A 112,255-nucleotide genomic window follows, 5' to 3' on the forward strand; every position below is an offset into this window, starting at 1 on the left:
CATCGGGATGTAGAGCGCATGCGGCGCGCCTTCGAACGGGCTCATGCGGCCGCCGAGCGTGCCGAAATCCTTCGTCCCGGCAGAAGCCTTTCCCTTGCCGGCAACCCAGACGAGGCAGACTTCCCGATCGCCGGTTTCCCCTGAAACCGTCTCGCCGGGCTTCAAGCGATGCAGATCGAAACCGACATAGGTCCAGCCGGCGCTTTCAGGGCTGATATGCGTGACGCGGCCATGCGTGCCGGATGGTTTGACCTTGAGGTTTGGCATTGGTGTTTTCTCCTCGTAACGTAAGCCGGGCGCGGCCCCCTCATCCAGCTGCCGCCACCTTCTCCCCGAGGGGGCCGTTGGACGGGTCGAGACACATAGCTCGACCCCGGCAAGGTGCCCGAAGGGCGGATGAGGGGGCTTCCGGCCCCGGCGATGCTGTTAAGCCTCCTGGCGGGAGGGGTCTTTCGTCACGTTATCCCTTCGGAAAGCCTTCGGTTTCTACGGTATAACCAGCCGCCGTCATCACCCGCATCAGTTCGGCATGGCCGATCTCGGCCATCTTCTGCGGCGGCGCCTTGCGCGGATCCTGTTCGGCTTCGACGACGAACCAGCCCTCATAGCCGTAGTCGGCGAACCGCTGGACGATGGCGCCGAAGTCGAGCGAGCCGTCACCCGGCACAGTGAAGGCGCCGAGCGCCACCGCATCGAGGAAGGACTGCCGGCTGCGGTCGAGACCGTCGACCACAGCTTTGCGGATGTCCTTGACGTGGACGTGGTTGATCCGGGCATGATGATTGTCGATGGCGCGCAGCACGTCGCCGCCGGCAAAGGCGAGATGGCCGGCATCGAGCAGCAGCGGAATGCCTTCACCCGAGGAGCGCATGAAGGCATCGAGTTCCGGTTCGGTCTCGACCACGGCAGCCATGTGGTGGTGGTAGGAGAGTGGCATGCCCTGTTCGGCGCACCATTCGCCGAACTCGGTGACGCGCCGCGCATAGGCCTTCATCTCGTCGTCGGAAAGACGCGGCTTGGTCGCGAGCGGCTTGGAGCGGTCGCCCTGGATGGAGCGGCCGACCTCGCCGTAGACGATGCAGGGCGCATTGACCGCCTTGAAGAGCTCGATCATCGGCGCGATGCGGTCCTTGTTGGCCGCAAGCTCCTCGATAACAAGCGTGCCGGAGAACCAGCCGCCGCAGAGCGTCACGTCGGCAGCGCGCAGAATGGGCAGCATCTCCTCAGGGTTGCTGGGGAAACGGCGGCCCTGCTCCATGCCGGTAAAGCCGGCGCCGCGCGACTGCCGCAGGCATTCTTCGAGGGACACATCATCGCTGAGTTCAGGAAGATCGTCGTTCCACCATGCGATGGGCGACATGCCGAGTTTGGCCTTCATCAATATTCTCCTTAAAGACATTGCGGAGGAGCGGGTAGGCTCCTCCTGAAAATGGCGGTAACTGTTCAGCCGATGCGCTGGGAAGCGCGGGCTTCGACATAGTTCTTGCGCGCCTTGTTGACTTCTTCGCGCGGGCTGACTTCCGGCACCGCGACGTCCCACCAGTGGCCGCCGGCCTCCGTGGTGATCAAGGGATCGGTGTCGATGACGAAGACCGAGGTGCGGTCGTTCTTTTTCGAATCGATGATCGCCTGCTCCAATTCCGCGATCGAGGAGACCTTGACGGCGATGGCCCCCATGCTTTCGGCATGCGCGCGGAAATCGATCTCCGGCATCACCTCGTGATAGGAGTCCTTCAGCAGATTGTTGAAGTTGGCTCCGCCGGTTCCCATCTGCAGCCGGTTGATGCAGCCATAGCCGCGATTGTCGAGCACGATGATGTTCAGTTTGAGGCCGAGCATGACGGAGGTCGCGATCTCCGAATTCATCATCATGTAGGAGCCATCGCCGACCATGACGACGACATCGCGTTCGGGACGCGCCATTTTGGCGCCGAGGCCGCCGGCGATCTCGTAACCCATGCAGGAAAAGCCGTATTCCATGTGATAGCTGCCAGGCGCCGTCGCCGGCCAGAGCTTGTGCAATTCGCCGGGAAGGCCGCCGGCGGCGCAAAGCAGCGTCGTATTTTCGCCGCCGATCGTGCGCGCCACTGCGCCGATCACCTGCGCATCGGAGGGCAGGGCGGCATTGGTCGTCGCCATCGCCTTCGCCGCAGCCTCCATCCAGACCTTCTTCTCGGCCGCGGCCTTCTCGGCCAGCGCCGCCGGCGCCTTCCAGCCGGAAAGCCCTGCCGAAAGCGCCTTCAGCCCTTCGCGGGCATCGGCCACAACGGGATGGCTGTCGTGCTTCACCGCGTCATAGGCGGCGATATTGAGCCCGATCATCTTGAGGCTGTCGTTCTTGAACAGCGCCCAGGAGCCGGTGGTGAAATCCTGGCAGCGTGTGCCGATGGCGATGACGAGGTCCGTCTCTTCGGCGATCGCATTCGCTGCCGATGTGCCGGTGACGCCGACCGAGCCGAGCGCCAGCGGCAGGGTTTCGTCAATGGAAGACTTGCCGGCCTGGGTGACGACGACGGGAATGGCGTGGGCCTCGGCAAAGGCGGCAAGCTCTTTCGTCGCCTGCGAGTAAAGCACGCCGCCGCCGGCAACGATCACCGGCTTCTGCGAGGCTTTAATCAGCGCGATGGCGTTGGCGAGCTCATCGGCATCCGGCTGCGGCCGGCGGGTTGCCCAAACCTTTTCTTCAAACAGGCTCTCTGGATAATCGAAGGCTTCCGCCTGAACATCCTGGCAGAGCGACAAGGTCACCGGACCGCAATCCAGGGGATCGGTCAGGACCTGCATGGCGCGCTTCAGCGCCGAAATGATCTGCTCCGGCCGGGTGATCCGGTCGAAATAGCGCGAAACTGGACGGAAGGCGTCATTGGCCGATACCGTGCCGTCGCCGAAGTCCTCGATCTGCTGCAGCACCGGATCGGGCGCGCGGTTGGCGAAGACGTCGCCCGGCAGGAAGAGGACGGGGATGCGGTTGACATGCGCCACACCGGCAGCCGTCACCATGTTCAGCGCGCCGGGACCGATCGAGGTCGTGCAGGCCATGAAGCGCGTGCGGAAATTCGCTTTGGCGTAGGCAATGGCGGCATGCGCCATGCCCTGTTCGTTATGAGCGCGATAGGTCGTCAGTTCGCCACGCACCTGATAAAGCGCCTCGCCGATGCCGGCGACGTTGCCGTGACCGAAGATCGCCCAGACGCCGCCGAAGATCGGCACTTTCCTGCCGTTGACAACAGTCATCTGCTTTTTGAGGAAATGCGCGACGGCCTGCGCCATCGTCAACCGAATCGTCTTGCCCATCGGGGCCTCCCGAAGTTTTAACTCTTTGTCTTTTCCCTTGCCCAAACCCTCGCCACAAGGGGGAGGGGCTAACCTGTTCAGCTTTTGCCTTCCCGCCGCAACGTTTCATCCAGAGGATGCTCGATGATGACGTGAGGCGGAGCCTCAAGCTAAGTCTATCCCCTTGTGGGGAGGGGTTGGAGAGGGGCTTAATTCCTACTGAAGCCCGCGCGTCTTCAGCCACGCCTCTGTCAGCTGCTGGAAGCGGCCGGCCATGTCGGCGATCGCCTCCTCGTCGTTCATGGCGCCGGAAAGCCAGGCGCGCGCCGCATCGGCAAAGATTGTCCGGCCGACGGCGAAGCCCTTCACGGAAGGGGCCGCCAGCGTCGCCTCGAAGCAGGAGATCAGCTCCTCGGCGGGTGCCTCGAGCCCGAGCAGCACGACACCGCGACACCATGGATCATTTTTAGCGATGACGGCATCGATCTTCTTCCAGGCTTCGCCGGAGGCTTGCGGCTCCAGCTTCCACCAGTCCGGCTTGATCCCGAGCGCATAAAGTTCTCCGAGCGCGGTCGCGATCGTATCATCGGTGAGCGATCCGTTCTTGCCGGCGATGATTTCCACCAGCAGCTCGCGGCCGACCTTGCGCGCGGCTTCGAACAGCGTGCGCAGCTTCTCCTGCTGCTCCGTTTTCAGGTCAGCCGGATCATCGGGATGATAGAAGCACAGGCACTTGATGCAATGGCCGAGCGGCCATTCCACAAGCTGGGAGCCGATATCCTGGCTGAATTCGAAGCGCAGCGGTTTCGAGCCCGGCAGCTCGACCGGCCGGCCGATCCAGGAGAAATTCTTCGTCGCCGCATCGAAGAAGGCGTCGCGGCCGAAACGTTCGTCGATCAGCATGCCGTAACCGTCGCGGCCGTCCGAAACCCGCGCTGCCGCCGAGACCGCCAGCCGCTTGAAGGCGATGATCTTCTCATGGCCGACGCCGAGTTCGTCGGCGACGCTGACGAGCTGCGAACGGTGATCGATCGCCAGCGCCATCAGCAGCGGAATTTCGCCGCGCCGGGTCGATGCCCAATGAATATGGTTGATCGCCTCGTCCTTGCGCAGCGCCCGGTATTTGCTGCCGGTCTTCAGAAAGTACTCGAGTTCCGCCCAGGTCGGATATTCCGGCGAGCAGAGCAGGCGGGAGACGGCGAAAGCGCCGCAGGCATTGGCCCAGGTGGCACAGGTCTGCAGCGGCTCGTCGCGCAGGAAGCCGCGCAGGAAGCCGGACATGAAGGCATCACCGGCACCGAGCACGTTGAAGACCTCGATCGGGAAACCCTGGCCGACGATGCCGGCTTCGAGGTCGTCGGCGATCGGGCCGTCATAGACGATGCAGCCCATGGCGCCGCGCTTGAGCACGATCGTCGCCTGCGTCAGGCGACGAATTTCCTTCAGCGCGCCGAGCACGTCGTCGGCGCCGGACGCGATCAGGATTTCCTCTTCAGTGCCGACGATGAGATCGCAATCGGGCAGCGTCTCCTTCATCTTCGAGGAAACCCGATCGGATTTCACGTAGCGTTCGAACCCTTCGGCATGGCCGGCGAGACCCCAGAGGTTCGGCCGGTAGTCGATGTCGAAGATCACCTTGCGGCCGTTCGCCTTGGCGATGCGGATCGCCTTGCGTTGCGCTGCCTCGGTGTTCGGCCGGGAGAAATGAGTGCCGGACACCAGGACGGCGCGCGACGACTTGATGAAATTCTCGTCGATATCTCCCTCGTCGAGCGCCATGTCGGCGCAGTCGGAGCGATAGAAGATCATCGGTGATACACCCTCGGCCTCCACTGCCAGCAGCACCAGCGCCGTCAGCCGCTCCTTGTCGGTGATAATGCCGTCGGTCGCGACACCTTCGCGCGCTGCCTGCTCGCGGATGAAGCGTCCCATCTGCTCGTCGCCGACGCGGGTGATGAGGCCGGATTTGAGACCGAGCCGCGCCGTGCCGATGGCGATGTTGGACGGGCAGCCGCCGACCGATTTGGCGAAGGAGGCGATATCCTCCAGCCGCGAGCCGATCTGCTGGCCGTAAAGATCGACCGAGGAGCGGCCGATGGTGATTACATCAAGCGCCGGCTCCGGCTGTGAACCCGGATTCGATTGTACCATGATGTCCTCCCGCTAGATTTTGCGCGGCTTCCAGTGCCTGCGAATTCCAATAATGAAACATCGGTTCCGATATTTTGTCAATTCGGAATGTTTATTCCATTTTCGCTTTTCCCATTTTTGCGTGCTGGCGCTTGCGCCGCCGCTCGGCGATGGCGACCGGCAGAGCCATGGTGAGCGCCATCGAGGCCGACAGCGAGCGGAAGCCGGCGAAATCGGCCTCCGCCACCTCGAACCAATGCGTAGCGCAGGCGGCAAGCGGCGAAAAGGCCGAATCGGTGATCGCTATGATCGGGACGCCGCGGTCGGCAAGCTCCTGGCTCTGGCTGAGGCTGTCGGCCGCGTAAGGCGAGAAGCTCGCCGCGATCGCCGCATCCTTCGGCGTGGCGAACTGCACCATTTCAGGGTCGACGCCGTTCGGGGAGGCGACGATCTGATGGCGGATGTTGAGCTTGGAAAAAGCATAGGTCATATGCGCCGTCAGCGGGTAGGAACGCCGTTTGGCGATCAGATAGATCGTTTCGGCGGCGGCCAGGATATCCACCGCTTTGGTGAACGTATCGCTCTGCACCGTTGCCGCCAGCCGGTTGACCGACTGGCTTGCCGCGGCGATGAAGCCGGAAAGCAGATTGGCGTCCTCGTCGTCGCCGCTCGCCTTCTCCAGCGTGACGAGCCGTTCTTCATAACTCAGTGTCCGGTCGCGCAGCCTTTCGCGGAAGATGCTCTGCAGATCGGAAAAGCCTTCATAGCCCAGATGGTGCGCCAGACGCACCAGCGTCGAGGGCTGAACGTCGGAGGCGGCGGCGATGCTCGCCGTCGTGCCGAAGGCGATTTCGTCGGGATTGCCGAGCGCGAAGGCGGCGACCTGCGCCAGCCGCTTCGGCATGCTCGCCTTGCGCTCGATGATGGTGCTGCGCAGGCTTTCGAAATCGCGCGGCACACGCGCTTGCCTCTTGGGGTCATTATCCATGCTTGCGGCTCACTGGATGAAACAAATATTCCATATTGTCGAGCATAGACGATTTCAAACGACACGCCTAATTGTTTTTAATCGCCTGTAATTCAAGGCTTTTAAACAGTCAGGCAGGGAAGGGACGCCGAAATGCCGGTAAACGGTCTCTTGTCAAAATGATCCAAATATTCCAAAAATCTCCGCACAGTCCTGGAGGAGACGGAAATGAAGCCACTTGGCATCGGTTTGATCGGCACGGGTTATATGGGCAAGTGTCATGCGCTGGCGTGGAATGCGGTGAAGACCGTGTTCGGCGATGTCGAGCGTCCCCGGCTCGTGCATCTGGCGGAAGCCAATGCCGGGCTTGCTGAGGCGCGCGCCTCCGAATTCGGCTTCGAGAAGGCAACCGCCGACTGGCGGACACTGATCGCCGACCCCGAGGTCGACGTCGTTTCCGTCACCACACCCAATCAGTTCCACGCCGAGATGGCGATTGCAGCCCTCGAAGCCGGCAAGCACGTCTGGTGCGAAAAGCCGATGGCGCCGGCCTATGCCGATGCCGAGCGGATGCTGGAAACGGCCGAGCGTTCCGGCAAGGTGGCCGTCCTTGGCTATAACTATATCCAGAACCCCGTCATGCAGCACATCAAGACCCTTCTCGGCGAGGGCGCCATCGGTACGGTCAATCATGTCCGCGTCGAAATGGACGAGGATTTCATGGCCGATCCCGACGTCTACTTCTATTGGAAGAGCGAGCTTGCCGCCGGCTATGGTGCGCTCGACGATTTCGCCGTGCACCCGCTGTCCTTGCTCTGGTATCTTTTCGGCCACGTCGAGGCCGTCACCACAGACATGGTGAAGCCCTATGCCGACCGTCCGCTCAGCGGCGGCGGTCGCCGTGCCGTCGAAAATCACGACGCTGCCAGCGTGCTGATGCGGCTTGGCGGCGGCATCTCCGCCGTGTTGATGGCGAATCGCGCCGCCTGGGGGCGCAAGGGCCGCATCGCCCTGCAGATTTACGGCTCGAAAGGCTCGATCCTCTATGATCAGGAGCGGATGAACGAATTTGAACTCTATCAGGCCGAGGGACGTGGCTCGGAACAGGGTTTTCGCAAGATACTGGCGGCACCCGCCCATCGGCCATATGATCGGTTCATTCCGGCGCCTGGCCATGGCCTCGGCTTCAATGATCTCAAGATCATCGAATGCCGCGAGCTGATCCGGGCGATTTCAGGCGAGCCGTCGTCGATTGTAACATTTAAAGACGGTCTCAGGATAGAGAAGTCGGTGCATGCCATGGCACAGTCCTTCCACGAGCGTCGCTGGATCGAAATCGGCTGAATGTAAGAGGCCACTTTCCGTTGACGGCGCTCAGGGCAGGGGATAGGCCTTGACGCGGTTGTCGAGCGCAGTTTCGGGAGTGAGATCGTGACAGATAGATTGGTGATCATCGGCGCGGGGCAGGCAGGTTTCGCATTGGCGGCCAAGCTGCGAGCATTGAAGGATACGCGCCCGATCACCCTTATCGGCGCCGAGGATGTGGCGCCCTATCAGCGTCCGCCGCTTTCGAAGAAATACCTTCTCGGCGAAATGAGCTTCGACCGCCTGCTGTTCCGCCCGGAGCATTGGTATCCCGACAACGATGTCGATCTTCGTGTTTCGACCTGGGCCGAACAGATCCAGCGGGATAGCAAGCAGGTCTTGCTGCAGGACGGCTCCGTTCTCGACTACGGCACGCTGGTGCTCGCCACCGGTTCGACGCCGCGCCGGCTGCCGGCGGCAATCGGCGGCGATCTCGAAGGTGTCTATGTCGCCCGCGACAAGCGCGATGCCGATCTGCTCGCTGACGAGATGCGCCCCGGTCGCCGTGTCCTCATCATCGGTGGCGGTTATATCGGTCTTGAGGCGGCGGCCGTTGCCCGCCATCGCGGCCTGGAAGTAACCGTCATCGAGATGGCCGACCGCATCCTGCAGCGCGTTGCGGCAAAGGAGACGGCCGACATCATGCGCGGGATCCATGAGGGCCACGACGTGGTGATTCGCGAGAAGACCGGGCTCAAGCATCTGATCGGCAAGGATGGCCGCGTTTCCGGCGCCGCTCTGTCCGACGGCTCGGTGATCGACGTCGATTTCGTCGTCGTCGGCATCGGCGTCGTGCCGAACGATCAGCTTGCCAAGGAAGCCGGCCTCGAAGTCGCCAACGGCATCATCGTCGACGAATTTGCCCGCACCTCCGATCCGGCGATTTTCGCGGCTGGCGATTGCGCAGCCCTTCCCTGGCAGGGCGGCCGTATCCGGCTCGAATCGGTGCAGAATGCCGTCGACCAGGCGGAAGCGGCGGCAGCCGTTATCGCCGGCGGCAATGAGCCCTATGAGCCGATGCCGTGGTTTTGGTCTGACCAATATGACGTCAAACTGCAGATCGCCGGCTTCAATCTCGGTTATGACGATACGTTGCTGCGCCCCGGTGCCCGCGAAGGTGCCCATTCGGTCTGGTACTTCAGGGAAGGCCGGCTGATCGCTGTCGACGCGATCAACGACGCGAAAGCCTATGTGACTGGCAAGAAACTACTGGAATCCGGAACCAACCCCGACCGATCGATTCTCGCCGACCCCGCCGCCGATCTCAAGAGCCTGCTGAACTGAGCCGGCGTTCGCATATCGCCTCTTACCTGCAGCGGCACGAATGCGGCCGCACGACCGCTGTTTCATGTTGAAAGACGCGCGATCGAATTATGCATATCATGGGCGGGCAGCAATGCCGCGTGCCCGACTGGGTGGAAATGCCGGCCGTTGCATTTCTTCTCGTGAAAACTCAAAAAACCCTTGCATTCACAGACCGGTCACCATAGTTAGGCCGCACCGGAGAGGTGGCCGAGTGGTCGAAGGCGCTCCCCTGCTAAGGGAGTATACGTCAAAAGCGTATCGTGGGTTCGAATCCCATCTTCTCCGCCATTTCGATTTCCACAGCGCATGTCGTGTCTTAGCCTCTGGCGGGGAATTCTGGTCGCTTAGTCGGCTATCCCTTCCCAATTGCGCGGTCGAGAAATTTCTTCCCTGCGAAGAGAGAAGCGCCGGCGGGAATCACTTCCCGCGTTCCTGCACTTGGCGGTCGGCGAAAGCGGATCGGTGAACGGCCGGTTACGCTTCGGGGCACCCCGATGCCGTCCCGCAATAATCGGATTTCGTCAGAAAAACGTCCCAAATGTGTCGAAAGGCGCATGTCCAGCGCTTTGTCGATCTCGCCTAAGCCTCCGCAAAATCAGGCTTTTCTTAACAAACTATAAAGGAAATCCGGGCCGGTTGCCCGACTTGTGTCCTTTCAGCAACAGAATGCGGGGAAGGCTCCCTCAAACCCCGCGTTGGAGTAAGTTGGTGATTGCGTGACAGCCGCCGTCTTGTATTTTCACCCTCGGAAGCAAGGGCGACGGATCGTCCACTTCTTGAAACACGGGGATGGGGCAGGGAACGCTGCTCAGCGAAAGATCCCAAACCCGATCGAAACTTTGAATTGGAGGTCATTTATGAACATCAAGAGCCTTCTTCTCGGCTCCGCTGCTGCTCTGGCAGTAGTATCCGGCGCTCAGGCTGCCGACGCTATCGTCGCTGCCGAGCCGGAACCGGTTGAATATGTTCGCGTCTGCGACGCATACGGCACCGGCTACTTCTATATCCCGGGCACTGAAACCTGCCTCAAGATCAACGGTTACATCCGTTTCCAGGTTAACGTCGGCGACCAGCCAGGTGGTGACAACGATTCTGACTGGGATGCAGTCACCCGTGGTCAGGTTCAGTTCACGGCCAAGAGCGACACCGAGTATGGTCCGCTGACCGGCGTCATCGTCATGCAGTTCAATGCTGACAATGCCACCGATCAGACTTCAAAGCTCGACTCCGCTTACATCGACATCGCCGGCCTCCGCGCTGGTCTGTTCTACAGCTGGTGGGACGATGGCCTCTCCGGCGAAACCGACGACATCGGTTCGGTTGTAACGCTGCACAACTCCATCCGTTATCAGTATGAGACCCCCGACTTCTACGCCGGCCTCAGCGTCGACGAACTGGAAGACGGCGTTTTCAAGGCCGATGAAGATCCGAACAACGTTGGCGTTGCCATCGGTCTCGGCGGCAAGGCTGGTGCATTCAGCTACCAGATTACCGCTGGCTACGACTTCGACAACGAAGATGGTGCTGTTCGTGCCATGGGCACGGTTGACATTGGTCCCGGCACGCTCGGCCTTGCTGGCGTATACTCGTCGGGCCCGAACTCCTACTACTCTGCAGCCGAATGGGCTGTCGCTGCCGAATACGCCATCAAGGCAACTGACAAGCTGAAGATCACCCCGGCTGTTCAGTACTACGGCAACTACTTCGGCGGCAGCAAGGCTGTTCCGGATGACTTCGACGGTCTCGGCGATGCCTGGAAGGTCGGTCTGACAGTCGATTACCAGATCGTCGACAACTTCTACGCCAAGGCTTCGGTTCAGTACCTCGATCCGGATGATGGCGACGACTCCACGACGGGCTACTTCCGCCTGCAGCGTGCATTCTAATCTGATCTGACTTCGGTCAATCAGGAAAGCCCGGCTCTCGAGCCGGGCTTTTTGTATTTGTACGAAAGGCCTGAAGGCAGTTGGCGCATCGGCCCGAAATCGGAGCCGATTTCGGAAAGCACTTTGGCTTGCAAGCTTATGGCTCCCTTGCGCCTCTCAAAAGGCGCGCGGCCATGCCTGAGGGGTCTCAATCAGCTATCGGCAGCTGGCAAGGAAAGCTCCAATGGCTGCAGGAATATTGCCAAGATGGAGGAGGGGCGCATGACCTTGTCCCTGAGCGGCATGCAGGATCAGGCTCGGATGCCGGCGGACCATTTCCTCGGCCGTTTCCTGTGAGAGCAGAGCGGTATTCTCGCCGCGGATCAGCATCAGCGGAAACTGGCTCAGGCTTTCGAATTGCTCCCAGAGCTCGGGGAGCGGCTGGCTGAAATCGATCGATTGCAGCGCCTCTGCGATTGCCGGATCAAAGTCGGCGACCGGTCTTCCATCAATGTCGCGGTGAAGCGCGAACGCCATCTCACGCCAGTCTTCCTCGGCAAGGGCGGTAAACGAAGCGCCGTGCTTCTGCTGCAGTATATCGGTCGCCTCCTTCCAGTCAGCCGGCTTCCTGCCGCTGTTCAAGTGGTCGCGAATGAGTAGAAGCCCTCCGGCCTCGATCGCAGGGCCGATGTCGTTGAGGATGACGGCCTCGAGAAGATCCGGCCTCGTCGCTGCGATTAAATGCAGGATCAGTCCGCCACGTGATGTGCCGATGAAAATCGCCCGTTCGATGCCGAAAGCCGCGCAGGCGGCAATGACGTCAGCGGTTTCGACGGCGAGAGTGTAATTGGCCTTGTTCTCGTCCCACGCGGAATTTCCGCGACCGCGCGAATCGAGCGAGATCACCCGGCGTGGAGCAGTCTCGTCGCGGCAGAGAAGCAGCGCAAGCGGGTGAAAATCCCGGCTATTGCGGGTCAGGCCGGGCAGGCAGATCACCGGCAGCCGTCCGGCGGCTGCCGGCCCCTCGGGCCGGTAGTCGCGGGCATAAATCATCAGTCCGTCGGCTGAAGAGTAATATCGTTCCTGGAAACCGCCTGCATCCATGTCCGCCACCGCATCATCAAGACCTATCTGAGCTCGAAGATGTAGCCTGCTTTTCCAGTCGCGCCAAACGACTTCAGGAGGCGCTGCGTCCGCCAATCAGGTCGCGCTCGATATCGGTCGGCTGGCCGAGGCGAGCCTTGTAGACTTCGTAATTCTCCATCACCCGCTGCACATAGTTGCGCGTCTCGGGGAAGGGGATGCGCTCGATCCAGTCGACGATCTCGTCGATCGGCCGGCCACGTGGGTCACCATAGCGGCCGATCCATTCCGGCACCCGCTTCGGCCCGGCATTATAGGCGATGAAGGTGAGGATATAGGAACCGCCGAAGGCCTCGATCTGCTCGCCGAGATAATGCGCGCCGAGGGTCGCATTATAACCGGCATCGGCCGTCAGCTTGTCCTTCGAAAAGGTGATGTTGTGGCGCTTGGCCACCGCCTGGGCCGTGCCGGGCAGAAGCTGCAGCAGACCGCGCGCATTTGCTGCCGAAACGGCGGCCGGGTTGAAGGCGCTTTCCTGTCGGGCGATGGCATAGGCGAGCGCCTTGCCGGAGCCTGATATATTGGCATTCGCCGGGATCACCCCGACGGGAAAGGCAAGCGCTGCGACGTCGATGCCACGGCCGTAGGCGATCTTGCCGATCTGCAGCGACAGATGGTGATTGCCCGATTGCTCGGCCCGTGCGGCGAGGATCGCCAGCTCACCCGGGCTCTGCAGCTGGTCGGCAAGCGCGAGATAGAGAATGTCGGCGCGCCATCCGTGACCTGCCGCCTCGAGGCGGCTGATCGCCTGCACGGCTTCGCGAGCCTGAAAGTGCTGGCGGTCGGCCGTGCTCGGCGCCGGATAGGTGACATTGAGCGTCTTCCGTCCCAGCCTTTCTGCCGCGAGCTGACCGTAGAAGGTGCCGGGAAAATTGGCGGCCTTGCCGTAGAATTCGCCTGAATTGCCGGGGCCGCCGGCCTCGGCCGCCCGCCCGAGCCAATACCAGGCGCGGGAAACCGAGATCGGTCCGTTCGACGTCGCCAGAATCTTGCGAAAATGTCTTTCCGCCGTTGTTGGATCCTGCAGGCCGCGAAGCGCATACCATCCGGCATGGAACTCGGCCTCGACGATGTCAGTCGGGCTGGTTGCAGCGTAGTTTGCGACAATGCGGTAGGCCGGTTTGAATTGCCCCTGATCGACGAGGCCGCGGCTGACGATCCGCTGCTCGTTCCACCATTCGCCGGAATTGACGAGTTCGCCGGCTTCGCGCGGCATTGTCTCAAGAAGTGCTGCCGCCTCGGCATATTTGTCCTGTTTGCGCAGATATTCGATGCGCGCGAACAGCAGGCCGGCATCGCTTCGCCATTTCGCGTCGACGCTATTGATCAGCGCGCCGGCATTGGCGGCTTTGGCGTCGACGGCGGCCCAGGCCTTGTAGAGCGATTGCGCCTCGCCCATGTCGCCGAACCGCTTGGCCTGCGCCACCCGGCCCCGATACATCAGGTAGTCCATCCGCGCCTTATGATCGGCCGGCGTCAGCAGGGCGGAAAATTCAATCAGTATCTTGTCTTCGGCCGGCTTGTCGAGCGCCTCCGTGCGCCAGAGCTTGCGGATATATTTGGCCGCCTGGGCCTGCTTGCCTGATGCGACCAGCGCCCGCCCGAGAATGACGGCGCCCTGCATCGTCTCGGGCGCGGTATCGCCGAAGGCGGCGAGCACGGCTGACGGGGCGGGGTTTTCATCGTAGAGCGCCCGTTCGGAATAGGCGCGCAGCCGAGAAAGGCCGGGCCACCCCTTGAGCTCCTGCGCTGCGCTGGCGATCTCATAGGAGGGAACGCCCTTCAATCCGGACACGGCGATCGCCCAGGTGAGGATATGGCGGTCGAGCGCCCCCTCCCGCATGCTGTCGCGAATCGACAGAGCCAGTTGCGGATTCTTGGCGGTAAGCGCGTCGAGGCCGCTTTTCAGATCACTGGCGACAGGCGCCACGGCAGGATTGCGCGGGATGGCGCCGGTGGTCAGCGCCTCCGGTATCGATGTCTCGGGAACGAATCCGATCGGCTTGATGTCAGCGGACGGAAGGTTTTCGCCCGCAAGCGGCGACGCAACGCTGCCCCACGCGGCGGCAACGAAGCCGAAGGCGGTCAGAATCAGGACAGCTTTCTTCATCCGGGATCTCGCAACGAAAACACGCCCTACCCATTTGGCTGGAGGCATCTTAACGAAACCTTACCGTACCAGGTAAAATTCATTCACATCTGCTATCGGAATTTCCCCTAAACCGAACTCTCCGCGCTTGTCGCGATGATTTCGGCGCTCTATGGTGCGCAACTCTTATTCATGGAATGCGGCCGAAGCAAGGATTTGGTCGTGAGGAGCTTCGCATGTTCAATGGGTCCATTCCCGCCCTCGTTACCCCCTTCACCGATGCCGGACTGATCGACGAAGACAGCTTCGCCGCCCATGTCGACTGGCAGATCAAGGAAGGCAGCGGCGGTCTCGTTCCGGTCGGAACGACGGGCGAATCGCCGACACTGTCGCATGCCGAACACAAGCGGGTCGTGGAACTCTGCATCGAAGTGGCCGCAAAACGCGTTCCCGTCATGGCCGGCGCCGGATCGAACAACACGCGTGAGGCGATCGAGCTTGCACAGCATGCCGAAAAGGTTGGCGCCGACGCCGTGCTGGTCGTCACGCCCTATTATAACAAGCCGACGCAGAAAGGGCTGATCGCGCATTTTTCTGCGATCGCCGAGGCCGTCGCTCTGCCGATCTATATCTATAACATTCCCGGTCGCTCGGTTGTCGACATGACGCCGGAAACGATGGGCGCGCTTGTCAAGGCGCACAGGAATATCGTCGGCGTCAAGGACGCGACGGGCAAGATCGAGCGTGTCTCCGAGCAACGCATCACCTGTGGCAAGGACTTCAGGCAATTGTCCGGTGAGGACGGCACGGCGCTCGGCTTCAACGCCCATGGCGGTGTTGGCTGCATCTCGGTGACGGCCAATGTCGCCCCGCGCCTCTGCGCCGATTTTCAGGCGGCAACGCTGGCCGGCGAATACGCCCGCGCGCTGGAATATCAGGACCGGTTGATGCCGCTGCATAAGGCGATCTTCCTTGAACCCGGTCTCTGTGGCGCCAAATACGGCCTCTCCAAGCTCGGCCGAATGAGCCGCAACGTTCGCTCGCCGTTGCTGTCGACGCTGGAACCGGCAACCGAAGCAGCGATCGACGCCGCTATGCGTCATGCAGGGCTGCTCAACTGACGAGGCCGGCCGTCTTCACAAGGCCGGATCGTTCCCTTACATAAAGGGCAAGCAAGGAGGGCGCGGCTTTTCGCGCGCCTCGAAGGGAATATCGTCATGGCCCCCAAAGGCAGTCAGCGCGTGGTGAACAAGGTCGTGGCCGAAAACCGCAAGGCCCGCTTCAACTACGAGATCATCGACACCTATGAGGCAGGTCTCGTGCTGAAGGGCACAGAGGTCAAGTCGTTGCGCGAGGGCAAGGCCAATATCGCCGAATCCTACGCCTCGGACGAAGACGGCGAGATCTGGCTGATCAATTCCTACCTGCCGGAATATCTGCAGGCGAACCGCTTCAATCACGAGCCGCGCCGGCGCCGCAAGCTCTTGCTGTCGGGCCGCGAAATCCATCGCTTGCGCTCAGCCGTCAACCGCGAAGGCATGACGCTGGTGCCGCTGAAGATCTATTTCAACGATCGGGGTCGGGCAAAGATGGAACTGGCGCTCGCCAAGGGCAAGAAGCTGCACGACAAGCGCGAATCCGAGAAGGAGCGCGATTGGAACCGCCAGAAGAGCCGCCTATTGAAGGATAATGGCTGAGCCGCCATGCCGCAGCTGCGCAGTCCGCGGCGCTTTGATCAGTCCTCGAAATCGCTGGCCGGGGCGACTTCGGCCGGACGCGGCGTCCGCTCCGATGGATCGCGACCGATCTCAGCCTTCAGCGACAAGAGGTCGATGAAATGATCGGCCTGGCGGCGTAGATCGTCGGCGATCATCGGCGGCTGGGTGGCCATCGTCGAGATCACCGAAACCTTGCGGCCCCTGCGCTGTAGCGCCTCGACCAGGTTGGTGAAGTCGCCGTCGCCGGAGAAGATAACGAGATGGTCGACGGTTTCGGATTGTTCCATCGCGTCAATCGCAAGCTCGATGTCCATGTTGCCCTTGATTTTCCGCCGGCCCATGGAATCGGTGAATTCTTTGGCGGGTTTGGTGACGACTTTGTAGCCGTTGTAATCGAGCCAGTCGATCAGGGGGCGGATCGATGAATATTCCTGATCTTCGATCAGAGCCGTATAATAATAGGCGCGCAGGAGGTAGCCGCGTTTCTGGAATGCTTTCAACAGCTTACGGTAATCTATATCGAAACCGAGGCTCTTGGATGCAGCGTAGAGGTTGGCGCCGTCAATAAAGAGTGCAATTTTTTCGCGTGGGTCAAACATCGCTTGCCAATTCCTAATGAGAGAAATTGAAATTCGCAGGGCATCAAATTTCAATAAATACAATGGCTTGTTGTGATTTTTGATTTGATCCTTACTTTAATAAGTGTTCATATAAGAGAGATTTAGGGCACGATTCGTCATATTCCAAGCAACCTTCGGTGGAATTGTGACATTCTCCATGGAAATTTAGCTCAGCCCCGGATAAAGACGAGGGGAGCCGGAACGAAAAACTTGTATTTGCCCGGTTTTAATTGTATCGGGCGTGCTAATCCCGAAATGACGACCGTAAAGGACAGGCAATGGCCCGTGTCACAGTTGAAGATTGCATTGACAAGGTAGAGAACCGCTTCGAGCTGGTTCTGCTCGCCAGCCACCGCGCCCGGCTGATTTCCCAGGGTGCCTCGATCACCATCGATCGCGACAATGACAAGAATCCTGTTGTCGCCCTGCGCGAAATCGCCGACGAGACGCTTTCGCCCGACGATCTCAAGGAAGATCTGATCCATTCGCTGCAGAAGCACGTCGAAGTCGACGAGCCCGAGCCCGATCCGGCCAGCATGATCGCCGCCGGCGGCGCTGCCGCAGCCGACAGCGAGGAGCAGGACGACCTGCCGGAGACGATTACCTTCGACCAGATGTCGGAGGAAGAGCTGCTTGCCGGCATCGAGGGCCTGGTCCCGCCGGAAAAAAGCGACGATTATTAAGCGCGACGGCCGGATCCGACCCGGAAAAGAGCGACGATTACCAATCGTCAATCTTGCGCCTTTATTGCTTAGGCATATTATTGCCCATGTGTGCGCCAATCGTTGATTGGCGCGCTTTTATTTTTGTCGGAGTGGCTTTGGAATGATGCGGCAGTACGAGCTCGTGGAGCGGGTTCAGCAATACAAGCCCGATGCCAATGAAGCACTGCTGAACAAGGCCTATGTCTACGCCATGCAGAAGCACGGCCAGCAAAAGCGCGCGAGCGGCGATCCCTATATTTCCCATCCGCTAGAGGTCGCCGCCATCCTCACCGACATGCATCTCGATGAATCGACGATCGCGGTGGCGCTTCTGCACGACACGATCGAGGATACGACGGCGACGCGCGCCGAGATCGACGAACTCTTCGGCGAGGATATCGGCCGCCTTGTCGAGGGCCTGACGAAGATCAAGAAGCTCGATCTCGTCACCAAGAAGGCCAAGCAGGCGGAGAACCTGCGCAAGCTGCTACTCGCCATATCCGACGATGTGCGCGTGCTGCTCGTCAAGCTCGCTGACCGCCTGCACAATATGCGTACCCTCGATCACATGTCGGCCGACAAGCGGGCCCGCATCTCCGAGGAGACGATGGAAATCTATGCGCCGCTCGCCGGTCGCATGGGTATGCAGGACATGCGCGAGGAACTGGAGGAGCTTTCCTTCCGCCATATGAACCCGGAGGCCTACGAAACCGTCACGAGAAGGCTGGAAGAGCTCTCCAAGCGCAACGAGGGCATCGTCAAGAAGATCGAGGCCGAACTGCGCGACCTGCTGGTCGCCAGCGGCCTGACCAGCGCCTATGTCAAGGGCCGGCAGAAGAAGCCCTATTCGGTCTTTCGCAAGATGCAGTCGAAGTCACTGTCCTTCGAGCAGCTTTCTGACGTCTACGGCTTCCGTCTGATCGTGGAGGATATTCCCTCCTGTTATCGTGCGCTCGGTATCGTCCATACGCGCTGGCGCGTCGTGCCCGGCCGCTTCAAGGATTATATCTCGACGCCGAAGCAAAACGATTACCGCTCGCTGCACACCACCATCGTCGGTCCTTCGAGCCAGCGCATCGAGCTGCAGATCCGCACCAAGCGCATGCACGAAATCGCCGAATTCGGCATCGCCGCCCATACGCTCTACAAGGACGGCGCCAGCAATGCCGATGGCGACATCCTTTCGCGCGAATCCAATGCCTATTCCTGGCTGCGCCATACGATCGAGGCGCTCGCCGAGGGCGACAGCCCGGAAGAATTCCTCGAACACACCAAGCTCGAGCTCTTCCAGGATCAGGTCTTCTGCTTCACGCCGAAGGGCAAGCTCATTGCGCTGCCGCGCGGCGCCACGCCGATCGACTTTGCCTATGCAGTGCACACCAATATCGGCGACACCACGGTCGGTGCCAAGATCAACGGCCGCATTATGCCGCTGGTGACGCGGCTCGCAAATGGCGACGAAGTCGAGATCATCCGCTCCGGCGTGCAGGTTCCGCCGGCCGCCTGGGAAGAAATCGTCGTCACCGGCAAGGCGCGCGCCGCCATCCGCCGCGCCACCCGCATGGCGATCCGCAAGCAATATGCCGGCCTCGGTCACCGCATTCTCGAGCGCACCTTCAACAGAGCCGGCAAGATCTTCTCACGCGAGGCGATGAAGCCGGCGCTGCACCGTCTCGGCCAGAAGGATGTCGAGGATGCAATCGCCGCCGTCGGCCGGGGCGAGATGTCCTCGCTCGATGTGCTGCGCGCCGTCTATCCCGACCATCAGGATGAGCGCGTCACCGTCAAGCCCTCCGGCGACGACGGCTGGTTCAACGTCCGCAGCGCTGCCGGCATGATCTTCAAGATCCCCGGCAAGACCAAGGCAGGAGCCGAGTCGGGCCATTCCGAAGTCGATGCCGATGTTGATATCGGCCCGATCCGGGGTCTGTCCGGCAATGTCGACGTCAAGTTCGCCTCCACCGGCGCCGTGCCCGGCGACCGCATCGTCGGCATCATGGATCAGAGCAAGGGTATCACCATCTATCCGATCCAATCGCCGAGCCTGCAGCGTTTCGATGATCAGCCCGACCGTTGGATCGACGTCCGCTGGGACCTCGACGAAGCCAACAAGTCGCGTTTCATGGCGCGCATCATGGTGAATGGATTGAACGAGCCCGGCACGCTTGCCAAGGTCGCCCAGACGGTCGCAAGTCTTGACGTCAATATTCGCCTGCTGAACACCGTACGGGTGGCGGCCGATTTCACGGAGATGATGCTCGAGGTCGAGGTCTGGGACCTGCGTCAGCTCAACCAGCTGCTCGCCCAGCTGAAGGAACTCGACTGCATCGCCACGGTCCGGCGGCTCTACGAGTAGGCTTTTGTTAAGCCTATCTCGGCCTGATTCTAGAGTTTGCACATTTTATGATCGTCCAAAGATCGATTCCGCGCATCGAATCGGCAATGCATGCGCTCAATGCATAGCTGTCTCCTTGTTGCGGCGGTGGTAATTAACCCTTGCCGGGCCTATCTTCTGCTTGTCGAAAACGTAAACAGAAGATGAGACAAGGAAATGTTTGATCCTATCAGGAAAATCGCTCGCGCTCTTCGCGCTCCGACCACCCAGGAACGTGAAATGGCCTATTTGAACGGCTCGTTCGATCGTATCGATCTCGAGTTTCGTCAGCGCCAAGTCGATCGCGGTCTGTTCCGCAGCCGCTAATAGCGCATTTATACTTGGACGAGTGGGGGACGTTGCGTTGCGAACGCCCCTCGGCATGAAGCCGCTGCTCTGCAGAGAAATTGAGCGGCTGTTTTTCGGGTGGTATCATTTGCCGCTCTTGTCACGGTGCTGTGCGCTGCACTAAATAGCCGCCATGTTGTTTCGCCGTCGCAAACCTGCGGGCTTCAAGGAAAAGATGCGGGAGCTACTGTGGCCCCGAAAAGGTTTCCTTCGCCCGATCCGTTACCTGACGATGCGCATTCTGCGCCTGAGCGCTTCGCCGCATGCGGTTGCCGCCGGCGTCGCCGCAGGCGTTTTCGTCTCGTGGACGCCGTTCATCGGTGTGCATTTCGTCATGGCTTTCGTCATCAGCTATTTCCTCTCCGGCAATATGGTGGCCGCCGCCCTCGGCTGCGCTGCCTTCGGCAATCCGCTGACCTATCCCTTCATCTGGGGCATTACCTGGGAGATCGGCCATCTGCTGTTGAGCCGCGAGGATCATCTGGCGGGTCAGGCGGTGGATCTCGCCACCCTCTTTCACAAGCTGAACTTCTCCGAATTATGGAGGCCGGTGCTGGAGCCGATGCTGATCGGCGCCATTCCGCCGGCCGCCGTGACCTCCGTTGCGCTCTATGCGTTGACGTTCTACACCGTCAAGGGGTTTCAGACGCGCCGCCGCACGCGCCTGATGGAGCGGGCACGCCTACGTCTGGCAAGGCCGGCCAGCGACATGCCGAGCGTATGAAACCCGTGCAGAATGCTTAAGCGACGGAAGGGTCCGGCATGATCATCGGCATTGGCAGCGATCTGATCGACATACGCCGTGTCGAAAAATCAATCGAGCGCTTCGGTGAGCGCTTCACCCATCGCTGTTTCACCGAGATCGAGCGCGCCCGTTCCGACCGCCGGGCAAATCGTGCCGAATCCTACGCCAAGCGTTTCGCCGCCAAGGAAGCCTGTTCCAAGGCGCTCGGCACGGGCCTAGCCCAGGGTGTCTTCTGGAAGGACATGGGCGTCGTCAACCTGCCGAGCGGCAAGCCGACCATGGTTCTGTCAGGTGGTGCCGCCGTGATCCTCGAATCGATGCTGCCCGCCGGCCACAGGGCCGCCATTCATTTGACAATAACCGATGATTATCCCTTGGCGCAGGCCTTCGTTATCATCGAGGCGTTGCCCGAGAGCCTCGGATCGTGACCTCGGGGAGCGTTGATCGCGACCTCTCGTCGCTTTTGACGTCGTCGCCATTGCCGCAACCGGCCGAAGCCGCTAGAACAGGGTGATCTGAAGCCGGTCGGCCTGAATCCTTTTCTGGATGGAAGAATTGGAGCATGATGTCGTCCAAAGCTGCTGACACTTTTCGGCATCATGCCCTACAGCGCCGCGCGTCTCTTCAGGTGCGCAGAGGACGCCGTAGCACTTAGAATTGCTGCATAATTCCCTAAATCGATGTCGATCTAGGGAATTATGCAGTAAGAGAACGACAGAAAGAATTGCGCCTCTACGGCGTCTTGAAGGAATAAGACTGCGTGTCCGAAAAAGTCCAAACCAAGCCGAACGCCCTCTGGGAAAATATCAAGGTCATCATTCAGGCGCTGATTTTGGCGATGGTGATCCGAACCGTGCTGTTCCAGCCCTTTACCATCCCGTCCGGCTCGATGATGCCGACGCTGCTCGTCGGCGACTACATCTTCGTCAATAAGTTCGCTTACGGCTATTCGAAATATTCGCTGCCCTTCTCGCCCGACCTCTTCAGCGGTCGCCTGTTCGGTTCCGATCCGAAGCGTGGCGACATCGTCGTTTTCCGCTTCCCGCCCAATCCCGAAGTCGATTACATCAAGCGCTGCATCGGTCTGCCCGGCGACCACATCCAGGTCACCGACGGCGTGCTCTACGTCAACGGCAAGCCGGTTCCGAAGGTTGCCGACGGCAGCTTCACCTCGGATTACAAGCTCGATCCGGGTGAGGACGTGCCCGTGTTCCGCGAGACGCTGGACAATGGCAAGACCTACGACACGCTCGATCAGTCTCCGGTCTCGCGCGGCGACAACACCCGTGAATTCATCGTGCCGGAAGGCCATTATTTCATGATGGGCGACAACCGCGACAATTCGCTCGACAGCCGCTTCGATGTCGGCTTCGTGCCGGCTGAAAATCTCGTCGGCCGCGCCAGCGTCATCTTCTTCTCGCTCGGTAACGACACGTCGTTCCGCGAAATCTGGAAGTGGCCGACCAATATGCGCTGGGACCGTCTCTTCAAGGTTGTTGAATGAGCAAGGCGCAGACGCTTTCTGCGGCCGACCGCGCAAAGCTTGAAAGCCTGATCGGTCACGACTTCGCCGAAAAGGAACGCCTGGATCGCGCGCTGACGCATGCCAGCGCTCGGACGGAAAAGAGCGGCAATTACGAACGGCTTGAATTTCTCGGCGACAGGATCCTCGGGCTCTGCATCGCCGAACTCTTGTTCCGCACCTTCGGCACGGCGGGGGAAGGCGAGCTCTCTGTTCGTCTGAACCAGCTCGTCAGCGCCGAAACCTGCGCTGCGGTCGCCGACGAACTCAACCTTCACCTCTATATCCGCACCGGCGCCGATGTGAAGAAACTGACCGGCAAACGCATGATGAACGTCCGCGCCGATGTCGTCGAAAGCCTGATCGCCGCGATCTATCTCGACGGTGGCCTCGAGGTCGCGCGCCGCTTCATCCTGCGTTATTGGCAGGGCAGGGCGGTCAGGGCCGATGGCGCCAAGCGCGATGCCAAGACCGAGTTGCAGGAATGGTCACACGCGAAGTTCGGCGTCACGCCGATCTACCGGGTTGATGAACGCAGCGGACCGGATCATGATCCGCGTTTCAGGGTGACGGTGGAAGTTGCTGGCATAAAGCCGGAAACCGGCGTAGAGCGGTCGAAGCGCGCCGCCGAACAGGTTGCGGCGACCAAGATGCTCGAGCGCGAAGGCATTTGGCAGCAATCGCCTGCCGGAAACTGACGGGACAATGACACAAGAAGAAGATATCGCGGCTGAAGCTGCTGAAGAAACCCATGGTCCGACGCATTCGGGCTTCGTTGCGCTGATCGGACCGACCAACGCCGGCAAGTCGACACTGGTCAATCGCCTCGTCGGCGCCAAGGTCTCGATCGTCAGCCACAAGGTGCAGACGACGCGCGCGATCGTGCGCGGCATTGCCATTCACGACAATGCCCAGATCGTCTTCATGGATACACCCGGCATTTTCAAACCGCGCCGCCGGCTCGACCGCGCCATGGTGACCTCGGCCTGGGGCGGCGCCAAGGATGCCGATCTGATCATGCTGTTGATCGACAGCGAGCGCGGCCTGCGCGGCGATGCAGAAGCCATCCTCGAAGGCCTCAAGGAAGTCCAGCAGCCGAAAATCCTGGTGCTCAACAAGATCGACCGCGTCAACCGCGAGGATCTGCTGGCGCTGGCCGCGAGCGCCAACGAGAAGATCGCTTTCGAACGCACCTTCATGATCTCGGCCGAAAACGGTTCCGGCTGCGACGACGTCATGGACTATCTGGCGGCGACCCTTCCCGAGGGGCCGTGGTACTATCCGGAAGACCAGATCTCCGATCTGCCGATGCGTCAGCTCGCCGCCGAAATCACCCGCGAAAAGCTGTTTCTGCGCCTGCACCAGGAGCTTCCCTATTCCTCGCATGTCGAAACGGAGAAGTGGGAAGAGCGCAAGGACGGCTCGGTGCGGATCGAGCAGGTGATCTATGTCGAACGCGACAGCCAGAAGAAGATCGCGCTCGGCAAAGGCGGCGAAACCATCAAGGCGATCTCGACGGCCTCCCGCAAGGAATTGTCGGAAATTCTCGAGCAGCAGGTTCACCTCTTCCTGTTCGTCAAGGTCCGCGAGAATTGGGGTGACGATCCCGAGCGGTTCCGTGAAATGGGTCTCGATTTTCCGAAATAGCAGCGGCAGAAATTTCGTCGGGCAGGAGCCAGCCCTTTGTTTCCTTGGAAAAAAGTCGCTTCGTTGAGGAACGAATCCATGCCTCTGCGCATTCCTTGCCCGACGGTGCGTCGATGAGGGGCCGCCGGTTTGCAGGACCGCGGGAGCAGGCATGGCAACGTCGAGACCCATCCATTCCTTCAAGACCCCTTGCGAGCAATGTCCCTTGCGGCCCCTGCCGCATTTCAGGGAGTTCAGCCGCGACGAGCTGGAATTCGTCTCCCACTTCAAGCGGGGCGAGTTAGCCGTCGACGCCGGTTCCACCATCCTCGTCGAAGGCGCCCACAGCGCCCATCTTTTCACTGTGCTTTCCGGTTGGGGCTTTCGCTACAAGATGCTGGAAGACGGCCGCCGCCAGATCCTGAATTACATCATGCCGGGCGACCTGATCGGCCTGCAGGGAACGATTGCCGGCGAGATGCAGCATTCCATCGAAGCGCTTTCGCCCGTTTCCCTCTGCGTGTTCGAGCGCGACAGGCTGATGACGCTCTATAACAAACATCCCTCGCTCGCCTTCGACATCACCTGGATCGCCGCGCGAGAAGAGCGGATCTTGGATGAGCATCTCCTCAGCATCGGCCGCCGCACAGCACTGGAAAGAGCGGCCTATCTGCTCGCTTTCCTGTTTGAGCGCGGCAGGAAGCTGGATCTATTCAACGGTCGCAAATTCATCCCCATCACGCAGCAGCACATCGCCGACACCCTCGGTCTTTCCATCGTTCACACCAACAAAACCTTGAAGAAGCTCAGCGAACGGGGATTGATCCGCTGGCAGGAGCGCGGTTGCGAGGTGCTGAACGGCGAAGAATTGATGGCGATCGCCGGCTGGGAGGGGCTTGGAGAGGGCAAGCGCCCCTTCATCTAATACATCTCGCCCGGAAGTGCGCAGCGGTTCCGGGACAACGACAATAAGAAGGGGCTAAAGCGCGTCGTCGCATGAAATCAAATTTGATGCTGCGCGCTTTAAAGCATGGCGCGCAAAAGTGCTTGGCGCTTTTGCCAAGGGGCATGGGCAAAACACTCGACGCGCAAGGAGTAACCTGAAAGATCGGGTTTCGCGCCACGGCAATCCGACAGATGGCAGCATGGGTGCGTGCGGAAACGCACAGGCGCTCCTTCTATGTCTTTTTTAAATGCGCACTAGCCTCTGGGAAAATAAGGTCGGCCCTCGTCTTTCCTCCGATTTGATTCCTATTGGCCGGACAGGAAAATGGTTTATTCAGAAATGGTGGCGGAATTCACCGATAGCGTGCCATGCGGCGCACCGGGGGGCAATGATGTTGGCGAAACGGCCGGGGTGCTGCGACAGGCGCCCGACGAGGGGCACGGAATCATGAGCGCAAACCGTGTTCTGGTTCTTGAGGACAGCCTGATCATCGCCATGGAGGCGGAGGATATTCTGCGCCTGGCCGGCGTCGACGGCATTGATATCGTCGGCAGCCTGGAACAGGCGAGGGCGGCGATTGCTGCGGAAAGCTATGATTTCGCTCTTCTCGACGTCAATCTCGGCGAAGGCATGAGCTTCGGATTTGCCCGCCATCTTATCGATCTCGGCATCCCCTTCGGCTTCGTCAGCGGCTATTCCGATACACGCGATTTTCCGCCCGATCTGCAGCATATACCGCTTCTGGTGAAGCCTTTCGACGAGAAGGCGATGCGCGAATTCCTGCAGAGGCTTTTTCCGGCTGCAGCTTGACCCGTCCGGACGCCGAACGCACGCTGTAACGCTTTGAATTACTGCAGGATTCCTTAATTCGATTTCGATGTCGGGAATTATGCGGTAGGATGGAATCGTAAGCCGCAGGGACTTATTTCAATGCAATGGCAGGACCACGCAATCATTCTGGGCGTCAAGCGCCACGGTGAGACGAGCGTCATCGCCGAGGTGATGACGCGTGATCGCGGCCGCCATCTCGGCCTGGTGCGTTCCGGCCGCTCTCGCGCCATGCAGCCGGTGCTGCAGCCGGGCAATGCCGTGGAGGTCATTTGGCGCGCCCGGTTGGATGAGCATCTCGGTGAGTTCCGCGTCGAGCCGGTGACGCTGCGCGCCGCCCGCCTGATGGAAACCGCGACTGCCGTCTACGGCGTCCAGGCGATGGGCGCGCTGCTGCGGCTGCTGCCGGAGCGCGACCCGCATCCGCACCTTTTCGATGCGCTGGAGGTCATCCTCGATCATTTGCATAATCCAGCCGATGCTGGCGAACTCTTCGTGCGTTTCGAACTGGCGGTGCTGAACGATCTCGGCTTCGGTCTCGATCTTGCCGAATGCGCGGCAACCGGCGCCCGTTCCGATCTCGCCTATGTCTCGCCGAAATCCGGCCGCGCAGTCAGCCGCGCCGCCGGTGCACCCTGGGCTGAGAAGATGCTGCTCCTGCCGCCCTTTCTCGGGGTCGAAGGCAATCACGCGGCGGACTTCGACAGTCTTGCAGCCGCATTCCGTCTGACAGGATTCTTTTTGCATCGCCACGTCTACGAGCCGCGCGGCATAGAGGCCGCGGCAGCGCGTGACGGCTTCGTCCACGCTGCCCTTAAGGCGCTTAATCCAGCCCTGCAGACGCTTTCCGGTCCCAACGGCGTCTCCGCCTGATCTGGTTTTTTACTGCTGCAAAACATCCTCCGGATTTGGCGGTTTACCCGCCTGGGAGCCCTTCCTATGTCTTGAAGGCTGCCAATCACGGAGGAATCTCATGCTGACCAAGACCGCATCACCGACGACCATCACGCTTTGGAACGGCCGCGAAGTTCCGCGCCTCGGCATGGGGTGCTGGGCAATCGGCGGCCCGTTCTTCGCCGGCGAGACGCCGCTCGGCTGGGGCGATGTCGACGACGATGAATCTGTCGAAGCGATCGACCGCGCCATCGCCCTCGGCGTCCGCTTCTTCGACACCGCCTCGAACTACGGCGCCGGCCATTCGGAGGAGGTGCTCGGACGGGCGATCGGCAATCGTGACGACATCATCGTCGCCACCAAATTCGGCTTCGCGACCGATCCGGAGACGAAGCAGGCAATCGGCGCTTTCGCTGATGAGGCGTTCATTCGCCGCTCCGTCGAGACGTCGCGGCGCCGCCTCAGGCGCGACCGCCTCGATCTCCTGCAATTCCACATCAATGATTTTCCGCTGGAACAATCGGATGCCGTCTTCGATACGCTGGAGGCGCTGCGTGCCGAAGGCAAGATCGATGCCTTCGGCTGGAGCACCGATTTTCCCGATCGTGCCGCCCGCCATGCCGGGCGCCCCGGCTTTGTCTCGATCCAGCATACGATGAATGTCTTCGACCCGGTGCGGGAGATGATCGCGGTGGTCGAGCAGAAGGGCTTGGTCTCGATCAATCGCGGTCCGCTGGCCATGGGATTGTTGACCGGCAAGTTCACCGCCGACAAGTCAGTGGGCGTCAAGGATGTCCGCGGCGCGGCACTCCCCTGGATGGTCTATTTCAAGGACGGGCGCATGGCTCCGGAATTTGCCGCAAGGCTCGATGCCGTCCGCGATCTCCTGACGTCAGGCGGTCGCACGCTGACGGAGGGGGCGCTCGCCTGGCTCCTGGCGAGGTCGCCGCGCACCTTTCCCATTCCTGGCTTCCGCACCGTCGCCCAAGTCGAGGAAAATGTCGGCGCACTGGAAAAGGGACCGCTACCGGTCGGCGTCATGGCGGAGATCGATTCTGCATTGGCTCGCGGATAAGGGGGCACCCAGATCTTCCGCATCTGACCTACCCGCGGGCACGGACCTTCAGTGCCCAGCCCTCCGGCCGCTCTTCAACGATCTTGACGGTGTCGCCGATCGTGATCCTGCCGCTGCCGCGCGGCGTGACGTTCCAGCCGAACAACGGGCCGGGCACGCGGCGGTCGGCCGACATGCGGATGCGGCCCATGGCCGGCATCGGGTTTGCCACATCGCGTGACCCGGTCAGTTGGTCCTGCGTCGTCATGATGCAGCGCGAGCAGGGTTTGACGAGATCGAAGCGGATGCCGGCGATCTCGATCGCAGCCCAGCGATCCTCCGGCCAGGCCTCATCGGTCTCGATGACGATGTTCGGTCGGAAGCGCTCCATACCGACGCTGCCTTCGCCGTGGGCGGCAAGATCGTCGTTCAGCGCCTGCAGCGAACCGGTCGTCGTCACCAGGATCTGATAGCCGTCGGTGAAGGCGACAGGCGTGCCTTCGCCGGCCCATTCGGCATTTGCCGTCCGCTGCGCCTGTTCGTCGAAAAACACCAGCCGTACTTCGCGGCCGAGCCATTCGGAAAGCTGGCGGTTGCTCTCTGCATCGGCGACGGCGGCGCTGACGGTCGATTTCCACACGTTTACATCCATGCGGTTTTCAGGCCGGGGCGGCGGCACCGATATGTCAGGCTTTCCCTGCATCAGTAGCCGAAAGGCGCTTGCCTCCGGCCGTATCTCGATGCGCGCGAGGTGCGGCAGTTCGCGCTGGGTGATGAAGTGGCCCTGCGGGTCAGTGATCATCGCCCGCCGGTCACCGGGAAGCCCATAAGCGTCGATATCGGCGGCGGGCAGCGCAATGGCGCGAGCGCTCTTGAGCGGGTAGATGAAGAGGTCGCTGACACGCATGCCGTTCTCCTAAATCTCGTCCATGAATGCCGAAAGAAAATCACGCAGACTTTTGTCACGCGCAGCTGCCAGCCGGCGGCCGGTCTCGGTCTGGAACCCTTCCGCCAGTTTGAACAGCTTCGTCTGGAAATGGTCAACGGCATAACGCTTGTCGTCGAGGGGACGGTTCGTTGCTGCCGGGTCGAGTGGATCATAGAGCCCGGATCCCATTCGTCCTCCGATATAGAAGCAGCGTGCGACGCCGACCATGCCGATCGCGTCCAGCCGGTCGGCATCCTGCAGGATCTTCGCCTCGATCGTCTGCGGCGTCACCCCGGCGGAGAAACTGTGAGCGGTGATGGCATGCGCCGCGGCTTCGATATCCGCTTCGTTCCAGCCGAGTTCGGCGAGGATCGCCGAGGCCTTTTCTGCCGCCAGCGCCGATGCTTTCGCCCGCAGCGGCGAATTCTTCTCGACGGCGACGCAATCGTGCAGCAGCACCGCAGCAGCGAGAATGCATTCGTCTCCACCTTCGCCCGCATGGATGCGCATGGCGTTTCTGAAGACGCGCAGGATATGGGCAAGATCGTGTGAGCCGTCGTCGCCTTCGGTCGCATGGGCAATCAGGGACGCTGCCAGCGTCTCATGAGGGGAGAAGGCTTCGGCCTTGAACATTGCGCCACCTGTTATTTGAAAAATCGTCCATAGCACCGAAAGCGAATGCGGCTTCCGGGACGAGGCCCGGTAGGAAGAGCTGCAGAACACGGAGCCGGTTTTGTAGCGGCTTGCCAAGCGAGTCGCAATCATGAGGAGCTCTGCGCTGCTCTCAGGAAATCCGTCGCATCGTCGCTCGTCGGCGGCATGGAGAGAAGGTACGGCACGTCTCGAGCAGGGCGTGGCGGACTGATGTGATAGCCCTGAATCTCGTCGCATTCCTCGCATTCGAGCAGCGCCAGTTGGGCGGCCGTCTCGACGCCTTCGACAGTGACGCGCATGCCGAGCGCATCGCCGAGCAGGATGATTGCCCGCATGATCGCATGCGCTTCCTTATTATCGACGATGTCGTTGACGAAGGATTTATCGATCTTGATCTTGTCGAAGGGAAAGCTCGAGAGATAGCTCAGAGACGAATATCCGGTGCCGAAATCGTCCATGGAGATGCGGATGCCGCGCTCCTTCAGTGCGTGCAGGATCGGCAGCACCTCACCGAGGTTCTCCATCAGCACGCTCTCGGTGATTTCGAGTTCGAGCCGTGACGGCGATAGTGCAGCGGCGGCAAGCGCTTCGCTGACATCCTGAGTCAGATCGCTGCCGCTGAACTGGATCGCCGAAACGTTGACCGCCACCTTGATGCCTTCCGGCCATTGCGTTGCATCGCTGCAGGCTTGGCGCAAAACCCAGCGGCCGATCTCGACGACCAGTCCGACTTCCTCGGCAAGCGGAATGAAATCCATCGGCGATACGCGGCCCCGGATCGGGTGGTTCCAGCGGATCAGCGCTTCGAAACCGCAGATCTGCCGCTTGGATAGGTCATAGAGCGGCTGGTAATGCAGCTCGAATTCCTCCTTTTCGATGGCGGTGCGAATATCTGCCTCGAGAGCATGGCGCAACTGCATCTGCGCTTCCATCTCGCTGGTGAAAAAGCGCTCGCGCTTGCGTCCGTCGGCTTTGGCGTGCAGCAACGCCACGCCGGCATTCTTCAGGAGGATATCTGTTTCGTCGCCATCCCTGGGAGCGATTGCGATACCCATGGAGACGCTAAGCTCCACCCCTTTTTCACCGTGCAGGAATGGCTCGGAAAGCGCCCGGCGGATTCGGTCGGTCAGCGCCGTCACATTCCAGGGCTGCTGTTTGCCGATCTGCAGGATGGCGAATTCGTCGGAGCCAAGTCGCGCCAGCGTATTTTCCGAGCCGGCAGAGGCTCTGATGCGCTTGGCGACCTGCTGCAGGATCTTGTCGCCAACCGATACCCCGATCGTATTGTTGATCGATTTGAAGCGGTCGAGATTGAGGTGGACGAGGGCAATCTGCTCGTCCGGCTTGCGCTCCGCAAGCGTGGCATCGACCTGCTCGCGGAAATAGATCCGATTGGGAAGATCCGTCAGGAGGTCGTGGTGGGCGAGATAGGTGATACGCTCCGCTGCCCTGCGATCGTCGGTAATGTCGGCATGGATGGCGATGTTGCTGCCATCGGAGAGGATCGTCACCACGCTCTGGATAATGCGGCCATCATGCATCAGCCATTCGCGCCGGCGGATGCTGCTGCTCCCTGCCTTGGGGAAGGCAGGTCGGACGGTTCGCCGACCGACTGGTGAGACGGCGCTCTCCCTGCCGCGCATTTTTCCGATGAGATCGGTAATTGTTGCGCCGGCGGCGATATCCTCCGACGTCAGACCGAAGAGCTGATGGAAGCGGCTATTGTAGAGCGTCAGTCGCTGGTCGGCGTCGAAGACGCTGAGACCGAGCGGCAGGTTATTGAGGACGATCTCAAAGAGTTTTTTCTGTCCGTCGAACGCCTGACTAAGGGCAGAAAGATTGCCCCTCAGAGCCTGGTTTTCCTTCAGCAGGGTCTCCGCGCATTTTTCGATTGCGTCATAGTCGCTCTTATGGCCGCGATAGGTTGCGATCACCAGTTCCATCAAACGCTGCGCGTCGATTGATCCATCGGCCATGACAGCCTCTGTGCATTGCCGCCAGAAGAGCGCTTCAGCTTTCATGGGGAGCGTCTTGGAGAACGGCCACCGGAAAAGCCGCCCAAGGTTGATGCACGTGCCTCAAAATGCGCCATGAAAACCCTCAAAGACAAACATGGAGTTCGATTTGTACAAACGCCTGTGCGGTTATTCTGGAGCTGCCGGATTAATATTCTGTTGCAGTGCAGCAGGGGCGCACGTGGCCCGAACGGGAATTCTTATATCAAAAACCGCTGAAATATCGGGGAAGCTGTCGATGGAGAGCCGATCTGGCAGTCAGTGCGTTAACGTCTGTCAATCTTCATTAATGAGAAGTTAACAACTAATTGACGCACTGCGCAAATCAGTTTATCCACCGATTCACTCGTTATTTTCCGCTCTCGTATTGCGTACAAACACCACCGGCAAAAGGCGGTGAATGGAGGTTTGTATGACCCGCACCACATCCGTTTCAGAGAGTTCATACGCATATCTTGCGACACTTTCGCGGCTCGATTCCAATGGTGACGGCGTGCTCAGCCGCGGCGAACGTGCCGCCGATGAGAAGCCCGGCATCATCAAGCAACTGCTGGAAGACGACGCGGCCGGCGATACGCAGCCGAAATTTTCCGGCAGCCTGATTGCGCTGATGATGGACACGCGTGACACTGCCACGACGAGCAGCATCGCCGTTCCCTATCCATTGCAGCAGACCGCGCCGACCGGCGATCAATCCGACGATCTTTACCGCAACACCTACGGCCAGTTCGATTTCGACGCCGTCGCCTGACGGCGTGCGAATCCAGGTGAATTGCAGGCCGGCCGGTTGGCCGGCTTTTTCGTTGGAGCTCCGCAGAGGAACACCTTCCGGGCTGACACGTTCAGAAGGACAACCGACGGAAGGAGATCTCCATGAAAGCCATGCGCATCATCGCCGCCTTGAGCCTGCTGGCGATTGGGCTGCCGGCGGGCGCTCAGGACAAGCAGACGGCGGTCGCCAATTTCGTTGGCAAGGACGGCAAGGAAACCGGCCGCGCCCAGCTGACCGCCGCCGCCAATGGCGGCGTCCTGATCGAAGTGGAGATATCGGGGCTGCCGGCAAACAAATGGGTGGCCTTTCATGTTCACGAGACCGGCCGCTGCGACGCGGCAACCCATCACGAATCGGCAGGCGGGCATTTTAATCCGGGCTCGGCCGAGCACGGTATTCTTGCGGCCAAGGGACCCCATGCCGGGGATATGCCCAATCAATATGTCGGCCAGGACGGCGTTTTGAGAGCCCAGATATTTGACGGCATGGTCACGCTCGATGGCAAGAAGGATGGCATCCGCGGCCGCGCATTGATGGTGCACGCCAATTCCGACGATTACCGCAGCCAGCCCTCGGGGGATGCCGGGGAGAGACTTGCCTGCGGCGTCATTCAATAGGCCGACGACCGCCCGGGCTGCAATGTTTCACTGCCGCGTCGGCTTTTCGGCCGACGCGGTGCCGTTGGACCTCTTTCCCGGCGCGGAATTTGAATCGTCCCGCATCGCAGCCGGGTCGTCCTTTTCGTCGAAGGCAAGTTTTACCCGTTTCACCATGTCGCGGCTGACCTGCCACCAGTCACCGGTCTTCGCCCAGTAGCGCAGCGTTACCGATATTGTTCTGTAACCCAGGCTGTCGATGAAAACGCTGGGTGCCGGTGACGGCAACACCTTGGGATTGCCTTTGGCAATGCCCGTCAACGTCTCCATTGCCAATTCAAGATCATCCTCACGAGAAATGCTGACCTTCAGGTCGTTCTGCCGCGTAGGTTCGCGGCTGAAGTTGGTGATCGGCGTGTTCCAGAGCGTCGAATTCGGCGCCAGCCGATAGAGCCCGTCGCCGGTTCTGAGTTCTGTCGCAAATAGCCCGATCTCGCGCACCGTGCCGGCGACGCTGCTGGTCTCGATATATTCGCCGACGCGGAACGGTCTGAGGATCAGCAGCATGATGCCGGCTGCAATGTTCTGGAGCGTCCCTTGCAGGGCCAGCCCGATTGCCAGGCCGGCTGCGCCGAGGGCGGCGATGATCGAGGCGGTCTGGACGCCGAATTGGCCGAGCACTGTGACGAACACCAGGATCAGCAGTGCATAGCGGATGACATTGGTAAAGAAGCGCGCCAATGTCTCGTCGATGCCATGGATGCGCGACAGGCCTTCATAGGCCCAGCGGCTGACGAAGCCGGCCAGCGTCCAGCCGATGACGAGCAGGATGAGCGCTCCGAGGATGGAGAAGGAATACTGGACTGCGAGCGCGCTTGCCTGGCTGAGTGCCGTGCGGGTGGCAAGAAGGACGTCGGCTGCTTGTTGTTCCATGATTTGGCCCTGCGGATTGTGCGTGGTCGAGGGCAAGATGGAGCGGCCGGCGGCAGCGTCAACCGCAGGAGGTGTCCCGAATCGCAAGCACGAAGGGCGTATTGCCGTCGGCATCGGCGCCGCGCCCGATCGCCCGCACGGCCGCGACCAGCCGGCCGCCGCGTTCAAGCAATTCATCGCCGATCTCGATCAGCCGGGCATTCGGCGTCGCGAAAGGCGAGGCAGCGCGCAGCCGCCGGGCCAGCTCTTCCTCCTTCTGATCCGGTGCGAGCGACAATGCGGCGATCAAGGCGGCCGCCGGGGATCGCGACACACCCATCCAGCAATGGATCAGCAGCGGCGTTTCCTGCCGCCATGACGTGGCAAAATCGATAAGTTGGCGGACATGCGTTTCATCAGGCGCCACGAGGCCGCCGGTACCCTTGAAGGCGATGTCGTTCATGGCAAGCGTCAGGTGACGCTCGGGCGCGATCACGCCCGGCCGGTGAAAGGCCTGTTCCCTGGCGATCAGGCTGATCATGTCGCGCGCCTTGTGGCGCACCGCCATTTCGGCGATGCGTGACAGCGGCGAAACGACGATGACGCTCACGATCCCATCTCCCGCTCGGCCTCGATCGCCGCGAAACGCTCGCAGAATAGCCGCTGCGCTTCGACAGCGGGCAGCGGCTCCAGCATCAGCAAGTCCTTGCTGATGCCGCGCGGCTGGCCGAAGAATTTTTGCGCTTCGGCCGGCGTGAAACCGGCAAGCACCGTCGCCTCGAAATAGGCGGCAATCGCGTCGGCCTTCTTGATCCGGTCCTTGAGCTCTCGCGTGGGATGCGGCGGCAGGCCGAAGCGCAGGTGCACGGCCGCCTCCAGCCGCATTTCCACCGTCTTGTAGCCGCCGCCGACCACCGATTTGAACGGCGAGATCATGTCTCCGATCACATATTCCGGCGCATCGTGCAGCAGTGCCATCAGGCACTCCTCCGGCCGGGTATTGTTGAGGCGGCGGAAAATATCTTCGACGACGAGACTGTGCTGCGCCACCGAAAAGGCATGGTCACCCGATGTCTGGCCGTTCCAGCGGGCGACGCGCGCCAATCCGTGGGCGATGTCCACGAGTTCGACATCGAGCGGCGAGGGGTCGAGCAGGTCGAGCCTGCGCCCGGACAGCATGCGTTGCCAGGCACGCGGAGCTTTGGCCGTCACGCGCTGGCCTCGTCGGCGCTGGCGGGGAAGACAAGGCCGGACCATTGCGGCAGGGCGAGAGAAACCGGCGCCCCGCCGGCCAGCAGCGGCGTGCCTTCCGCCATCGCGGCGCCGGCGCGGTCGATGCGTACGATCGCAAGTCCGCTGCCGCCCGAGACGGAGCCGAGTGTCCCCAGAGGCTTGCCGGCAGCAGTGATCTCGGTGCCCGTCGCGGGCAGAGCCGTTGCGGCGGATACCGTGACAACGCGCCGGCGCGCGGTGCCGCGATGCTGCATGCGCGAAACCACTTCTTGTCCGACATAGCAGCCCTTCTTGAAGGAGAGGCCGCCGTTCAGATCCATCAGCACGTCATGCGGAAAGGCATCCTGCAGCGCGAAGTCCAATCCCGATATGGCAATGCCATGGGCGATGCGCAACGCGGCGTAGAGCGCCTCAGCGCCATCACCGTGTCGCCCCGGCCGGCGGGTCAGCGTAACGCCGGCCTTGGCGAAGCGGCTGTCCCGGACGCCCCGGCTGTCCCGGACGCCTTGGCTGATGCCGTCGGCATCCTCGCCCCAGCAAACGCTGACGCCCGCTTCGGCGACGGGCGCAAGCGTAACGGCGGCCCGCAGCCTGTACATCGTCAGCCGCTTCAGCAGCGCATCGCGCTGGCCGGCGTCGGTTTCGATCACGTAACCGTGGCCGTCGTCCTGCCAGACCATGAAGTCGAACAGGATCTTGCCCTGCGGCGTCAGCAGCGCCCCGGGCCGCGCCTCGTCGGGCGCAAGCGAGGTAATATCGGTGGTGATCAGGTTCTGCAGGAAGGATTGGGCGTCCGCGCCGCCGACGGAAAGCAAGGCGCTGTCTTTCAGGAATACGGCTGGCATGGCGGAACCTGTAGCGTTGGTTATGGCTCAGAGGTATGACGTCATGAGGCGGATCGCAAGCGCCATGCTGCTTGCGTGAGGCGTCAATCGCCTGCCGTGAAGAATTTCCATTTGCCGTCAGGCGCAATGCCGAGGCGGTAGAAATTATATCCGCCGAATTCCTGCATGTCGGACAGATCGCCGGCGGTAACGATGCGCAGCAGTTCGACGCGCTCCGGCGGCGTCAGCGACTTCAGGTCTTTCTCGGCGAAATAGGGCCAGACATACATGTCGTCGGCTGTGCCCTGGCCGACATGCACGAAGCCGGTCGAGACGATGTCGAGCATGATCGCGAGAATTTCGTCCCCATCGGGGTCGCCGGAAAGATCCTTCAGCGTGCCGATCGGATCGTCCGTGGGCTCGCCGACGGTCACCTGCGTCTGCTCTGCGCCGGTGCCCATCAGCGGCCGCAGCCGTTCGAGATCGCCGGAGGCGGCCGCCTCGACGATCTGCTGGCGCATCTTGCGCACCGGCTCGGGGGCTTTGCTGATGTCGTAGATCACCTCGACGGGCTTGGAATTGTCCTGCGTGCCCGGCGTCTTGTCGACACCCTGACTGCTCTGGCTGTTGACCAGCGGATCGGCCATGGGAACGCCGGGTGTGGTGCCGCCCTGCGGCTGGCTCTGCCCCTGGGCGCTTCCCTGTGCCGGCTGATCGTTCGGCTGGCCGGGGATCTTATGCAGTTCTGAAAGCGCGTAGGCCGAGGGCGCAAGGGCGAGATTGCCGGCGGCTAGGCTGAGCGCAAGGATCACCGGCGCGAGCGAAATTCGCGAAACTTTCTCTTTACCGATGCGCATCGAACTCTCTGATAATGATTATTGCAGGGTGCGGTTGGCGGAGAATTCGCCGGCAAGCATACGGTCGCGCAACGAATCGAGCAGAGCTTCGGCGCTGTTTTCCCCGTGCAATCTAATGGTCTCGCGCAGGGCATGCGCGATGGCGGCATCAGCGATGATCTCAGGCTCGATCCCGTCGGCCATGCCGTCGGCCCAAGCCTCGTTCTGGTACTCCAGAGCCGCCTGCATCTTTTCGTGGACGATCATGTCGTCGATGTCGTTGAGGCTTGCTTCCATTGTCTTTTCCTCAGAACTTCTCATCTCTTACTGCACCGTTAACAACACTAACAGCCTTTTCCCAAAACGACACGTCCGCATGCGAAAACAGGTTAATTAAACGTCAATTTCCAAAGCGCGAGGTAATTTCTGTGGCAAGTGTTGCACCTTCGTTACGGTAGCGCTCTTCTGCCACGATGGCCGCCGGGGTGCAATCCGTGTAGACCGAGGCGAAAGCGCGATAGCCACGATTGAAGGCTGCCGTGAGCTTTTCCTTGCGCTGCGGTTCATTGCCTGCCTCCGAATCGAGCAGCTGTTGCATGTCTTTTCGCCACTCATCAGCGCCCGCCGCCTTGCAGAGGGTTCTCAAATAATGCACCGAACCCAGCACCTCGGCGAACCGCGCCAACTTGTCGTCATAAGGGACGATCGCGGCCGGCGGCGCAATCTCCTCCTCCTGTGGAGGCGGCGTGTTCTTGCCCTGAGCCATGGTGGGGCCGGCGAGCACGAGCAGGGACAGGACAACGCGTCGAACGGGAATCATGCTTCCAGTTGATACGTTGAGCATGACGGCAACAAGGCACGCTTGAATGTTTCCACTTCTATTCGCCGCCCGAAAGCCGTTCCGCGCATTCGAGCACGCTCTGCGGCACAGGCAGTCGCCGAATCTCATCGACCGTGTACCAGCCCAGCGCCGCCGCATCGTCGGCGGCTTCCGCCACCATCTCCCGGTCGGCCTCGACGCGAAAGACCGACAGGAAGAAATGGCTCCTGAGGCTGCCGTCCGGCCCGTGCGTCTTCAGGTCATAGGTCGAAAACAGCTGCGGATTATGCGCCGAGATGCCGGTTTCCTCGTGGAATTCCCGCAGCGCCGTCTGCTCCGGCGTTTCCCCCGGTTCGGCGCGCCCGCCGGGAAAGGCGTACATGTCGGCGGAAGGCGGGTTGCGTCGCAACACCAGCAGGAACCGGCCGTCACGTTCGAGAATGGCGGAGGAGGCGGCTTTGGCGGTGGAGATCATAAGATTGCTCTCGTTGTGACGTTCTATCGCATGGACCGATTGTTGCATGCCGCCGCTGCCTGGCTTCGCCAATTTTCGTGTGGAGCAGCTCGGAAGGCAAGGCCCGAAAGGCGGTGCAGTGCTTCCCGAGGTGACGACATATATGTGCAACAAAGATTCCGGATTTTCGAAAGGCCTTTGCGTGACCTATATCATCTACGCTTTTGCCGCCGTTTTCGAGATCGCCGGCTGCTTCTCCTTTTGGGCTTGGCTGAAGCTCGAAAAGCCTGGTTGGTGGCTGGCGCCGGGCATGATCTCGCTCGCGCTTTTCGCCTGGCTTCTGACGCTGGTACCGAGCGAGGCCGCCGGCCGAACCTTCGCAGCCTACGGCGGCATCTATATCCTCGCTTCGCTATTCTGGCTCTGGCTGATCGAAGGCCGCGTGCCCGATCGTTACGATATCGGCGGCGGAGTGATCTGCCTTGCCGGGGCGAGCATCATCCTCTTCGCGCCGAGAGGCTGAAGCATGCCGCTGGCGCAACGCGCGGCACGTCCTTGTTTTAAAACCGCTGTATAGCCTTGCGCGGCACGATCAGGGCGCCTTGACCGGACTCGGACCGGGTGCAAAGACAAGCTGATGTGTGGACGTTTCGCCCTGACGGATTCCAGCGCAGACGTGCGCAATTTCTTCTCCGGTGTCGATCTCGACGATTTTCCGGCGCGCTACAACATCGCCCCGACGCACCCGATCCTCGTGGTCATAGCAGGTGAGGGCAGGGAGCAAGGCAGCAACCTGGCCGACCGGCGGGCGGTGCTGGTGCGCTGGGGTTTTACGCCGGCCTGGGTCAAGGATCCGAAGGAATTTCCGCTGCTGATCAATGCGCGCGCCGAGACGGCGATCGGCAAAGCCTCGTTTCGGGCGGCGATGCGTCATCGCCGCGTCCTGATTCCGGCCTCGGGTTTTTATGAATGGCATCGTCCGCCGAAGGAGAGCGGCGGCAAGCCGCAGGCCTATTGGATCAGGCCGCGCCAAGGCGGAATCGTCGCCTTTGCCGGGCTGATGGAGACATGGTCCTCGGCCGATGGCTCGGAGGTCGATACCGGCGCGATCCTGACGACGTCGGCCAATGCGGGCATCTCGGCGATCCACGATCGTATGCCTGTCGTCATCAAGCCGCAGGACTTTTCGCGTTGGCTCGATTGCAAGACGCAGGAGCCGCGTGCGGTAGTCGGCCTGACACAGCCCGTTCAGGACGATTTCTTCGAGGCCGTACCGATCTCCGACAAGGTCAACAAGCTTGCCAATATGGGGCCGGACCTGCAGGAGCCGGTCGTCATCGAACGACCGCTCGAGGCACCCGAGAAGCAAAGGCCGGATGACGGCCAGCTCAGCTTTTTCTGAAGCGCTATCGGCCGCTTCTGGCGCGGCCGTCTGTTTATTCGTGATGTCGGGGCAAGCGCAAAACTGTATAGAGCGCAAGAAGCGAATCCGAATGCTGCAGTCTTGGGGCAACGGCATGCCGGAAACGGGAAGGTGAAGCGCTGGTGAGTGCAGTTCGAAGCTCGCCGCTTCAAGCGGATTTCTTGTCACTCTCGGGTTTGTTCTTTGCCATCAGCGATGCCGCGGCAACGGCCTTCAGGCCGACGGGGCGATAGTTGGCGGCGAGGTCCGGCTTGGCCGTCTGCTGCTCGCCGGTACTGCTGTTCTTCGAAGTCACGGATACTCTCCTTTACGTGGTTCTTCCCTGGATATTTTATTTTTGCAGTTTCGCCGGAAATAGCGACAAATCGGCGGCGTTGCCTATCAGGATTTGTGAACGTCCACCATAATTCGCGAGGCTTAACTGAAGCCTGCGTTGGTTAATACTTACTGAAGGAAGCGGTTCCCAAAAAACTGCGCCGCCATTCCCCTCGGAGGAAGCGCACGTTTTCCGGGAGTATGCGAGAAGGCGGGGAGAAGGATTTCCCTGGGAGAGAGGCCAGGAAATGCCTGGAGGTCAGATGTGACGGCCGATATCGTCGTCGCCGACGCCAGGCTCTTCGATTGTCAGCGTCCCATATTTCCGCCGCCATTTCCGCGCGCCGAAGGGAAGCGAAACGAGGTAGGCGGCAACGGTAAACACCATCACCTCCCAGGTGTAGCTCATCAGCAGAGCCACATAGAGCACGACGCCAAGCATCATCGGCAGCACGAGATCGCGCCGCAGCCGGTTGCCGTCCGATTTGCCCGACCAGACCGGCAACCGGCTGATCAGCAGGAAGGCGATGAACACGGTGTAAATCGACGAGACGAATGCGAAAGTGCGGTCGGTCGCCATCCCAAGGAAGCCGAGATAGACCGGCAGCAGCACGAGCATGGCGCCGGCCGGCGCCGGCACGCCGACGAAATATTCCGACTGCCAGCTCGCCTTGTTCTCGCGTTCGGCCATGACATTGAAACGGGCAAGGCGCAGTCCGGCAGCGATCGCATAGATCAGCGCCGCGATCCAGCCGAGCGAACGCGCCTGGTCGAGCGCGAAGACGTAGACGACGAGGGCGGGCGCGACGCCGAAATTGACGATATCGGCAAGCGAATCCATCTGCGCGCCGAACTTCGAGGTCGCCTTCATCAGCCGCGCCACCCGTCCGTCGATTCCGTCGAGGAAGGCGGCGACGAGCACCATGGACACGGCGAGTTCGTAACGATTCTCGAAAGCCAGCCGGATGCCGGTCAGCCCGGCGCAGATTGCCAGAATGGTGATGAGGTTCGGAAAGACGAGACGGAGCGGGATTTCGCGCAGACGCGGGCCGCGGGCGGAATCATCCGGACCATTGGGCTCGAAAGGCGGAAAGGGCGTTTCCATATCGCGTTCCAATCTAGCTGCGGCGGCTGATGACGGGACCCTTGGCCGAGGCGAATTCGGCGATGACAGTTTCTCCGGCAATCGCCGTCTGGCCGAGCGAGACACGTGGCGCCGCACCGGCGGGCAGGAAGACGTCGAGCCGGGAGCCGAAACGGATCAGCCCGAAGCGCTCGCCGGCATCCAACGGCTCGTTGATGTTTGCCCAGCAGAGGATGCGCCGCGCCACAAGGCCGGCGATCTGGACGACGCCGATCTGGCCGTGGCGAGTTTCGATCACCATGCCGTTGCGCTCATTGTCGTCGCTCGCCTTGTCGAGCTCGGCGTTGACGAAGCTGCCGGAACGGTAATTGATGCTGACGATACGCCCGCGCATCGGTGCCCGGTTCACATGGCAGTTGAAGACGTTCATGAACACCGAGATGCGCAGCATCGGCTCCGAGCCGAGGTCGAGCTCGGCCGGCGGGGTCACCATCTGAATCGCCGAGACCTTGCCGTCAGCGGGAGAAATCACCAGATCGTCGTCCTGCGGGGTCACGCGCTCGGGATCGCGGAAGAAATAGGCGCACCACAGCGTGAAGATCATGCCGATCCAGAAGAGCGGCTTGAAGATCCAGCCGAGGATCAGCGAGGCGACGAAGAAGGCGGCCACGAAGGGATAACCCTCCTTGTGCACGGGGACGATCGTGTTGCGAACCGTGTTGAACAGGCTCATGGCTGCCGGTCTCCTTGCGTTGTCGTTTTTTGCTGGTTAGCGAAAAACCGCCTCCGGGGCAATCCTGCCGCCCCGGCCCCCGTTCGCCCGCCGGGGTTCTGAACAACAAAAGCCGATACCGGCGTCGGGTTCCCTGATTAGTTTGCCGGCGCAAGCCGCGTGACTACGCCCATGTCGTCGCTTTCGCGCACCTGCTTCAGATGTTCCTCGGCCTGTGTGGCCTCGCGCTGGCGGTTCCACATCGAGGCATAGAGGCCGTTCCTTTCAAGCAGGGCCGCATGGGTTCCGCGCTCGGCGATTTCACCGCTTTTCAGCACGATGATTTCGTCGGCGCCGATCACGGTCGAAAGCCGATGGGCGATGACCAGCGTCGTCCGGTTCTTCGAAACCACATCGAGCGCTGTCTGGATTTCCCGCTCCGTCGTCGTGTCGAGCGCTGACGTCGCCTCGTCGAGGATCAGGATCGGCGGCGCCTTGAGGATGGTGCGGGCGATCGCCACCCGCTGTTTCTCGCCGCCTGAAAGCTTGAGCCCGCGCTCGCCGACTTTGGTTTCGAAGCCTTCCGGCAGCGTCTCGATGAAATGCGCGATCTGCGCCACTTCGGCTGCGGCAAAGACTTCGCCGTCGCTGGCCGATGTGCGGCCATAGCGGATGTTATAGGCGACGGTGTCGTTGAAGAGCACGGTATCCTGGGGCACCATGCCGATCACCGAGCGCAGGCTCTTCTGCGTCACCGTGCGGATATCCTGGCCGTCGACGGTGATCGTGCCGCCCTGGATATCGTAGAAACGGTAGAGCAGCCGCGACAACGTCGATTTGCCCGCACCCGACGGGCCGACAACGGCAACCGTCTTGCCGGCCGGCACGTCGAAGGAAATCCCCTTGAGGATCGGACGGGCCGCATCGTAGGCGAAGTGCACGTCCTTGAAGGAGATCGCACCCTGGCCGATCCGAAGCTCTGCCGCATTGGGCGCGTCGTTGACCTCGGCCTTCACCTCCAGGAGATCGAACATCTGCTCGATGTCGGTCAGTCCCTGGCGGATCTCGCGGTAAACGAAACCGATGAAGTTGAGCGGCGCGGAAAGCTGCAGCAGCATCGAATTGACGAAAACGAAATCGCCGACCGTCTGCTCGCCGCGCTGGACGGCCAGCGCCGACAGCACCAGCATGATCGTCGTGCCGATGCCGAAGATGACGCCCTGGCCGAAGTTCAGCCAGCCGAGCGACGTCCAGACATCGGTCGCCGCCTTCTCGTAGCGTTCCATCGATTTGTCGAAGCGCTTTGCTTCCATCTCCTCGTTGCCGAAATATTTGACGGTCTCAAAATTGAGGAGAGAGTCGATCGCCTTGGTGTTGGCGTCAGTGTCGCTGTCATTCATCGACCGGCGGATGGCGATGCGCCAGTCGGAGGCGCGGATGGTGAACCAGATATAGGCCCACACCGTGAAGGCGGTGACGGCGAGATAGGAGAAGCCGTAGCCCCACCAGAAGATCACCGCGGTCAGCAGGAATTCGATGACGGTCGGCACCGAGTTGAGGATCGTGAAGCGCACGATCGTCTCGATGCCCTTGGTGCCGCGCTCGATGATGCGCGAGAGACCGCCGGTCTTGCGTTCCAGATGGAAGCGCAGCGACAGCTCGTGCATGTGCACGAAGGTCCTGTAGGCGAGCTGGCGCACCGCATGTTGCCCGACGCTGGCAAACAGCGCGTCGCGCAACTGGTTGAGGCCGAGCTGGATCAGCCGAGTGACGTTATAGGCGATGACAAGCGCAATGGCGCCGGCAAGGAGCGGCGGCACGGTGCCGGCCAGATCCATCCTGCCGTTCAGTGCGTCAGTCGACCATTTGAAGAAATAGGGGACAAGCAGCAGGACGAACTTGGAGATCAGCAGATAAACCGAGGCCCAGACGACGCGCATCCTGAGGTCGGGCCGGCCGGCTGGCCACATATAGGGCCAGAGATTGAGAAGCGTGCGCAGCAGGTGGGATTCCGAGACAGTCTTGCCGTTTGCCATGCGTGTCTCCAGTCCGGTCGGAATTGCCGCTGTCGCCTGTGTCGATGCTGGCAAAGCGCGAGCGGGACGTGCTCGAAAGCGTTTCCCGCGTCACCGCCAGATAGGGTGCCGGGCGGATGAATACAACAAATGCGGGGCTCTGGAAAAGCCGGGCCGGGCGGTTATCCCGCCCGGCCCGATCATGTTCTTCTGCTTCATTTAAAGGTGCTGGCCGGAAAGGCGTTTGCGGTGCAGTTCCTCGGCATTCGGCAAGGCATCCTTCGGCAAGCCGAAGATCTGGCCGGGGCGGATGCGGTCGGGATCGGTGATCTTGTCTTCGTTGGCGATGTAGATCGTCGTGTAGCGCACGCCGAGGCCGTAGGTCCGGCGCGAGATCTGCCACAGCGTGTCGCCGCGGCGGATGATCACCGCCGCATTGTTGGCCGTCAGCGGCGCCTGTTCGATCGTTTTCGGCTGATTGCCGGCAGCGTCGTTTGCGGACGGTGCCGCGGATGCAGGGGCCGCAGGCGCGGGTGCGCTGTTGATTTCGGCAATAATCGCCTCCAGCCCGTCGAGACCTGCACCGACGGATTTTGCATCCTTCGGCAGGCCCTGCAGCATCTTCAGTGCGTTGGTCGCCTTCTGGGAGGCGGACCCGGATGCTTGCTTGAGAGTATCGGACGCGTCTGCGCCCGGGCGGAAGTCGGCAAGTGAGCGCAGTGCGAATTCCGTTGCCGAGCGCGCCGCTGCAAGCTGTTCGTCGCCGGGCAGCTTGCCATCGGCAAACAGCCCCTTAAGCAGGCCGAAGGCCTTGCCGGCTTCGGCCTTGCGCTTGCCGAGTTCGCCTTCGTCGAGCGGCACCATCGCGGACGGGCCGTTCGCGTCGGCAGGGCCGGCTTGCGCGGCGACCCTCACCTGGTCGCCAGCCGGACGATTGAAGTTCACCGTCGCGCGCACGATTACCGTGCCGGCGGGATCGACGACATCGACGCGGATCTTGTGGTCGCCGACCGAAAGCGCTGCAACGCCGTCGATAACGAAATGTCCGTCAGGACCGGCCGTGTCCTGGCCGACGAGGTTGTCGTCGGCATAGCCGAGGACCTTGGCGTTGGCGCGCGCCGTGCCGGCGATGAATATTTTGTTACCCTCGATCTCGACGGCGTTGACCATCACATCGGGCGCCGTGGTCTTGTCGGTTTCGGCCGCGCCGGGAACGGCCGGCGCGGCATTCGTGCCAGCGGCGTCGGGCTGGCCAGGCGTCTGCAGCGCCAGGTCACCCGTCGCTACGGCCGGAGCGGTCTCGCCGGCCGCTGCCTTGTCGGCAGGCGGCGCCATCGGAGCGGAGGCGTCAGCGACTTCTGTTCCGCCCGTCGGCGCCGTGATGATGCGGCTTGCGGTGCCGGGCTTGGAGACCATGGCGAGCAAATCGGCGCCATTGCCGTCCTTCGGCACGGAAACGGTTGCGACTTCTTCGGAAAGCGTGGTCTTGCCATCCTTGCCCGTCACCTTCAGCACAAGCTGGTGGTCGCCGGCCGGAAGCGGATTGTCGAGGACGGCGGCGAAATCGCCGCTCGGACCGATATCGGCCGTCGTCACTACCTTTTCGCCGTCGAGCACTTCAAGCTTGCCGTTCGGCTCGGCCGAGCCGGCGATGACGGTCGATCCGTCAGGCTCGACGCGCAGGACGTCGAAGGCGGGAAGTTTCGGACCGGCATTCGCCGCTGTTGCAGGCTCGGGGGCGCCTGTCAGCGCAGCCTCGGCCCTGGCGATTGCGGCAGGTACATCGGCGATGTTTTCAGGCAGCGACTGCACGATGGCGAGCGCCTTGGCGCCGCCTCCCTTGGCCTTGGCGGCAGCGGCTTGTGTTGCCGGGTCGACGCCCTCGGGAATGGTGAAGCCGGCAAGTGCGCTCAGCGCATTGATCGTCTTGGTCTTGGCGGCGGTGAAGACATCGATGGCCGGGCCTTTGCCGTCGGCAAACAGCGCCTTGAGCTCGCCGAGCGCCACGCCGGCGTCGGCCGAAAGGCGGCTCAGCTGGCCGGCAACGGCAGCCGGGTCGGCAGCAGTGGAGCGCGACGTCTTTGCCGCTTCGTTAACCGTGTTCTTGAGCTCCGTGCTCGCTTGGTTGATGGCATCGCCGACCTTGGTTGCATCGCCGCCGATGCGTGGCATAACGAAGAACACCATCAGTAGGATTGCGATTACGAGTACTGCAAGGGCCAGCAAGCCGGCACGGTTCTTCATCATTATGTCTCCCAAGGCGGCAATTTGCCGTAGTACCGAAAATTGCTAGCGATTCCCGTTGCTTTTCACAAGCATTCAAAGCAATCAGGCAAGCTAGGCATGCTGCTTTTCAGTCAATTTTCTTGACTGCATTGAAATGAAATAGTTGTTTCGCCTCCATGACCGAACAATCTGTATCGATTCGATCCATCTGCGTTTACTGCGGCTCAAGGCCGGGACGAGATCCGTCCCACATGGCGGCCGGGCGCGCTCTCGGAAGAGAGATCGCCGAATACGGCCTGCGCCTCGTCTATGGCGGGGGTACCAAAGGCATCATGGGCGCGGTTGCAAGCGGGGTGCTTTCAGGCGGCGGTCAGGTCACGGGGATCATCCCGGAATTCCTGATCGATATGGAAGCGACTCGCCATTCGCTCGGTCAGCTCAACGAACTCATTGTAACCCCTGACATGCATGCGCGCAAACATACGATGTTCGAGCGCTCCGATGCCTTCGTCGCGCTGCCGGGCGGCATCGGAACGCTGGAGGAGATCGTCGAGATCATGACCTGGGCCCAGCTCGGCCGCCATGAAAAGCCGATGGTCTTTGCCAACATCAACGGCTTCTGGGATCCGATGATGGAACTGATGCGCCATATGACCGAAGAAGGTTTCCTGCACACCGCCCACCGGGTGCAGCCGCTCGTCGTCGACGAGATATCCGGCATCATTCCCGCGATCATGGCCCAGGCAGCCCAGCTCGCCGCCGATCGTGATGGCGAGGACGAGGTGATCTCGAAGATGTGAGGAAGGTTCCCGCCGGCTTCAGCGCCCGCGGCCTCCCTTCAGCATCGACCAGCTGTAGAAGAACAGCCCCGCCCAGATCAGCGGAAAGGCGATCATGCGCGCCGTGCCGAGCGGCTCTTGAAAAGCGAACACTGCGATCAGGAAGATCATCGTCGGCGCGATATACTGCATGATACCGATCGTCGAGAGCTTCAAGAGCTTGGCGCCGTTGGCATAGATCATCAACGGCACGGCGGTGATGACGCCGCAGCCGAGCAGCAGAGTCGTGTCGGCGAGGCCGGTGCGGTAGAGATGGCCCTGGCCGCTGCCGAATTCGAGATAGAGGATATAGAGGAGGGCAGGCCCACTCAGGATCAGCACCTCCAGGAAAAAGCCCTGGTTCGGTCCGAGCGGCAGCGTCTTGCGGAGCAGGGCGTAAAAACCCCAGCTGACCGCAAGCGTCAGCGCCACCCACGGAATGCCGCCGCTATCGAAGGCGAGAATGGCGACGGCGAGTCCTGCAAGCGCAATCGCCGCGATCTGCAGCGGCTGCAGCTTTTCCTTCAGAAGCACCGCGCCGAGGAAGATGCTGAACAGCGGATTGATGAAATAGCCAAGTGCGGCATCGAGCGAATGGCCGGCGCCGATCGCCCAGACATAGGTGCCCCAATTGACGGTGATCAGCGACGCCGTCAGCGCGGCCATCGCCAGCATGCGCGGCGAGCGCAGCGCTGCGCGGATATCGCCGGTGCGTCCGAGCACGATCAGCACGACGCCGGCCAGCGGCAGCGACCAGATGATGCGATGGGCGATGACTTCGGCCGGCGGAATATGCGCCACCGCCTTCATATAGAACGGCAGGAAGCCCCAGAGCAGATAGGCAGTCAGTGCGAAGGCGAAACCGCGCGGACTGTCTTCGTTCTTGGCCAAGGGAACGGATGCATCGGTCGACATCGGGTGTTTCCATCTTTGTTCTTCTTCTGATCCGGCCTAGCTTAAGCGCCGTGAATAGGCCAATTCATTTCGTTGAATGAATGGTCAGAGCATTTGAAACAATGTCGACCCGATGGCGAACACGAGCGGTCGCCCTGCCGGGAACTCTGCGGCCGAAACGCAGGTTATAGCGGCGCCGGCAGCGCCGGCGAACCGGCCGAACAGACTTATTCCGCCGCGATCTTGCCCGCCAGCTGCCGGTTCTTCATCAGCTTGTAGATGACGGAATCCATCAGCGCCTGGAACGAGGCATCGATGATGTTCTCCGAGACGCCGACCGTCCACCAGCGCACGCCGTCGCTGTCGGTGGATTCGATCAGCACGCGGGTGATCGCCTCCGTGCCGCCATTGAGGATACGCACCTTGAAATCGGCGAGCACCAGATCGTCGATCTCGTGCTGGTACTTGCCGAAATCCTTGCGCAGCGCCAGGTCGAGCGCGTTGACAGGACCTTCGGCGTCGGCAACCGACATCAGCGTCTGACCGTCGATGGTGATCTTGACCACCGCTTCCGAGACGATTTTCACGCGGCCGAGACTGTCGAAACGGCGCTCGATCATCACCCGGAAGCCTTCGATGGTGAAGAATTCCGGGATGGTGCCGAGTGTGCGATGCGCCAGGAGCTCGAAGCTCGCATCGGCGCCCTCATAGGCATAGCCGACGGATTCCCGTTCCTTGACGATCGAGATCAAGAGGTCGAGCTTCGGATCGTCCTTGCCGACGGTGATGCCGCGCCTCTTCAGCGCATTGATGAAGTTCGCCTTGCCGCCCTGGTCGGATACCATGACCTTTCGAAAATTGCCGACGCTTTCCGGCGGCACATGTTCATAGGTCTTCGGATCTTTCAGCAGCGCCGATGCGTGGATACCGGCCTTGGTGGCGAAGGCGGAAGCGCCGACATAGGGCATCTGGTGGTCGGGCGAGCGGTTGAGCAGCTCGTCGAAGGCATGCGAGAGGCGGGTGAGGTTGAGCAGCCGCTCCTCGTCGATCGCTGTTTCGAAGCGTGTGTTGTAAGCGCTCTTCAGTGCCAGCGTTGGGATCAGCGTCACTAGGTTGGCGTTGCCGCAGCGCTCGCCGATGCCGTTCAGCGTGCCCTGGATCTGCCGGACGCCGGCTTCGACCGCAGCCAATGAGTTGGCGACGGCCTGGCCGGTGTCGTTATGGGCATGGATGCCGAGACAGCGGCCGGGCACGCCTGCTGCGATCACCGCCTCGACAATGGCGCGGACTTCCGGCGGCTGCGTGCCACCATTGGTGTCGCAGAGCACGACCCAGCGGGCGCCGCTCTCATAGGCGGTCTTGGCGCAGGCGATCGCATAAGCCGGATTGGCCTTGAAACCATCGAAGAAATGCTCGCAGTCGACGATCGCCTCCTTGCCGGCGCCGACCGCCGCCTTGATGCTTTCGGCGATGCATTCGAGATTTTCCTCGTTGGTGCAGCCGAGCGCCACCGCGACATGGTAGTCCCAGCTCTTGGCGACGAAACAGATGGCGTCGGATTTTGCCTGCAGCAGCCCGGCAATGCCGGGATCGTTGGAGACCGAAACGCCCGCCCGCTTCGTCATGCCGAAGGCGACGAAGGTCGCCTGGCTGGTGCGCTTCTCGCCGAAAAAGGCCGTATCCGTCGGATTTGCGCCGGGATATCCGCCCTCGACATAATCGAGGCCGAACTCATCCAGCATGGCGGCGATCGCAATCTTGTCCTCGACGGAAAAATCGATTCCGGGCGTCTGCTGCCCATCCCGGAGCGTCGTGTCGAAGAGGTAGATGCGTTCTTTCATGTCGTTTCCTCCCGCCAGGCGGGTGTTGTTGAAATGCGGATGCTGCGCTGTTCAGGGCAACCAGTCCCGCTTCCCGGCAAACTTATCCGTCGCCCGGATCAGCCGATCGAGAATCCCGGGCTCCGAATAGGCATGGCCGGCGCCCTCGATCAGGTGGAACTCCGCCTTCGGCCAGGCCTTGTGGAGGAGCCAGGCATATTTGGCCGGGCAAGGCATGTCATAACGGCCATGCACGATGACGCCGGGAATATCTTTCAGCCTGCCGGCGTCGCGGATCAGCTGTCCCTCGTCCATCCAGCCGGCATTGACGAAGAAGTGGTTCTCGATACGGGCGAATGCATAGGCGAAGTCCGGCTCTTCGAACTTGCCGCTCGTCGACACTTCCGGCAGCAGCGTGATCGTTTCGCCTTCCCAGATGCTCCAGGCCTGCGCGGCCGCAAGTCGCACATTTCTGTCCTCATGCGTCAGGCGGCGATGATAGGCATGCATCATCTCATGCCGCTCTTCCGGCGGGATCGGAGCGATGAAGCGGTCCCACTTGTCCGGGAACATTTCCGAGACGCCGAACTGGTAGTACCAATCAAGCTCGGCCTTCGTCAGCGTGTAGATGCCCCGCACAATGAGCTCGGATACGCGCTCGGGATGGGTCTCGGCATAGGCCAGCGCCAGCGTCGAACCCCAGGAGCCGCCGAATACCTGCCAGGTCTCGACCCCCGCCATCTCGCGCAGCCGCTCGATATCGGCGACGAGGTGCCAGGTCGTGTTGGCATGGAGGTCGGCATGCGGCGTCGACCGGCCGCAGCCGCGCTGATCGAACAGCATGACGTCGTAGAGGGCGGGATCGAACAGCCGGCGATGGGCGGGCGAGAAGCCGCCGCCCGGGCCGCCATGCAGGAAGACGGCGGGCTTGGCGCCGGGCGTTCCCGACCGTTCCCAGTAGATCACATGGCCGTCGCCGACTTCGAGATGCCCGGAGGCATAGGGTTCGATTTCGGGATAGAGGGCGCGCAGTATATCGGTCATATCTTCACGCCTTTCGCGGGCCAGATCTCAGTGTCATGATCGGGATGCTGAAAGGAGATGATCGCCTCCTGTCGGGCATAGAAATCCGGGTCCTTGTGCACCGGGGCTTCGAAGATCGTCTCGACCCACGGCAGGCGCGCATCGTAATTGACCTGGATCTGCGGCGCGAGATCGCTGCGGTCGTCGAAGGTGCCAATCGCAAGCTCCAGGCCACCGGGATGACGATAGGTCATCGGCGTGCCGCAACTGCTGCAGAAGCCGCGGGCGATATTGACGGAAGACTGAAAGTAACTCGGCTCGCCGCGGGTCCATTCCATCCCCTCCTCGGGTGCAGTGACGAGCGCGGAGAAGAAGCCGCCGAACTGCTTCTGGCACATGCGACAATGGCAGATCGAGGGTCGCCCCAGCGCGCCCGATATGCGGAAACGCACGGCGCCGCACTGGCATCCGCCTGTTCTTACCTTGTCCGTCATAGGCGTTCTCCGAGTGGCCAGCTTTCCGTGTCGTGATCCGGGTGCTGATGGTTGCTTGCCGCGATCGCGTTCTCGCGGTCGGGCGTTTCAGGCAGGGGTTCCACGGGCAGGTCGTCGATGGCGTGAAACCAGGACATCTTGCGGCCGGTGCTCGATTGCATCACGGGCCTGACGGCATCGGGGTCATCGAGCGAACCGAGCGTGATATTGATGAAGTCCGCGTCCGGAATGTCATAGAACAGGGGCGTGCCGCAATCGCCGCAGAAGCCGCGCCGCACAAGATCCGAGGACTGGAACCATTTCGGCGCACCGCGCGTCAGCTCGAAAGTTATGCGCGTGGCGGCCGCAAGCGGCAGGAAATAGTTGCCGGCCGCCTTCTGGCACATCCGGCAGTGGCAGATATGGGGGTAGCCGAGCTCACCGCGGGCGCGATAGCGAACCGCGCCGCACTGGCACCCGCCGGTCTGTTTCGTCATTTTGCTCAAACGCGATCCTCCGGCGGCCAAACCTGCGTATCATGGTCGGGATGCTGATAAGAAACCAGTTCGTGCAGGAAGGAGCCTGCCGTCAGATCGGCCTCGGTCCGCTCTCCCGGCAATTCGTGCAGGCGATCGACGAAGCCGATCTTGCCTTCCACGCCCCATTGAATGGTCGGCGGCAGGGACGACGGATCGTCGAAGGCGCCCGCGGCGATCGCAACCCCGTCAGGCGCCTCGTAGGAGAGCGGTGTACCACAGTCTGCGCAGAAGCCGCGCTCGACGAAATTGGAAGAACGGAAGTTTTTCCGCTCTCCCCGTGTCCATTCGAAATCAGCGCCGCGCACGGAGACGAGTGGCGCATAATAAGCCCCGAACGCCTTCTGGCACATGCGGCAATGACAGATCGACGAGTCCTTGAGTTCGCCGCTGACGCGGAAGCGGATCGCGCCGCATTGGCAGCCGCCTGTATAGGTGGTCATGGCAGGTCCTTTCCGGTGATGCGGATAATCTGGCTGCACACGTTGTCGATATCCCTCAGGGTATCGTCGTTCCAGAAGCGCAGAACGGTCCAGCCGTCATCGTAGGAAGCATTCGGGGCGAGGGCATGCTGCGAGCCGTCTATCTCGACGATGAGGCGATGAGTGGGGCATGCGAAACCAACGACATAACCGGCGATCGGCACCGGTCGGCGGAAGCTGAGATCCATCAGGCGATAGGCACGATGCTCTTTCCACAGTTTCAGCTCAGCATCAGTCATTGCCTTGCGCATGCGCCGGGCGTGCGCCCGCCTGTGTGGTGGTGCGAAGCCACTTGGTGCGCGGTCGATATCTTGGAAAGCCGGCGCGCCTTGCCGATCTCCCCCCTTGTGGGGGAGATGCCCGGCAGGGCAGAGGGGGGTATATCGAGCCGCCCAACCCATCCTACCGCTTCACCTCCCACGTCGTCACCCGCTCACCCGTCGCTGGATCCTTGCCGTCCTTCAGCTGGATACCTTTCGCCGTCAGTTCGTCGCGGATCTTGTCGGCCTCGGCAAAATCCTTCGCCTTCAGCAATTCCAAACGCATGGCCACCAGCGCGTCGACCGCTGCGGCGACGGCTTCATCGATTTCGGCCTTCTTCGGCAGCAGACCGAGGAGGGAAGCCGTCGCGGCGAAGGTGGCGCCGACGGCGGCATCGGTATGGGCGGCCTGCGCCAGCGCATGCAGGGCTTGCACCGCCGCCACCGTATTTAAGTCGTCGGCCAGCGCGGACATGACGGCCTCGTCCGGCTTGGCGTCGCCGGGCTCCGTCGCCGGCCATTTGGCAAGCAGGCGTTCGGCCTCTTCCAGCCGCTTGATCGAGAAATCGATCGGCTCGCGGTAATGCGTCATCAGCATGGCAAGGCGCAGCACCGCACCCGGCCATCTCCGACCGCCGAAGATTTCGGTGTGTAAGAGATCGTGGATGGTAACGAAATTGCCTTCGGACTTCGACATCTTGCGGCCTTCGACCTGCACGAAGCCATTATGCATCCAGACATTTGCCATTACTTCGGTGCCGTGGGCGCAACGCGACTGGGCGATCTCGTTTTCATGGTGCGGGAAGATCAGATCCAGTCCTCCGCCGTGAATATCAAAGACATCGCCGAGATAACGCCGGCTCATCGCCGAGCATTCGATATGCCAGCCGGGCCGGCCGCGGCCCCAGGGGCTTTCCCAGCCGGGCTCGTTGTGGCTCGACAGTTTCCACAGCACGAAATCGCCGGGGTTCTTCTTATGCGCATCGACGGCGACGCGGGCGCCGGCCTGCTGCTCGTCGAGGGGGCGCTTCGAAAGCTGGCCGTAATCCGCCATCGACTTGGTGTCGAATAGCACTTCGCCGGATGCGACATAGGCGTGACCGGTGGAGATCAGCTTCTCGATGATCTCGATCATCTCTTCGATATTGTCGGTAGCCCGCGGCTCGACGTTCGGTTCCAGGCAGCCGAGTTCGGCGACATCGGCGTGAAACTGCGTCTCGGTCATTTCCGTGACCGCGCGGATTGCCTCGTTCAGCGGCAGGCCGGGATGATCCCTCAGCGCCCGCGCATTGATCTTGTCGTCGACGTCGGTAATGTTGCGGGCATAGGTGACGTGATCTTGGCCATAGACATGGCGCAGCAGACGGTACAGCACGTCGAAGACGATGACCGGCCGGGCATTGCCGATATGGGCGAAGTCATAGACGGTCGGACCGCACACATACATGCGGACATTCTCGGCATCGATCGGCGCAAAGATCGATTTCTCCCGCGTCAGCGTGTTGTACAGCTTCAGTTCCGGCGTGCCGCCCATTTCACTCTCCCAAAATGCACGTTCAGAAAATATCCCAACCGGCGGGCCGGGGCGTTTCGCATCTTGACTGTTTGGGAGACGAAAACGGCCGGGCCAGCGCTTGCGCTAGCGAATAATCTTTCCGCAGATAATGCAGATAACCGTTTTCATGCCGCGTTTTATGGCGCGGGAATGACGTTTGGTCAAGAGGGGCGAGGAACGATCCAGTTGCGCAATGCGTCCGCCATTCTCCAGGCACAAATCGCTGGTAGCCGGTCGAGAAGCTGCTGAAAATACAGGAGGAATGGGTGGGGAGCGTAGGTCGGTGGGGTGTCGGAGCGGCCGCTATTCTGGTGGTCGCATCCGCTGCATATTTCGCTTACGATTTCGGCATGGTCCGCTTCAACAATCCGTCTCTATCTCGGTATCCGATCCAGGGCATCGATGTCAGCCATCACCAGGGCGACATCGATTGGGAGACGGTGGCCGCGCAGCGGAACGTACGATTTGCGATCATGAAGGCAACCGAGGGCGGCGACCACAAGGACTCCAGGTTCGCCGAAAACTGGCAGCGCGCCGGCGATGCAGGGATGGTCAGGGGCGCCTATCATTTCTTCACCTTCTGCCGCCCGGGCAGGGATCAGGCGCAGAACGTCCTGGCGACCGTGCCGAAGACGCCGGGAACATTGCCGATCGCGGTCGATCTGGAGTTCGTCGGCAATTGCGACAAGGTTCCGACGGTCGAGGAAATGACGACGGAAGTGAACGCCTTCTTCACCGAACTGAAATCCACCTTTCCGGAAAAGCCGATCTTTTACGTCACCCAGGAATTCTTCGATCAGTACCTGAAAGGCAATGAGACCCGCTTCCCCGAGCACTACCTCTGGCTGCGAAGCGTGTTCAAGGAGCCGACGCAGGAGGGCTGCGGTCGCTGGTCGATCTGACAATTTGCCGACAACGGCACGGTGAACGGCATTCAGGGGGCGGTGGATCTCAATGCGCTCTGCTCGTCGGAAACGGATTTCTCGCATTTGTTTCCAGACCTTGCTGCGAACTGAGGCGTCGATCTATTCCGGCAATCGATAATGGGCGAGCTTGTTCTCGCGCACGATGAACAGCTTGCCCGTTTCGGTCACGCCGGGACCGACGAGTGGCAGGATTGCCTTGGCGACCTCGGAGGGATGCGGCAGCGTCTGCGGGTCTTCGCCCGGCACGGCCTGCGCCCGCATTGCCGTGCGGGTCGCCCCCGGATCGACGCTGGTGATGCGCAGCGGCGTCGATTGCGTCTCGCCGGCCCAGGTGCGGGCGAGTGCCTCGACAGCCGCCTTGGAGGCCGAGTAGGCGCTCCAGAAGGGGCGGCATTTGTGCGCGGCGCCGGACGACAGGATGACGGCGCGGCCGGCGTCCGAGCGGGCAAGCAGCGGATCGACCGAGCGGATCAGCCGCCATGTCGCCGTTACGTTGATGGTCATCACTTTTTCGAAAACCTTCGCCTCGATATGGCCGATCGGCGAGATGACGCCGAGCATGCCGGCATTGGCGACCAGGATGTCGAGCTTGCCCCAGCGCTCGAAGATCGAGCCGCCGAGCGCATCGATCGCGTTCATATCGGCAAGATCGAAGGGCACCAGCGTCGCGCTGCCGCCCACGGCCTTGATCGCATCGTCGAGATCCTCGAGCCCACCGACCGTGCGTGCGCAGCCAATGACATGGGCGCCGGCTTTGGCGAGTTCCAGCGCGGTGAAATAGCCGATGCCGCGCGACGCACCGGTGACGAGTGCGATCTTGCCCTCAAGATTGATGTTCATCTGTCCGGTTCCGGATTTGCTTGCGAAGGTGAGGGGCGCAATTAGGCCCCTCGGAAGCGAAAGTCAAAATGGCAAACGGCTCAGCCGTTGCTGGCAAGCATCGAAAGCTTATTGCCCATGGACTCGCCGTTCTTGTCGAGCAGACGGGTCGGATAGTCACCGGTGAAGTAGTGGTCGGTGAACTGCGGGCGGGCCGGATTGCGGTCCTCGCCGCCGACGGCGCGGTAAAGCCCGTCGATCGACAGGAAGGCGAGCGAATCCGCGCCGATATATTTGGCCATGGCTTCGACATCGGCATATTGGTTGGCGAGCAGCTTGTCGGCATCGGGCGTGTCTATGCCGTAGAAATCGGGGAAGAAGATCATCGGGCTTGCGACGCGCAGATGAACTTCGCGCGCGCCGGCTTCGCGGATCATCTGCACGATCTTCAGAGACGTCGTGCCGCGCACGATGGAATCATCCACCAGCACGACGCGCTTGCCTTCGATCATCGCGCGGTTGGCGGAATGCTTCAGCTTCACGCCGAAGGCACGGATCTGCTGCGTCGGCTCGATGAAGGTACGGCCGACATAATGATTGCGGATGATGCCGTATTCGAAGGGGATGCCGCTTTCCTGCGCGTAGCCGAGCGCCGCGGGCGTGCCGCCATCCGGCACCGGCACGACAACGTCGGCCTCGACAGGCGATTCCTTGGCAAGGTTCATGCCCATGTTCTTGCGGGTCGTATACACGTTGCGACCGCCAACGACCGAATCCGGCCGGGCGAAATAGACATATTCGAACAGGCAGAGGCGCTCCGGCTGCTGTTTGCTGGGCTTGCGGGCATCGATGCTGATCGAGCCGTCGGGCTGGATTTCGCAGATGATGACTTCGCCGTTTTCGACGTCGCGGATGAACTTGGCGCCGATGATGTCGAGGGCGCAGGTTTCCGAGCAGAAGATCGGCTTGCCGTCGAGTTCGCCCATGACAAGCGGGCGGATGCCGGTCGGGTCGCGCGCAGCGATCAGCTTGGTCCGCGTCATGGCGAGCATCGAATATCCGCCTTCCATCTGGCGGATGGCGTCGATGAAACGGTCGGATGTGGACGCATGGCGCGAGCGGGCGATGAGATGCAGCACGACTTCGGTGTCCGAGGTCGACTGACAGATGGCGCCGGTCGCGATGATCTGGCGGCGCAGTGTCAGGCCATTGGTGAAATTGCCGTTATGGGCAATGGCGATGCCGCCTTCCTCCAGCTCGGCAAACAGCGGCTGCACGTTGCGCATCGCGACTTCGCCTGTTGTGGAATAGCGTGTATGGCCGATCGACATGCTGCCGGGCAGGCGGGCGAGCGTCATCGGATTGGTATAATGGTCGCCGACGAGGCCCATATGGCGCTCCTGATAGAAGCGTTTGCCGTCGAAGGAGACGATGCCGGCCGCTTCCTGCCCGCGATGCTGCAGGGCGTGCAGGCCGAGAGCCGTGAGCGTGGCGGCATCGGGATGTCCCAGTATTCCGAAAACGCCGCATTCCTCATGCAGCGTATCTCCGTCGAGCGGATCGTCGGTCGGGAAGGAATGGGACTGGTTCATTTCTGCGGGCCTCTGCTCTCACAAGAATGGATCGGCATTTCCAGTATCATATATCGGAAACCTGGCAGCTTTCCGATAACGTCATGCTCATCCGCATTCAAAGCCCGTTCGCGGGCTCTGAAACAGCTGAGGTCCGGCGGAGCTGATGCCCGGCCGGACCTTCATTTCACGTCCCGCTCAAATGGCAATTGCCGCACGGCGGGTCAAGCTCTTGAACACTGTGTCAATTCGTCGGCTGCTGCGTGCCGCCTGCAGGCGCGTCTTCCGCCGGAGCCTGATCGGTCGTCGGCGCCGTGGCGCCTTCGCCGCCTTTTGCCGGCGACTGCATCCTATCACGGAAGCTTGCCTCGATCATCTGCGCAAATTGCTCCGGCAGAACCGCCTTCAGCTTCACCACCATCGAATCCAGGAAGGGCTTCGACTTGGCCTCATTCACCCAGGCCGGCCGGTGGTCGACGTCGACCAGCCAGTTCCAGAAAGCGACGGCGACGACCATCAGCAGCAGGCCGCGGGCCGCGCCGAACAGGAAGCCCAGCGTGCGGTCGAGCGCGCCGATGCGGCTGTCGATGATGAAATCGGCGATCTTCATGGTGATGAAGGAGATGACGATGAGGGCGATCAGGAAGACGACCGCGGCCGAACCGGCGATCGCGATGCGGTCGTCATCGGTGTATTTCTTCGCATAAGGCAGCAGGTACGGATAGAGGTAGTAGGCGGCGGCGGCCGAACCGCCCCAGCTTGCGATCGAAAGGATCTCGCGGGAGAAGCCGCGGACCATCGCCAGTACGGCGGAGAAGAGCACGACGCCGATGACAATACCGTCGAAAATCGTAATGGGCATGTAAATTCAACTCCAGGACTGCCGCTTGGCGGCCGTGTCGTGCCTTATCGTGTGCTTCCTATATCATCACCGTTCCCGGCAATGAAAGGATCAAACCTCGTCTTCCACACGCAGCGCTCCCTTCGATCCGGCGATGCGCGCGACCAGATCCGGCAGGCTTTCGACCTCGTTCCATCTCCCGCCGGAACCCTTCGGCAACTCGGCGGAGGCGGAAGGAAGCAGCGCTGTCGAAAAGCCCAGCTTCTCGGCTTCCTTGAGGCGCTGGGCGGTGTGCGCAACCGGCCGGATGGCGCCCGACAGGCTGACTTCGCCGAAATAGACGCAATCGGCGGGAAGGGCAATACCGGCGAGCGACGAAACGAGCGCCGAGGCGACGGCGAGATCGGCCGCCGGTTCGGAGATGCGGTAGCCGCCGGCGACATTGAGATAGACGTCGTGCTGGCCTAGCCTGACGCCGCAATGAGCCTCCAGCACCGCCAGGATCATCGACAGCCGGGCCGAATCCCAGCCGACCACGGCGCGCCGCGGCGTGCCGAGCGAGGTCGGCGCCACCAGCGCCTGCACCTCGACGAGCACGGGCCGCGTGCCCTCCATGCCGGCGAAGACGGCCGCACCCGGCGATTTTTCGTTGCGCTCGCCGAGGAAGAGTTCGGACGGGTTGGCGACTTCGCGTAAGCCTCTGTCGGACATTTCGAAGACGCCGATCTCGTCGGTCGGGCCGAAGCGGTTCTTGACCGTGCGCAGGATGCGGTAGTGATGGCCGCGATCACCTTCGAAATAAAGCACGGCGTCGACCATGTGCTCGACGACGCGGGGCCCGGCGATCTGTCCATCCTTGGTTACATGCCCGACGAGCACCATGGCCGCACCCGTCTGCTTGGCAAAACGGATCATCGACTGCACGCCGGTGCGCACCTGCGTGACCGTTCCCGGCGCGGAATCGGCCAGCTCGCTCCACAGCGTCTGGATGGAATCGATGATGACGAGGTCAGGACGTTTGCCCTCGGCGAGCGTCGCCAGAATATCCTCGACATTGGTTTCGGCGGCCAGCATCACGTCGGTATCGGCTGCCGCAAGACGCTGTGCCCTGAGCCGAACCTGCGCCACCGCCTCTTCGCCGGAGACGTAGATGATCCTGTGGCCGCGCCGCGCGAGGGCGGCGGCTGCCTGCATCAGCAGTGTCGACTTGCCGATGCCGGGATCGCCGCCGATCAAGACCGCCGAGCCGCGCACGAAGCCGCCGCCGAGTGTGCGGTCGAGTTCCGACATGGCGGTATGGATGCGCGGCGCCTCCTCGATCTCGCCGGAGAGCGCCGTCAGCGCCACCGGCCGGCCCTTCTTCGGCGTCTTGCCGGGGCCGGAGCCGATGCCGCCCATCGGGTCTTCCTCGACGATCGTATTCCACTCGCCGCAATTGTCGCATTTGCCGGCCCAGCGGTTATGCACTGCGCCGCAATTCTGGCAGATGAATTGTGTCCGGGCCTTCGCCATCAATCGTTCTTTCAGTCGAGTTATCAAGACAAAGCCGAGGCGTGCTTGATCGAATCATTGTGGTGCTTGAGATAATGGCTATCGCGACGGATCAAAACTAATGATTTCCCCATTAGCGTCTGCCGTGCCTATGCTTCTCGTTCCTGCTCATCCGGAACGGTAGAAAATGCTCGATTACTCGCTTGCCCATTGGCTTGCATTTCTGTCGGCGGCGGTTTTGCTCAATCTCTCGCCGGGCCCCGACATCGCCTTTATCCTCGGGCACACGATGCGAGGCGGCAAACGCGCCGGTTTTGCCGCGCTGTTCGGCGTCTGGTCGGGTGCCTGCCTGCATGTTCTGATGGCGGCACTTGGCCTTTCGGCGTTGCTGGCCGCCTCAGCCGTCGCCTTTTCCGCCGTCAAATGGGTCGGTGCGGCCTACCTCTTCTGGTTAGGCATTCAGGCCTTGCGCGCTGGCGGCAGCGGCAACCTGATGAAAGCGGCTGGCGAAAAAATGCCAGTCGGAAAAATCTACCGGCAAGGTATCCTGGTGTCGCTGCTCAATCCGAAAGTCGCGATATTCTTCCTGGCTTTCCTGCCGCAATTCGTGGTCGAAGGTGCGGGGCCGGTCTGGGCCCAATTGATGCTCCATGGCGGGTTGATCATAGGCGTCGCTGCGTTCATCGAACCGCCGCTCGTCCTTCTCGGCGGGCGCCTCGCAGACATGCTTAAGAATAATCAGGAGATCGAGCGGTGGCTCGATCGCGGCCTCGGCGCGCTTTTCGTCGCGCTCGGAGTGCGTCTCGCACTCACCAGCCACTGACGAGCGAACACTATTCTTCGACCGTATAGCGCCGCTCGTGGCGAAGCCCCATGCTGGTCAGGATCTCGTATCCGATCGTCCCCGCCGCCCGTGCCACGTCGTCCAGCGCCACGTTCTTTCCGAACAACTCGACATAGTCTCCGGCGCGCACGGCGGTTTCAGGCAGATCGGTGACATCGAAGATCGTCAGATCCATGGTGATCCGGCCGGCAACCGGAACCTTATGTCCGGCGATGAAGCCTTGGCCGCCCTGCGGCACGACCTGGCGCAGCGGCACGCCGCCGCTCGACTGGCTGCGCATATAGCCGTCGGCATAGCCTGCCGAGACGATTGCCAGCCGGCTGTCGCGACGAAGCTGCAGCGCCCGGCCGTAGCTGACGGTCTCGCCGGCTTTGACGGTGCGCACCTGGATGATGCGCGCCTCCGCAGTGGCGACCGGCCGCATCGGGTTTGCCATGCCGCTGACCGCTTCGCCGCCGTAAAGGGCGATGCCCGGTCGGGTCAGATCGAAGTGGTAATCCTCGCCGAGGAAGATGCCGGCCGAGGCGGCAAGACTTGAATCGATACCTTCATAGGCGGCGGTAACCCTGCGGAATGATTCGAGCTGCTGGCGGTTCATCACGTGACTGGGATCGTCGCTGCAGGCGAGGTGGCTCATGACCAGTACGGGCGCGAAGCTTGCCGGCCGCGAGACGTCATCGGCAAGCGCAATCGCATCGTCGATGTGCAGTCCCAGCCGGTTGAAGCCGGTATCGACATGCAGCGCGCAAGGATAATCGCCGTAGTCGGAAAGCACCGCCATCCAGAAGGCGAACTGCTCATCGGAGGAAATTACCGGCACCAGGTCATTGTCGAAGAAGCGCCGTTCGGTACCCGGCCATATGCCCGAGAGCACGAAGATGCGCGCCTCGGGCGCATAGAAGCGAAGCGTCACCCCTTCATCGACGGTCGCGACAAAGAAATCTCGGGCGCCGGCGAGGTAGAGTGCTTCGCCGGCATCCTCGATACCCATGCCGTAGGCGTCCGCCTTGACGACGGCCGCGGCGCGCGCGGCACCCGAACGGCGCGCCATGTCGCGCCAGTTCTCTGTCAGCGCGGTCAGGTCGACGGTCAGCCGCAGGCCTGCCGAGGCAAAGGTGTCGTCTTCGGGGGCGTCGAGAAATTCGCTCATGATCCACATCGAAAAGAGGCCGGAGAAGGATTCCCCGGCCAGGTTAATGCATGCGGCTAAAACTGTGCAGCGGTTTTGGGCGGACGATGCGCTTCACGTCGATTTTGTCCATGGAAAGCCCGCGGCATCGCCGCGCGATCAGTGCTCTTCATATTGAATGAAGGACGGATCGGCTAGATCGGCAAAGCGCGTGAATTCCGCCTGGAAGGCGAGCTTCACCGTGCCCGTCGGCCCGTGGCGCTGCTTGGCGATGATGACGTCGGCCGTGCCCTTCACCTTGTCGAACAGCGCTTCCCATTCCGGATATTTCGGATCGTGCGGATCGCGCGGCTCCTGGTTCTTGACGTAATATTCCTCGCGGAACACGAACAGCACGACGTCGGCGTCCTGCTCGATCGAACCGGATTCACGAAGGTCGGAAAGCTGCGGACGCTTGTCGTCGCGGCTTTCGACCTGACGCGACAGCTGCGACAGCGCGATGATCGGAACGTTGAGTTCCTTACCGAGCGCCTTCAGGCCGGTGGTGATCTGGGTGATTTCCTGGACGCGGTTGTCGCTCGATTTGCCCGAGCCTGTCATCAGCTGCACGTAGTCGACCACGAGCACGTCGAGGCCGCGCTGGCGCTTGAGGCGGCGCGCGCGTGCCGAAAGCTGGGCGATCGAGATACCGCCGGTCTGATCGATATAGAGAGGCACCTTCTGCATCATCATCGAGCAGGCGACGAGCTTTTCGAAATCGGCATCGTTGATGTCGCCGCGGCGGATCTTCGAGGAGGAGACTTCCGTCTGCTCGGAGATGATGCGGGTGGCGAGCTGTTCGGACGACATTTCGAGCGAATAGAAGCCGACGACGCCGCCATTCTTCGCCTTCATGCTGCCGTCCGACTGCACCTCGCCCTCGTAGGCGGCGGCGATATTGTAGGCGATGTTGGTGGCAAGCGAGGTCTTGCCCATGCCCGGACGGCCGGCGAGGATGATCAAGTCCGAACGCTGCAGGCCGCCCATCTTGGCGTCCAGCGAGTGGATGCCGGTGGAAATGCCGGAAAGGCCGCCGTCGCGTTCCTTGGCGACGGCCGCCATGTCGATCGCCAGCGCCACGGCGTCGTTGAAGGACTGGAAGCCGCCGTCGTAGCGGCCGTTTTCGGCGAGCTCGAAGAGACGGCGTTCGGTATCCTCGATCTGCGACTGCGGCGGCATGTCGAGCGGTGCGTCATAGGCGATGTTGACGACGTCCTCGCCGATCGTGATCAGCGCCCGGCGCAGCGCCAGGTCATAGATCGCTCTTCCGTAATCCTCGGCGTTGATGACGGTGACCGCGTTGCTGACCAGGCTCGCCAGATATTGCGAAACCGTCATGTCGCCGACCCTTTCGTCGGCCTTGAGGAAGGTCTTGATCGTTACCGGGTTGGCGATCTTGCCCATGCGGATGATGTCGCCGGCCACCTCGAAGATCTTGCGGTGCAGCGGTTCGTAGAGATGGATCGGCTTGAGGAAATCCGACACCCGGTAATAGGCGTCGTTGTTCATCAGGATGGCACCCAGAAGCGCCTGCTCGGCTTCGATGTTGTTGGGTGCTTCGCGATAATGCTGCTCCGAGGGAGCAACAGCTGCAATCTTTCGAGCGGCGTCGTTCATCATCATCCGTTCTGTCTTTTTCCAACTCCGGATTTGCAATTCCGGATGGAGAAAATCAAGGGGCTGTAAAGGCGCGGAGGCCCGCTTCGCCAAAATCCCGAACGCTGTGCACGTTGTTCGACTTCTCCACAGTCCTGCGCGACACAAGCGAGAAATACCGGGAGTGTCACCCTGAGGACACGGCACGGAGCCGACTCAGCCCATCCGTTCCGGAGATGACCATCGTAACCCGACGACATCGGGCACGCAGCAAAAACATCCGGAAATCCCCTGTAAAAGATGATCTCCCCGGTTGTTTCCGATCAAGCGGATAAAACGAAGAAGCCCGGCGCAACGGCCGGGCTTCCTGTCGCGGATCGTGTCCGGCGAGACTTATGCTTCTTCTTCGTCGATGCCGTCGGCTTCCGGATCGAAGAAATCTTCCGGACGCAGCGCGTCTTCGTCGACGCCGTAGATCGCGTCGACCGAGGTGAGTTCTTCACCCTTGGCCTGGCGCTCAGCCTCTTCGGCGGAACGGGCAACGTTCAGCTCGACATTGATTTCGACTTCGGCATGCAGCTGCAGCTCGACCTTGTGCAGGCCGATCGCCTTGATCGGCGTGTTCAGGTGAACCTGGTTGCGGCCGATGTTGAAGCCTTCGGCGGCGAGAACTTCGACGACGTCACGGGCAGCGACCGAGCCGTAGAGCTGGCCGGTTTCGCCGGCGGAGCGCACGACGATGAAGGACTTGCCGTCGAGAACGTCGGCGACCTTCTGGGCTTCCGACTTGCGCTCGAGGTTGCGGGCTTCGAGCGTCGCACGCTCGGATTCGAAGCGGGCCTTGTTGGCGGCGTTGGCGCGCAGCGCCTTGCCGAGCGGCAGCAGGTAGTTACGAGCAAAGCCGTCGCGAACCTTCACGGTTTCGCCCATCTGGCCGAGCTTGGAGATGCGTTCGAGAAGGATGACTTCCATTTTCTTTTCCTTTCTTGTGTCTCAGATTTTCGTATCGGATTGTTTGGGGGCATCGGCATCTTTCGCCGGGGTCAGCGCGATCGCCTTGCGCGTATCGCCGAGACCGAGGACGAGGATGAGGAGTGCTGGCAGCAGCATGAGCATGGAGGCCAGGTAGCAGAGGATGAGGGCGGGCAAACGCCAGTCCTTGCCGCGGGTGCGGAAATGCAGCGCGGCGAAGCCGGAGAGCATGAAGCCGGCGCCGAATGCGCCGATCACGGTTGCGCCGATCAGCGCCGCAACGCCGCCGAAGAAACAGGCGGCGAGCCCGGCGAGGAAGATGAAGATCGAGTTGCGGTTCATGCGCAGCGAAGAGGGAATGTCCTCGCGGGGGCGGAGGCCGCGGCCAGATGCTGCGACGATGCGCACTGCGATATAATAAGCGGCAAACAGCATCGTGACCCACATGCCGCCCTGCACCGCCGGCAGCATCAGCAAGATCAGCGATTTGGTCTGTGCGGTCGCCGCCGGATCGGGCATGAAATCCGGCTGCTGCTGTTTGACCGAGGTGATCAGCAGATCGACGATCGGATCGGTAACCTCGGGCCCGTAGCCGATCATTACGCCGATGACGATGACGGCGATCGTCACCAGGCCGCAGAGATGCAGCAGGATGTCGGAGAGTGGATACCAGGCAAGCAGGTGGTCAGGGCCGCCGAGCTCGGAGGCGGGCCGTGCGAGATTGGCGAGATGACTGAGCCAGCCGGCCGGCAGCAGCGTCACCAGCGCCATGATCAGCGCGAAGGAGGGGGAGATCAGAACCGCGCCGAGTGCGGCTGCGGTGACGACGGCCGAAATCGCGGCGGCATTGCCCCAGCCGAGCCCGACGATCAGGATCGGAAGCGCCGAGGCCGTGTAGAGGATCGCGCTGAAAAACGACGGCTGCATGCTCGCGCCCAGCACCAGCAGGGCGGCGGTCAAGCCGGCGAGTGCGCCGGTCAGCAGCGTTTTAAGATCCAGTCGTTTCAAAGTCGCTGTCCTGCTTCATCAAGCAGTTAGAGGATGTTGCTGAATCGAATTCAGAAACGTCTCAACATGGGTTTTAACAGTTCCGATCCGCGCCCATCGCGGAAGGGAGCAACCCCCGGATCAGGAATCCGGGGGTTACATATTCGATCAGGCGACGACGTACGGCAGCAGGCCGAGGAAACGGGCGCGCTTGATCGCCTGGGCGAGTTCGCGCTGCTTCTTCTGGGAAACGGCCGTGATGCGGGACGGAACGATCTTGCCGCGCTCGGAAATGTAGCGCTGCAGCAGACGAACGTCCTTGTAGTCGATCCGTGGTGCGTTTGCGCCGGAGAACGGGCAGGTCTTGCGGCGGCGATGGAACGGGCGGCGGACCGGTGCGGAGGAAGCTTCAGACATTCTTATATCTCCTTATGCACGGTCTTCGCGGGGGGCGCGATCCGGACGCGGGCCACGCTGGAAGTCGCCGTCACGGCGCGGCGGACGGTCACCGAATTCGCGGCGCGGGCCACGGTCGCCGCCTTCGCGCGGGCCGCGGTCGTCGCGGTCGCGCTTCTGCAGCATGGCAGACGGGCCTTCTTCGTGCTTTTCCACGGCGATGGTCATGTAGCGAAGAACGTCTTCGCTGATGCGCATCTGGCGTTCCATTTCCTGGATCGCGGCAGCCGGAGCATCGATGTCCATCAGCGCGTAGTGCGCCTTACGGTTCTTCTTGATGCGGTAAGTGAGGGACTTGAGGCCCCAGTTCTCGATACGCCCGACCTTGCCGCCGTTTGCTTCGATCACACCCTTGTACTGTTCTACGAGGGCATCGACCTGCTGAGCGGAAATATCCTGTCGGGCAAGGAATACATGTTCATAAAGAGCCATGACAGCTTTGCCTTTCTTGCGTTTGGTTCAACCCGATATTCGGCGGCTAAGCCTCAACGACTGCTCCTGATTGGGCGGACCCAGGCAAGAAAAGCGTTTCCGAGACGGTCGAGAGCGGAGACACGGGAGGCTGGAACGCTTCCGTTCCGAACGATTTCCGAGGAAACCGGCCCTCCGTTCAGCCACCAGCCAGAAGACCGGGTTAACGAACAGCGCGGCTTATACGGATTTTTCGGGGAAAGGCAACCCCAATCGGACATTCGAGCCCGACGCAGACCAATTGGTAGCGCCGGGGGCCGGGCCATCAAAGCGTCAGGGGATATTGTCGGTGCACCTTGGCAATCTCCGCCAGCACCTCGTCCGAAAGCGTCAGCTCGGCCGCGCCGAGATCGGTTTTCAACTGCTCCATCGACGTTGCGCCGATGATGACCGACGTCATGAAGGGTCTCGACAGGCAGAAGGCGAGCGCCATCGCCGCCGGGTCGAGACCGTATCGGGCCGCGAGCGTCAGATAGGCCTTGGTCGCCGGCTCCTGCAGCGGCTGCAACCGGCCGCCGATATCGGGATTGATCGAAGCGCGCGACCCCTTCGGTCTGCCGCCATCGACATATTTGCCGGTCAGGATGCCGCCGGCGAGCGGTGAATAGGCGAGCAGCCCAACATCCTCGTGATGCGAGAGCTCGGCGAGATCGAGGTCGAAATGGCGGTAGAGCAGATTGTACTCGTTCTGGACGCTGGCAACGCGCGGCAGGCTCTTCTGTTCGGACAGCGTCAGGTATTTCTGGATGCCCCAGGTGGTCTCGTTGGAAAGGCCGATCGTCCGGATCTTGCCTTCCTTGACCAGTGCTCCCATCGTTTCCAGGATCTCGAGCATATTGGCGACGGCCTTGTCGCGATCCTGGTTGAAGGGATTGTAGCTCCAGTTCTGCCGGAAGTGGAAATGGCCGCGGTTCGGCCAGTGCACCTGATAGAGGTCGACATAATCCGTCTTGAGCCTCTTCAAGCTGGCCTCGAGCGCCAGGCGAATATTCTTTGCATCCGCTCCTTCGCCGCCGCGCAGATAATCGCGGCCGCGGCCGGCGACTTTGGTGGCGAGGACGATCTCCCTTCGCTTGCCGGTCTTTTCGAACCAGCTGCCGATATAGTCTTCGGTCCAGCCCTGCGTTTCGGGCGAAACCGGTGTTGTCGGGTAGAGCTCGGCGGTATCGAAGAAATTGACGCCCTTTTCGACGGCGTAATCCATCTGCGCATGCGCGTCGCTTTCGCTGTTCTGCGAGCCCCAGGTCATGGTGCCGAGGCAGATTTCTGAAACGGAAATCTCGGTACGGCCTAGCGATTTGTACTTCATGGGAAAACCTTGGGAGAGAGGTGGAAGTCGTCGGAAAGTCAGCGCGAATCTAGGCCGGATTTGGCGGAGCGCAAGAGCAAAAACCAGGCTTTTGCACCGGTGGGAAAGGCTTTGCGCAGAAAGTGCCGCCACTTGACTCTGCCGGAAAGAATGTCAATTGGAGGCAAAACAGCCTCGATGGGCGCAATCAGGGACATCAGAATGACCATTGCTTTCACTTTTCCCGGCCAGGGCAGTCAGGCCGTTGGCATGGGCAAGGATCTGGCCGAGAATTTCGCGGAAGCCCGCGCCGTTTTCGAAGAGGTTGACGAGGCGCTCGGTGAAAAGCTCTCCGACGTCATGTTCAATGGCCCCGAGGACACCCTGACCTTGACGGCCAACGCCCAGCCGGCGCTGATGGCTGTCTCGATCGCCGTGGTCCGTATTCTCCAAGCCAAGGGGCTGGATCTGAAGGCCAAGGTCGCCTACGTCGCCGGCCACTCGCTCGGCGAATATTCCGCGCTTTGCGCCGCCGGCACATTTTCGCTTGCCGACACGGCGCGGCTGCTGCGCATTCGCGGCAATGCCATGCAGGCCGCCGTCCCCGTCGGCGTCGGCGCCATGGCGGCGATCATCGGGCTGGAACACGCCGACGTCGTCACCGTCTGCGACGAGGCCGCCGCCACCGGCGCCTGCCAGATCGCCAACGACAATGGCGGCGGCCAGATCGTCATCTCGGGCGAGAAGGCGGCTGTCGAAAAGGCCGCTGGCCTCGCGACCGACAAGGGCGCCAAGCGCGCCATCCTGCTACCGGTTTCCGCCCCCTTCCATTCCAAGCTGATGGCGCCCGCCGCCGAGGCCATGCGCGCCGCGCTGGCGACGGTTGCCAAGTCCGACCCCGTCGTGCCTCTCATCGCCAATGTCCGCGCCGCCCCGGTGACTGATGCCGACGAGATTGCGACCCTCCTGGTCGAGCAGGTGACCGGCCAGGTCCGCTGGCGCGAGACGGTAGAATGGTTCGCCGGCAACGGCGTGACCACGCTTTATGAAATCGGTTCCGGCAAGGTACTGACCGGCCTTGCCCGCCGCATCGACAAAGCAGTCAACGGCATCTCCGTCAGCGGTCCGGCGGATATCGACGCGGCCGTCGCCGCCCTCATGGCCTGATTGGTGTCTCCAGATATAAGGAACGTTTCCATGTTCGATCTTTCCGGCCGCAAGGCTCTCGTCACCGGCGCATCGGGCGGCATCGGCGAGGAAATCGCCCGCCTCCTTCATAAGCAGGGCGCCATCCTCGGCCTGCACGGCACCCGCGTCGAGAAGCTGGAGGCGCTGGCGGCCGAACTCGGTGAGCGCGTCAAGATCTTCCCGGCGAACCTGTCCGACCGCGATGAGGTCAAGGCGCTCGGCCAGAAGGCCGAAGCCGAACTCGAGGGCGTCGATATCCTCGTCAACAATGCCGGCATCACCAGGGACGGCCTCTTCGTGCGCATGAGCGACGAGGACTGGGACGCCGTTCTCGAAGTCAATCTGACATCGACGTTCCGCCTGACGCGCGAGTTGACGCATCCGATGATGCGCCGCCGCTATGGCCGCATCATCAACATCACCTCCGTCGTCGGCGTCACCGGCAATCCGGGACAGGCCAACTATTGCGCTTCCAAGGCCGGCATGATCGGCTTCACCAAGTCACTGGCGCAGGAAATCGCGACCCGCAACGTCACCGTCAACTGCGTCGCCCCCGGCTTTATCGAAAGCGCCATGACCGGCAAGCTGAACGACAAGCAGAAGGAAGCGATCATGGGGGCGATCCCGATGAAGCGGATGGGTACGGGCGGCGAAGTCGCTTCGGCGGTTGCCTACCTCGCGTCCTCCGAGGCTGCCTACATGACCGGCCAGACGCTGCACGTAAACGGCGGCATGGCGATGATCTGAAACGACAAACCATCGGCATGGGGGTATTTCCGCCAATAGCATGTTGAGCAATCACGAAGCGTTGATTTTCTGGCTTTGCGGCAGACTTAAACCATGTTAAGCGGGCCATGACTGTGAACAGTCGTCCCGAGAAAGCAGACGGACCGGCGGGCTTTTCGCAAGCCTCGGAAATCTCTGAAGCCGGGTAAACGAGTTTGCCGAGGATGTCTGAAAACATCGCAGGCTGAAACAGGGTAGGGGTGCCGCGACGGCATTCCGATCAGGACATAAAGTCGAGGAAACCGACATGAGCGATATCGCAGAACGCGTAAAGAAAATTGTTATTGATCATCTTGGCGTCGATGCCGACAAGGTCGTCGAGAGCGCCAGCTTTATCGACGATCTGGGCGCCGACTCGCTCGACACGGTCGAACTTGTCATGGCTTTCGAAGAAGAATTCGGCGTTGAAATCCCCGACGACGCTGCCGACTCGATCCTGACGGTTGGCGATGCAGTGAAGTTTATTGAGAAGGCCCAGGCCTGATCCTGTATATTTGAGAAAGGGCGGGCCTGGAGTCCGCCCTTTTCTTTTCGGCCTATTTCTCCATAGAACATAAGAGACGGGGGAAAGCACGCGATGAGACGTGTCGTCATCACTGGTACCGGAATGGTATCACCCTTGGGATGCGGAACTGAGGTGACATGGTCGCGGCTGCTCGCCGGCCAGAATGGCGCCCGCCTCGTCACCGAATTCGAGGTCGATGACCTTCCCGCCAAGATCGCCTGCCGCATTCCCCTTGGTAACGCCGCAGACGGCGCCTTCAATCCTGATGAGTGGATGGAGCCGAAGGAGCAGCGCAAGGTCGATCCCTTCATCATCTACGGCATGGCCGCCGCCGACATGGCGCTTGCCGATGCCAACTGGCATCCCGAGAGCGACGAGGATCAGATCGCCACCGGCGTGCTGATCGGCTCCGGCATCGGTGGCATCGAAGGCATCGTCGAGGCGGGCTACACCCTGCGCGACAAAGGCCCGCGCCGCATCTCCCCCTTCTTCATTCCCGGCCGCCTGATCAATCTGGTCTCCGGCCAGGTGTCGATCCGCCACAAGCTGCGCGGACCCAATCATTCGGTTGTCACCGCCTGCTCAACCGGCGCACATGCGATCGGCGATGCCGCGCGGCTGATCGCGCTGGGCGATGCCGACGTCATGGTCGCCGGCGGCACGGAATCGCCTGTCAGCCGCATTTCGCTCGCAGGTTTTGCCGCCTGCAAGGCGTTGTCGACCCAGCATAACGACGACCCGCAGAAGGCTTCGCGCCCCTATGACCGTGATCGCGACGGCTTCGTCATGGGCGAGGGTGCCGGCATCGTCGTGCTCGAAGAACTGGAACATGCCAGGGCGCGCGGCGCCAGGATCTACGCTGAAATCGTCGGCTACGGCCTTTCGGGCGATGCCTATCACATCACCGCCCCGTCCGAAGACGGCGAGGGCGCCGGCCGCTGCATGGCGATGGCGCTGAAGCGCGCCGGGCTTACACCCGCCGATATCGACTACATCAACGCCCACGGCACTTCGACCATGGCCGACACGATCGAACTCGGGGCGGTCGAGCGGCTGGTCGGCAATGCGGCGTCGAAGATTTCGATGTCCTCGACCAAGTCGGCGACCGGACACCTTCTCGGTGCTGCCGGCGCCATCGAGGCGATCTTCGCCACGCTCGCCATCCGCGACAATGTCGCCCCGCCGACGCTCAATCTCGATAATCCCGAGCGCGAGACGGCGATCGATCTTGTTCCGCACAAGGCCCGTGAGCGAGAAATCAACGTGGCCCTCTCCAACTCGTTCGGATTCGGCGGCACGAACGCATCGCTCGTGCTGCGCCGTTACGCGCAGTAACAGGCCCGCCGTGCCAGGCGTGCTGGAGTTGAACGACCGGCAGCGATGTCGTTGACCGTAGCAGAACCTGTTTTTGCCGCATTGCTTCGCGAAATAGCGGAATGAGGGCCAAGTTTTAGAGGATTGCCGGTGAGCGATACGACGAACCAGAGCAACGACAGCCAGGCGCAGAAGGGACCAATCATCCCGAAGTCGCCGAACGAGGCCCTGCGTCCGGAACGTGTTCCGGAGCCGCCGAAGCGCTCCAGGAACGCGCGCAGCCAGATCGTCCTCTTTCTGAACTTCATCATGACGATGGCGGTCCTGGTCTGCGTCGTCGCAGTTATCGCCTTCTACTACGCGACATCGACCTATCAGAGCCCCGGCCCGCTGCAGACCAACACCAATTTCATCGTCCGCAACGGCGCAGGTCTCGCCGAAATCGCTTCCAACCTCGAGCGCAATGCGATCATCTCCGACGCCCGCATCTTCCGATATCTGACAGCGACGCATCTTTCGGCCGGCGAGAGCCTGAAGGCCGGCGAATACGAGATCAAGGCGAGAGCCTCGATGAGCGATATCATGGAACTGCTGAAGTCGGGCAGGTCCATTCTCTATTCGGTTTCCTTCCCCGAAGGCCTGACGGTCCGCCAGATGTTCGACCGCATGCTGCAGGATCCGGTGCTGGAAGGCGACCTGCCGGCCGCGCTGCCGGCCGAGGGCAGCTTGCGTCCTGACACCTACAAGTTCTCGCGCGGCACCAAGCGTTCGGAAATCATCGAACAGATGGCGGCGGCACAGCAGAAGCTCGTCGATCAAGTCTGGGACAAGCGTGATCCCTCGCTGCCGCTGCGATCCAAAGACGAATTCGTGACGCTCGCCTCGATCGTCGAAAAGGAGACCGGTGTTCCCGACGAACGTGCCCATGTCGCTTCCGTTTTCCTGAACCGGCTTGGCAAGGGCATGCGCCTGCAGTCCGACCCGACGATCATTTACGGGCTCTTCGGGGGCGAGGGAAAGCCGGCCGACCGGCCGATCTACCAGTCGGACCTGAAGCGGGACACGCCTTACAATACCTATGTCATCAAGGGCCTGCCGCCGACGCCGATCGCCAATCCCGGCAAGGATGCGCTGGAAGCGGTCGCCAACCCCTGGAAAACCCAGGATCTCTATTTCGTCGCCGACGGTACTGGCGGCCATGTTTTCGCCGCGACGCTCGAAGAGCACAATTCCAACGTCAAGCGCTGGCGTAAGCTCGAGGCCGACAAGGGTTCGGATCCGAACATTGCGGTCGATGGCCAGCCGGAAGAGCAGCCGGCCGACAATGGCGCGACTGCCGTGCCGCCGAAGAAAAAGAAGATCAACTGAAAGATTTCGGGAGGCTCGCATGGCGTTGCAGTCCATGACCGGTTTTGCGCGGCGCGAGGGAACGAGCGGCCGCTGGCGCTGGGCATGGGAGCTGCGATCGGTCAACGGCAAGGGCTTCGACCTGCGTCTGCGCCTGCCGCCCGGTCTTGAACGCATGGAGGCGGAGGTCCGCCGGCTAGCCGGCGAAGGTTTCAGCCGCGGCAACCTGCAGGCTTCGCTCTCGCTTACCGCTGATGAAAACCGTTTCGAGGCGGTGCTGAACAGGCAAGCACTGGCCGCCGTGCTTGCCATGCGCGAGCAGCTGGTGGACGTGATCGATCCGACGCCGCTGAAGCTCGATACACTGCTTCTGGTGCGTGGCATCGTCGAATTCCGTGAGGGCGAGGATGGCGAGGAGGCGCTGGCCGCCCGGGATGCCGATATTGCCGCTGGCCTCATGGCCGCGCTTGCCGACCTCCGGGCGATGCGCGAACAGGAAGGGGCGGCGCTCTCCCGCATTCTTCTCGATCACGTCGCAACAATCGAGGGCCTGACACGGACCATCGAGGCGGATCCCTCGCGCTCGCCGCAGGAGATCGCCTCCCGGCTCGTGGCGCAGGTCGCCTTGCTGATGGACGGCATGGCTGCGCTCGACCGCGACAGGCTGCATGCCGAAGCCGCACTACTGGCGACCAAGGCGGATCTGCGCGAGGAAATCGACCGCCTGAAGGCGCATGTCGCCGCAGCGCGCGATCTCCTGGTGAAAGGTGGACCTGCCGGACGCCGGCTGGACTTCCTTGCACAGGAATTTAACCGCGAATCGAATACCATCTGCTCGAAGTCGAATGCCTCGGCCGTTACCGCCGCCGGCATCGAGTTGAAAGTCGTGATCGACCAGTTCCGCGAGCAGGTCCAGAATTTGGAGTAGGACATGAAACCGGCGAAATCCTCGCCCGTGCAGATCGCCCGCCGCGGTCTGATGCTTGTCATCTCGTCGCCGTCGGGCGCCGGCAAGTCCACCATCGCGCGCACGCTTCTGGAGACCGACAAGCATATCGGCCTCTCCGTCAGCGTCACCACGCGCCAGCGCCGCCCGAGCGAGGTCGAAGGCGTGCATTACCATTTCAAGAGCGTGCGCGAGTTCGAGCGGCTGCGTGATAGCGACGCGCTGCTCGAATGGGCCGAGGTGCACGGCAATTTCTACGGCACCCCGCGCGAGCCGGTCGAGCAGGCCATGGCGGAGGGCCGCGATATGCTCTTCGACATCGACTGGCAGGGCGCCCAGCAGCTGCAGGAGAAGATGTCGGCCGACGTCGTCTCGATCTTCGTGCTGCCGCCGACCATGACGGAACTCCAGTCGCGGCTGCACCGCCGCGCCGAGGATTCCGAGGAGGTTATCCAGACGCGTCTCGCCAACAGCCGCGCCGAGATCGGCCACTGGCGCGAATATGACTATGTCATCGTCAACGACGACCTTAACACCGCCTTCGACGCCGTCCAGTCGATCGTCAAGGCCGAACGCCTGCGCCGCGACCGCCGCCACGGCATGTTCGATTTCGTCCGCGAATTGCTGGAAGAGACGCCGTCGCTCTAAAGCGCGCCGCGACGGGCGTTGGCTCTTTGTTTTATGCATGTCCTTGTCCCGGAACCGCTGCACACTTCCGGGCGAGATGCATTAAAGACTATTTGCTAACAGGCAGAATTCCTCGACGGACAGCGTCTCAGCCCGCCGCGCCGGATCGATGCCGGCCTTGACGAGCAGGCTCTCGCCACCGAGCGGCTTCAGGCTCTGGCGCAGCATCTTGCGGCGCTGGCCGAAGGCGGCCTGCGTCACCTTTTCCAGATTGGCGACGGAGCAGGGGATCGGATTTTCCCGGGGCGTCAGATGCACCACCGTCGAGGTCACCTTGGGCGGCGGCGTGAAAGCTTGCGGCGCCACGTCAAAGGCCATGCGTGCCTCGGTCCGCCAGCCACAGAGCACGCCGAGACGGCCGTAATGGTCGTCGTCCTCGCCGGCGACGATACGCTCGCCGACTTCCTTTTGAAACATCAGCGTCAGCGACTGCCAGAACGGCGGCCAGGTCTTCGGCAGTAGCCAGTTGACCAGCAACTGCGTGCCGACATTATAGGGCAGGTTGGCGATGATCTTGATTGGGCCTTCCGGCGCCAGGGACTCAAAATCCGTCTTCAGCGCATCGCCTTCGATCACCTCCAGCCGGCCCGGATAGTGATCGGCGATCTCGGCAAGCGCCGGCAGGCAGCGCGTATCGCGCTCGACAGCGATTACCTTCTTGGCGCCGAGCGCCAGGATCGCGCGCGTCAGCCCGCCGGGACCTGGCCCGACCTCGAAAACGGTCGTCCCTTCGAGCCCGCCCGCCGTGCGGGCGACCTTCTGTGTCAGATTCAGGTCCAGCAGGAAGTTCTGCCCGAGCGCCTTGCGCGCATCGAGGCCGTGACGCTGGATGACGTCGCGAAGCGGCGGCAGGCCATCGAGTGCTGCCATCAGCGGCGGCTTTCCGCGGTACGGCCGAGCTGAGCGGCGAGCTTCAGCGCCGCAACGAGGCTGTGCTCGCGCGCCAGCCCCTTGCCGGCGATGCCGAAAGCGGTGCCGTGATCCGGCGAGGTGCGCACGAAGGGAAGTCCGAGCGTGACGTTGACGCTGTCGTCGAACCCAAGCGCCTTGGCGGGGATCAGTGCCTGATCGTGATACATGCAGATGGCGACATCATATCGCGCCCGTGCCTCGTCATGAAACATCGTATCGGCGGGCAGGGGGCCGATGGCGTCGATGCCCTCGTCGCGCAGGCGCTCGATTGCCGGGCGGATGATGTCCTCGTCTTCCCTGCCGATCGTCCCGGTTTCGCCGGCATGCGGATTGAGGCCGGCAACCGCGAGCCGCGGCGCATCGATGCCGAACCGCTGCCTCAGATCGTCGTGAGCGATCCTGCAGGTTTCCATGACCAATTTCTCCGTCAGCGCCTGCGGCACGTCCCGGAGCGGAATGTGAATGGTGACGGGAATGGCCCTGAGCTTCGGTCCGGACAGCATCATGACAGGGGTCACAGGCCCGCCGGTTGCCCTGGCGGCGAGATCGGCGAGAAATTCGGTATGGCCGGGAAAGCGGAAGCCCGCCTCGTAGAGCACGGCCTTGGCGATCGGATTGGTGACGACTGCGAGCGCCTCGCCGCCGATAACAAGCGAGACGGCTTTTTCGATCGCCGCGATCGTGCCTTTCGCCGTTGCCGCATGCGGCTCGCCGGCCACGACCTCGATGCCGGCCGGCACGCTGGTGACGGGCAGGGCGTCGGCAAACATTCCGATGGCCGCGTCGGCCTTGTCGATCTCACGGATGGGAACGGCCAGGTTGAGCTGGCGGGCGCGCAAGGCCAGGACATCAGGATCGCCAATCAGGAAAAAAGGCGGGAGCCCGAGTTCACGCCGCCGGAGCCAGGCCATCAGCGTGATATCCGGCCCGATGCCGGCCGGATCGCCCTGGCTCAGCGCGAGCGGTCGTGAGAACGGTATCGCCATCGTCGGTCAGCGATAGGCGATCTGCGCCTTCTTGCGCAGTTCATCCAGGTACTTCTTGCTGTTCTCGTTTTCCGGCGGACCGTTCTTGCCGGCCTTGGACTTGTCGAGATCCTCCTGGCGGAAGACCATTTCAGCGGCCTGGTCGTCGGAAACCTGGCGCTGGCTGCAGATCGCCAGATATTCGACGCCCTTGTCGGTGACGCGGGTGCCGGTCGTGTTGCCTTTGGCCTGCTCGACCAGAGGCTTCCAATCCGGCGGGATCTCGGGAGCGAGCATGCGGCCAAGGTCGCGCACGGCGACATCGCGCATCGTTGCGGCAAAGACCTTTGCCTGGTCGCAGCCTGGGAATTTCGATCGCGACGCCTCGGCCTCGCCCTTGCGCTTGCCGGTGATGGCGCCGCGCTTGGCCTCAGGAATGACGAAGATGATCTGCTGCAGCATATATTCCGTCGTCACCGGCTTCTGCTTGTTGTTCTGCATCATGCGCGAGACGAGATCGTAATTCGACAGCCGTGAGGTCGAGCCGTAACGCGCATTGACGACACGCGGCCAGCTCATCTGCACGGCGATGAACCCCTTGAAATGGTCGACGCCGACGCCGGCTCGGTCGAGGATCTGCGACATCTGCGCGACGGAAAGCTTGTTGCCGGCCGAAAAGCGCGCAAAAGACGCATCGACGTCCTGCTGCGAAACCGACATATGGACGCGGGCGACCTCCTGCCTCTTGAGCGTTTCGTCGATCAATTGCTCCTTGGCGGTCTTGGCATCGGCTGCCGTATGCTGCAGGCGCAGGAAAGCCTGCCGCTTGGCGACATCGCCGCTGGTGATGGCAGTGCCGTTCACCACGACCTGGACTTCGCTTGCTGCCAGCGCCGGGCCGGCAAAGCCCGTCAGCAAGGCAAGCGCTGCGCCGGCGAGGAAGGCGGTTATGGCTTTTTTCGCGTCAATCATCCGTTGACCTCCCAATAGCGCCGCGAGACGTTGTTCGCGGCGTTCATACCACAGTGCGAGACACGCGGAAATCGCTTCCGTCACGGGGCGAATCCCCTATGCCTCAGATATCGGCTGGCGGCAATGTCCTGCACAGGCTTACGGCGAAAGAATGACTTGAGGCCATGTTTACGCCGTCCGCCCGCTAGTTGGAGAGGGTATCGGTGCCGATCTTGATGTCGCCGAGCGTGCGGAACGTCAGCCGCGCGCCGATCGTCCAGTCGCTTGCCGACTCGTCGTCGGAATCCCTGCGATCCGTATAGGCGATCGTGAAGATCGTGCATTCGTCCTCATAGGAAAGCCCGAGCGTCCGGCGGCTAATCACATCATTGTTCAGATCCCAGGCGATGCCGCCGAAGATCGACCAGTAGTCCTTGAACTTGACACTGCTGCTGGTCTGGATCTCGTCATTATCGTCGGCGAAGCCGTAGGCCGGCTGGGCGCTGAGATGGGTGTAGGTCACCTGCGTCTGGAAGGTGTCGTTCTGGTAGGCCGTCGTCAGGTCGCCGCGCCGGAAGTCGAAATCTTTCTCGTCAAGACGGTAGGAGGCGGCGACGGACACACCGTATGGCGTTTCGACGCCGCCGAGACCGACATAATCGGAGCGGTCGGTTTCGAGGCCGGAATCCGCGCCGACATTGACGAGGTCGTCGGTGGCGAACGAGTTCTGACCGGCGATCTGATAAGACTGGCCGAAAATGCCGTGCAGCTTGTAACCGCTGTCGAAAGTTCCGGTATACTGGACGCCGACATTGGCGCGGGTGCCGCCTTCAATACGGTCATAGCCCGAGAACTTGTCGCGGTCGAAAAGCGACGTGGCATCGAAGACGAAGCTTTGTGCATCCTCGTTCGGCAGCCGGCCGGCGAGTTGCTCGTCAGGACGGGCATAGATCTGCGCGATCGGCTCGAGGATATGGGTGCTGTTTTCCGTCGTCATCAGAATTGGATAACGCACTTCCAATCCGGCGGTGAGCATCGAACGGGTGGCGGAATTATCGTCAAGGTAATTACCGGCGTAACCGGTCGGATCGTTCATGTTGAGCGCGAAAGCATCGCCGCGCGCAGCCAGAAGCGGCGTAATCACCAGGCCGGTCGGCGTGACATAGGTGCGTTTCCACTGAAGTTCGGCGGTCAGGCGGGACGTCTGACCCTTCAGGCCACGGAAACGCTCGAATCCGTCGACGGTGTAGAAGTCGTCATGGGTGCGCGAAATATTCGTCAGGTTGACGTCCGCAGAAAGTTCACCGCCTGCAAGCGGCTGAGGCGCTACATAATGATAATCGAGCGCGGGATAGACAATCGCCTGCTGCTTTTCGGCAGTGTTCGTGCGGTCGGCATCCTGGACGTCGAAATAAAACGCCCGCATGTCGAAATAGTTCCGTTTGCCGAGCCCGGTCAGGTAGATCTGGTTCGTGCGATCCGTGCCGCTGAGACCGCGGAGCTTGTAGGTTTTCGAGAAATTGTTGTCGCTCTGCATCATGACGTCCCAACCGAACGTCCAGCGCGGATTGATGCGGAACTCTGCCTTTGACGTCACCATGCCGCGTTGCTCGGCTTCGGCGTCGCTGGTACCCGAGCTGAAATTGCCCGGCTTTGCCTGGTCGATGCCGGCGACGCGCAGGATATGCGTGCCGTTTTCGAAGCGCTGACGGAATTCGCCTTCGACGAGGAAACCCTGGGCCGTGTAGCCGGTTGTGGTGACCGTCGCATCCATGCTCGGCGAGATCACGTAATAATAAGGAATGGAAAGACCGAAACCGAGATTCTGCGACAGGCTCATCGTCGGGAACAGGAAGCCGGACTTGCGCTTCACCGTATTGTCGGGAACCTCGATGAACGGCACGAAGGCAATCGGGTAACCGAGCAGCTCGAAGCGGGCTCGTTCCAGACGGATCGTATGGGTCTCGCCGTTCTGGATCACGCGCTTGGCCTTGACCTGCCAGAAGGGCGCGCGTTTCGGATCTTCGGCGCACGGAAGGCAGGCGGTGTAGACGCCCTTGTTGAGAATCATCTTGGTGCCGCCGACACGCTCGCCGCTTTCGGCGACGATACGCGTATTGTCGGAGGTTTCGATGCGCAGCGAGTTCAGGAACCCGTCGGCAAAATTGTCGGTCACGTCTAGGTTGTCGGCATAGATGCGGTTGCCGTCCGGGCTGACCATCTCGACATTGCCGATGGCCATCATCCGGCCGGTCTTCTGATTGTATTCGACCTTCTGCGCGACCATCTTGTAGCCGCCGTAGTTGATCTGCACGCCGCCGACTGCCGAGACGAGGTCGGCATCACGATTATAGACGAGTTCATTGGCCGAAAGCAGAAGCTTGGCGCCTTCGGGAATCTTATTTCCGATATTTTGCTCAGGCGTGCTGGCCTGGCCGTAGGAGACCGGAACGCTGCCGAAATAGGAACATAGAGCCGCACCGACAAGCAGGGCAACCGATTGTTTACTAAAATACTTGCGGTCGCCTACCGCCACTAGCCGTCCTCCTGATGAAGCAAAATAGTCGCGCCCAAGGCCAGCGCGACGACCACCGGTATCCAGGTCGCCACGAAGGGAGGCACGACTCCACTGCTTCCGAATGCTTTAACAAGCACGGTGATGACATAAAGCATGAAGCCTGACAGGATTCCACCCAGAATCACCGAGCGGGATTGGTTGAACCGGCTAAATTTTAGGGACACTGTTGCAGCAATGAGAGTCATGGCCACCAGCAACAATGGCTGGGACAACAGGGAGTTGAATTGCGTCTCCAATGCCTTGGTCGATATGCCGAAGGATTTGGCCGCCGCAATGCGGTTGGAAAGGTCAAAGAAACCAATTGTTTCCGGCGCTGTCAGCCGCTCCTGAACGAAATCCTGTTTCAGATTGGTGCGAAGTTGGACCGAAGCTTTACGCAGCGGGATTTCGCCAGGCTTACGCTCGACGACACCGTTAAGCTGCCAGTAACCATCTTCCAACTTTGCCGTGGCGGCATCCTGTCTCAGAATGACTCGACCGCTTGAATCGAAATGGATCAACACGGCGTCGATCAGCTTGGTGCCGTTCTCCTGGACCGTCTGTGCGCCGATGATGACATCGTCGCGGCCGCTGATCTGGCGCAGCCACGGAATCTGCGGCGCCTTGCGCAGAACTGCGTTTTCGCCGCGCCAGTCGGATTCGACGAGCAGGGCCTGGCGCTGTCCCCAGGCGGCAAGCGGATTGAGCGTCGTCATCGTCAGCACGCCGAGCGCCAGCGAGCCGGCGATGAAGGGAAACATGAACTGCCAGACAGAGATGCCGGCTGCGCGCGTGACGACGAGCTCATATTTGCGATTGAGCCCGATCAAGACCGTCATGCCGACGAAGAGCGCGATGAACGGGATCGTCTGCTGCAGGATGAGCGGCAGGCGCACGGCGGTCATCACAATGCCGCCGCCGATCGTATAGCCGGGCAGGCCGGACATGCGTCCCGCCGTCTCGCTGAAATCGAGGAGGAAGGCGATCGCCGACACGCCGATCAGGAACCAGCCCGTCGTCGCCAGGTAGCGGCGAAAGAAATAGCGCGACAATGTTCCGAACATCATTGGGCGGCGCCCCCGCCGGACCTGCTGGTCGCGGCAAGCAGTCTTTCCTGCGTTCGTCTCCACGAAGCCGATATCCGCTCCCAGATGAAGGACGGCATGACCAGCCGCTTGTGCAGGCTGAGGAAGATGATCGAGACGATGCTGCTGACGATCGGGATGGCGTAGAGAACGACGATATATTCCGGATCCGTATCGATCTGGTTTGCCGCGTAGAAGGCAGCCCATCGCAGCGCGAAGGCATAGCCGAGCGCGCTCACCATCGGATGCAGCCGCGCTTCGCGATGCGATCGCGCATCGCCGGCGATCGCCAGCGAAAACAGCGCAAAGACGACGGGCAGGATCCAGTCCGTCAGCCGCCGATGCAGTTCGGCGCGATAGCTCTGCGGCCGGATCGTATAGTCTTTGTCGTTCGGATCCGGATTAAACAGGAACCACAGGTCACGGTCGCTGGCTTTCAGCGTCGCCTGACCGCGGTTCTCCGTCATGTCCGAAAGGTCGAAGGAATAGGAATCGAAATTGATGACCGAGACGTTGCCGTCGGGCGTTTTGCGGTGCACCTCGCCGTCGTGCATGATCAGCGTCGTGCCGGTATCGTCGACCGCGCCTTCCTTGGCGTAATAGATCAGCTCATAGGCCGGATCGCGCTCGTCGGCGACGAACAGGCCCTTCAGCATGCGGCCCGCCAGACGCTTCGAGATCTGCACATAGAGACCGTCGTCAATCTTGCGGAATGTCTTTTCCTCGATCACCGAGGAGAGAAGGTCGGCATAGGTTTCGGCGATCATCTGGCGCGCCACGGTCTTTGCGCGCGGCTCGACGATATTGTCGACGAAGAAGGAAAAGACGCTGATGACGGCGGCAAGCAGCAGGATCGGACGGACGAGGATGCTGCGCCGTGCCCCGGCCGCGTCGATGACGGTCAGCTCGGAATCGTTGTTCATCGTCGTCAGCGTCTGGGTGATGGCGATGACAAGCGCGAAGGGCAGGACGACAGGAATGATCGACGGCAGGATCATCGTCGCCAACTTGGCGAACGACCCGATCGACTGGCCGCTGTCGGTGACGAGGTTAATGCGCTGCAGCACCTGTGTCGTCCAAATGATCGCCAGCACGGGCAAGAGCGCCACGAGAAACATCTGGCCGACCCGCCGCAATATGTATGTCTCGAGTAGTTTCATGCCGGCCCTTGAAAGCACCTGCAGGCCCAAACGGCTTGCAGGAGAATCCCTCTACGCTCTTTGTCGCGGTTTTGCGACAAGCAGGTGTCAAAAATTCATTCAAATTTCAGAATTTTTTTGGCCCTGTTGCGACTCAGTTAATGCCAGCAGCGCTGCGAAGACGACAAGCGAGGAGAGCCATCCGAGCGTCACGTCGGAGAGATAATGCGCGCCGAAGGATAGCCGCATAGCCGGCGTCAGGATCGAGATCGCGGCGACGGGCGGTACCAGCGCGTAGCGCAGCGATTTCGGAACGAAGAGCAGCAGGCAGAACAGCCAGCCGGCGCTCGCCGCCTCGCCGGAGACGAAGGAGCAGTTCGAGATGCATTTGCCGGCAAGCGAACCGGCCTCGACGAAATGCAGGGCGCCGCCGAAAATATCCGTCTGCACCGGCCGCGGTCGGCCCCAATGTTCCTTCAAGATCACATTGACGAGCAGCACGGGCCCGATCAGCAGCGTTCCGAGCGCGACTTTGAGCTTGCGCGCCCGCTCGGCGTTGAAGGTTGCGCCGTGCTGCTGGTAGCATTCGATGAGTTTCCACGCCATCACGATCGCTACGACATAGGGCAGGCGGAAGAAGATGGTGCGCAGCAGGTCGAAGTCCCCCGAGTCGCGATAGGGAAAGCCGCCGCAGATGCTGCCGGCAGCAACGGTCGAGTCACAACCGGTGCTCACGAAAAAAAGCCGGGAAAAATAGATGTCGATCCCGGGGAAGGCGCGGAAGACGATCAGCAGCGCCCACCACGCCCAGAACAACAGCACGAATGCACCGAAAGTCGTCTGCGGCAGGCGGATCACCGGGCCCCGCCATCGATTTTTCGAAAAAACTGTCAACGCGAATATCTACGAAACTGACGAAACATCTGGGCCTGGACGGCCGCGGGCGACCATAACAACTGTCGCGAGCCATTGACAGACCCGGCAAACGCGAAATTATCCGCCAGGGACGGATTTCAAAGAATCCCAGCGGAGAAGACATGTCAGCAAAGTTCGATATTTCATTCGCCAAGTCGGCAAAGCTCAATAGCGGGCTGGCGATCCTGTTGAAGACCGCGGAGGCCAACGCCGCCGCAGGCGCTGAAACGGCCGATCCGGCAGGAGTGATCGGGAAGGCTGCGAAGATCGCGCGTTTCTCCGGAAAATCCATGGCCGCGCTCGATATCGTCGCCCCGGAAGGCGCACCGGTCGAGCGCATCGTCGTTCTCGGTCTTGGCAACGCGGCCGAACTGACCGCGCATGACTGGCTGAAGGCCGGCGGCGCCGCGGCATCGAAAATCAAGAATACCGACAGGGCGGCCGTCTTCCTCGATGTCCCCGACGTCGCGACGGACGCGCGCGCCGCCGCCGATTTCGCGCTCGGCATGCTGCTGCGCGCCTACAGCTTCGATGCCTATAAGACTAAGAAGAATGATGACGAGGAAAAACCGGCAAAATCCGTCAAGGTGACGATCGTCACCGCTGATGCGAGTGGCGCCAAGAAGGCATTTTCCGATTCCGAAGCGATCGCAGGCGGCGTCAATCTTGCCCGCGATCTCGTTAACGAACCGCCGAACGCACTCGGCCCCGTGGAATTCGCCGCCAGGGCGAAGGAGCTGGAAAAGCTCGGCGTCGAGGTGGAGATCCTGACCGAGAAGGAAATGCGCCGTCTCGGCATGGGCGCCCTGCTCGGTGTCGCCCAGGGTTCCGTGCGGCCGCCGCGTCTGGCGGTCATGCAGTGGAAGGGTGGTAAAGCCAAGGATCGTCCCGTCGCCTTCATCGGCAAGGGCGTTGTCTTCGACACCGGCGGCATTTCGATCAAGCCGGCCGCCGGCATGGAGGACATGAAGGGCGACATGGGAGGCGCCGCAGCCGTGACCGGGCTCATGCACGTGCTCGCCTCCCGCAAGGCCGCCGTTAACGCCGTTGGCATCATCGGCCTGGTCGAGAACATGCCTGATGGCAACGCTCAGCGTCCCGGCGATATCGTCACCTCCATGTCCGGTCAGACGATCGAGGTGATCAACACCGATGCCGAGGGCCGCCTCGTGCTCTGCGATGCGCTCTGGTATTGCAACGATCGCTTCAAGCCACAATTCATGATCAATCTCGCCACCCTGACCGGCGCGATCGTCGTCGCGCTCGGCAATGTGCATGCCGGTCTGTTTTCCAATGACGACCAGCTTTCCGCCCAGCTGACGGAAGCCGGCCTTTCGACCAACGAGAAACTCTGGCGCATGCCGCTCGGCAAGGATTATGACAAGCTGATCGACAGCAAGTTCGCCGACATGAAGAACACCGGCGGCCGCCAGGCCGGCTCGATCACCGCCGCGCATTTCCTCAAGCGCTTCGTGCAGGAGACACCCTGGGCACATCTCGATATTGCCGGCACGGCGATGGGCTCGCCGCAGGACGAGATCAACCAGTCCTGGGGTTCCGGTTTCGGCGTGCGTCTGCTCGACGCGTTCGTCCGCGCCCATTATGAGGCCTGATGACCGACATTCTCTTCTATCATCTGACCGAAACCAGGCTGGAAGATGCGCTTCCGCCGCTCATCGACAAAAGCGTCGAGCGCGGCTGGCGCGTCGCCGTCCAGACGCGTGAGCCGGCGCGGCGCGATGCTCTCGATGCGCATCTTTGGACGTATCGCGAAGAGAGCTTCCTGCCGCACGGTACCGACGAGGCCGATTTCGCCGCGAGCCAGCCGGTGTTGTTGACGATCACGTCGGACAACCCCAATGCGGCGACGGTGCGTTTTATCGTCGACGGCGCCGAGCCGCCGCCGGCAGACGCTTACGAGCGCATCGTCTTCATGTTCGACGGTCACGATCAGGCGCAACTGGAAGCAGCGCGCGCGCAATGGAAGAGGCTGAAAGGCGAGGGGCATGACCTCACTTATTGGCAGCAGACGCCGGAAGGGCGGTGGGAAAAGAAGGCCTGAGCCTTTCACTGCGGCGGTCGTGGATGCTACTGCCGCGGCCGATCGCCTTCGAGATTCGTCAGGATATTGAGCGGCACGATGCCGCCGGCGCTTTCCGACCCGTCGAGCGCCTCAATCGCCAGGACAAGCTTTCCGTTCGGGCTGACGAAAGCGAAAGCCCAGGCTCTCTCGGCAAAGCTGCTCAGCGGCATTTCCGTCCAGCCGGTAAGGCGCTCGCCATAGTGAGTTTTGACGGTCTTTGGATCTGTGGTGCTGTCGAGATTGCGCATCAGCACATGCAGCGACTTCTCTCCGAATCGCGGTTCCAGTTGATCCAGCACCGCTCTGGCAGCCCGCCAGTCCTTGGCGTGGGTCTCGGAACCGAATGAATATTCCTCCGGTCGGGAAATGCCCGGTGCATCGGCGGGCATCACTGGCGGCTCGTTCGAACATGCAAAAAGGCCGAGAAGCGGCACCAGAACGGCCCCGGCTCTCAGCCTGCGAAAAATCTGCCCCTGGTTGCGGATCTTGTTGTTCATGAGAGCAGCTCCGAAACAACGCGTCACAAGCCTGCAAGTCTTGCCGCTTTTGACGACGGCAGGACGACGGCGCCGTTGAACTGTATCGCCCCCTCGTCAGTCTTGGTCGAATCGGTTCAGTCGTGGAACGCCTCGACGAACTTCCGCTTGCCGAGCATGAAGGCGTCGGCGACATGCCGTAGCGGCGCCAGATCGACATCCGATTTGCCGGCTTTGATGATTTCGGCGAAGCGACGATAGAGCGAGGGATATTCCTGCTCCGTTTCGGCGAATGTCAGCGTGCCATTGATCGAAAGCTTGGCGCCGCCTTCGGCAAGCACCATCTCGCCGGCCGCCGTTTCGGCGACAATGTCCCAGCTCTGCTTGCCGGTCTGGCGCCAGTCGAATTCAGCGCGAACCGGCAGGCCATCGGCGTTGCGGAAATGAATGTCGGCGGCGATCGGCGCATCGCGGTTTTCGGGAAATTCGAGCACGGCCTCGGTGATGAAGATCGGCCGCGGCAGGATGTGGGTGACGATCGACAGCGCATTGATGCCAGGATCGAAAACGCCGAGACCGCCGGCCTGCCAGATCCATTCCTGGTTCGGATGCCAGTGGCGGACATCCTCTTTCCAGATCACATGCACGCTTTTGATCGTCGTCGATGCAAGAAACGCCTTGGCGGCTTCGACCGCCGGCGCATAGCGCGAATGCCAGCTGGCAAACAGCGACGCGCCCTGTTTTGCGGCAAGCGCCTCGAGGTCGGCGACTTCGCTCAGCGTCGCGCCGGGTGGCTTTTCCAGGAAGACGTGCTTGCCGGCGACGAGCGCCTTATAAGCGGCCTCGTAGCGGTATTGCGGAGGCATGCAGAGCGAAACGGCATCGATCGAAGGCTCGGCGTCGAGCATCGCCTCGATCGTCGTATAGCTGTTGATGCCTTCGACAGTGCCATGGCGGCTGGCCGTGGCGACGAGCTTGAAATCGGCATCCTTGGCGATGGAGGGGAGATGCTGGTCGCGGACGATCTTGCCGACGCCGACGATGGCGAGATTGATAGGAGACATGGTTTTTCGCTCGAACCTGTGAAAAGTATGATTTATTGCGCTTCTTGTAGCAGAAAGAGGAGTGCCGACAAGCTCTCCCTTCCATTCTATTGCATCATCCTATCCCATGATGGCCAGTCTACCTCATGATAGTTTGGCGAAGGAAGCTGTAACCCATCGCCGCGCGGGCGGCGCGCTCTTCGGAATTGCCGTCGCCGCCATGCCCGCCCAGGCCGAATTCATGGAAGAGCGGCTTGTGTCCTTCCTCCTCCAGCCGCGCGGCAAAGCGGCGTGCATGCGAGGGATGCACACGGTCGTCATTGGTGGAGCTTTCGATATAGATCGGCGGATAGGCGATCTCGCTCGCCGGCCTGACATTGTGAAGCGGTGAATAACCAAGCATGAAATCCCGATCCACCGGGACCTCCGGATCGCCATATTCATCCATCCAGGCTTGCCCTGCGCTGAACAGGTGGAAGCGCGTCATATCGAGCACCGGCACTTGGCACCAGATCGCGCCAAAATCGTGCGGATAGCGCGTCATCATCACGCCGGTCAGCAGGCCGCCATTGCTGCCGCCCTGACAGGCGATCCGCGACGGCACAGTGTAGCCGCGGGCGACGAGATCGCGGGCGATGGCGACGAAATCGGCAAAGGCCCGGTCCCGCCCCTGGCGTTTGGCGCTGCGATACCAGTCGGGCCCGAATTCACCGCCGCCGCGGATATAGGCCTGCACATAGGCGCCGCCTTGCTCAAGCCAGCGGCCGGTCACGCCGGAATAATTCGGCGACAGCGCGACGTCGAAGCCGCCATAGCCGTAGATCAGCACCGGCAGCGCGCCCTTGGTCCACTGTCGCGGCAGGACCAGCCGGTAGGCAACCCTTGTTCCGTCTTCGGAAACCGCCTCCAGCAGCTCGGATGACATGCCGGTGGCATCGAAATAACTCGGCGCCGCGGCGGCGAAGACCGGCTCGGGCTCTCTGCTGCGATCGGAGAGTTCGAGGTGATAGCAGATGGGCGGCCGCAGGAAACCCTGGCCGACAATGTAGAGCGTGTCGTCGCCAAGATGCAGGTCCGCATAGAGCGGCCTGAAATAAGCCGTCTGCATATCCGCCGGCAGCGCGATTTCCCGCTGTTCGGCGTCGGGCTTCGTCAGGTCGAGCACCATGAGACGCGGGCGCAACCGGTCGGAGACCATGAACACGCACCATTCACACATCAACATCATCTGCGAGATGGACTGGCCCTCACCAGGCTGAAACAGGATCCGTTGCGGTCCGAGCGGCGTCGTCTCCGACAAGGGATCAAAGCGTTGCAGCACGAGGCAGCCGGTCGCGACGCGCTCGTCGGTCTTTGCCCGCCAAAGGCAATGATCGCGATTGAACTGAAAATCAGCCTCTTCGGGTAGGTCGATGCGCCGTTGCCTGCCGTCATCAGATATCAGGTAAGCGCTGGCGACGCCGATTTCGTGCGCGGCGACGAAGATGTCGATCAAGCCGGCATCCGCTGAGGTACCCGATAGGGCAGGGTCGATAACGAGATTGAAGCCATAGACGTCGTCGTCGGCGGCTTCGAAGAGGATGGTGGCATCTTCCGGCCGCTGGCCGCGTTTCAATCGCCGCCCGACGCGCGGCCATCCCGAGCGGGTCGCCGAAAATCGGTCGACCGAACCGAAATAGCAGATCTCGTCGCGGCTTAGCCAATTGGCATGCGATCGCGCCGCAGGCGTGTCGAAGCCGCCCGTCACGATCTGCTTCTTCTCGGCGTCGAATTCGAGCAGGCGGACGAGGTCTGAGCCGCCGTCCGAAAGCGTGACCAGCACGCGCGTCGGTTCCCAGGGGCAGGTGACGACGCCACGCCAGCTCCAGCGCTTGCCTTCGCCAAGGCAGAAGGCGTCGAGATCGAAGACCACCTCCCAATCGGCCTCCGGCAACGGCTGCTGATCGGCCGGCAGGCGCAGCCAGACGCCGAGCCGATTATCCTTGGACTGGCGGAAATCGAACAGCCAGCCGCCGCGGCGCATCGGCACGATCAGCCGGTCCTGCCGCTCGATCAGCGCCTTGATCGCGTCGCGATCCTCAGCGAATTCCGGCGTTCTCAATGCCGCGTCGGAAACTCGGTTATGCTCGTCGATGAATTGGCGGGTGCGCGGATCCTCGTCCGCTTCGAGATGAAGGTTCATGTCCAACCTGACGGCTTCCGTTGACGTCGATCAGATCTAGGCGGCGGGTCTCGAGTTGACAACCCGCGTTAGCGAGTCATCACCAAGTTGGCCGAGGCGACGAGGTTGGTCGGGGCCGGCGTCTTCTTGAACCTCAGCGTCACCACCTTGTAGCCTTCGGCTTCGAGTCTCGAAAGCAGGGTCGGCAGCATCTTCGCCGTGCGCTTGTGGATGTCATGCATGAGGATGATGCCGTGGCCGCGCTTGTGCAACTGGTCGATAGTCCGCTGCGTGACGGAGACCGGTGTGGTGGCGAAATAGTCCTTGCTGTCGATGTCGACATCCATGACCACCATCTGGCGCATGGCAACGGCGGCACGCAGCCTGTGGCTCTCGGAAAGATAGGGGAAGCGGAAGAAGGACACATCGCTTCCCGTCGCCTTGGTCACCGCCAGCTGGCCCTTTATCACCTCCGCCATCGCTGCGTCGAAACTCAGCGAGCCGAGGTTTGCGTGGTCATAGGTGTGGCTGCCGATCGTATTGCCGTCCATAGCGACTTTGCGGGCAAGTGCCGGATGCATACCGGCCATCTCGCCGACCATCATGAAGGCGCCCTTGACGCCGAACTGGTCGAGGATCGTCAGCACCTTGTCGGTCCGTCCCGGGATCGGACCGTCGTCGAAGCTCAAGATCACTTCCTTGTCCTGCAGCTTGAGATCGGCGAGGGAGGAGACTTCGAGTATCCGCCCGGAAAGATGATGCGGCCCGGCAAAGTCGGGCGTCGCGTCGTTGCCGGCAGGGGCGGGTTTCCGTCCCTCGGGTTCAACCACCGAAGACGTCTTGATCGATGTGTCCGGGGTCTGTTTGGTCGTGCTGCAAGCGGAGAGGGTGGCCGTGACGGCCACAAAGGAAAGCAGGAAAAATCGGTGCATTGAAAGGGCTCAACAAATCAGTAACGAATGTTGAGGCAACCTTTCGAATTATGGTTAACGATCGGTTGAGAGCGGCGGGAATTGTGCCGAAACGCGGCACCTTGCCGCGGTTCCGCAAGACCCTGTGACTATCCTGCCATAGCTTCTTCATATTGCGACGACAGCATCAGCCAGTCTTCCTCCGCGGCTGCGAGTTTTGCCGCGGCCTCGCCGCGCTGCTTTGCCTTCTCGGCGGCTTTGGCAGGCGTCTTCTCGTAGAGAGCAGGATCTGCAAGTTCCGCATCAAGCGCCTGAATCTGTTTCTCCAGCTTCGCCGTCAAGGATTCGATTTCGTTGATCTTTTTCTTCAGCGGCGTCAGCGAGGCGCGCTTTTCCGCATTGAGCTTGCGTTGATCGGCCTTGGAGTTCGCATCGTCGGCCGGCTGCGGCCTTTCTTCTTTTTTCTTGCTGGAGGCGACGATCAGGTCGCGATATTCGTCCATGTCGCCTTCGAAGGCGGTGACCGTGCCGCCGTTGACCAGCCAGAGCCGATCGACCGTCGCCTCGATGAGGTGACGATCGTGCGAGATCAGGATGACGGCGCCTTCGTAATCATTCAGCGCCTCGATCAGCGCCCGGCGGCTGTCAATGTCGAGATGGTTGGTCGGCTCGTCGAGGATGAGCAGGTTCGGCGCATGGAAGGCGGCAAGGCCCATCAGCAGGCGAGCCTTTTCACCGCCGGAAAGATCCTTGGCCGCGGTCGCCATCTTCTCGGTCGCCAGTCCCATCTGGGCGACACGGGCGCGCACCTTGGCCTCCGGGTCACCAGGCATCAGCCGACGCACATGCTCCACCGCCGACTGCTCGGGGATCAGGTCGTCGAGCTGGTGCTGCGCGAAAAAGCCGATCTTCAGGGATGGCGCAAGCTTTACTTCGCCACTCTCCGGGGCAAGCCTGCCGGAGATGAATTTCGCGAAGGTCGATTTGCCGTTGCCGTTCGAACCGAGAAGGGCGATGCGATCGTCGTTGTCAATGCGCAGATTGAGGTTCTTCAGGATCGGCTTGCCGGGTTGGTAGCCGACGGCCCCGCCCTGGACCGCGACGATCGGCGAGGCAGGCTGCTTCTCGGGCTCGGGAAAGGTGATCGGCTGCACATGGTCCTCGATGACAGCCGCGACCGTGCCCATGCGCTCGAGCGCCTTGACGCGCGATTGCGCCTGCCGGGCCTTGGAAGCCTTGGCCTTGAAGCGGTCGATGAAGCTCTGCAGGTGTTTGCGTGCCGCCTCGTTCTTGGCCTTGGCCTTCGTCTGAAGTTCGTCGGCTTCCGCCTTCTGCCGCTCGAATTGGTCGTAATTGCCGCGGTAGAAGGTGAGCTTCTTCTGGTCGAGATGGACGATGGAATTGACCGCGTTGTTCAACAGGTCGCGGTCGTGGCTGATGATGATGACCGTGTGTGGGTAGCGGCGGATATAATCCTCCAGCCACATCGTGCCTTCGAGGTCGAGATAGTTGGTCGGCTCGTCGAGCAGAAGCAGGTCCGGCTCGGCAAACAGCACTGCGGCGAGCGCCACGCGCATGCGCCAGCCGCCCGAGAAGGAGGAGGCTGGACGGGCTTGCGCTTCCCTGTCGAAGCCAAGGCCGGCGAGAATGCTCGCCGCGCGCGCTTCGGCCGAATGCGCATCGATATCGACGAGGCGCATCTGGATTTCGGCGATGCGATGCGGATCGCTCGCCGTTTCCGCTTCCGCAAGCAGCGCCGCGCGCTCCTTGTCGGCGGCAAGCACGATCTCGATCAGGGGCTGCTCGGTTCCCGGCGCTTCCTGGGCCACCTGGCCGATGCGCGCCGCCTTCGGGATCGACACCGATCCGGTCTCCGAGCCGAGATCGCCGGTAATGACGCGAAACAGCGTGGACTTGCCGGCGCCGTTGCGGCCGACGAGGCCGGCCTTGGTGCCCGAAGGCAGCGACAGGCTGGCATTGTCGAGAAGCAGGCGCCCGGCGATGCGGGCGGAAATTTCGGTGAGCGTGATCATGGCCGGCGTTTTGGCCGAAAGCGCCCGCCAAGGCAAGAGCACTCATCCCCCGGCAAGGTCACTTGTCCGCCCGGCAAGGCCACTTGTCCGCACAGCGTCTCAGCGGCCGAAGGCCTGCACCGGCTGGCGCGGGTTCGATTGTGCGGCGAGAAGGGCAGCGCGGGCATTTGCCTGCAGCTGTCCCGGTGTTGACGCGTCCGCGCTGAGCGCTACGCCCACCGAGATGGTTAGTCTGCCGCTATCGCCCTTGTCTGAGGTCGCAAAGATCAGGTTGTCCTCGACGGAGGCGCGCAGGCGCTCGGCAATCGCCATCGCATCCCGCATGCCGACATTGGAAAACAGCAAGGCGAATTCGTCCGCCTCGGTGCGGGCGACGAAGTCGTTCTTCTTGACCGACCTTTGGAAAAGGTCGCCGATCCTCTTCAAGAGCTTGTTGCCTGCCGGCGTGCCATATTTTTCGTTGAGATCGGTGAAATTGTCGATATCGACCATGAACAGAGCGCTGCCGGCGGCCCCCTCTTCGCGCTCATAGAGATCGGCGATCACGCGGTTGAGCGCGAGGCGATTGGGAAGTCCGGTAATCCTGTCGGCGACGGCGGCCAGTTGCATCGCCGAAATGCCGCGCTCGAGCGTTTCCAGCCTCTTGATGTCATCCGCCAGCTCAGCGCCGATATAGGTCTCGGCCGACTGCACGCTCGTCAGCGAGGCCGAGAGATAGTCGAGCTCGCCGATGAACGCGGCAAAGCTCTGGTCTTCATGACTGGAAACGGATTTCAGGATCGTGTCGCAGGCGCGCGCGAAGGCGTCCCGGTGCCGCAGCCCTTCGGCAAGCTTCTCCGCCACCTCGCGCAACAGCCGGCTCGCCTCGTTCCACGACGTCGCGCCCGCCAGTCCGCAGTGGCCGACGAGGCGGTATTTCAGCCCGAGTTCGTCAAGCATCGCCTGTTGCGGCTGAGGCCCGAGCGCAGCGATATCCTGTGCCAGGCCTCCATTGAGCCCGACGATCGCCTCATGGAAGAGCTCGTAGTTGCGCGGCAGGCCGGCGACATTGAGACGCGCCATATGCTGGGCGATCTTCTGGATGTCCGCGACCGCCCCGGCGCGCACCGCCTCGCGCGGCACCAGTGCGTTTGCGCTTGCATTCTGCATGACGATCCCTCGCGGCCGGCCTTTTCCCTTCATTCCGCTATGCCCGCAAGCTTTTAAGAGAGGCTGAATTTCTGGGTGGGAAGCGCTGGAATCCCGGCGCAATCGGCAAAGGCGGTTAATGTCCTGTTGATGCGATGACGCTCACATCCACTCGCGGCCCTCACTGCGCAGGAAATAGATAAGATCGAGCCCGAGGCTCGCCTTGCCGAGCGCCGTCAGCGTCATGTGGCACTGGCCGCGATGGTGGGTTTGGTGGTTGAAGAGATGCGAGAGCGCGGTCCACAGCGGCTGGGTCATCGCGATCGCTTGGGTCACGGGCGAGTAGGTGAAGTTGGCGGCGAGGCGTGGCTCGTCCAGTGTGCTCGTCCAGGCGATGATGCGCTCGTCCTCTGCCTTGCGCGCAGCGGCAAGCGCATCGAAGGCCTCGAAGAGCACCGCATCAAGGCTCGTCGGCGCGTCGCCGGCGCCGGTGAAGCGCTTCATCCATATTCGGTCGGCAACGAGCAGGTGGTTGAGGGTTCGATGCAGCGAGCCGAAGAAGGCGCCGCGGTCGCTGCGGAGTTCCGGATCACTGAGTTCGGCCGCCGCCGCATAGACCTGGGCATTGGCCCACCGATTATAGGCGGCGAACATCCTGTATTGTCTGAGCATGCGTTCCTCCTGTCTTCGCAAAGGCAATCTAGCTTGCTTCCGGAGAAATCGCAGTGATGATGCCATGAAATTTCCTGATTTGATCACAGGCGTTTTCTGTCGTCGAATGCACGGAGTTGCGATCGCGAAAGGACCGTCATGACCAGAGCTCTCTATTCCCTCTGTGGCGCCGATGAGCGGCGCTTCTTTTCGCCCCATTGCTGGAAGGCGGTAATGGCGCTGGCGCATAAGGGGCTCGATTTCGAAGAGATTCCGACGACCTACGCCGGCATCCGCGAAATCGGCGGCGGCGTCTCTCCGACTCTGCCCGTCCTCGACGACAACGGCCGGCTGATCCCCGACAGTTTCGCCATCGCTCTCTATCTCGAAGAGGCCTATCCCGAGCGGCCATCGCTGTTTGGCGGCGAGGGCGGCAAGGCGTTGTCGCGCTTGGTGGAAGGCTATTCGCAGATGATCATTCATCCGGCGATCATGCGGATCGCTCTTCTCGACATCCATGCGATCCTCGACGAAGGCGACAAGGCCTATTTCCGTGAAAGCCGCGAGGCTCGGCTCGGCAAAACGTTTGACGTCGTTGCTGCCGACAGCGAGGCGGAGAAAGCCGCCTTCGGCGCCAAGCTGGAGCCGCTCCGGCATATGCTGAAGTTCCAGCCCTTCATCGGCGGGCCGACGCCGCTTTTTGCCGACTATATCGTCTTCGGCGCGCTGCAATGGCTGCGGGTCTGCACCGGCCTCGCCATGCTGGCAGCCGACGATCCCGTCCTGGGCTGGTTCGAGCGCTGCCTCGATCTCCATGAAAGCCGCGGCCGGACTGTGACAGCGGCGTGAAATTGGCGCCGACCTCTTGTTTTCGGGCGTTGGGGCGGGTAAAGACCGCCCACTTTTCCCGAGAAAACAGAGGATTTGACTATGGCGATTGAACGCACCTTCTCGATGATCAAACCGGACGCAACCAAGCGCAACCTGACGGGCGCCATCACCAAGATGCTCGAAGATGCCGGCCTGCGCGTCGTCGCCTCCAAGCGCGTCTGGATGAGCCGCCGCGAAGCGGAAGGCTTCTACGCCGTTCACAAGGATCGTCCCTTCTTCGGCGAACTCGTCGAAGGCATGACCTCCGGCCCGACCGTCGTTCAGGTTCTGGAAGGCGAAGGTGCCATCCTCAAGAACCGCGAGATCATGGGTGCGACCAACCCGGCAAACGCTGAGGAAGGCACGATCCGCAAGGTTCATGCGCTCTCGATCGGCGAAAATTCCGTTCACGGCTCGGATGCTCCGGAAACGGCTGCCCAGGAAATCAAGTACTGGTTCTCCGATACCGAAATCGTCGGCTGAGGCCACGCTTCGGCATTTGCTGGCAATGCTTTGAATTGATTCTCGAAAGCCGGAGCCTCGCTCCGGCTTTATCTATTCCGGCCCTATTCCGGGCATTTATCGGTATTCGAGAAATCGACGCTGCCGTCCGGCTTGAAGACCTCGGGGTTCTTTTCATAAAGCGCACCAACGACGAGCGGCTTGCTCGGCAGCACGGTCTGGTCGAGGTCGGAGCGGAACTGCGTCTTCAGTTCCTGCAGCACTTTGCCGTCCTTGTCGACCAGCCGGACGCTGACGGAATAGGGACGGTCCTTGCGCACGCAGTGCAGGTTTTGGCTCTGCAGCGCGATCTTGTCGTCGATCGGGTAGATTTTCTGGTTCAACACCAGCGGCGCGCCGCCCTGAGGATTTTCGAATTCGGCGATGATGACCGAACCGTCGGGAATGGGACCGGTCTTCTTCAGCGTGAGCAGATAGGTGGCGCTCGCCACCCGATAGTTGAAAACGAAGAGGTGGCCGGTCACTTCGACCAGATTGTCGGCCTGTCGCTGGCAGGCGGACAGCAGGAGGCCGATAGCCGCCGCTGTGACGATCAGATGTTTCCTCATGGGATTTCCTCCTTCTTGCGGCGATAATGCCGGTTCGCCTTGGCGCGGTTGCCGCAGACCGCCATGTCGCACCAGGCCCGACTCCTGTTCTTGCTGCGGTCGATGAACAGCCAGCCGCAATTGCCGCAGATCTTCATGCGTTCCGGATCGGGCATCGCGATCAGCCGCAGCACCGAATGGGCGGTCGCCGCCGCCAGACTGGCAGGGTCTGCTTCACGCAGCACCGTCGCCAGCGTTTCCAGCAGCCCGGCCAGCAATTGGTCGTCACCGCCATCGAGTATACGCTTGCGGAAATACCGGTCGATCGCTTCGCGCAGCGCGATGAAATCAGCCGCGTTTTCCACTGGCACCGGCGCGATGTCACCGAACAGGGCGCGTTCGGCGCAGAATTCGGCGGCGGCCCGTGGAAAGCTCTGCATCTGGTCGCACACCGCAAAGCGGTCGATCCGCCGCGCTGGGTCGTGGCGCAGAACGACGCTGTTGGCGACATCGAGCGCCAATGCGCCGCCGGCAAAGCGGTGGGGGGTCCAGGAAAAGCTCATGATGAAAATATAACTGGCTAAATGCTTTTTGCCAGTTATATTTTACTGGATCCGGAGGATCTGGAATGGCTTACCTTCTGCAGCAGCTTGCGAATGCGGTTCCGCTTGCCGCCCTCTATGCCGCGCTCGCCTTCGGTTATGCCGTCGCCTTCGGCGTCACCAAACGGGCCGATATCACCTATGGGGCGATCTTTGCCTTTTCCGGCCAGATCCTGCTGCTTTTCACCGAGCTCGCCTTCAACCGCTTCTGGCTGGTGCTGCCGGCGGCCCTTGCCGTCGGCGCCTGCGCCGCGATCGTCTATTCGCTCGCGGCGGGCATCTGGATCGGCCGCTCGATCATGCTGCCGCTGGTCAGCAAATCGCCGAATACGGTGATCGTCGCCGCTCTCGGCATCATGATCGTGCTGATGGAGACCGCCCGGCTCGCCGCCGATACCAGGGCGATCTGGCTGCCGCCGTTTCTGAACGACACGATCGTCTTCTGGAGCGACGGCCCGTTCAAGGTGACCCTTACTTATATCCAGCTGATCGACACGGCGCTGATGTCGGCAATCGTCGTGATCGGGACGCTGATCCTCAGGCGCACGACCTGGGGCCGCATCTGGCGCGCCGTCACCGACGATCCGCTGGCCGCCGAGCTCTGCGGCACCAGCGCCAGCCGCGTCTTCCTCGCCGCCTATGCGGCCGCCGCCCTCGTCGCCACGATTTGCGGCATCCTCGCCACCTTCTATTACGGCTCGATGGATTTCGGCGCCGGCCTTATGTTCGGGCTGAAGGTGCTGCTGATCGCCGCTGTCGGCGGCTACTCCGATCCGCTGCGCTCGGCCGGCGGCGCTGCCGGGATCGCCGTCATCGAAACCCTTTGGGGCGCCTACGGCCCCTTCGTCTGGCGCGATCTCGTCATCTTCTCGCTGCTCGTCCTATTGCTGGTGATGAGCCGCAGGGAGCGTGTGGTTCTCTGAGCAATTCCAGCAAAAGTGTGCAGCGGTTTTGCGTCCGGAATTGCGTCAATCAAAAAGGAGCGGCGCATTTCCGTCGCTCGGAGAAATCAGGACATGCGCTGATTACTTCCACTTGTCGCGCGCCGCGTCGTCAGCGTCTTTCGCTGCGACCCATTCGCCTGCGGTGCCGTCCCTGCCGTGCTCCTTTTTCCAGAAAGGGGCCGCGGTCTTCAGGAAATCCATGACGAAGTTGGCGCCGTCGAACGCTGCCTGCCGGTGCGGCGCGGCCGCGACGACGAGCACGATATTCTCGCCGATTGCGATTTTGCCGTAACGATGGATGGCAGTCAGCCCGAGCAGCCCGAAACGAGTAATAGCGAGTTCGCCGATGCGGGTCATCTCGGCTTCGGCCATGCCGGGGTAATGTTCGAGTTCGAGCGCCGCAAGCGTGCCGCCGTCGTCGCGGCAGAGGCCGGAGAAGGTGACGACGGCACCGACGCCGGGGTTGCCTTTGCAGAGCACGTCTACCTCGGCCTGCAGATCGAAATCCTCGTGCTGGACGCGGATGGTGGGGGTGATGGTCACAGCGAAATCCTCCGCTGCTTTGATGCCGCTGCAAAGAATGCGCAAACGCGGTGCCGTGGAAGCCCCCCTCTGGCCGCGCGGCGATCTCCGCCACAGGTGGGGAGATCACAAGCGGCGCGACCTTCCTGCCCCCTTGCCGTTCCGCTGGGCTGAAACATTGATTGTTTGGACGAGCCGGTGCTCCGAGCCAATCTCCCCATCTGTGGGGGAGATGCCCGGCAGGGCAGAGGGGGGCGATCTGGCACGGCCATCACCCCCCCGTCATCGGCGGAAATATTCCAATTTCCCGCGCCCCGGATATCGGCTCGTCATGCTCGACATGCTCCATATCGAGCGCCACCCTGATCACGTCGGGATATTGAAGTGCGGCCTCATATTCTTCGCCCAGCGTCTTCAAATGATTCAGAAGATCGGCGACGGTGACGACGGAGGAGGGGAGGTCGATCTCCTCCTCACCCTTGCCGATGCGCTCGCGCACCCAGGCGAAATAGACAAGCCGCGTCATTCCTCTTCATCCACGATATGTTTCAGGCCGGCGCGGAAATAGTCGTAGCCGGTATAGATGGTCAGCAGCGCGGCGATCCACAGAAGCGCGATGCCGGTCTGCGTCGTATAGGGGAAAATCTCGTCGCCGGCCGGGCCGGCGAGCAGGAAGGCGATGGCGACGAGCTGCAGCGTCGTCTTCCATTTGGCGATCCGTGTCACCGGCACGCTGACCTTCAGCGCCGCCAGATATTCGCGCAGCCCGGAAACCAGGATTTCGCGGCAGAGAATGGTGATCGCCGCCCAGATCGACCAGCCGGCGATGGTCTGGTCGGCCGCAACCAGGAGAAGAATCGAGGCGACCAGCAGCTTGTCGGCGATCGGGTCGAGCATGCGGCCGATATTCGACGTCTGGTTCCAGATGCGGGCGAGATAGCCATCGAGAAAATCGGTAATCGAGGCGATGATGAAGATCCACAGCGCCACCCAGCGCGCCGTATTGCTGATCGACAATCTGCCTTCGATGAAGAAGCAGAGAACAATCACCGGCACGGCGAGGATCCGGCCGTAAGTCAGAAGGTTGGGGATGCTATACGCACGCGATGCCATGAGATCGTTTCTCTGAACTGATGCGCCGCGATAGCGCCGCGCGTCTTTACGAAAATCGATTCCGATTTTCGGGGCCGATGCCGTAGATGACGGCTTTGATCGCGGACCGTCAACATTGTTTCTGTCTTTTCACTGCCTTTGCGTGGAATTTGCGACGGACGCCGGCTATTTCGCGGCGTCGTCGTGGAAATGGTTGTAAACTTGCCTGGCGACGGCTTCCGAGATGCCCTCCACGGCCATCAGGTCGGAAAGGGCGGCGCGCGAAACCGCTTTCGCCGTGCCGAAATGCTGCAGCAGCGCCCGCTTGCGCGACGGCCCGATGCCGCCGATCTCGTCGAGCGGGTTCTTGACCATTTCTTTCTTGCGCCGCGCCCGGTGCGAGCCGATCGCGAAGCGATGCGCCTCGTCGCGCATGCGCTGGATGAAATAGAGCACCGGATCGCGCGGCGGCAGCGTGAAGCTCTCGCGCCCCGGCGGAAAGAAGCGCTCGCGCCCGGCATCGCGGTCGACACCCTTGGCGATGCCGATCGCCGTCACGCTGTCGGTGATGCCGAGCTCGGCGAGGATGGCACGCACCGCCGTCATCTGCCCTTGGCCGCCGTCGATCAGGATCACGTCGGGCCAGGCCGGGAAGGGCATGTCGGCGGCGTCGCTTGCTGTTACCTGCGCCGTCCGGTCGGGAATGCCTTCCTCCTTGATCAGCCGTGAGAACCGCCGTGTCATCACCTCCTTCATCATGCCGAAGTCGTCGCCGGGGGTGATGTCGGTCGATTTGATGTTGAACTTGCGGTACTGGTTCTTCACGAAGCCTTCCGGCCCCGCCACCACCATGCCGCCGACGGCATTGGTGCCCATGATATGCGAGTTGTCGTAAATCTCGATGCGCTGCGGCGCATAGGCAAGCCCGAAGGTTTCCTTGAAGCCTTCGAGCAGCCGTGACTGCGACGCCGTCTCGGCCAGTTTTCGCCCATGCGCCTCGCGTGCATTGCCGACGACATGATCGACCAGATCGCGCTTCTCGCCGCGCTGTGGCACCAGGATGGAAACCTTGTGGCCGGCCTTTTCGCTGAGCGCTGCGGCGAGCAGCTCCAGTTCCTCGACCGTCTCCGACAGTAGGATCTGTTTCGGCACCGGCTTGTCGTCATAGAACTGCGCGAGAAAGGCATTCAGCACTTCGGCGCCGGACAACTGCGGGTCGGCTTTCGGGAAATAGGCGCGGTTGCCCCAGTTCTGGCCGGTGCGGAAGAAGAAGACCTGGATGCACGAGACGCCGCCTTCGTGATGGATGGCAAAAACGTCAGCCTCCTCGACGCCCGCAGGATTGATGCCCTGGTGGCTCTGCACGTGCGAAAGTGCGGCCAGACGGTCGCGATAGATCGCTGCCCGCTCGAAGTCGAGATCCTCGGCCGCCTGGTTCATGGCTTCGGCCATATGCGATTTCACCTTCTGGCTTTTGCCCGAAAGGAAGTCCTTGGCCTCCTGCACCAGTTCGGCGTAGCCCTCGTCGCTGACTTCGTGGGTGCATGGCCCGGAGCAGCGCTTGATCTGATAGAGCAGGCAGGGGCGCGTGCGCGTTTCGAAGACGCTGTCGGTGCAGGTGCGGATCAGGAAGGCGCGCTGCAGCGAATTGATCGTGCGCCCGACTGCGCCGGCCGAAGCGAAAGGTCCGAAGTAATCGCCCTTTCTGGCCCGCGCGCCGCGATGCTTGAAAATCGCCGGCGCCCGGTGATCGCCGGTGATGAGAATATAGGGAAACGACTTGTCGTCACGCAGCAGCACGTTAAAGCGCGGCCGCAAGCGCTTGATCAGATTCGCTTCCAGCAGCAGCGCTTCGGTTTCCGTACGCGTCGTCACGAATTCCATGTTGGCCGTCTGCCGCACCATCTGGGCGATGCGGTTGGAATGCACGCGACCGACGGCGTAGTTGCCGACGCGCTTCTTCAGGCTGCGCGCCTTGCCGACATAGAGCACATCGCCTTCGGCATTGAACATGCGGTAGACGCCGGGGCTGTTCGGCAGCCGCTTGACGAATTCGCCGATCAGTTCTGCGCCGATGAGCCCGGTCTCGTTGAGGCTGCCGGCATTCCAGTCGACCGCTGCCGCGAGGGGGGCGGCGGCAACCTCGCCTTCCACCTCGATTTCGTCTTCGCTCTCATCCGTGTCGTCGTAGAGAACGCCGCCATCCGGCAGCTTTCGTCCGTTCATTCCGTAATCTCCGCCACGTCGGGCGTCTGCCAGGCGAGGTGCTGGCCGCCGTCGAGAGCAATCATCTGGCCGGTGATCGAGGGCGTGTCGAAGAGGAAGCGAATCGTTCGTCCGAACTCGCCGAATCCCGGCCCCGCCTTCATGATAAGCCCGTCGATCTGAGCCTGGAAGTCCTCTTCCGATTGCCGCGTGCTGCGCACTGTCGGGCCGGGGCCGATGGCATTGACGCGCAGCTTCGGCGCAAAGGTCTGCGCCATCGTCTGCGTCGCCGTCCACAGCGCCGCCTTGGAGAGCGTATAGGAATAGAAGCCCGGATTGAGCGCCCAGACGCGCTGGTCGATGATGTTGACGATCAGGCCGGTCGTTTCCTCAGGCAGCTGTTCGGCAAAGGCTGCGGCAAGAATCGAGGGCGCCCGCACATGGATATCGAAATGTTGCGCCCATGCCTCCGCGTCGAAACCGCGAGCCGAATCCTGCCGGAAGATCGAGGCATTGTTGACCAGCAGGTCGATCGGACCGAGCGCTTCCGACGCTCTTTTTATCAGCTCGCTGGTTTCGCCGATATCGGTAAGGTCGGCCTTGAGCGCGATCGCCCGATATGCCTTCCGCCGCAATTCCGCCGCCAGCTCTTCGGCTTCGCCGAGGGAGCCGTTCGCATGGATGGCGACGGAAAAGCCATGTGCGGCAAGGTCTTCGGCGATTGCCCGGCCTATTCTCTTGGCAGCCCCCGTTATAAGGGCCGCGCGAAGTCTTTTGTGGTTCAAAATCTTGCCTTCTGATCCCGCGAGTCTGTTGGCAGACTATATAGGAGGCCGGGGAGATTATATAAATAGGCCGTTGCGGTTGCCTTCGTTGCTCAGTTATTCTATGTATTATTTAAGAAGATGGTTCCTTAAAATAAGTATTTTAAGTTTAACACTTCGGTATGGTTAATGAAGTGTATGTTGCGGTTAAGCAACATCGAATTTCAGCCATGCGGTCGCCACAATGATATCACAATTTGGCTCTTTCAAATCCGCATTTCAGTTTCAATTTCAGTCTCGATCCGGAAGGGACATCTGGCAATTTCCCCGCCAATGCTTCGCTGAGAGACAGATGAAAAGCGGCGCGGGACTGAAAGGAGAAAAGTATGCGTGTACTCATTGCTGGCCTCATGGCCTCTGCTTTTGCAATCGCGGGCGTCTCGGTAGCTCAGGCGGCCGACGCCGTCGATCAGGTTCCGGAAGCACCGGTCGCCCAGGATGCCCCGGTCAAGCCCGCCGGCAACTGGGAGGGCTTTTACCTCGGCGGCGCCGGCACCTACAACATGGGTGACTTCGGTTCCGACCGTCACACCTACGGTTTCGGCGGCCAGGTCTTCACCGGCTACAACTGGCAGCAGGGCCAGATCGTTTACGGCGTTGAATCCGACCTCGGCTACAGCGGCGACGACGTTTCCTCGGGCGGCGTCAAGAACAAGTATGGCTGGAACGGCTCTGTCCGTGGCCGCGTCGGCTACGACATGAACCCCTTCATGCTCTACGGCACGGCCGGTCTTGCCCTCGGCGACATCAAGGTTTCCGACGGCACCTCGGACGAAAGCAAGACGGCTTACGGCTATACGGTCGGCGCCGGCGTCGAAGCCTTCGTGACCAACAACATCACGACGCGCCTCGAATATCGCTACACCGACTACCAGAGCAAGGATTACGACCTCGACTCCGGCAGCTTCTCGCGCGGTTACGACGAGAACAGCGTCAAGCTCGGTATCGGCGTCAAGTTCTAAGCCGAACGGAACATCCGATCATCAAGAAGCCGGGCACGTCGCCCGGCTTTTTTGTCGGCTCGTTGTTCGTGGTCACTCGGCCTAAAGCGTGCCGCGAAACCGCGGCACACATTTGCGAGACATGCTCCAGGCTGCCGAATTATGCGCTGGGCTTGAGCTCTTGATAGGCCGAAAATTTCTTTTCGAACTGCGCCAGCCAGTCGATCAGCGGCGCGTGATCGGCTTCCCACTGGCCCTTGAAGCGCAGGTCGAGATAGCCGAGCGTGGCAGCCAGGGCGAAATGTCCGCCATGGAGTTTCTTGCCTGTCTTCGGCAGATTGGCGCTCAGATGCGCAAGCCCGCTCGTCACCTTCTTCCATTGCCGGTCGATCCAGGGCTGGTGAACCTTTTCCTCCTCGCGGAAGCGCCGCTCGTACATGATCGTCAGCAGGCAGTCGCAGATGCCGTCGGAAAGCGCTTCCAGAACTTCCGCATCGGTGCGTTTGCCGTTCTTGGCAGGATAGAGCCGGCCCTTCGCCAGCCGGTCGAAATAATGCATGATCGCCACGCTGTCGAAGACCGGGGCGCCGTCTTCGGTCAAAAGCGTCGGGATCTTGCCGAGCGGATTGTTGTCCACCAGAATTGCCGGCCCGGTATTGGTGTCGACCCGGATATCGTTCATCTCCAGGCCAAGGAAACGCGCGGCCATTCTCACCTTGCTGGAATAAGGCGAGGCGGGCGACCAAAGAAGCTTCATGAGACACCTGATGGATTGTGAGCCAATGTATGTCGCCCAAAAGTGCGCAGCGGTTTTGGGACGACAGATGCTTAAAACAGAAAACTGATGCGCAGCGGATAAACATGTTTCATGCAATGCGCTTCAACGGCCGACTATTTCCGAAGCGTCGTGCCCGGTCAATCGTCCTTCACCGTCTTGTTCTCGCCGCGCAGCCAGAAGGCGCGGTGCGAGGCGAAACGGTCCTGCGCCAGATGGTCTTTCAGTGCCGGCAGCAGTTGATGCAGTTCGTCCTTCAGCGTGAAGGGCGGATTGACGATGACGAGGCCGGAGCCCGTCAGTCCTGTCATGCCGCGATCACTGCGCACGGTCAGTTCGGCGCAGAGCATTTTCGGAATGTCGAGCGCCTGCAGCGTCTCGTGGAATTCCTTGATCGGCGCGCCCTTCTTCAGCGGATACCACAGGCAGTAGGTGCCGCCGGGAAAGCGCCGATAGGCCCGCTCCAGCCCCTTGGCCAGGCGCTGATATTCGTCCTCCTCCTCGAACGGCGGATCGACGAGCACGATGCCGCGTTTTTCTTTCGGCGGCAGATGCGCACCGAGCGCCAGCCAGCCGTCGAGTTCGGTGATGCGGGCATGGTGATCGCCTTCGAACAGCCGGTGCAGACGGGCATAGTCCTCGGGATGCAGTTCCATCGCCGACAGCCGGTCCTGCGGCCGGAACAGCATGCGCGCCAGTTTCGGCGATCCGGGATAAAAGCGGATGCCGCCCTCGGGATTGAGTTCGCGAATTGCGGAGAGGTAGGGCTCCAGCAACTCGGCGACCTGCGGTCCGAGTTCGGCCTCCATCAGCTTGCCGATGCCCTCGAGCCATTCGCCGGTTTTCTGCGCCTCCTCGGAGGAGAGGTCGTAGAGCCCGATGCCGGCATGGGTGTCGAGCACACGGAAGGCTCCCTCTTTCTTCTGCATATAGCGGATCAGCCGCGCCAGCACGGCATGTTTCAGCACATCGGCAAAATTGCCCGCGTGGTAGAGGTGGCGGTAGTTCATTTTCGCTGATGTCCGTATGAATTCGGGTCATGGGGAGTTTTTCTGGCTTTTGGCCATTCAAGGCTTGGAATATACAAATGCCATGAACATTGCGACCCCTATCGACGCCAAATCCCTGAAGCCGGATACCAGGTTGGGCCACACGGCCTGTCCGCACGACTGTCCCTCCACCTGCGCGCTGGAGATCGAGCTATCGGAGGACGGCCGCATCGGCCGTGTGCGCGGCGCCAATAATCATTCCTACACCGCGGGCGTCATCTGCGCAAAGGTCGCCCGTTATGCCGAGCGGCTCTATCATCCCGACCGGCTGATGCATCCCTTGCGCCGCTCCGGCGCCAAGGGGGCAGGGCAATGGCAGCAGATTTCCTGGGACGATGCGCTGGATGAGATCGCCGAGGCCTTCGTCAAGGCCGAGGCCAAAGACGGCAGCGAGGCGATCTGGCCTTATTTCTACGCCGGCACCATGGGCTGGGTGCAGCGCGATTCCATCGATCGCCTGCGCCACGCCAAGCGCTATTCCGGCTTTTTCTCGTCGATCTGCACCAATCCGGCCTGGACCGGCTTTACCATGGCAACCGGCACGCTGCGCGGCCCCGATCCGCGCGAAATGGCGCGCACCGATTGCGTCGTCATCTGGGGCACCAATGCGGTCTCGACCCAGGTCAACGTGATGACCCATGCGATCAAGTCGCGCAAGGAGCGCGGCGCCAAGATCGTCGTCATCGACATCTATGACAACCCGACGATGAAGCAGGCCGACATGGCCTTGATCGTCAGGCCGGGCACCGACGCGGCGCTCGCCTGCGCGGTCATGCACGTTTCCTTCCGCGACGGCTATGCCGATCGGGATTATATGGCGAGATATGCCGACGATCCCGTCGGTCTCGAAGCGCATCTGAAAACCCGGACGCCGCAATGGGCGGCCGAGATCACCGGCCTTTCGGTCGAGGAAATCGAAGCCTTCGCCCGCCTCGTCGGCACGACGAAGAAGACCTTTTTCCGCCTGGGCTACGGCTTCACCCGCCAGCGCAACGGCGCCGTCGCCATGCATGCGGCCGCTTCGGTCGCCACCGTGCTCGGCTCCTGGCAATATGAGGGCGGGGGCGCCTTCCATTCCAACAGCGATATCTTCCGCATGAACAATGCGGAACTGACCGGCCGCGCGATGAAGGATGCCGATATCCGCATGCTCGACCAGTCGCAGATCGGCCGGGTGCTGACCGGCGATCCGGTGGCCTTGCGTCACCGCGGCCCGGTGACGGCAATGCTGATCCAGAACACCAATCCGGCCAACATCGCCCCCGAGCAGCGCCTTGTCAAACGCGGTTTTGCCCGCGGCGACCTGTTCGTCGCCGTGCATGAGCAGTTCATGACCGAGACGGCCGAGATCGCCGATATCGTCATTCCCGCGACGATGTTCGTCGAGCATGACGATATCTACCGGGCCGGCGGCCAGAACCACATCCTGCTCGGACCGAAGCTGGTCGAGCCGCCGCCGACCGTGCGCACCAATCTCTTCGTCATAGAGGAACTGGCGAAACGCCTCGGCGTCGCCGATCGACCCGGCTTCGGTTTTTCCGCCCGCGAGATGGTCGACCGCGTGCTGGAATCCAGCGGCCTGCCGGATTACGACCATTTCCTCGAGCACAAATGGTTCGATCGCCAGCCGGTTTTCGAGGAGGCGCATTTCCTGAACGGCTTTGCCCATCCCGACGGCAAGTTCCATTTCCGCCCGGACTGGATCAACCAGCCGGCGCCGAACAAACCGCCGGCGGCGATCGGCGCGCTCGGACCGCATGCGGAACTGCCCGTCTTCCCCGATCAGGTCGATGTCATCGAAGTCGCCGATCCCGAGCATCCCTTCCGCCTCGCCACGTCGCCCGCCCGCAACTTCCTCAATTCGAGCTTCTCCGAGACCAAGACGTCGCGTCAGAAGGAGGGCCGTCCCGAAGTGATGATCAATCCTGCCGATGCCGAGGCCAACGGCATCGCCCATGGCGATCTCGTCCGCATCGGCAACAGCCGCGGCGATCTGCGCATCCATGCCCGCATCACCGCCGAGGTCAAGCCGGGCGTGCTGATCGCCGAGGGCCTCTGGCCGAACAAGGCGCATGTCGACGGCGAGGGCATCAATGTGCTCACAGGCGCCGACCCGGTCGCGCCCTATGGCGGGGCGGCCGTGCACGACAACAATGTCTGGCTTCGCAAGGACGCAGCATGATGCAACCGAAATCACGGGTGAAGATCGTCGGCGAGGAAACGCTGTCGAACGGCTGGACGCGGCTGAGCAGCTACTTGCTCGACTATATCGACCGCAAGGGCGCTACCCAGCGCTTGAAGCGGGAGGTCTACCACCGCACGCCCGCCGCCTGCATCCTGCTCTATGATCCGAAACGCGATCTCGTTGTTCTCGTGCGCCAGTTCCGTCTCGCCGTTCATCTGAACGGCGATCCCGCATGGATGATCGAGGTGCCGGCCGGCCTTCTTGACGACGACCATCCCGAACAGGCGATCCGCCGTGAGGCGATTGAGGAAACCGGCTACCGCCTGCGTGAGGCTCGCTTCCTTTTCAAATCCTATCCCTCGCCCGGCGCTATCGCCGAGGTCGTCCATTTCTTCGTTTCCCTCATCGATACCGCCGACCGCGTCACCGAAGGAGGCGGTCTGGCCGAGGAGCATGAGGATATCGAAGTTCTCGAAATTCCGCTGGACGAGGCGACTCGGATGATCGAAACCGGCGAGATCTTCGACGCCAAGACGATCGTGCTGCTGCAATGGGCCTTGTTGAACCGGAGTAACCTTCGATAGCGGATGCGGCGATCGAGGCGCCGGATGCCAGGTCGCCTCCGGGGGATCCCAGGATGACCCGCGATCGTGTTAGTTTTCGCCGCGAACTCGCATCATCTGCCGAAACGCACGTCGCTTTAATACAGGGGTTGCGTTGATGATCCGCATGACGCCGCGCATGGCAGCGAGCTGGACTGTGCCGACAATCGGCCGATGAGCCGGATGGCTGGCATCCATATGCTTTCTCGATTCTTGTACTGCTTCGGTGCTGTAGCGAAGCATTTCGGCTTCATAGTCGTGGATGGCATCGATGAGCGGCTTTTGTCCTCGGTCCGCTGCGACCAGCATGTGCCCAAGCAGAGCGGCATCGCGAAGCGCCGTATTCGCGCCGGCGCCTCGTCCGGGTGTCATCGTATGGACGGCGTCACCGAGCAGTGTGACGTTCGAACTCGTCCAAGGTTTCAGCGGGACGGAAGTCCTGACCTTGACATCGTGGATCGTCGAGGGCTCCGTCATACGAATGAGAGCACGCAAATGCGGATGCCAGTCTCGCGCGAGTTCCAGGCCCAGTTCTCTCAACTGTTCTCCGCTTAGGCCCGCCGTATCCCGCGGGCAATTCTGCCGGGCGCCCCAGATGCCCCAGCCGATACTGTCCTGGTCGAGCGCTTCGACGAAATCCGGCCAACGAGCGGCAAAATCGGGGTCGCTGCGGCTGTCGGCGAATTCGAGCGAGTGAATAATCGCGCCGAAACCCATCGGCGCCATAATGATCGACATGCCTCTGACCATCTTGTCCGACAACAGAGCTTTCGCCTCGGCCGTCGTGGGGATTTTGCCCCCGAGCGACACGATTCCCGTATCTTCCAGACGCGCTTGCGGTAAATATTGCCTGCGCACAGCTGAGTTCGTGCCGTCAGCACCGACCAAAACATCTCCCGTCGCGAAACTTCCATCCTGAAAGCAAGCGGTGACGGACCCGTCGGCGTTACGTGTGTACCCCTGAAGCGCTTTGCCGAAGGAGACATGGTCTTCAAGCCCCCTGAGTAGAACCCGCCTCAGTGTCTTTCGAACGACGTTCTTTTCACCGTCGAGAGTATTCGCGGCCGCATCCCCGATGTCGAAGCTCAGCACTTCACCAAGATGTTCCGTGAACATGTTGAAATAGCATGGCGACTTGGCGCATGTGGCAACATAGAGGTCGTAGAGGTCGTTGGGTACACAGGCCCTTAGCGCTCGGCTTCCAGCCGGGCTGATACCGACGCGATAGCCGCCGGTGTCGGCGTCCGGTGCCATGTCGCGTTCATAAACAGCAATGCTAACGCCGGCCTGTTTAAGCAGATGAGCGAGTGCCAGACCGCCAGTCCCGGCGCCGATAATCAAAACCTTCATGGTGCTAGTCCTTGTCGGGCGTGGAGTGGGTGGAGAACTGGCCGGCAATCTGCCTCAGCCACTCGTCTGTCCAAACGATGCGCCCGGCGCGCAGGTCCTCGACGACGGCATTGACCCAGGACAGTTCGGTTGCATGAAGCGCTCGGAGATATTCCATCTCGAGCAGGAAGAGCCTTGGTACGGCCCGCGCCTCTTGCAGTATTCCATCGATCCGGCGAAGTTCCGACTCGATCGCTTTTGTCCTGTGCTCAAGCAGATGCAACACATCGTTCGGCGTGAGCAGAGCAAGAAATGATATGGCTGCGGGGAATTCCGGATATTCCCGCGTTAAGCTCGACAACATCTCGCGGATCCATGCCAGCGCGACGTCGCGGCCCTTTTCGGTGATCTCATACACGGTCCGCTCGGGACGCTTGTAATCCCGTACTGTTTTTTGCGACGTGATCAAACCTTCGCGTTCGAGCCGCTGGATTGTTTGATAAAGGCTTGCCCTTTGCGTGACATTAATCACCTCGTCCTTGCCGCGCTCCTTGATGAGACGCTGCATTCGGTAAGGATGCAGCGGCTCTTCCATGAGCATTGCAAGGACAGCGAGCGCGACTGGAGAACGTTTGATCGAGGTCATAGTCATAATATTAATAGTTAGATTATAACTAGTCAACTCGTTAGCGTCGGGACTCGTGGATCGACGCTGCGATGGATCGACGCCATGAATTCGTGCGGCGGCACATCTGACCATTTCCAAAGCGCTGGTTTCCGCGTTAACGTGAACGCACTTTAAACTCATACGACTGTTACAAAGCGGTTCTATCCGCTGCGGTCTGTCGATCATCGAGGCGGTCAGGAGAAGGCCCATGTGGCTCAGTAATTTCACCCTCGTTCTCCCAAACGAGGTGGTGAGTGACGGTTCCGTGCGTGTTGAAGACGGCGCCATCGCCGAGATCAGGCCGGAGCCGGTCGCAGGGGCTGCAATCGACGGCGGCGGGCGGCTGCTGATGCCGGGATTCGTCGATCTCCACGGCGATATGATCGAGCGCGAGATCGCGCCGAGGCCGAACGCGACAATGCCGATCGATTTCGGCATCCACGAGCTCGACAAGAAACTTGCCGCTGCCGGTGTGACGACCGCCTTTGCCGCTGTCTCCTTCGCCACCGAAAGCGTCTACGGCCATGTCCGCTCGCTGGAGACGACGTCGGCGGTGATCGAGGGCATCAACCGTCTGCGTAACGATCTCTTGATCGACCACCGCGTTCACGCCCGCTATGAGATCACCAATGTTGGCGCAGCACCTGCGCTCGAACGCCTGCTGAATGCCGACCAGATCGACATGGTTTCGCTGACGGACCACACGCCGGGCCAGGGCCAGTACAACAACCTGCAGAGCTATATCCTCAGCATTTCCGAGCGCCGCGCCATCTCCGAGGAGATGGCCGCCGAGATCGTCGCCAAACGCATCGCCATGCGCAGCAATCCTGACATCGAGGCCAAGCTGCGGGAGATCGTCGCCCTGTCGCTGAAACACAAGCTGTCGCTCGCCTCGCATGACGACGACAGCGTCGAGAAGGTCGCAGAAATGCACGATCTCGGCGTCACCATCAGCGAATTTCCGGTGACCGCACCTGCCGCGGAAGAGGCGCGCCGCCGCGGCCTCTGGACGCTGATGGGCGCCCCGAATGCTCTGCGCGGCCAATCGATGTCCGGCAATCTCAGTGCCCTCGAAGCCGCCAGGGCCGGTATGCTCAGCGTCATCGCTGCCGATTACCATCCGGCCGCCTTCGTGCCCGGCATCTTCAAGCTCGCCGACATGGTGGAAGGCGGCCTGCCGGCCGCCGTCGCCATGGCGACCGTCAACGCCGCCCGCTCCGCCGGCCTCTCCGATCGCGGCGAAATCGCCCTCGGCCAGCGCGCCGATCTGGTGGTGGTCGAGCCGGGCGACATCAATCGAATCCGCGCCACCTTCCGCGCCGGCCAGTTCGTGTATAGCGACGGCACGTTGCATCCGCTGCGGGCGATGGCGGCTTAGCTGCAGGTTTGAGCGTCGATGACGAGATACCGGCGAGGCGAGCTTTCTCATCGGCGGTGCCCGACTATCACATTTCTCCGGAGCAAGACTGTTAAGAATGCGGAATCAAGATGTCATCTGAGCCAAGGTTGCTACACAAGGAGTGGGGGCTCCTGCCGCTCGTTTTGAGTGGAATTGCGACGATATGCGTATTCATCATATCGATTTACTACGATAACCAACACGGAATTTCGTATGTCTATGTAGGTGAAAAATATATAGAATGCGAAAAGTCAGTTGCTTCCTTGTTGAAGGCCATTGTCCTGGTATACAAATATCCAGGTTTGGCTCTTATGATTATTTCATTTATTTCTGTAATATTCTGTTATGTCCAGGACAGAGGTGTTTTTATCTTTATTGCAATATGTTTTGTATTTTTTAGCTATCCATTTGCTACAATGTGGGGCGGAGCCAGCATTGTTCTAAGTCAATCATCGGCGGTGAGGCTGTGCGAGAGGGGAAGTTACGGCTCGGTTGCGATCCACCTTCCGATGTTGTTTTTGTCGTCTTACGTGAGCATTGGAAATATGGTTCTGCTGACCAAGCGATGGTTTAGAGGAAGAACCAGGAATATTGATATCTAACCGCGGTCGCCGATCAGCGAAATCAGCTGGGCCCTAGGCGCCGTCGTTGAAGCCTCGAAGCCAACAGCCTTGCCACCCTCCATCGTCACGTGGCCTTCGGCAAAGAGCCGTAGCGCCTGCGGATAGATCTGGTGTTCGACGGTCAGCACGCGCGCAGCAAGGCTTTCGGCCGTGTCGCCGGAAAGCACCGGGACGGCGGCCTGGCCGATCGTCGGTCCCTCATCCATGCCCTCGGTGACAAAATGCACCGTGCAGCCTGCGATCCGCATGCCGGCGTCGATGGCGCGCTGATGGGTATGCAGGCCCGGAAACAGCGGCAGCAGGGAAGGGTGGATGTTGAGCATCCGGCCTTCATAGCGCTGGATGAAGGTCGGCGTCAGCAGTCGCATATAGCCGGCCAGGCAGAGGATATCGGGCGAAAGTTCGTCGAGCGCCGAAAAGATCGCCGCTTCATGCGCATCCTTGCTGACATAGTCCTTGCGAGGGAAGGCGAAGGTGGCGATTCCCTCGGCCGCGGCCTTGACAAGCCCGCCGGCCTCCGCCTTGTCCGAGATGACGCCGACGATCTCTGCCGGATAATCGGCGGCCTTCGCGGCCGTGACCAGCGCCATCATGTTGGAGCCGCCGCCGGATATGAAGACGACGACGCGTTTGCGCGGCGTGCTCATATGGCAAGCGTGCCCTTGTAGACCGTGCCGGCAGCCCCTTCGGCGCGGGCGATCATGCGGCCGAGCGTAACGACCTTCTCGCCTTCGGCTTCAAGCACCTTCGATACCGCGGCGACATTCTCTTCGGCGACGACGACGATCATGCCGATGCCGCAGTTGAAAGTGCGCAGCATTTCCTTGGACTCGACGCCGCCCATCATGGCAAGCCACGAGAAGACCGGCGGAACCTTGACGGCCGCAAGGTCGATCTCGGCCGCCAGCTGCTTCGGCAGCACGCGCGGAATATTTTCCGGGAAGCCGCCGCCGGTGATATGGGCGAGCGCCTTCAGCGCACCGGTTTCGCGGATCGCCTTCAGCAGCGGCTTTACATAAATGCGGGTCGGTTCCAGCAGCGCTTCGCCAAGTTTCTTGCCTTCTGCGAAGGGCGCCGGCGCGTCCCAGCCGAGGCCGGAGAGTTCGACGATCTTGCGCACCAGCGAGAACCCGTTGGAATGGACGCCGGAGGAGGCGAGGCCGAGGATCACATCGCCTTCTGCAATGTCGCCGGAGGGGAGCAGCTTGCCGCGTTCGGCAGCGCCGACGGCAAAGCCGGCAAGATCGTAGTCGCCGGAGGAATACATGCCGGGCATTTCGGCGGTCTCCCCGCCGATCAGCGCGCAGCCGGCCTGCCGGCAGCCGGCGGCAATGCCGCCGACGATCGCCGCACCCTGGTCGGGGTCGAGCTTGCCGGTCGCGAAATAGTCGAGGAAGAACAGCGGCTCGGCGCCCTGCACCACGAGATCGTTGACGCACATGGCGACGAGATCGATGCCGACGGTGTCGTGGTAATCAGCATCGATGGCGATCTTCAGCTTGGTGCCAACGCCGTCATTGGCGGCGACGAGAACCGGATCGGTAAAGCCCGCAGCCTTGAGGTCGAACAGCCCGCCAAAGCCGCCGATCTCGCCGTCGGCGCCGGGACGGCGCGTCGAGCGCACCGCCGGCTTGATCTTCTCGACGAGGAGGTTGCCGGCATCGATGTCGACGCCCGCTTCGCTGTAGGTCAGGCCGTTTTTCCCAGACTGGCTCATGCTGGTCTCCGATGGCTGTTTTCAGGCGGCCAACATGCCGCGTCATCTGCCGGTCGCAATTGCATGACAGGGGCGTTTATGCAAGCGCCGCATGGCAAAAGCCCCCAATTTCCCGCGTCTTCCCTGGGGCTTTCGGGGATTTGTCGCGACAGGGTTGACCATCTTTGCGCCTGCATCCTATGTGCTGAATGGCCGCGTCGGATCGGACGTGGTGTTCGGCGGCGAGCGAAGCGGGGAAGCGATGCCACAGCATGTCAGCGGCAACAGCCTTAAACGCCAGATCTTCTTCTGGCTGGCGGTGCTCGCCTTCTTCATCGCCTTTCTCTATATCTTCAGCTCGATCCTGCTGCCTTTCATCGCCGGCATGGCGATCGCCTATTTCCTTGATCCGGTCGCCGACCGGCTGGAGCGCCTGGGGCTCAGCCGCATGATGGCGACGGTCGGCATCCTC

Annotated in this window: 111 protein-coding genes, 1 tRNA gene and 1 pseudogene (2 of these 113 running past the window's edge); 42 read left to right on the forward strand and 71 right to left on the reverse strand. The window is 61.6% G+C overall.

Features of this window, described 5'->3' with window-relative positions; genetic code table 11:
* The 5 genes from iolB to J2J99_RS07120 form a co-directional block, all read right to left on the reverse strand.
* Nucleotides 1–267 carry the 5' end (the start) of a 5-deoxy-glucuronate isomerase gene (iolB, locus tag J2J99_RS07100; RefSeq protein WP_168294159.1) on the reverse strand. 531 nt of this gene lie to the left of the window's left edge, so 267 of the gene's 798 nt are visible here — the first part of the coding sequence; its start codon is at nt 265–267; its stop codon lies beyond the left edge, outside the window.
* Between the two features lie 193 nt (nt 268–460).
* On the reverse strand, nt 461–1,378 hold the full coding sequence (gene iolE, locus J2J99_RS07105; protein ID WP_168294158.1) for a myo-inosose-2 dehydratase: 918 nt from the start codon (nt 1,376–1,378) through the stop codon (nt 461–463).
* Nucleotides 1,379–1,443: 65 nt separating this feature from the next.
* On the reverse strand, nt 1,444–3,294 hold the full coding sequence (gene iolD, locus J2J99_RS07110) for a 3D-(3,5/4)-trihydroxycyclohexane-1,2-dione acylhydrolase (decyclizing) (RefSeq protein ID WP_168294157.1): 1,851 nt from the start codon (nt 3,292–3,294) through the stop codon (nt 1,444–1,446).
* 195 nt (nt 3,295–3,489) lie between these two features.
* Nucleotides 3,490–5,424 (reverse strand): bifunctional 5-dehydro-2-deoxygluconokinase/5-dehydro-2-deoxyphosphogluconate aldolase, encoded by a 1,935-nt coding sequence (locus J2J99_RS07115; protein ID WP_168294156.1) that lies wholly within the window; start codon nt 5,422–5,424, stop codon nt 3,490–3,492.
* A gap of 91 nt (nt 5,425–5,515) precedes the next feature.
* Complete coding sequence (locus J2J99_RS07120; RefSeq protein ID WP_168294155.1) at nt 5,516–6,391, reverse strand: MurR/RpiR family transcriptional regulator; 876 nt, start codon at nt 6,389–6,391, stop codon at nt 5,516–5,518.
* Nucleotides 6,392–6,598: 207 nt separating this feature from the next.
* Here J2J99_RS07120 and J2J99_RS07125 point away from each other — a divergent pair, with 207 nt between their 5' ends.
* The 4 genes from J2J99_RS07125 to J2J99_RS07140 all read left to right on the forward strand — a co-directional run bounded on the left by J2J99_RS07125 (nt 6,599) and on the right by J2J99_RS07140 (nt 10,926).
* Nucleotides 6,599–7,714: a Gfo/Idh/MocA family protein gene (locus J2J99_RS07125; protein ID WP_168294154.1), complete on the forward strand. Its 1,116-nt coding sequence runs from the start codon at nt 6,599–6,601 to the stop codon at nt 7,712–7,714.
* Nucleotides 7,715–7,801: 87 nt separating this feature from the next.
* Nucleotides 7,802–9,019, forward strand: a complete 1,218-nt coding sequence (locus J2J99_RS07130; protein ID WP_168294153.1) for an NAD(P)/FAD-dependent oxidoreductase — start codon at nt 7,802–7,804, stop codon at nt 9,017–9,019.
* A 218-nt stretch (nt 9,020–9,237) separates the two neighbouring features.
* Nucleotides 9,238–9,328, forward strand: a tRNA-Ser gene (locus J2J99_RS07135).
* 569 nt (nt 9,329–9,897) lie between these two features.
* Entirely contained in the window at nt 9,898–10,926 is a 1,029-nt protein-coding gene (locus tag J2J99_RS07140) for a porin (protein ID WP_207600956.1), read from the forward strand.
* Between the two features lie 195 nt (nt 10,927–11,121).
* Here J2J99_RS07140 and J2J99_RS07145 read toward each other — a convergent pair whose 3' ends face one another.
* On the reverse strand, nt 11,122–12,018 hold the full coding sequence (locus J2J99_RS07145; protein ID WP_168294485.1) for an alpha/beta fold hydrolase: 897 nt from the start codon (nt 12,016–12,018) through the stop codon (nt 11,122–11,124).
* Nucleotides 12,019–12,082: 64 nt separating this feature from the next.
* The gene (locus tag J2J99_RS07150) at nt 12,083–14,158 is read right to left on the reverse strand and encodes a lytic transglycosylase domain-containing protein (protein WP_168294486.1); all 2,076 of its coding nucleotides are present in this window, start codon (nt 14,156–14,158) and stop codon (nt 12,083–12,085) included.
* Between the two features lie 215 nt (nt 14,159–14,373).
* Between J2J99_RS07150 and dapA the strand changes: the two genes are divergently transcribed.
* Both dapA and smpB read left to right on the forward strand, forming a co-directional pair.
* Nucleotides 14,374–15,258 carry a 4-hydroxy-tetrahydrodipicolinate synthase gene (dapA, locus tag J2J99_RS07155; RefSeq protein WP_168294487.1) on the forward strand — a complete coding sequence of 295 codons (885 nt, stop codon included), beginning with the start codon at nt 14,374–14,376 and terminating at the stop codon, nt 15,256–15,258.
* Between the two features lie 96 nt (nt 15,259–15,354).
* Nucleotides 15,355–15,834: an SsrA-binding protein SmpB gene (gene smpB, locus J2J99_RS07160; protein ID WP_004675044.1), complete on the forward strand. Its 480-nt coding sequence runs from the start codon at nt 15,355–15,357 to the stop codon at nt 15,832–15,834.
* Nucleotides 15,835–15,872: 38 nt separating this feature from the next.
* Here smpB and J2J99_RS07165 read toward each other — a convergent pair whose 3' ends face one another.
* The gene (locus J2J99_RS07165; protein ID WP_097589708.1) at nt 15,873–16,454 is read right to left on the reverse strand and encodes a LabA-like NYN domain-containing protein; all 582 of its coding nucleotides are present in this window, start codon (nt 16,452–16,454) and stop codon (nt 15,873–15,875) included.
* Between the two features lie 299 nt (nt 16,455–16,753).
* On the opposite strand from J2J99_RS07165, the gene rpoZ reads away from it, so the two are divergent.
* The 12 genes from rpoZ to J2J99_RS07225 all read left to right on the forward strand — a co-directional run bounded on the left by rpoZ (nt 16,754) and on the right by J2J99_RS07225 (nt 27,537).
* Entirely contained in the window at nt 16,754–17,158 is a 405-nt protein-coding gene (gene rpoZ, locus J2J99_RS07170) for a DNA-directed RNA polymerase subunit omega (protein WP_011424719.1), read from the forward strand.
* A gap of 142 nt (nt 17,159–17,300) precedes the next feature.
* Complete coding sequence (locus J2J99_RS07175) at nt 17,301–19,535, forward strand: RelA/SpoT family protein (protein WP_168294488.1); 2,235 nt, start codon at nt 17,301–17,303, stop codon at nt 19,533–19,535.
* Nucleotides 19,536–19,730: 195 nt separating this feature from the next.
* Nucleotides 19,731–19,880: a DUF3563 family protein gene (locus J2J99_RS07180; protein WP_004675049.1), complete on the forward strand. Its 150-nt coding sequence runs from the start codon at nt 19,731–19,733 to the stop codon at nt 19,878–19,880.
* Nucleotides 19,881–20,034: 154 nt separating this feature from the next.
* Nucleotides 20,035–20,625 carry a DUF2062 domain-containing protein gene (locus J2J99_RS07185; protein ID WP_168294489.1) on the forward strand — a complete coding sequence of 197 codons (591 nt, stop codon included), beginning with the start codon at nt 20,035–20,037 and terminating at the stop codon, nt 20,623–20,625.
* Between the two features lie 38 nt (nt 20,626–20,663).
* Nucleotides 20,664–21,074, forward strand: a complete 411-nt coding sequence (acpS, locus tag J2J99_RS07190) for a holo-ACP synthase (RefSeq protein WP_168294490.1) — start codon at nt 20,664–20,666, stop codon at nt 21,072–21,074.
* Between the two features lie 332 nt (nt 21,075–21,406).
* Complete coding sequence (lepB, locus tag J2J99_RS07195) at nt 21,407–22,150, forward strand: signal peptidase I (RefSeq protein WP_168294491.1); 744 nt, start codon at nt 21,407–21,409, stop codon at nt 22,148–22,150.
* Nucleotides 22,147–22,866 (forward strand): ribonuclease III, encoded by a 720-nt coding sequence (gene rnc / locus J2J99_RS07200; RefSeq protein WP_168294492.1) that lies wholly within the window; start codon nt 22,147–22,149, stop codon nt 22,864–22,866. The genes lepB and rnc overlap by 4 nt, the downstream gene beginning before the upstream one ends.
* A 7-nt stretch (nt 22,867–22,873) precedes the next feature.
* Entirely contained in the window at nt 22,874–23,815 is a 942-nt protein-coding gene (gene era / locus J2J99_RS07205) for a GTPase Era (protein ID WP_168294493.1), read from the forward strand.
* 151 nt (nt 23,816–23,966) lie between these two features.
* Nucleotides 23,967–24,719 carry a Crp/Fnr family transcriptional regulator gene (locus J2J99_RS07210; protein ID WP_168294494.1) on the forward strand — a complete coding sequence of 251 codons (753 nt, stop codon included), beginning with the start codon at nt 23,967–23,969 and terminating at the stop codon, nt 24,717–24,719.
* Nucleotides 24,720–25,064: 345 nt separating this feature from the next.
* Nucleotides 25,065–25,550, forward strand: a complete 486-nt coding sequence (locus tag J2J99_RS07215) for a response regulator (RefSeq protein ID WP_168294495.1) — start codon at nt 25,065–25,067, stop codon at nt 25,548–25,550.
* A 120-nt stretch (nt 25,551–25,670) separates the two neighbouring features.
* Nucleotides 25,671–26,441, forward strand: coding sequence for a DNA repair protein RecO (recO, locus tag J2J99_RS07220; RefSeq protein ID WP_168294496.1), 771 nt, complete (start codon nt 25,671–25,673; stop codon nt 26,439–26,441).
* A 100-nt stretch (nt 26,442–26,541) separates the two neighbouring features.
* Nucleotides 26,542–27,537 carry an aldo/keto reductase gene (locus J2J99_RS07225; protein ID WP_168294497.1) on the forward strand — a complete coding sequence of 332 codons (996 nt, stop codon included), beginning with the start codon at nt 26,542–26,544 and terminating at the stop codon, nt 27,535–27,537.
* Nucleotides 27,538–27,565: 28 nt separating this feature from the next.
* On the opposite strand, the gene J2J99_RS07230 is transcribed toward J2J99_RS07225, so the two are convergent.
* From J2J99_RS07230 to J2J99_RS07240, 3 genes are all read right to left on the reverse strand, one after another.
* Nucleotides 27,566–28,423 carry an MOSC domain-containing protein gene (locus tag J2J99_RS07230; protein ID WP_168294498.1) on the reverse strand — a complete coding sequence of 286 codons (858 nt, stop codon included), beginning with the start codon at nt 28,421–28,423 and terminating at the stop codon, nt 27,566–27,568.
* A 9-nt stretch (nt 28,424–28,432) separates the two neighbouring features.
* Nucleotides 28,433–29,077 (reverse strand): HD domain-containing protein, encoded by a 645-nt coding sequence (locus J2J99_RS07235; RefSeq protein ID WP_168294499.1) that lies wholly within the window; start codon nt 29,075–29,077, stop codon nt 28,433–28,435.
* A 128-nt stretch (nt 29,078–29,205) separates the two neighbouring features.
* Nucleotides 29,206–31,119: a putative bifunctional diguanylate cyclase/phosphodiesterase gene (locus J2J99_RS07240; RefSeq protein ID WP_168294500.1), complete on the reverse strand. Its 1,914-nt coding sequence runs from the start codon at nt 31,117–31,119 to the stop codon at nt 29,206–29,208.
* A gap of 406 nt (nt 31,120–31,525) precedes the next feature.
* Here J2J99_RS07240 and J2J99_RS07245 point away from each other — a divergent pair, with 406 nt between their 5' ends.
* Nucleotides 31,526–31,864, forward strand: coding sequence for a hypothetical protein (locus J2J99_RS07245; RefSeq protein ID WP_168294501.1), 339 nt, complete (start codon nt 31,526–31,528; stop codon nt 31,862–31,864).
* A gap of 122 nt (nt 31,865–31,986) precedes the next feature.
* Complete coding sequence (locus J2J99_RS07250) at nt 31,987–32,502, forward strand: superoxide dismutase family protein (RefSeq protein ID WP_168294502.1); 516 nt, start codon at nt 31,987–31,989, stop codon at nt 32,500–32,502.
* Between the two features lie 27 nt (nt 32,503–32,529).
* Here J2J99_RS07250 and J2J99_RS07255 read toward each other — a convergent pair whose 3' ends face one another.
* The 8 genes from J2J99_RS07255 to J2J99_RS07290 form a co-directional block, all read right to left on the reverse strand.
* Nucleotides 32,530–33,414, reverse strand: coding sequence for a mechanosensitive ion channel family protein (locus J2J99_RS07255; protein WP_168294503.1), 885 nt, complete (start codon nt 33,412–33,414; stop codon nt 32,530–32,532).
* Nucleotides 33,415–33,472: 58 nt separating this feature from the next.
* A complete protein-coding gene (locus J2J99_RS07260; protein ID WP_168294504.1) occupies nt 33,473–34,003 on the reverse strand; it encodes a tyrosine phosphatase family protein in 531 nt (176 codons plus the stop codon).
* Nucleotides 34,000–34,572: an HD domain-containing protein gene (locus J2J99_RS07265; RefSeq protein WP_168294699.1), complete on the reverse strand. Its 573-nt coding sequence runs from the start codon at nt 34,570–34,572 to the stop codon at nt 34,000–34,002. Before J2J99_RS07265 ends, J2J99_RS07260 begins: the two co-directional genes overlap by 4 nt.
* A gap of 29 nt (nt 34,573–34,601) precedes the next feature.
* Nucleotides 34,602–35,471 carry a CAF17-like 4Fe-4S cluster assembly/insertion protein YgfZ gene (ygfZ, locus tag J2J99_RS07270; RefSeq protein ID WP_168294505.1) on the reverse strand — a complete coding sequence of 290 codons (870 nt, stop codon included), beginning with the start codon at nt 35,469–35,471 and terminating at the stop codon, nt 34,602–34,604.
* Between the two features lie 83 nt (nt 35,472–35,554).
* The gene (locus J2J99_RS07275) at nt 35,555–36,307 is read right to left on the reverse strand and encodes a hypothetical protein (protein ID WP_168294506.1); all 753 of its coding nucleotides are present in this window, start codon (nt 36,305–36,307) and stop codon (nt 35,555–35,557) included.
* 18 nt (nt 36,308–36,325) lie between these two features.
* Nucleotides 36,326–36,583, reverse strand: a complete 258-nt coding sequence (locus J2J99_RS07280; protein WP_020920882.1) for a hypothetical protein — start codon at nt 36,581–36,583, stop codon at nt 36,326–36,328.
* Nucleotides 36,584–36,686: 103 nt separating this feature from the next.
* Nucleotides 36,687–37,130: a TIGR02301 family protein gene (locus J2J99_RS07285; protein ID WP_205918585.1), complete on the reverse strand. Its 444-nt coding sequence runs from the start codon at nt 37,128–37,130 to the stop codon at nt 36,687–36,689.
* Nucleotides 37,131–37,164: 34 nt separating this feature from the next.
* Nucleotides 37,165–37,581, reverse strand: a complete 417-nt coding sequence (locus J2J99_RS07290) for an NUDIX hydrolase (RefSeq protein ID WP_168294507.1) — start codon at nt 37,579–37,581, stop codon at nt 37,165–37,167.
* 181 nt (nt 37,582–37,762) lie between these two features.
* Here J2J99_RS07290 and J2J99_RS07295 point away from each other — a divergent pair, with 181 nt between their 5' ends.
* Both J2J99_RS07295 and J2J99_RS07300 read left to right on the forward strand, forming a co-directional pair.
* Nucleotides 37,763–38,083 (forward strand): YnfA family protein, encoded by a 321-nt coding sequence (locus J2J99_RS07295; RefSeq protein WP_168294701.1) that lies wholly within the window; start codon nt 37,763–37,765, stop codon nt 38,081–38,083.
* Between the two features lie 114 nt (nt 38,084–38,197).
* Nucleotides 38,198–38,962, forward strand: a complete 765-nt coding sequence (locus J2J99_RS07300) for an SOS response-associated peptidase (RefSeq protein ID WP_168294508.1) — start codon at nt 38,198–38,200, stop codon at nt 38,960–38,962.
* Nucleotides 38,963–39,131: 169 nt separating this feature from the next.
* On the opposite strand, the gene J2J99_RS07305 is transcribed toward J2J99_RS07300, so the two are convergent.
* From J2J99_RS07305 to J2J99_RS07325, 5 genes are all read right to left on the reverse strand, one after another.
* Nucleotides 39,132–39,278, reverse strand: coding sequence for a hypothetical protein (locus J2J99_RS07305; protein WP_168294509.1), 147 nt, complete (start codon nt 39,276–39,278; stop codon nt 39,132–39,134).
* Nucleotides 39,279–39,557: 279 nt separating this feature from the next.
* Nucleotides 39,558–40,403: a CDP-diacylglycerol--serine O-phosphatidyltransferase gene (gene pssA / locus J2J99_RS07310; protein WP_168294510.1), complete on the reverse strand. Its 846-nt coding sequence runs from the start codon at nt 40,401–40,403 to the stop codon at nt 39,558–39,560.
* A gap of 13 nt (nt 40,404–40,416) precedes the next feature.
* Nucleotides 40,417–41,115 (reverse strand): phosphatidylserine decarboxylase, encoded by a 699-nt coding sequence (locus J2J99_RS07315; RefSeq protein WP_168294511.1) that lies wholly within the window; start codon nt 41,113–41,115, stop codon nt 40,417–40,419.
* Between the two features lie 137 nt (nt 41,116–41,252).
* Entirely contained in the window at nt 41,253–43,130 is a 1,878-nt protein-coding gene (locus J2J99_RS07320; protein WP_168294512.1) for an ABCB family ABC transporter ATP-binding protein/permease, read from the reverse strand.
* A 198-nt stretch (nt 43,131–43,328) separates the two neighbouring features.
* On the reverse strand, nt 43,329–45,356 hold the full coding sequence (locus J2J99_RS07325) for a LysM peptidoglycan-binding domain-containing protein (protein ID WP_168294513.1): 2,028 nt from the start codon (nt 45,354–45,356) through the stop codon (nt 43,329–43,331).
* 155 nt (nt 45,357–45,511) lie between these two features.
* Here J2J99_RS07325 and J2J99_RS07330 point away from each other — a divergent pair, with 155 nt between their 5' ends.
* Nucleotides 45,512–46,135, forward strand: a complete 624-nt coding sequence (locus tag J2J99_RS07330; protein WP_168294514.1) for an LOG family protein — start codon at nt 45,512–45,514, stop codon at nt 46,133–46,135.
* Nucleotides 46,136–46,153: 18 nt separating this feature from the next.
* Here J2J99_RS07330 and rarD read toward each other — a convergent pair whose 3' ends face one another.
* The 8 genes from rarD to cysS form a co-directional block, all read right to left on the reverse strand.
* Entirely contained in the window at nt 46,154–47,068 is a 915-nt protein-coding gene (gene rarD / locus J2J99_RS07335) for an EamA family transporter RarD (RefSeq protein WP_168294515.1), read from the reverse strand.
* Nucleotides 47,069–47,274: 206 nt separating this feature from the next.
* Nucleotides 47,275–48,888: a citramalate synthase gene (gene cimA, locus J2J99_RS07340; protein ID WP_168294516.1), complete on the reverse strand. Its 1,614-nt coding sequence runs from the start codon at nt 48,886–48,888 to the stop codon at nt 47,275–47,277.
* A gap of 51 nt (nt 48,889–48,939) precedes the next feature.
* Nucleotides 48,940–49,911, reverse strand: coding sequence for a prolyl aminopeptidase (pip, locus tag J2J99_RS07345; protein ID WP_168294517.1), 972 nt, complete (start codon nt 49,909–49,911; stop codon nt 48,940–48,942).
* The gene (locus J2J99_RS07350) at nt 49,908–50,384 is read right to left on the reverse strand and encodes a GFA family protein (protein ID WP_168294518.1); all 477 of its coding nucleotides are present in this window, start codon (nt 50,382–50,384) and stop codon (nt 49,908–49,910) included. Before J2J99_RS07350 ends, pip begins: the two co-directional genes overlap by 4 nt.
* Entirely contained in the window at nt 50,381–50,860 is a 480-nt protein-coding gene (locus tag J2J99_RS07355) for a GFA family protein (protein WP_205918586.1), read from the reverse strand. Before J2J99_RS07355 ends, J2J99_RS07350 begins: the two co-directional genes overlap by 4 nt.
* Before the next feature lie 5 nt (nt 50,861–50,865).
* Entirely contained in the window at nt 50,866–51,342 is a 477-nt protein-coding gene (locus J2J99_RS07360; RefSeq protein WP_168294520.1) for a GFA family protein, read from the reverse strand.
* The gene (locus J2J99_RS07365) at nt 51,339–51,632 is read right to left on the reverse strand and encodes an endonuclease domain-containing protein (protein ID WP_246735323.1); all 294 of its coding nucleotides are present in this window, start codon (nt 51,630–51,632) and stop codon (nt 51,339–51,341) included. Before J2J99_RS07365 ends, J2J99_RS07360 begins: the two co-directional genes overlap by 4 nt.
* 151 nt (nt 51,633–51,783) lie before the next feature.
* Nucleotides 51,784–53,175, reverse strand: a complete 1,392-nt coding sequence (cysS, locus tag J2J99_RS07370) for a cysteine--tRNA ligase (RefSeq protein WP_168294522.1) — start codon at nt 53,173–53,175, stop codon at nt 51,784–51,786.
* Nucleotides 53,176–53,462: 287 nt separating this feature from the next.
* Here cysS and J2J99_RS07375 point away from each other — a divergent pair.
* A pseudogene (locus J2J99_RS07375) lies at nt 53,463–54,212 on the forward strand (glycoside hydrolase family 25 protein).
* Between the two features lie 9 nt (nt 54,213–54,221).
* On the opposite strand, the gene J2J99_RS07380 reads toward J2J99_RS07375, so the two are convergent.
* From J2J99_RS07380 to radA, 4 genes are all read right to left on the reverse strand, one after another.
* Nucleotides 54,222–54,962, reverse strand: coding sequence for an SDR family NAD(P)-dependent oxidoreductase (locus tag J2J99_RS07380; RefSeq protein WP_168294523.1), 741 nt, complete (start codon nt 54,960–54,962; stop codon nt 54,222–54,224).
* Between the two features lie 80 nt (nt 54,963–55,042).
* Nucleotides 55,043–56,533: an amidophosphoribosyltransferase gene (gene purF, locus J2J99_RS07385; protein WP_168294524.1), complete on the reverse strand. Its 1,491-nt coding sequence runs from the start codon at nt 56,531–56,533 to the stop codon at nt 55,043–55,045.
* Between the two features lie 223 nt (nt 56,534–56,756).
* Nucleotides 56,757–57,374, reverse strand: coding sequence for a CvpA family protein (locus J2J99_RS07390; RefSeq protein ID WP_168294525.1), 618 nt, complete (start codon nt 57,372–57,374; stop codon nt 56,757–56,759).
* A gap of 90 nt (nt 57,375–57,464) precedes the next feature.
* Nucleotides 57,465–58,865 (reverse strand): DNA repair protein RadA, encoded by a 1,401-nt coding sequence (radA, locus tag J2J99_RS07395; RefSeq protein WP_168294526.1) that lies wholly within the window; start codon nt 58,863–58,865, stop codon nt 57,465–57,467.
* Between the two features lie 166 nt (nt 58,866–59,031).
* Here radA and J2J99_RS07400 point away from each other — a divergent pair, with 166 nt between their 5' ends.
* A complete protein-coding gene (locus J2J99_RS07400) occupies nt 59,032–59,667 on the forward strand; it encodes a LysE family translocator (protein WP_168294527.1) in 636 nt (211 codons plus the stop codon).
* Nucleotides 59,668–59,677: 10 nt separating this feature from the next.
* Here J2J99_RS07400 and alr read toward each other — a convergent pair whose 3' ends face one another.
* From alr to J2J99_RS07440, 8 genes are all read right to left on the reverse strand, one after another.
* Nucleotides 59,678–60,847, reverse strand: coding sequence for an alanine racemase (gene alr / locus J2J99_RS07405; RefSeq protein WP_425526059.1), 1,170 nt, complete (start codon nt 60,845–60,847; stop codon nt 59,678–59,680).
* 129 nt (nt 60,848–60,976) lie between these two features.
* Nucleotides 60,977–62,473 carry a replicative DNA helicase gene (locus J2J99_RS07410; protein WP_168294702.1) on the reverse strand — a complete coding sequence of 499 codons (1,497 nt, stop codon included), beginning with the start codon at nt 62,471–62,473 and terminating at the stop codon, nt 60,977–60,979.
* Nucleotides 62,474–62,845: 372 nt separating this feature from the next.
* A complete protein-coding gene (rplI, locus tag J2J99_RS07415; protein WP_168294529.1) occupies nt 62,846–63,424 on the reverse strand; it encodes a 50S ribosomal protein L9 in 579 nt (192 codons plus the stop codon).
* 21 nt (nt 63,425–63,445) lie between these two features.
* Nucleotides 63,446–64,432, reverse strand: coding sequence for a DUF2232 domain-containing protein (locus J2J99_RS07420; RefSeq protein WP_168294530.1), 987 nt, complete (start codon nt 64,430–64,432; stop codon nt 63,446–63,448).
* Nucleotides 64,433–64,579: 147 nt separating this feature from the next.
* Complete coding sequence (gene rpsR / locus J2J99_RS07425) at nt 64,580–64,828, reverse strand: 30S ribosomal protein S18 (protein WP_004680498.1); 249 nt, start codon at nt 64,826–64,828, stop codon at nt 64,580–64,582.
* Nucleotides 64,829–64,840: 12 nt separating this feature from the next.
* Nucleotides 64,841–65,299: a 30S ribosomal protein S6 gene (gene rpsF / locus J2J99_RS07430; RefSeq protein WP_004680499.1), complete on the reverse strand. Its 459-nt coding sequence runs from the start codon at nt 65,297–65,299 to the stop codon at nt 64,841–64,843.
* 304 nt (nt 65,300–65,603) lie between these two features.
* Nucleotides 65,604–66,647 (reverse strand): aldo/keto reductase, encoded by a 1,044-nt coding sequence (locus J2J99_RS07435; RefSeq protein WP_168294531.1) that lies wholly within the window; start codon nt 66,645–66,647, stop codon nt 65,604–65,606.
* A 38-nt stretch (nt 66,648–66,685) separates the two neighbouring features.
* The gene (locus J2J99_RS07440) at nt 66,686–66,856 is read right to left on the reverse strand and encodes a hypothetical protein (protein WP_168294532.1); all 171 of its coding nucleotides are present in this window, start codon (nt 66,854–66,856) and stop codon (nt 66,686–66,688) included.
* Here J2J99_RS07440 and fabD point away from each other — a divergent pair.
* From fabD to gmk, 7 genes are all read left to right on the forward strand, one after another.
* Nucleotides 66,849–67,793, forward strand: coding sequence for an ACP S-malonyltransferase (fabD, locus tag J2J99_RS07445; RefSeq protein WP_168294533.1), 945 nt, complete (start codon nt 66,849–66,851; stop codon nt 67,791–67,793). The two genes, J2J99_RS07440 and fabD, sit on opposite strands and share 8 nt — an antisense overlap.
* Before the next feature lie 30 nt (nt 67,794–67,823).
* Nucleotides 67,824–68,561 (forward strand): 3-oxoacyl-[acyl-carrier-protein] reductase, encoded by a 738-nt coding sequence (gene fabG / locus J2J99_RS07450; RefSeq protein WP_168294534.1) that lies wholly within the window; start codon nt 67,824–67,826, stop codon nt 68,559–68,561.
* A 286-nt stretch (nt 68,562–68,847) separates the two neighbouring features.
* On the forward strand, nt 68,848–69,084 hold the full coding sequence (locus J2J99_RS07455; protein WP_003547058.1) for an acyl carrier protein: 237 nt from the start codon (nt 68,848–68,850) through the stop codon (nt 69,082–69,084).
* A gap of 93 nt (nt 69,085–69,177) precedes the next feature.
* A complete protein-coding gene (gene fabF / locus J2J99_RS07460; RefSeq protein WP_168294535.1) occupies nt 69,178–70,440 on the forward strand; it encodes a beta-ketoacyl-ACP synthase II in 1,263 nt (420 codons plus the stop codon).
* Between the two features lie 129 nt (nt 70,441–70,569).
* Nucleotides 70,570–71,787, forward strand: a complete 1,218-nt coding sequence (gene mltG / locus J2J99_RS07465) for an endolytic transglycosylase MltG (RefSeq protein ID WP_168294536.1) — start codon at nt 70,570–70,572, stop codon at nt 71,785–71,787.
* Between the two features lie 19 nt (nt 71,788–71,806).
* Nucleotides 71,807–72,694: a YicC/YloC family endoribonuclease gene (locus J2J99_RS07470; RefSeq protein WP_168294537.1), complete on the forward strand. Its 888-nt coding sequence runs from the start codon at nt 71,807–71,809 to the stop codon at nt 72,692–72,694.
* A 3-nt stretch (nt 72,695–72,697) separates the two neighbouring features.
* Complete coding sequence (gmk, locus tag J2J99_RS07475) at nt 72,698–73,360, forward strand: guanylate kinase (RefSeq protein ID WP_004680508.1); 663 nt, start codon at nt 72,698–72,700, stop codon at nt 73,358–73,360.
* An 81-nt stretch (nt 73,361–73,441) separates the two neighbouring features.
* On the opposite strand, the gene rsmA is transcribed toward gmk, so the two are convergent.
* From rsmA to J2J99_RS07510, 7 genes are all read right to left on the reverse strand, one after another.
* On the reverse strand, nt 73,442–74,269 hold the full coding sequence (gene rsmA, locus J2J99_RS07480; protein WP_168294538.1) for a 16S rRNA (adenine(1518)-N(6)/adenine(1519)-N(6))-dimethyltransferase RsmA: 828 nt from the start codon (nt 74,267–74,269) through the stop codon (nt 73,442–73,444).
* Nucleotides 74,269–75,297, reverse strand: a complete 1,029-nt coding sequence (gene pdxA, locus J2J99_RS07485) for a 4-hydroxythreonine-4-phosphate dehydrogenase PdxA (RefSeq protein WP_168294539.1) — start codon at nt 75,295–75,297, stop codon at nt 74,269–74,271. The genes rsmA and pdxA overlap by 1 nt, the downstream gene beginning before the upstream one ends.
* Nucleotides 75,298–75,303: 6 nt before the next feature.
* A complete protein-coding gene (locus tag J2J99_RS07490) occupies nt 75,304–76,248 on the reverse strand; it encodes a SurA N-terminal domain-containing protein (protein ID WP_168294540.1) in 945 nt (314 codons plus the stop codon).
* Nucleotides 76,249–76,432: 184 nt separating this feature from the next.
* Nucleotides 76,433–78,763, reverse strand: coding sequence for an LPS-assembly protein LptD (locus J2J99_RS07495; protein WP_168294541.1), 2,331 nt, complete (start codon nt 78,761–78,763; stop codon nt 76,433–76,435).
* Nucleotides 78,763–79,851, reverse strand: coding sequence for an LPS export ABC transporter permease LptG (gene lptG / locus J2J99_RS07500; protein ID WP_168294542.1), 1,089 nt, complete (start codon nt 79,849–79,851; stop codon nt 78,763–78,765). Before lptG ends, J2J99_RS07495 begins: the two co-directional genes overlap by 1 nt.
* On the reverse strand, nt 79,848–81,029 hold the full coding sequence (lptF, locus tag J2J99_RS07505) for an LPS export ABC transporter permease LptF (protein WP_168294543.1): 1,182 nt from the start codon (nt 81,027–81,029) through the stop codon (nt 79,848–79,850). The genes lptG and lptF overlap by 4 nt, the downstream gene beginning before the upstream one ends.
* Before the next feature lie 99 nt (nt 81,030–81,128).
* A complete protein-coding gene (locus J2J99_RS07510; RefSeq protein ID WP_168294544.1) occupies nt 81,129–81,902 on the reverse strand; it encodes a phosphatase PAP2 family protein in 774 nt (257 codons plus the stop codon).
* A gap of 143 nt (nt 81,903–82,045) precedes the next feature.
* On the opposite strand from J2J99_RS07510, the gene J2J99_RS07515 reads away from it, so the two are divergent.
* A complete protein-coding gene (locus tag J2J99_RS07515) occupies nt 82,046–83,536 on the forward strand; it encodes a leucyl aminopeptidase (protein ID WP_168294545.1) in 1,491 nt (496 codons plus the stop codon).
* On the forward strand, nt 83,536–83,985 hold the full coding sequence (locus J2J99_RS07520; protein ID WP_168294546.1) for a DNA polymerase III subunit chi: 450 nt from the start codon (nt 83,536–83,538) through the stop codon (nt 83,983–83,985). The genes J2J99_RS07515 and J2J99_RS07520 overlap by 1 nt, the downstream gene beginning before the upstream one ends.
* Before the next feature lie 26 nt (nt 83,986–84,011).
* On the opposite strand, the gene J2J99_RS07525 is transcribed toward J2J99_RS07520, so the two are convergent.
* From J2J99_RS07525 to J2J99_RS07555, 7 genes are all read right to left on the reverse strand, one after another.
* Nucleotides 84,012–84,503, reverse strand: a complete 492-nt coding sequence (locus tag J2J99_RS07525) for a hypothetical protein (protein ID WP_168294547.1) — start codon at nt 84,501–84,503, stop codon at nt 84,012–84,014.
* Between the two features lie 116 nt (nt 84,504–84,619).
* On the reverse strand, nt 84,620–85,546 hold the full coding sequence (locus J2J99_RS07530; protein ID WP_168294548.1) for a Gfo/Idh/MocA family protein: 927 nt from the start codon (nt 85,544–85,546) through the stop codon (nt 84,620–84,622).
* Nucleotides 85,547–85,664: 118 nt separating this feature from the next.
* A complete protein-coding gene (locus J2J99_RS07535; RefSeq protein ID WP_168294703.1) occupies nt 85,665–87,707 on the reverse strand; it encodes a prolyl oligopeptidase family serine peptidase in 2,043 nt (680 codons plus the stop codon).
* Nucleotides 87,708–87,775: 68 nt separating this feature from the next.
* The gene (locus tag J2J99_RS07540) at nt 87,776–88,618 is read right to left on the reverse strand and encodes a polysaccharide deacetylase family protein (protein ID WP_168294549.1); all 843 of its coding nucleotides are present in this window, start codon (nt 88,616–88,618) and stop codon (nt 87,776–87,778) included.
* Nucleotides 88,619–88,746: 128 nt separating this feature from the next.
* Entirely contained in the window at nt 88,747–90,630 is a 1,884-nt protein-coding gene (locus J2J99_RS07545; RefSeq protein ID WP_168294550.1) for an ABC-F family ATP-binding cassette domain-containing protein, read from the reverse strand.
* Between the two features lie 99 nt (nt 90,631–90,729).
* The gene (locus tag J2J99_RS07550; RefSeq protein ID WP_168294551.1) at nt 90,730–91,779 is read right to left on the reverse strand and encodes a GGDEF domain-containing protein; all 1,050 of its coding nucleotides are present in this window, start codon (nt 91,777–91,779) and stop codon (nt 90,730–90,732) included.
* Between the two features lie 141 nt (nt 91,780–91,920).
* Nucleotides 91,921–92,430, reverse strand: a complete 510-nt coding sequence (locus J2J99_RS07555) for a DinB family protein (RefSeq protein ID WP_168294552.1) — start codon at nt 92,428–92,430, stop codon at nt 91,921–91,923.
* 138 nt (nt 92,431–92,568) lie between these two features.
* Here J2J99_RS07555 and J2J99_RS07560 point away from each other — a divergent pair, with 138 nt between their 5' ends.
* Both J2J99_RS07560 and ndk read left to right on the forward strand, forming a co-directional pair.
* On the forward strand, nt 92,569–93,258 hold the full coding sequence (locus J2J99_RS07560) for a glutathione S-transferase family protein (RefSeq protein ID WP_168294553.1): 690 nt from the start codon (nt 92,569–92,571) through the stop codon (nt 93,256–93,258).
* 81 nt (nt 93,259–93,339) lie between these two features.
* Nucleotides 93,340–93,762, forward strand: coding sequence for a nucleoside-diphosphate kinase (gene ndk, locus J2J99_RS07565; RefSeq protein ID WP_168294554.1), 423 nt, complete (start codon nt 93,340–93,342; stop codon nt 93,760–93,762).
* An 83-nt stretch (nt 93,763–93,845) separates the two neighbouring features.
* Here ndk and J2J99_RS07570 read toward each other — a convergent pair whose 3' ends face one another.
* Nucleotides 93,846–94,349 (reverse strand): hypothetical protein, encoded by a 504-nt coding sequence (locus J2J99_RS07570; protein ID WP_168294555.1) that lies wholly within the window; start codon nt 94,347–94,349, stop codon nt 93,846–93,848.
* Nucleotides 94,346–94,891 carry a CGNR zinc finger domain-containing protein gene (locus J2J99_RS07575; RefSeq protein ID WP_168294556.1) on the reverse strand — a complete coding sequence of 182 codons (546 nt, stop codon included), beginning with the start codon at nt 94,889–94,891 and terminating at the stop codon, nt 94,346–94,348. Before J2J99_RS07575 ends, J2J99_RS07570 begins: the two co-directional genes overlap by 4 nt.
* A 65-nt stretch (nt 94,892–94,956) precedes the next feature.
* Between J2J99_RS07575 and J2J99_RS07580 the strand changes: the two genes are divergently transcribed.
* Nucleotides 94,957–95,853 (forward strand): branched-chain amino acid ABC transporter permease, encoded by an 897-nt coding sequence (locus J2J99_RS07580; protein WP_168294557.1) that lies wholly within the window; start codon nt 94,957–94,959, stop codon nt 95,851–95,853.
* Nucleotides 95,854–95,955: 102 nt separating this feature from the next.
* Here the strand turns inward: J2J99_RS07580 and J2J99_RS07585 are convergent, their stop codons facing one another.
* The 5 genes from J2J99_RS07585 to J2J99_RS07605 all read right to left on the reverse strand — a co-directional run bounded on the left by J2J99_RS07585 (nt 95,956) and on the right by J2J99_RS07605 (nt 100,478).
* Nucleotides 95,956–96,417: a molybdenum cofactor biosynthesis protein MoaE gene (locus J2J99_RS07585; RefSeq protein WP_168294558.1), complete on the reverse strand. Its 462-nt coding sequence runs from the start codon at nt 96,415–96,417 to the stop codon at nt 95,956–95,958.
* A gap of 250 nt (nt 96,418–96,667) precedes the next feature.
* A complete protein-coding gene (gene moaD / locus J2J99_RS07590) occupies nt 96,668–96,922 on the reverse strand; it encodes a molybdopterin converting factor subunit 1 (RefSeq protein ID WP_168294559.1) in 255 nt (84 codons plus the stop codon).
* Nucleotides 96,919–97,509: a CDP-diacylglycerol--glycerol-3-phosphate 3-phosphatidyltransferase gene (gene pgsA, locus J2J99_RS07595; RefSeq protein WP_168294560.1), complete on the reverse strand. Its 591-nt coding sequence runs from the start codon at nt 97,507–97,509 to the stop codon at nt 96,919–96,921. Before pgsA ends, moaD begins: the two co-directional genes overlap by 4 nt.
* A 165-nt stretch (nt 97,510–97,674) precedes the next feature.
* A complete protein-coding gene (gene uvrC, locus J2J99_RS07600; RefSeq protein WP_168294561.1) occupies nt 97,675–99,714 on the reverse strand; it encodes an excinuclease ABC subunit UvrC in 2,040 nt (679 codons plus the stop codon).
* Nucleotides 99,711–100,478: an SDR family oxidoreductase gene (locus tag J2J99_RS07605; protein WP_168294562.1), complete on the reverse strand. Its 768-nt coding sequence runs from the start codon at nt 100,476–100,478 to the stop codon at nt 99,711–99,713. Before J2J99_RS07605 ends, uvrC begins: the two co-directional genes overlap by 4 nt.
* Before the next feature lie 365 nt (nt 100,479–100,843).
* Here J2J99_RS07605 and J2J99_RS07610 point away from each other — a divergent pair, with 365 nt between their 5' ends.
* Nucleotides 100,844–101,479: an outer membrane protein gene (locus tag J2J99_RS07610; RefSeq protein ID WP_168294563.1), complete on the forward strand. Its 636-nt coding sequence runs from the start codon at nt 100,844–100,846 to the stop codon at nt 101,477–101,479.
* A gap of 139 nt (nt 101,480–101,618) precedes the next feature.
* Here J2J99_RS07610 and J2J99_RS07615 read toward each other — a convergent pair whose 3' ends face one another.
* Together J2J99_RS07615 and J2J99_RS07620 are read right to left on the reverse strand one after the other, a co-directional pair.
* Nucleotides 101,619–102,215 carry a glutathione S-transferase family protein gene (locus tag J2J99_RS07615; protein WP_168294564.1) on the reverse strand — a complete coding sequence of 199 codons (597 nt, stop codon included), beginning with the start codon at nt 102,213–102,215 and terminating at the stop codon, nt 101,619–101,621.
* 158 nt (nt 102,216–102,373) lie between these two features.
* Nucleotides 102,374–103,243: a 23S rRNA (adenine(2030)-N(6))-methyltransferase RlmJ gene (locus J2J99_RS07620; protein WP_168294565.1), complete on the reverse strand. Its 870-nt coding sequence runs from the start codon at nt 103,241–103,243 to the stop codon at nt 102,374–102,376.
* 16 nt (nt 103,244–103,259) lie between these two features.
* Between J2J99_RS07620 and J2J99_RS07625 the strand changes: the two genes are divergently transcribed.
* Both J2J99_RS07625 and J2J99_RS07630 read left to right on the forward strand, forming a co-directional pair.
* Nucleotides 103,260–105,464, forward strand: a complete 2,205-nt coding sequence (locus tag J2J99_RS07625; protein WP_168294566.1) for a molybdopterin oxidoreductase family protein — start codon at nt 103,260–103,262, stop codon at nt 105,462–105,464.
* Nucleotides 105,461–106,051 (forward strand): NUDIX domain-containing protein, encoded by a 591-nt coding sequence (locus tag J2J99_RS07630; RefSeq protein ID WP_168294567.1) that lies wholly within the window; start codon nt 105,461–105,463, stop codon nt 106,049–106,051. The genes J2J99_RS07625 and J2J99_RS07630 overlap by 4 nt, the downstream gene beginning before the upstream one ends.
* Nucleotides 106,052–106,120: 69 nt before the next feature.
* On the opposite strand, the gene J2J99_RS07635 is transcribed toward J2J99_RS07630, so the two are convergent.
* On the reverse strand, nt 106,121–107,419 hold the full coding sequence (locus tag J2J99_RS07635; protein ID WP_168294568.1) for an FAD-dependent oxidoreductase: 1,299 nt from the start codon (nt 107,417–107,419) through the stop codon (nt 106,121–106,123).
* Nucleotides 107,420–107,423: 4 nt separating this feature from the next.
* Complete coding sequence (locus J2J99_RS07640; protein WP_168294704.1) at nt 107,424–107,993, reverse strand: PadR family transcriptional regulator; 570 nt, start codon at nt 107,991–107,993, stop codon at nt 107,424–107,426.
* A gap of 280 nt (nt 107,994–108,273) precedes the next feature.
* On the opposite strand from J2J99_RS07640, the gene J2J99_RS07645 reads away from it, so the two are divergent.
* Nucleotides 108,274–109,443: an alpha-D-ribose 1-methylphosphonate 5-triphosphate diphosphatase gene (locus tag J2J99_RS07645; protein ID WP_168294569.1), complete on the forward strand. Its 1,170-nt coding sequence runs from the start codon at nt 108,274–108,276 to the stop codon at nt 109,441–109,443.
* A 619-nt stretch (nt 109,444–110,062) separates the two neighbouring features.
* Here J2J99_RS07645 and purN read toward each other — a convergent pair.
* A complete protein-coding gene (gene purN, locus J2J99_RS07650; RefSeq protein WP_168294570.1) occupies nt 110,063–110,734 on the reverse strand; it encodes a phosphoribosylglycinamide formyltransferase in 672 nt (223 codons plus the stop codon).
* Nucleotides 110,731–111,804, reverse strand: coding sequence for a phosphoribosylformylglycinamidine cyclo-ligase (purM, locus tag J2J99_RS07655; protein ID WP_168294571.1), 1,074 nt, complete (start codon nt 111,802–111,804; stop codon nt 110,731–110,733). Before purM ends, purN begins: the two co-directional genes overlap by 4 nt.
* Nucleotides 111,805–112,045: 241 nt before the next feature.
* Between purM and J2J99_RS07660 the strand changes: the two genes are divergently transcribed.
* Nucleotides 112,046–112,255, forward strand: the beginning of a protein-coding gene (locus J2J99_RS07660; RefSeq protein WP_168294705.1) for an AI-2E family transporter. The gene runs 915 nt beyond the window's last position; the window shows 210 of its 1,125 coding nt (coding positions 1–210); its start codon is at nt 112,046–112,048; the stop codon falls past the right edge of the window.

Origin of the sequence: Rhizobium binae (assembly GCF_017357225.1) — a bacterium.
Classification (GTDB): domain Bacteria; phylum Pseudomonadota; class Alphaproteobacteria; order Rhizobiales; family Rhizobiaceae; genus Rhizobium; species Rhizobium binae.

Excerpts from the sequence above, each read along its gene's own strand:
- J2J99_RS07115 (WP_168294156.1), bottom strand. The coding sequence starts at position 5,424 with ATGGTACAATCGAATCCGGGTTCACAGCCGGAGCCGGCGCTTGATGTA.
- J2J99_RS07240 (WP_168294500.1), bottom strand. The coding sequence starts at position 31,119 with ATGAAAGCTGAAGCGCTCTTCTGGCGGCAATGCACAGAGGCTGTCATG.
- era (WP_168294493.1), top strand. The coding sequence starts at position 22,874 with ATGACACAAGAAGAAGATATCGCGGCTGAAGCTGCTGAAGAAACCCAT.
- lptG (WP_168294542.1), bottom strand. The coding sequence starts at position 79,851 with ATGATGTTCGGAACATTGTCGCGCTATTTCTTTCGCCGCTACCTGGCG.
- J2J99_RS07635 (WP_168294568.1), bottom strand. The coding sequence starts at position 107,419 with ATGAAGGTTTTGATTATCGGCGCCGGGACTGGCGGTCTGGCACTCGCT.
- J2J99_RS07125 (WP_168294154.1), top strand. The coding sequence starts at position 6,599 with ATGAAGCCACTTGGCATCGGTTTGATCGGCACGGGTTATATGGGCAAG.
- uvrC (WP_168294561.1), bottom strand. The coding sequence starts at position 99,714 with ATGAACGGACGAAAGCTGCCGGATGGCGGCGTTCTCTACGACGACACG.
- J2J99_RS07350 (WP_168294518.1), bottom strand. The coding sequence starts at position 50,384 with ATGACGGACAAGGTAAGAACAGGCGGATGCCAGTGCGGCGCCGTGCGT.
- J2J99_RS07560 (WP_168294553.1), top strand. The coding sequence starts at position 92,569 with ATGACCAGAGCTCTCTATTCCCTCTGTGGCGCCGATGAGCGGCGCTTC.
- fabG (WP_168294534.1), top strand. The coding sequence starts at position 67,824 with ATGTTCGATCTTTCCGGCCGCAAGGCTCTCGTCACCGGCGCATCGGGC.
- pssA (WP_168294510.1), bottom strand. The coding sequence starts at position 40,403 with ATGGAAACGCCCTTTCCGCCTTTCGAGCCCAATGGTCCGGATGATTCC.
- purM (WP_168294571.1), bottom strand. The coding sequence starts at position 111,804 with ATGAGCCAGTCTGGGAAAAACGGCCTGACCTACAGCGAAGCGGGCGTC.
- J2J99_RS07620 (WP_168294565.1), bottom strand. The coding sequence starts at position 103,243 with ATGAACTACCGCCACCTCTACCACGCGGGCAATTTTGCCGATGTGCTG.
- J2J99_RS07515 (WP_168294545.1), top strand. The coding sequence starts at position 82,046 with ATGTCAGCAAAGTTCGATATTTCATTCGCCAAGTCGGCAAAGCTCAAT.
- J2J99_RS07280 (WP_020920882.1), bottom strand. The coding sequence starts at position 36,583 with ATGGAAGCAAGCCTCAACGACATCGACGACATGATCGTCCACGAAAAG.
- J2J99_RS07615 (WP_168294564.1), bottom strand. The coding sequence starts at position 102,215 with ATGAAGCTTCTTTGGTCGCCCGCCTCGCCTTATTCCAGCAAGGTGAGA.
- alr (WP_425526059.1), bottom strand. The coding sequence starts at position 60,847 with ATGTGGATCATGAGCGAATTTCTCGACGCCCCCGAAGACGACACCTTT.
- J2J99_RS07360 (WP_168294520.1), bottom strand. The coding sequence starts at position 51,342 with ATGACCACCTATACAGGCGGCTGCCAATGCGGCGCGATCCGCTTCCGC.
- J2J99_RS07150 (WP_168294486.1), bottom strand. The coding sequence starts at position 14,158 with ATGAAGAAAGCTGTCCTGATTCTGACCGCCTTCGGCTTCGTTGCCGCC.
- rpsF (WP_004680499.1), bottom strand. The coding sequence starts at position 65,299 with ATGGCTCTTTATGAACATGTATTCCTTGCCCGACAGGATATTTCCGCT.
- J2J99_RS07185 (WP_168294489.1), top strand. The coding sequence starts at position 20,035 with ATGTTGTTTCGCCGTCGCAAACCTGCGGGCTTCAAGGAAAAGATGCGG.
- cysS (WP_168294522.1), bottom strand. The coding sequence starts at position 53,175 with ATGGGCGGCACGCCGGAACTGAAGCTGTACAACACGCTGACGCGGGAG.
- J2J99_RS07575 (WP_168294556.1), bottom strand. The coding sequence starts at position 94,891 with ATGAGCTTTTCCTGGACCCCCCACCGCTTTGCCGGCGGCGCATTGGCG.
- J2J99_RS07520 (WP_168294546.1), top strand. The coding sequence starts at position 83,536 with ATGACCGACATTCTCTTCTATCATCTGACCGAAACCAGGCTGGAAGAT.
- J2J99_RS07315 (WP_168294511.1), bottom strand. The coding sequence starts at position 41,115 with ATGAGCCTGTTCAACACGGTTCGCAACACGATCGTCCCCGTGCACAAG.
- purN (WP_168294570.1), bottom strand. The coding sequence starts at position 110,734 with ATGAGCACGCCGCGCAAACGCGTCGTCGTCTTCATATCCGGCGGCGGC.
- J2J99_RS07325 (WP_168294513.1), bottom strand. The coding sequence starts at position 45,356 with ATGATGAAGAACCGTGCCGGCTTGCTGGCCCTTGCAGTACTCGTAATC.
- ndk (WP_168294554.1), top strand. The coding sequence starts at position 93,340 with ATGGCGATTGAACGCACCTTCTCGATGATCAAACCGGACGCAACCAAG.
- J2J99_RS07330 (WP_168294514.1), top strand. The coding sequence starts at position 45,512 with ATGACCGAACAATCTGTATCGATTCGATCCATCTGCGTTTACTGCGGC.
- J2J99_RS07285 (WP_205918585.1), bottom strand. The coding sequence starts at position 37,130 with ATGCTCAACGTATCAACTGGAAGCATGATTCCCGTTCGACGCGTTGTC.
- J2J99_RS07230 (WP_168294498.1), bottom strand. The coding sequence starts at position 28,423 with ATGCGTGTCAGCGACCTCTTCATCTACCCGCTCAAGAGCGCTCGCGCC.
- J2J99_RS07625 (WP_168294566.1), top strand. The coding sequence starts at position 103,260 with ATGAATTCGGGTCATGGGGAGTTTTTCTGGCTTTTGGCCATTCAAGGC.
- dapA (WP_168294487.1), top strand. The coding sequence starts at position 14,374 with ATGTTCAATGGGTCCATTCCCGCCCTCGTTACCCCCTTCACCGATGCC.
- rpsR (WP_004680498.1), bottom strand. The coding sequence starts at position 64,828 with ATGTCTGAAGCTTCCTCCGCACCGGTCCGCCGCCCGTTCCATCGCCGC.
- J2J99_RS07265 (WP_168294699.1), bottom strand. The coding sequence starts at position 34,572 with ATGCTGTCCGGGCGCAGGCTCGACCTGCTCGACCCCTCGCCGCTCGAT.
- J2J99_RS07140 (WP_207600956.1), top strand. The coding sequence starts at position 9,898 with ATGAACATCAAGAGCCTTCTTCTCGGCTCCGCTGCTGCTCTGGCAGTA.
- J2J99_RS07580 (WP_168294557.1), top strand. The coding sequence starts at position 94,957 with ATGGCTTACCTTCTGCAGCAGCTTGCGAATGCGGTTCCGCTTGCCGCC.
- J2J99_RS07525 (WP_168294547.1), bottom strand. The coding sequence starts at position 84,503 with ATGAACAACAAGATCCGCAACCAGGGGCAGATTTTTCGCAGGCTGAGA.
- pdxA (WP_168294539.1), bottom strand. The coding sequence starts at position 75,297 with ATGGCGATACCGTTCTCACGACCGCTCGCGCTGAGCCAGGGCGATCCG.
- J2J99_RS07215 (WP_168294495.1), top strand. The coding sequence starts at position 25,065 with ATGGTTTATTCAGAAATGGTGGCGGAATTCACCGATAGCGTGCCATGC.
- J2J99_RS07250 (WP_168294502.1), top strand. The coding sequence starts at position 31,987 with ATGAAAGCCATGCGCATCATCGCCGCCTTGAGCCTGCTGGCGATTGGG.
- J2J99_RS07320 (WP_168294512.1), bottom strand. The coding sequence starts at position 43,130 with ATGGCAAACGGCAAGACTGTCTCGGAATCCCACCTGCTGCGCACGCTT.
- rarD (WP_168294515.1), bottom strand. The coding sequence starts at position 47,068 with ATGTCGACCGATGCATCCGTTCCCTTGGCCAAGAACGAAGACAGTCCG.
- radA (WP_168294526.1), bottom strand. The coding sequence starts at position 58,865 with ATGGCGAAGGCCCGGACACAATTCATCTGCCAGAATTGCGGCGCAGTG.
- rpoZ (WP_011424719.1), top strand. The coding sequence starts at position 16,754 with ATGGCCCGTGTCACAGTTGAAGATTGCATTGACAAGGTAGAGAACCGC.
- J2J99_RS07530 (WP_168294548.1), bottom strand. The coding sequence starts at position 85,546 with ATGTCTCCTATCAATCTCGCCATCGTCGGCGTCGGCAAGATCGTCCGC.
- J2J99_RS07435 (WP_168294531.1), bottom strand. The coding sequence starts at position 66,647 with ATGAAGTACAAATCGCTAGGCCGTACCGAGATTTCCGTTTCAGAAATC.
- J2J99_RS07180 (WP_004675049.1), top strand. The coding sequence starts at position 19,731 with ATGTTTGATCCTATCAGGAAAATCGCTCGCGCTCTTCGCGCTCCGACC.
- J2J99_RS07300 (WP_168294508.1), top strand. The coding sequence starts at position 38,198 with ATGTGTGGACGTTTCGCCCTGACGGATTCCAGCGCAGACGTGCGCAAT.
- J2J99_RS07470 (WP_168294537.1), top strand. The coding sequence starts at position 71,807 with ATGGCGTTGCAGTCCATGACCGGTTTTGCGCGGCGCGAGGGAACGAGC.
- fabF (WP_168294535.1), top strand. The coding sequence starts at position 69,178 with ATGAGACGTGTCGTCATCACTGGTACCGGAATGGTATCACCCTTGGGA.
- J2J99_RS07355 (WP_205918586.1), bottom strand. The coding sequence starts at position 50,860 with ATGACGAAACAGACCGGCGGGTGCCAGTGCGGCGCGGTTCGCTATCGC.
- J2J99_RS07410 (WP_168294702.1), bottom strand. The coding sequence starts at position 62,473 with ATGAACGACGCCGCTCGAAAGATTGCAGCTGTTGCTCCCTCGGAGCAG.
- J2J99_RS07645 (WP_168294569.1), top strand. The coding sequence starts at position 108,274 with ATGTGGCTCAGTAATTTCACCCTCGTTCTCCCAAACGAGGTGGTGAGT.
- J2J99_RS07245 (WP_168294501.1), top strand. The coding sequence starts at position 31,526 with ATGACCCGCACCACATCCGTTTCAGAGAGTTCATACGCATATCTTGCG.
- J2J99_RS07400 (WP_168294527.1), top strand. The coding sequence starts at position 59,032 with ATGCTCGATTACTCGCTTGCCCATTGGCTTGCATTTCTGTCGGCGGCG.
- rnc (WP_168294492.1), top strand. The coding sequence starts at position 22,147 with ATGAGCAAGGCGCAGACGCTTTCTGCGGCCGACCGCGCAAAGCTTGAA.
- J2J99_RS07455 (WP_003547058.1), top strand. The coding sequence starts at position 68,848 with ATGAGCGATATCGCAGAACGCGTAAAGAAAATTGTTATTGATCATCTT.
- J2J99_RS07535 (WP_168294703.1), bottom strand. The coding sequence starts at position 87,707 with ATGAACCTTCATCTCGAAGCGGACGAGGATCCGCGCACCCGCCAATTC.
- iolE (WP_168294158.1), bottom strand. The coding sequence starts at position 1,378 with ATGAAGGCCAAACTCGGCATGTCGCCCATCGCATGGTGGAACGACGAT.
- J2J99_RS07570 (WP_168294555.1), bottom strand. The coding sequence starts at position 94,349 with ATGAGGAAACATCTGATCGTCACAGCGGCGGCTATCGGCCTCCTGCTG.
- J2J99_RS07610 (WP_168294563.1), top strand. The coding sequence starts at position 100,844 with ATGCGTGTACTCATTGCTGGCCTCATGGCCTCTGCTTTTGCAATCGCG.
- J2J99_RS07120 (WP_168294155.1), bottom strand. The coding sequence starts at position 6,391 with ATGGATAATGACCCCAAGAGGCAAGCGCGTGTGCCGCGCGATTTCGAA.
- J2J99_RS07390 (WP_168294525.1), bottom strand. The coding sequence starts at position 57,374 with ATGCCCATTACGATTTTCGACGGTATTGTCATCGGCGTCGTGCTCTTC.
- J2J99_RS07290 (WP_168294507.1), bottom strand. The coding sequence starts at position 37,581 with ATGATCTCCACCGCCAAAGCCGCCTCCTCCGCCATTCTCGAACGTGAC.
- purF (WP_168294524.1), bottom strand. The coding sequence starts at position 56,533 with ATGAACCAGTCCCATTCCTTCCCGACCGACGATCCGCTCGACGGAGAT.
- J2J99_RS07365 (WP_246735323.1), bottom strand. The coding sequence starts at position 51,632 with ATGCGCAAGGCAATGACTGATGCTGAGCTGAAACTGTGGAAAGAGCAT.
- recO (WP_168294496.1), top strand. The coding sequence starts at position 25,671 with ATGCAATGGCAGGACCACGCAATCATTCTGGGCGTCAAGCGCCACGGT.
- J2J99_RS07540 (WP_168294549.1), bottom strand. The coding sequence starts at position 88,618 with ATGCACCGATTTTTCCTGCTTTCCTTTGTGGCCGTCACGGCCACCCTC.
- acpS (WP_168294490.1), top strand. The coding sequence starts at position 20,664 with ATGATCATCGGCATTGGCAGCGATCTGATCGACATACGCCGTGTCGAA.
- J2J99_RS07630 (WP_168294567.1), top strand. The coding sequence starts at position 105,461 with ATGATGCAACCGAAATCACGGGTGAAGATCGTCGGCGAGGAAACGCTG.
- ygfZ (WP_168294505.1), bottom strand. The coding sequence starts at position 35,471 with ATGCCAGCCGTATTCCTGAAAGACAGCGCCTTGCTTTCCGTCGGCGGC.
- J2J99_RS07550 (WP_168294551.1), bottom strand. The coding sequence starts at position 91,779 with ATGCAGAATGCAAGCGCAAACGCACTGGTGCCGCGCGAGGCGGTGCGC.
- moaD (WP_168294559.1), bottom strand. The coding sequence starts at position 96,922 with ATGACGCGGCTTGTCTATTTCGCCTGGGTGCGCGAGCGCATCGGCAAG.
- J2J99_RS07555 (WP_168294552.1), bottom strand. The coding sequence starts at position 92,430 with ATGCTCAGACAATACAGGATGTTCGCCGCCTATAATCGGTGGGCCAAT.
- lptF (WP_168294543.1), bottom strand. The coding sequence starts at position 81,029 with ATGAAACTACTCGAGACATACATATTGCGGCGGGTCGGCCAGATGTTT.
- J2J99_RS07255 (WP_168294503.1), bottom strand. The coding sequence starts at position 33,414 with ATGGAACAACAAGCAGCCGACGTCCTTCTTGCCACCCGCACGGCACTC.
- pip (WP_168294517.1), bottom strand. The coding sequence starts at position 49,911 with ATGACCGATATACTGCGCGCCCTCTATCCCGAAATCGAACCCTATGCC.
- pgsA (WP_168294560.1), bottom strand. The coding sequence starts at position 97,509 with ATGGCATCGCGTGCGTATAGCATCCCCAACCTTCTGACTTACGGCCGG.
- J2J99_RS07275 (WP_168294506.1), bottom strand. The coding sequence starts at position 36,307 with ATGCGCATCGGTAAAGAGAAAGTTTCGCGAATTTCGCTCGCGCCGGTG.
- J2J99_RS07545 (WP_168294550.1), bottom strand. The coding sequence starts at position 90,630 with ATGATCACGCTCACCGAAATTTCCGCCCGCATCGCCGGGCGCCTGCTT.
- J2J99_RS07380 (WP_168294523.1), bottom strand. The coding sequence starts at position 54,962 with ATGAACATCAATCTTGAGGGCAAGATCGCACTCGTCACCGGTGCGTCG.
- rplI (WP_168294529.1), bottom strand. The coding sequence starts at position 63,424 with ATGGAAGTCATCCTTCTCGAACGCATCTCCAAGCTCGGCCAGATGGGC.
- iolD (WP_168294157.1), bottom strand. The coding sequence starts at position 3,294 with ATGGGCAAGACGATTCGGTTGACGATGGCGCAGGCCGTCGCGCATTTC.
- J2J99_RS07490 (WP_168294540.1), bottom strand. The coding sequence starts at position 76,248 with ATGATTGACGCGAAAAAAGCCATAACCGCCTTCCTCGCCGGCGCAGCG.
- J2J99_RS07640 (WP_168294704.1), bottom strand. The coding sequence starts at position 107,993 with ATGGAAGAGCCGCTGCATCCTTACCGAATGCAGCGTCTCATCAAGGAG.
- cimA (WP_168294516.1), bottom strand. The coding sequence starts at position 48,888 with ATGAAAGAACGCATCTACCTCTTCGACACGACGCTCCGGGATGGGCAG.
- fabD (WP_168294533.1), top strand. The coding sequence starts at position 66,849 with ATGACCATTGCTTTCACTTTTCCCGGCCAGGGCAGTCAGGCCGTTGGC.
- J2J99_RS07210 (WP_168294494.1), top strand. The coding sequence starts at position 23,967 with ATGGCAACGTCGAGACCCATCCATTCCTTCAAGACCCCTTGCGAGCAA.
- gmk (WP_004680508.1), top strand. The coding sequence starts at position 72,698 with ATGAAACCGGCGAAATCCTCGCCCGTGCAGATCGCCCGCCGCGGTCTG.
- smpB (WP_004675044.1), top strand. The coding sequence starts at position 15,355 with ATGGCCCCCAAAGGCAGTCAGCGCGTGGTGAACAAGGTCGTGGCCGAA.
- J2J99_RS07235 (WP_168294499.1), bottom strand. The coding sequence starts at position 29,077 with ATGTTCAAGGCCGAAGCCTTCTCCCCTCATGAGACGCTGGCAGCGTCC.
- J2J99_RS07165 (WP_097589708.1), bottom strand. The coding sequence starts at position 16,454 with ATGTTTGACCCACGCGAAAAAATTGCACTCTTTATTGACGGCGCCAAC.
- J2J99_RS07225 (WP_168294497.1), top strand. The coding sequence starts at position 26,542 with ATGCTGACCAAGACCGCATCACCGACGACCATCACGCTTTGGAACGGC.
- J2J99_RS07440 (WP_168294532.1), bottom strand. The coding sequence starts at position 66,856 with ATGGTCATTCTGATGTCCCTGATTGCGCCCATCGAGGCTGTTTTGCCT.
- J2J99_RS07175 (WP_168294488.1), top strand. The coding sequence starts at position 17,301 with ATGATGCGGCAGTACGAGCTCGTGGAGCGGGTTCAGCAATACAAGCCC.
- rsmA (WP_168294538.1), bottom strand. The coding sequence starts at position 74,269 with ATGGCAGCACTCGATGGCCTGCCGCCGCTTCGCGACGTCATCCAGCGT.